Source organism: Amycolatopsis sp. lyj-109 (assembly GCF_046548995.1).
Lineage (GTDB): Bacteria > Actinomycetota > Actinomycetes > Mycobacteriales > Pseudonocardiaceae > Amycolatopsis.
On the sequence record NZ_JAJPWR010000011.1, the window covers coordinates 164,728 to 280,070 of the forward strand.

At 71.8% G+C, this 115,343-nt stretch carries 76 protein-coding genes, 2 tRNA genes and 2 pseudogenes (2 of these 80 only partly in view); 31 read left to right on the top strand and 49 right to left on the bottom strand.

Annotated elements, in window-relative coordinates; all coding sequences use genetic code 11:
• On the top strand, positions 1-879 hold the 3' portion of the coding sequence (locus ACLJQF_RS25240) for a LysR family transcriptional regulator (protein WP_410612123.1). Its footprint begins 24 nt before the window's first position; only the last 879 of its 903 coding nucleotides appear in the window; the start codon falls outside the window, past its left edge; its stop codon occupies positions 877-879.
• An 82-nt stretch (positions 880-961) separates the two neighbouring features.
• On the opposite strand, the gene ACLJQF_RS25245 is transcribed toward ACLJQF_RS25240, so the two are convergent.
• Entirely contained in the window at positions 962-3,583 is a 2,622-nt protein-coding gene (locus tag ACLJQF_RS25245) for a valine--tRNA ligase (RefSeq protein ID WP_410612125.1), read from the bottom strand.
• A 56-nt stretch (positions 3,584-3,639) separates the two neighbouring features.
• On the opposite strand from ACLJQF_RS25245, the gene ACLJQF_RS25250 reads away from it, so the two are divergent.
• From ACLJQF_RS25250 to ACLJQF_RS25270, 5 genes are all read left to right on the top strand, one after another.
• Positions 3,640-3,933, top strand: coding sequence for a hypothetical protein (locus tag ACLJQF_RS25250; RefSeq protein WP_410612127.1), 294 nt, complete (start codon positions 3,640-3,642; stop codon positions 3,931-3,933).
• 50 nt (positions 3,934-3,983) lie between these two features.
• Positions 3,984-4,982 (top strand): hypothetical protein, encoded by a 999-nt coding sequence (locus ACLJQF_RS25255; RefSeq protein WP_410612129.1) that lies wholly within the window; start codon positions 3,984-3,986, stop codon positions 4,980-4,982.
• Positions 4,983-5,088: 106 nt separating this feature from the next.
• A complete protein-coding gene (locus ACLJQF_RS25260; protein ID WP_410612130.1) occupies positions 5,089-5,526 on the top strand; it encodes a MarR family winged helix-turn-helix transcriptional regulator in 438 nt (145 codons plus the stop codon).
• A 65-nt stretch (positions 5,527-5,591) separates the two neighbouring features.
• Positions 5,592-6,893, top strand: a complete 1,302-nt coding sequence (locus ACLJQF_RS25265) for an MFS transporter (RefSeq protein ID WP_410612132.1) — start codon at positions 5,592-5,594, stop codon at positions 6,891-6,893.
• Between the two features lie 42 nt (positions 6,894-6,935).
• A complete protein-coding gene (locus ACLJQF_RS25270) occupies positions 6,936-9,260 on the top strand; it encodes an FdhF/YdeP family oxidoreductase (RefSeq protein WP_410612134.1) in 2,325 nt (774 codons plus the stop codon).
• Here the strand turns inward: ACLJQF_RS25270 and ACLJQF_RS25275 are convergent.
• The 4 genes from ACLJQF_RS25275 to ACLJQF_RS25290 form a co-directional block, all read right to left on the bottom strand.
• Positions 9,251-9,832, bottom strand: coding sequence for a hypothetical protein (locus ACLJQF_RS25275; RefSeq protein WP_410612136.1), 582 nt, complete (start codon positions 9,830-9,832; stop codon positions 9,251-9,253). The two genes, ACLJQF_RS25270 and ACLJQF_RS25275, sit on opposite strands and share 10 nt — an antisense overlap.
• Before the next feature lie 287 nt (positions 9,833-10,119).
• Positions 10,120-11,544 carry an LCP family protein gene (locus ACLJQF_RS25280; protein WP_410612138.1) on the bottom strand — a complete coding sequence of 475 codons (1,425 nt, stop codon included), beginning with the start codon at positions 11,542-11,544 and terminating at the stop codon, positions 10,120-10,122.
• 83 nt (positions 11,545-11,627) lie between these two features.
• A complete protein-coding gene (locus ACLJQF_RS25285) occupies positions 11,628-11,753 on the bottom strand; it encodes a hypothetical protein (protein ID WP_410612140.1) in 126 nt (41 codons plus the stop codon).
• Positions 11,753-13,102, bottom strand: coding sequence for an OFA family MFS transporter (locus ACLJQF_RS25290; RefSeq protein WP_410612141.1), 1,350 nt, complete (start codon positions 13,100-13,102; stop codon positions 11,753-11,755). Before ACLJQF_RS25290 ends, ACLJQF_RS25285 begins: the two co-directional genes overlap by 1 nt.
• A 102-nt stretch (positions 13,103-13,204) precedes the next feature.
• On the opposite strand from ACLJQF_RS25290, the gene fdhD reads away from it, so the two are divergent.
• Complete coding sequence (fdhD, locus tag ACLJQF_RS25295; protein ID WP_410612142.1) at positions 13,205-14,029, top strand: formate dehydrogenase accessory sulfurtransferase FdhD; 825 nt, start codon at positions 13,205-13,207, stop codon at positions 14,027-14,029.
• A gap of 106 nt (positions 14,030-14,135) precedes the next feature.
• On the opposite strand, the gene ACLJQF_RS25300 is transcribed toward fdhD, so the two are convergent.
• Complete coding sequence (locus ACLJQF_RS25300; RefSeq protein WP_410612144.1) at positions 14,136-15,614, bottom strand: carotenoid oxygenase family protein; 1,479 nt, start codon at positions 15,612-15,614, stop codon at positions 14,136-14,138.
• A gap of 71 nt (positions 15,615-15,685) precedes the next feature.
• On the opposite strand from ACLJQF_RS25300, the gene ACLJQF_RS25305 reads away from it, so the two are divergent.
• The gene (locus tag ACLJQF_RS25305; protein WP_410612146.1) at positions 15,686-16,393 is read left to right on the top strand and encodes a TetR/AcrR family transcriptional regulator; all 708 of its coding nucleotides are present in this window, start codon (positions 15,686-15,688) and stop codon (positions 16,391-16,393) included.
• 67 nt (positions 16,394-16,460) lie between these two features.
• Complete coding sequence (locus ACLJQF_RS25310) at positions 16,461-17,426, top strand: alpha/beta hydrolase (RefSeq protein WP_410612147.1); 966 nt, start codon at positions 16,461-16,463, stop codon at positions 17,424-17,426.
• Positions 17,427-17,448: 22 nt separating this feature from the next.
• Here ACLJQF_RS25310 and ACLJQF_RS25315 read toward each other — a convergent pair whose 3' ends face one another.
• From ACLJQF_RS25315 to ACLJQF_RS25340, 6 genes are all read right to left on the bottom strand, one after another.
• Entirely contained in the window at positions 17,449-17,859 is a 411-nt protein-coding gene (locus ACLJQF_RS25315) for a hypothetical protein (RefSeq protein ID WP_410612148.1), read from the bottom strand.
• 50 nt (positions 17,860-17,909) lie between these two features.
• Positions 17,910-19,205 carry an ATP-dependent Clp protease ATP-binding subunit ClpX gene (gene clpX, locus ACLJQF_RS25320; RefSeq protein WP_410612149.1) on the bottom strand — a complete coding sequence of 432 codons (1,296 nt, stop codon included), beginning with the start codon at positions 19,203-19,205 and terminating at the stop codon, positions 17,910-17,912.
• Between the two features lie 229 nt (positions 19,206-19,434).
• A complete protein-coding gene (locus tag ACLJQF_RS25325; RefSeq protein ID WP_364366753.1) occupies positions 19,435-20,088 on the bottom strand; it encodes an ATP-dependent Clp protease proteolytic subunit in 654 nt (217 codons plus the stop codon).
• 26 nt (positions 20,089-20,114) lie between these two features.
• Positions 20,115-20,720, bottom strand: a complete 606-nt coding sequence (locus ACLJQF_RS25330) for a ClpP family protease (protein ID WP_410612150.1) — start codon at positions 20,718-20,720, stop codon at positions 20,115-20,117.
• Positions 20,721-20,858: 138 nt separating this feature from the next.
• Positions 20,859-22,238 carry a trigger factor gene (gene tig, locus ACLJQF_RS25335; protein ID WP_410612152.1) on the bottom strand — a complete coding sequence of 460 codons (1,380 nt, stop codon included), beginning with the start codon at positions 22,236-22,238 and terminating at the stop codon, positions 20,859-20,861.
• Positions 22,239-22,366: 128 nt separating this feature from the next.
• A complete protein-coding gene (locus ACLJQF_RS25340) occupies positions 22,367-22,957 on the bottom strand; it encodes a TetR/AcrR family transcriptional regulator (RefSeq protein ID WP_410612154.1) in 591 nt (196 codons plus the stop codon).
• A 138-nt stretch (positions 22,958-23,095) separates the two neighbouring features.
• Between ACLJQF_RS25340 and ACLJQF_RS25345 the strand changes: the two genes are divergently transcribed.
• A complete protein-coding gene (locus ACLJQF_RS25345) occupies positions 23,096-25,198 on the top strand; it encodes a fatty acid desaturase (RefSeq protein ID WP_410612156.1) in 2,103 nt (700 codons plus the stop codon).
• Between the two features lie 109 nt (positions 25,199-25,307).
• Here the strand turns inward: ACLJQF_RS25345 and ACLJQF_RS25350 are convergent, their stop codons facing one another.
• Positions 25,308-25,829, bottom strand: coding sequence for a hypothetical protein (locus tag ACLJQF_RS25350; protein WP_410612157.1), 522 nt, complete (start codon positions 25,827-25,829; stop codon positions 25,308-25,310).
• Positions 25,830-26,027: 198 nt separating this feature from the next.
• On the opposite strand from ACLJQF_RS25350, the gene ACLJQF_RS25355 reads away from it, so the two are divergent.
• The 3 genes from ACLJQF_RS25355 to ACLJQF_RS25365 all read left to right on the top strand — a co-directional run bounded on the left by ACLJQF_RS25355 (position 26,028) and on the right by ACLJQF_RS25365 (position 30,177).
• Entirely contained in the window at positions 26,028-27,563 is a 1,536-nt protein-coding gene (locus ACLJQF_RS25355) for a sensor histidine kinase (protein WP_410612159.1), read from the top strand.
• 4 nt (positions 27,564-27,567) lie between these two features.
• Positions 27,568-29,514 (top strand): ArnT family glycosyltransferase, encoded by a 1,947-nt coding sequence (locus ACLJQF_RS25360; RefSeq protein ID WP_410612160.1) that lies wholly within the window; start codon positions 27,568-27,570, stop codon positions 29,512-29,514.
• Positions 29,515-29,622: 108 nt separating this feature from the next.
• Positions 29,623-30,177: a GNAT family N-acetyltransferase gene (locus ACLJQF_RS25365; RefSeq protein WP_410612162.1), complete on the top strand. Its 555-nt coding sequence runs from the start codon at positions 29,623-29,625 to the stop codon at positions 30,175-30,177.
• Here ACLJQF_RS25365 and ACLJQF_RS25370 read toward each other — a convergent pair.
• Together ACLJQF_RS25370 and ACLJQF_RS25375 are read right to left on the bottom strand one after the other, a co-directional pair.
• Positions 30,125-31,309, bottom strand: a complete 1,185-nt coding sequence (locus ACLJQF_RS25370; RefSeq protein WP_410612164.1) for a hypothetical protein — start codon at positions 31,307-31,309, stop codon at positions 30,125-30,127. The two genes, ACLJQF_RS25365 and ACLJQF_RS25370, sit on opposite strands and share 53 nt — an antisense overlap.
• Entirely contained in the window at positions 31,306-32,373 is a 1,068-nt protein-coding gene (locus ACLJQF_RS25375) for a helix-turn-helix domain-containing protein (RefSeq protein ID WP_410612165.1), read from the bottom strand. The genes ACLJQF_RS25370 and ACLJQF_RS25375 overlap by 4 nt, the downstream gene beginning before the upstream one ends.
• A 235-nt stretch (positions 32,374-32,608) precedes the next feature.
• On the opposite strand from ACLJQF_RS25375, the gene ACLJQF_RS25380 reads away from it, so the two are divergent.
• The 7 genes from ACLJQF_RS25380 to ACLJQF_RS25410 all read left to right on the top strand — a co-directional run bounded on the left by ACLJQF_RS25380 (position 32,609) and on the right by ACLJQF_RS25410 (position 39,036).
• The gene (locus tag ACLJQF_RS25380) at positions 32,609-33,229 is read left to right on the top strand and encodes a hypothetical protein (RefSeq protein ID WP_410612167.1); all 621 of its coding nucleotides are present in this window, start codon (positions 32,609-32,611) and stop codon (positions 33,227-33,229) included.
• A 19-nt stretch (positions 33,230-33,248) separates the two neighbouring features.
• Positions 33,249-33,911, top strand: coding sequence for a Crp/Fnr family transcriptional regulator (locus tag ACLJQF_RS25385; protein WP_410612168.1), 663 nt, complete (start codon positions 33,249-33,251; stop codon positions 33,909-33,911).
• Positions 33,912-33,995: 84 nt separating this feature from the next.
• The gene (locus ACLJQF_RS25390) at positions 33,996-34,328 is read left to right on the top strand and encodes a hypothetical protein (protein ID WP_410612170.1); all 333 of its coding nucleotides are present in this window, start codon (positions 33,996-33,998) and stop codon (positions 34,326-34,328) included.
• Positions 34,325-34,948 (top strand): hypothetical protein, encoded by a 624-nt coding sequence (locus ACLJQF_RS25395; protein WP_410612171.1) that lies wholly within the window; start codon positions 34,325-34,327, stop codon positions 34,946-34,948. Before ACLJQF_RS25390 ends, ACLJQF_RS25395 begins: the two co-directional genes overlap by 4 nt.
• An 87-nt stretch (positions 34,949-35,035) precedes the next feature.
• Positions 35,036-36,292 carry a glycosyltransferase gene (locus ACLJQF_RS25400; RefSeq protein ID WP_410612173.1) on the top strand — a complete coding sequence of 419 codons (1,257 nt, stop codon included), beginning with the start codon at positions 35,036-35,038 and terminating at the stop codon, positions 36,290-36,292.
• On the top strand, positions 36,292-38,133 hold the full coding sequence (locus ACLJQF_RS25405) for an ArnT family glycosyltransferase (protein ID WP_410612175.1): 1,842 nt from the start codon (positions 36,292-36,294) through the stop codon (positions 38,131-38,133). Before ACLJQF_RS25400 ends, ACLJQF_RS25405 begins: the two co-directional genes overlap by 1 nt.
• A gap of 141 nt (positions 38,134-38,274) precedes the next feature.
• On the top strand, positions 38,275-39,036 hold the full coding sequence (locus ACLJQF_RS25410; protein WP_410612176.1) for a hypothetical protein: 762 nt from the start codon (positions 38,275-38,277) through the stop codon (positions 39,034-39,036).
• Here the strand turns inward: ACLJQF_RS25410 and ACLJQF_RS25415 are convergent.
• Positions 39,024-39,758 (bottom strand): AfsR/SARP family transcriptional regulator, encoded by a 735-nt coding sequence (locus ACLJQF_RS25415; protein WP_410612177.1) that lies wholly within the window; start codon positions 39,756-39,758, stop codon positions 39,024-39,026. The genes ACLJQF_RS25410 and ACLJQF_RS25415 overlap by 13 nt on opposite strands.
• Positions 39,759-39,850: 92 nt before the next feature.
• Between ACLJQF_RS25415 and ACLJQF_RS25420 the strand changes: the two genes are divergently transcribed.
• Positions 39,851-40,561, top strand: coding sequence for a PP2C family protein-serine/threonine phosphatase (locus tag ACLJQF_RS25420; protein ID WP_410612179.1), 711 nt, complete (start codon positions 39,851-39,853; stop codon positions 40,559-40,561).
• A 60-nt stretch (positions 40,562-40,621) separates the two neighbouring features.
• Entirely contained in the window at positions 40,622-41,755 is a 1,134-nt protein-coding gene (locus ACLJQF_RS25425) for an SWIM zinc finger family protein (protein ID WP_410612180.1), read from the top strand.
• On the opposite strand, the gene ACLJQF_RS25430 is transcribed toward ACLJQF_RS25425, so the two are convergent.
• The 10 genes and pseudogenes from ACLJQF_RS25430 to ACLJQF_RS25475 form a co-directional block, all read right to left on the bottom strand.
• The gene (locus ACLJQF_RS25430) at positions 41,738-44,188 is read right to left on the bottom strand and encodes a DUF6493 family protein (protein ID WP_410612181.1); all 2,451 of its coding nucleotides are present in this window, start codon (positions 44,186-44,188) and stop codon (positions 41,738-41,740) included. The genes ACLJQF_RS25425 and ACLJQF_RS25430 overlap by 18 nt on opposite strands.
• 35 nt (positions 44,189-44,223) lie before the next feature.
• On the bottom strand, positions 44,224-44,703 hold the full coding sequence (locus ACLJQF_RS25435) for a DUF2127 domain-containing protein (RefSeq protein ID WP_410612182.1): 480 nt from the start codon (positions 44,701-44,703) through the stop codon (positions 44,224-44,226).
• Between the two features lie 26 nt (positions 44,704-44,729).
• Complete coding sequence (locus ACLJQF_RS25440) at positions 44,730-45,170, bottom strand: hypothetical protein (RefSeq protein ID WP_410612184.1); 441 nt, start codon at positions 45,168-45,170, stop codon at positions 44,730-44,732.
• Positions 45,140-45,334: a zinc finger protein gene (locus ACLJQF_RS25445; protein WP_410612186.1), complete on the bottom strand. Its 195-nt coding sequence runs from the start codon at positions 45,332-45,334 to the stop codon at positions 45,140-45,142. The genes ACLJQF_RS25440 and ACLJQF_RS25445 overlap by 31 nt, the downstream gene beginning before the upstream one ends.
• Before the next feature lie 89 nt (positions 45,335-45,423).
• A pseudogene (locus ACLJQF_RS25450) lies at positions 45,424-45,993 on the bottom strand (glycoside hydrolase domain-containing protein); the annotation flags it as partial.
• 124 nt (positions 45,994-46,117) lie between these two features.
• Entirely contained in the window at positions 46,118-47,182 is a 1,065-nt protein-coding gene (locus ACLJQF_RS25455; protein ID WP_410612188.1) for a hypothetical protein, read from the bottom strand.
• Between the two features lie 95 nt (positions 47,183-47,277).
• The gene (locus ACLJQF_RS25460; protein ID WP_410612190.1) at positions 47,278-48,726 is read right to left on the bottom strand and encodes an amidohydrolase; all 1,449 of its coding nucleotides are present in this window, start codon (positions 48,724-48,726) and stop codon (positions 47,278-47,280) included.
• A 233-nt stretch (positions 48,727-48,959) separates the two neighbouring features.
• Positions 48,960-50,522 (bottom strand): ABC transporter permease, encoded by a 1,563-nt coding sequence (locus tag ACLJQF_RS25465; RefSeq protein WP_410612191.1) that lies wholly within the window; start codon positions 50,520-50,522, stop codon positions 48,960-48,962.
• The gene (locus ACLJQF_RS25470; protein WP_410612193.1) at positions 50,519-51,427 is read right to left on the bottom strand and encodes an ATP-binding cassette domain-containing protein; all 909 of its coding nucleotides are present in this window, start codon (positions 51,425-51,427) and stop codon (positions 50,519-50,521) included. The genes ACLJQF_RS25465 and ACLJQF_RS25470 overlap by 4 nt, the downstream gene beginning before the upstream one ends.
• Before the next feature lie 2 nt (positions 51,428-51,429).
• Complete coding sequence (locus ACLJQF_RS25475; protein ID WP_410612195.1) at positions 51,430-52,050, bottom strand: TetR/AcrR family transcriptional regulator; 621 nt, start codon at positions 52,048-52,050, stop codon at positions 51,430-51,432.
• Positions 52,051-52,286: 236 nt separating this feature from the next.
• On the opposite strand from ACLJQF_RS25475, the gene ACLJQF_RS25480 reads away from it, so the two are divergent.
• Positions 52,287-55,520, top strand: a complete 3,234-nt coding sequence (locus ACLJQF_RS25480; protein WP_410612196.1) for a S8 family serine peptidase — start codon at positions 52,287-52,289, stop codon at positions 55,518-55,520.
• Positions 55,521-55,582: 62 nt separating this feature from the next.
• On the opposite strand, the gene ACLJQF_RS25485 is transcribed toward ACLJQF_RS25480, so the two are convergent.
• Positions 55,583-56,746, bottom strand: coding sequence for an ROK family protein (locus tag ACLJQF_RS25485; RefSeq protein ID WP_410612197.1), 1,164 nt, complete (start codon positions 56,744-56,746; stop codon positions 55,583-55,585).
• A 98-nt stretch (positions 56,747-56,844) separates the two neighbouring features.
• Between ACLJQF_RS25485 and xylA the strand changes: the two genes are divergently transcribed.
• Positions 56,845-57,993 carry a xylose isomerase gene (xylA, locus tag ACLJQF_RS25490; protein WP_410612199.1) on the top strand — a complete coding sequence of 383 codons (1,149 nt, stop codon included), beginning with the start codon at positions 56,845-56,847 and terminating at the stop codon, positions 57,991-57,993.
• Between the two features lie 129 nt (positions 57,994-58,122).
• Here xylA and ACLJQF_RS25495 read toward each other — a convergent pair whose 3' ends face one another.
• The 7 genes from ACLJQF_RS25495 to ACLJQF_RS25525 form a co-directional block, all read right to left on the bottom strand.
• Entirely contained in the window at positions 58,123-59,493 is a 1,371-nt protein-coding gene (locus tag ACLJQF_RS25495; protein ID WP_410612201.1) for an alkaline phosphatase family protein, read from the bottom strand.
• 73 nt (positions 59,494-59,566) lie between these two features.
• On the bottom strand, positions 59,567-60,694 hold the full coding sequence (gene eboE, locus ACLJQF_RS25500) for a metabolite traffic protein EboE (RefSeq protein WP_410612203.1): 1,128 nt from the start codon (positions 60,692-60,694) through the stop codon (positions 59,567-59,569).
• Positions 60,691-61,542, bottom strand: a complete 852-nt coding sequence (locus tag ACLJQF_RS25505) for a TatD family hydrolase (RefSeq protein WP_410612204.1) — start codon at positions 61,540-61,542, stop codon at positions 60,691-60,693. Before ACLJQF_RS25505 ends, eboE begins: the two co-directional genes overlap by 4 nt.
• A complete protein-coding gene (locus ACLJQF_RS25510) occupies positions 61,543-62,064 on the bottom strand; it encodes an EboA domain-containing protein (protein WP_410612205.1) in 522 nt (173 codons plus the stop codon). It lies immediately after the preceding gene.
• Positions 62,061-62,882, bottom strand: a complete 822-nt coding sequence (locus ACLJQF_RS25515; protein WP_410612207.1) for a sugar phosphate isomerase/epimerase family protein — start codon at positions 62,880-62,882, stop codon at positions 62,061-62,063. Before ACLJQF_RS25515 ends, ACLJQF_RS25510 begins: the two co-directional genes overlap by 4 nt.
• A complete protein-coding gene (locus ACLJQF_RS25520; RefSeq protein ID WP_410612209.1) occupies positions 62,879-63,718 on the bottom strand; it encodes an SCO3242 family prenyltransferase in 840 nt (279 codons plus the stop codon). Before ACLJQF_RS25520 ends, ACLJQF_RS25515 begins: the two co-directional genes overlap by 4 nt.
• Entirely contained in the window at positions 63,703-64,818 is a 1,116-nt protein-coding gene (locus ACLJQF_RS25525; protein ID WP_410612210.1) for an inositol-3-phosphate synthase, read from the bottom strand. The genes ACLJQF_RS25520 and ACLJQF_RS25525 overlap by 16 nt, the downstream gene beginning before the upstream one ends.
• A gap of 423 nt (positions 64,819-65,241) precedes the next feature.
• Here ACLJQF_RS25525 and ACLJQF_RS25530 point away from each other — a divergent pair, with 423 nt between their 5' ends.
• The gene (locus ACLJQF_RS25530) at positions 65,242-66,075 is read left to right on the top strand and encodes an aldo/keto reductase (protein ID WP_410612211.1); all 834 of its coding nucleotides are present in this window, start codon (positions 65,242-65,244) and stop codon (positions 66,073-66,075) included.
• A 116-nt stretch (positions 66,076-66,191) separates the two neighbouring features.
• Here ACLJQF_RS25530 and ACLJQF_RS25535 read toward each other — a convergent pair whose 3' ends face one another.
• The 5 genes from ACLJQF_RS25535 to ACLJQF_RS25555 form a co-directional block, all read right to left on the bottom strand.
• Positions 66,192-67,031, bottom strand: coding sequence for an SAM-dependent methyltransferase (locus ACLJQF_RS25535; protein ID WP_410612212.1), 840 nt, complete (start codon positions 67,029-67,031; stop codon positions 66,192-66,194).
• A gap of 140 nt (positions 67,032-67,171) precedes the next feature.
• Entirely contained in the window at positions 67,172-68,269 is a 1,098-nt protein-coding gene (locus tag ACLJQF_RS25540; protein WP_410612214.1) for a hypothetical protein, read from the bottom strand.
• Between the two features lie 63 nt (positions 68,270-68,332).
• The gene (locus tag ACLJQF_RS25545; RefSeq protein ID WP_410612215.1) at positions 68,333-68,695 is read right to left on the bottom strand and encodes a DUF4180 domain-containing protein; all 363 of its coding nucleotides are present in this window, start codon (positions 68,693-68,695) and stop codon (positions 68,333-68,335) included.
• Entirely contained in the window at positions 68,692-69,546 is an 855-nt protein-coding gene (locus ACLJQF_RS25550) for an alpha/beta fold hydrolase (RefSeq protein WP_410612217.1), read from the bottom strand. Before ACLJQF_RS25550 ends, ACLJQF_RS25545 begins: the two co-directional genes overlap by 4 nt.
• Entirely contained in the window at positions 69,543-69,968 is a 426-nt protein-coding gene (locus tag ACLJQF_RS25555; RefSeq protein ID WP_410612218.1) for a helix-turn-helix domain-containing protein, read from the bottom strand. Before ACLJQF_RS25555 ends, ACLJQF_RS25550 begins: the two co-directional genes overlap by 4 nt.
• Before the next feature lie 154 nt (positions 69,969-70,122).
• Between ACLJQF_RS25555 and ACLJQF_RS25560 the strand changes: the two genes are divergently transcribed.
• Positions 70,123-70,533: a hypothetical protein gene (locus ACLJQF_RS25560; protein WP_410612219.1), complete on the top strand. Its 411-nt coding sequence runs from the start codon at positions 70,123-70,125 to the stop codon at positions 70,531-70,533.
• A gap of 58 nt (positions 70,534-70,591) precedes the next feature.
• Here the strand turns inward: ACLJQF_RS25560 and ACLJQF_RS25565 are convergent, their stop codons facing one another.
• From ACLJQF_RS25565 to ACLJQF_RS25575, 3 genes are all read right to left on the bottom strand, one after another.
• On the bottom strand, positions 70,592-70,756 hold the full coding sequence (locus ACLJQF_RS25565) for a hypothetical protein (protein ID WP_410612220.1): 165 nt from the start codon (positions 70,754-70,756) through the stop codon (positions 70,592-70,594).
• Positions 70,757-70,884: 128 nt separating this feature from the next.
• Positions 70,885-71,427, bottom strand: a complete 543-nt coding sequence (locus ACLJQF_RS25570) for a type 1 glutamine amidotransferase domain-containing protein (RefSeq protein ID WP_410612221.1) — start codon at positions 71,425-71,427, stop codon at positions 70,885-70,887.
• An 86-nt stretch (positions 71,428-71,513) separates the two neighbouring features.
• Complete coding sequence (locus ACLJQF_RS25575) at positions 71,514-73,106, bottom strand: PP2C family protein-serine/threonine phosphatase (protein ID WP_410612223.1); 1,593 nt, start codon at positions 73,104-73,106, stop codon at positions 71,514-71,516.
• Between the two features lie 139 nt (positions 73,107-73,245).
• Between ACLJQF_RS25575 and ACLJQF_RS25580 the strand changes: the two genes are divergently transcribed.
• Positions 73,246-77,883: a HAMP domain-containing protein gene (locus ACLJQF_RS25580; protein WP_410612224.1), complete on the top strand. Its 4,638-nt coding sequence runs from the start codon at positions 73,246-73,248 to the stop codon at positions 77,881-77,883.
• 9 nt (positions 77,884-77,892) lie between these two features.
• Here ACLJQF_RS25580 and ACLJQF_RS25585 read toward each other — a convergent pair.
• A tRNA-Gly gene (locus ACLJQF_RS25585) sits at positions 77,893-77,963 on the bottom strand.
• 81 nt (positions 77,964-78,044) lie between these two features.
• On the opposite strand from ACLJQF_RS25585, the gene ACLJQF_RS25590 reads away from it, so the two are divergent.
• The 3 genes from ACLJQF_RS25590 (at position 78,045) to ACLJQF_RS25600 (ending at position 82,687) form a co-directional block, all read left to right on the top strand.
• Positions 78,045-78,118 (top strand) — tRNA-Pro (locus ACLJQF_RS25590).
• Between the two features lie 428 nt (positions 78,119-78,546).
• Entirely contained in the window at positions 78,547-79,527 is a 981-nt protein-coding gene (locus ACLJQF_RS25595) for a tyrosine-type recombinase/integrase (RefSeq protein WP_410612226.1), read from the top strand.
• A gap of 1,201 nt (positions 79,528-80,728) precedes the next feature.
• Positions 80,729-82,687 carry a DUF6541 family protein gene (locus tag ACLJQF_RS25600; RefSeq protein WP_410612228.1) on the top strand — a complete coding sequence of 653 codons (1,959 nt, stop codon included), beginning with the start codon at positions 80,729-80,731 and terminating at the stop codon, positions 82,685-82,687.
• Here the strand turns inward: ACLJQF_RS25600 and ACLJQF_RS25605 are convergent.
• Together ACLJQF_RS25605 and ACLJQF_RS25610 are read right to left on the bottom strand one after the other, a co-directional pair.
• Positions 82,679-83,452, bottom strand: a complete 774-nt coding sequence (locus tag ACLJQF_RS25605; RefSeq protein WP_410612230.1) for an alpha/beta fold hydrolase — start codon at positions 83,450-83,452, stop codon at positions 82,679-82,681. The two genes, ACLJQF_RS25600 and ACLJQF_RS25605, sit on opposite strands and share 9 nt — an antisense overlap.
• The gene (locus ACLJQF_RS25610) at positions 83,449-84,246 is read right to left on the bottom strand and encodes an NAD(P)H-binding protein (protein ID WP_410612232.1); all 798 of its coding nucleotides are present in this window, start codon (positions 84,244-84,246) and stop codon (positions 83,449-83,451) included. Before ACLJQF_RS25610 ends, ACLJQF_RS25605 begins: the two co-directional genes overlap by 4 nt.
• Positions 84,247-84,312: 66 nt before the next feature.
• Here ACLJQF_RS25610 and ACLJQF_RS25615 point away from each other — a divergent pair, with 66 nt between their 5' ends.
• The gene (locus ACLJQF_RS25615; protein WP_410612233.1) at positions 84,313-84,678 is read left to right on the top strand and encodes a winged helix-turn-helix transcriptional regulator; all 366 of its coding nucleotides are present in this window, start codon (positions 84,313-84,315) and stop codon (positions 84,676-84,678) included.
• A 68-nt stretch (positions 84,679-84,746) separates the two neighbouring features.
• On the opposite strand, the gene ACLJQF_RS25620 is transcribed toward ACLJQF_RS25615, so the two are convergent.
• From ACLJQF_RS25620 to ACLJQF_RS25635, 4 genes and pseudogenes are all read right to left on the bottom strand, one after another.
• Complete coding sequence (locus tag ACLJQF_RS25620) at positions 84,747-86,315, bottom strand: carbohydrate-binding protein (protein WP_410612234.1); 1,569 nt, start codon at positions 86,313-86,315, stop codon at positions 84,747-84,749.
• A 795-nt stretch (positions 86,316-87,110) separates the two neighbouring features.
• Positions 87,111-94,982, bottom strand: a pseudogene (locus ACLJQF_RS25625) (SDR family NAD(P)-dependent oxidoreductase); the annotation flags it as partial.
• Positions 94,983-95,061: 79 nt separating this feature from the next.
• Positions 95,062-110,067 (bottom strand): type I polyketide synthase, encoded by a 15,006-nt coding sequence (locus ACLJQF_RS25630; RefSeq protein WP_410612235.1) that lies wholly within the window; start codon positions 110,065-110,067, stop codon positions 95,062-95,064.
• Between the two features lie 32 nt (positions 110,068-110,099).
• Positions 110,100-115,343: the 3' portion of a type I polyketide synthase gene (locus tag ACLJQF_RS25635; RefSeq protein WP_410612256.1), read on the bottom strand. It continues 4,002 nt past the right edge of the window; the window shows 5,244 of its 9,246 coding nt (coding positions 4,003-9,246); the start codon falls outside the window, past its right edge — the gene reads right to left on this strand; its stop codon occupies positions 110,100-110,102.

Consider the following 115,343-nt stretch of genomic DNA (forward strand, 5'->3'; position numbering starts at 1 on the left):
CGTCAGCTGAGGTATTTCGTGACGGTGGCGGAGGAGCTCCACTTCGGCCGCGCGGCGGAGCGCCTGCACATCGTCCAACCGGCGGTGAGCCAGCAGATCCGGCGGCTGGAGCGTTCACTGGGCGTGTCGTTGTTGTCGCGCACGACGCGAAGCGTGTCGCTGACGGAGGCGGGGCAGCGGTTCCTGCCCCAGGCGCGGGCGGTGTTGGCGGCGGCCGAACGGGCGGTGGACTCGGTTCTGGAGTTTCGTCCTCCCGGGGACTTGATCCGGTTGGGGACCAGCGAGGGGTTGGGTGACCGGCTGAACTCCTTGCTTCGCGCCTTCGCCCGGATTGCTCCGTCGGCGTCGTTGGAGTTGCTTCACGCGCCCACTCTTCAACGGTTGCAGCGGGTGCGAGACGGGTCCTTGGACGCGACCATCGTGCGGGGTTCCTGGCCTTCTTCCGGGCTCGACTTCACTCCTTTGTGGATGGACGAGGTCGTGGTGGCGTTGCCCTCGACGCACCCGCTGGCCGCTTCCGCCGAGGTTTCGTTCGCTTCGCTGGCGTCGCTTCCGGCGCGGCTGAGTCCGCCTTCGCGCAATCAACCCCTGTACGATCTGGTCGTTTCGTGTTGCCGCGAGGCCGGGTTCGAGCCGGAGCTCGGGAAGGAATTCACGACGGCGCAGGACACGCTGGGGACACTGGGGTTCGGGCGTCCACACTGGACGGTGTTCTACCGGGCGCACGCCAACCTGCTGCCGGTACCGGGGGTGGTGTTCCGGCCGCTTCGGGATCCTTCACCGCGGATGCCGACGTACCTCGCCACGCCCGCAGACCGGCGAGTGACGCCCGAGGTGGTGGCGTTGATCGAAGCCGCGCGGGAGACGGCGGCCGACTGAGCAGCCCCCGTTTTCCACGCTACCCGAGGGGTACGACGAAGCCCGGCACTCCGCGAGGGAGTGCCGGGCTTCCATCCACAACTCAGGAGGCCGGAAGAGCCGCCAGCCGGGCCGTGATCCGGTCGATGTCCGCCGCCGCCGTTTCCTTGCGGGTTTTGATCTTCGTCACCACCTGCTCCGGGGCCTTCGCGATGAATGCCTCGTTGCCGAGCTTCGCCTCCGTCTGGGTCAGCTCCTTCCGGGCCGCCGCGAGGTCCTTCTCCAGCCTCTTGCGCTCGGCCGCCACGTCGACCGTTCCCGACAGGTCCAGCTCCACGTTCACCACGCCGGCCGGCAGGGCCACCTCCAGCGATGCGCTCGCCGCGAAGTCGTCCGCCGGCTCGGTCAGCCGGACCAGCGACCGGATCGCCGGCTCGTGGCCGCCCGCGTAACCCGCCAGGCGGGCCGCCACCTTCTGGCCCGGCTTCAAGCCCTGGTCCGCGCGGAACCGGCGGATCTCCGTCACCAGCTTCTGGACGTCCGCGATCCGGGCGTCGGCCGCGGCGTCCGCGTAGCCCTCGAACGGGACCGGCCAGGCTGCGACCACCAACGACTCGCCGCCCATCAGCGCGGTCCAGAGCTTCTCCGTGATGAACGGGACGAACGGGTGCAGCAACCTGAGCACCGTGTCCAGTACGTGTCCCAGGACCGAACGGGTCGCCGAAACTCGCGAAGAATCCCCTTGGTACAGCTGGACCTTCGCCAGCTCCAGGTACCAGTCGCACAGCTCGTTCCAGGTGAACTGGTAGAGCGCGCCCGCCACCTTCGCGAACTGGAAGTCCTCGAACAGGCCGTCCACTTCGGACACCAGCGCGCTCAGGCGGCCGAGGATCCAGCGGTCGGACTCGGTCAGGTCAGCGGCCGGAGGAAGCGAGGACGAGACCGAAGCCCCGTTCATCATCGCGAACTTCGTGGCGTTCCACAGCTTCGTGCAGAAGTTGCGGGAGCCCGCCGCCCACTCGTCGGCCAGTGCCATGTCCGTGCCCGGGTTGGCGCCGCGGGCCAGGGTGAACCTGGTCGCGTCCGCGCCGTACGCGTCCATCCACTCCAGCGGGTCGATCACGTTTCCGCGCGACTTCGACATCTTCTTGCCCTGCGCGTCGCGGATCAGGCCGTGCAGGTAGACGTGGTCGAACGGCTGCTTGCCGTCCATCTGGTGCACGCCGAACATCATCATCCGGACGACCCAGAAGAACAGGATGTCGTAGCCCGTCGAAAGCACACTGGTCGGGTAGAAGCGAGCCAGGTCTTCGGAGTCGGAAGGCCAGCCCAGCGTCGACATCGGCCACAGGCCCGAGGAGAACCACGTGTCCAGCACGTCCGGGTCCTGCGTCCAGCCGGCACCGGACGGGGGCTGCTCGTCCGGGCCGACGCACACCACTTCGCCGTCCGGGCCGTAGTACACCGGGATGCGGTGACCCCACCACAGCTGGCGCGAGATCGTCCAGTCGTGCATGTTGTCGACCCAGTCGAAGTAGCGCTTGGCCAGCTCCGGCGGGTGGATCTTGGTGCGGCCGTCGCGGACCGCGTCGCCGGCCAGCTTGGCCAGCTCCTCGACCTTGACCCACCACTGCAGCGACAGCCGTGGCTCGACCACCGTGTCGCAGCGCGAGCAGTGCCCGACCGCGTGCACGTACGGCCGCTTCTCCGCGACGATCCGACCGGCCTCCCGCAGCGCGGCGACGACCGCCGGGCGCGCCTCGAAGCGGTCGAGACCCTCGAACGGCCCCGGCGCGGTGATCTCCGCGCGCTCGTTCATGATCGTCAGCATCGGCAGGTCGTGGCGGCGGCCGATCTCGAAGTCGTTCGGGTCGTGCGCCGGGGTGACCTTCACCGCACCCGTGCCGAACGCCGGGTCGACGTGCTTGTCGGCGACGATCGGGATGCGACGGCCGGTCAGCGGCAGCTCGACCTCGGTGCCGACCAGGTGCGCGTACCGCTCGTCGTCCGGGTGGACGGCGACCGCGGTGTCGCCCAGCATCGTCTCGGCGCGGGTGGTGGCCACCACGATCGCGTTCGCGCCGTCGCCGTAGCGGATCGACACGAGCTCGCCGTCGTCGTCGTTGTGGTCGACCTCGATGTCCGACAGCGCCGTCTGGCAGCGCGGGCACCAGTTGATGATCCGCTCGGCGCGGTAGATGAGCCCATCGTCGAAGAAGTTCTTGAACACCGTCTGGACGGCCTTCGAGAGGTTCTCGTCCATGGTGAACCGCTCACGCGACCAGTCGACGCCGTCGCCGAGGCGCTTCATCTGGCCGAGGATCTTGCCGCCGTACTCGGCCTTCCACTCCCAGACGCGCTCGACGAACTTCTCGCGGCCCAGGTCGTGGCGCGAAAGGCCCTCGCCGGCCAGCTGACGCTCGACGACGTTCTGCGTCGCGATGCCCGCGTGGTCCATGCCGGGCAGCCACAGCACCTCGTAGCCCTGCATGCGACGGCGGCGGCTCATCGCGTCCATCAGGGTGTGGTTGAGCGCGTGGCCCATGTGCAGCGAACCGGTTACGTTCGGCGGCGGCAGTACGATCGAGAACGGCGGCTTCCCCGACGAGGCGTCGGCCGTGAAGTACCCGGCCGCTACCCAGCGGTCGTACATCGGTGCTTCCTCGGCGGCCGGGTCCCAGGCACCCGGAAGGTCGGTGGTCTGCTGCGGAGCGTTCTCGGTCACAATGGACAAGTCTACGAACCCGTCACGGCGGGTCACCCAGGGGGAAGGCACTCGGGATGACACAGCCTCAGCAGCCGCAGGATCCGGACGATCGGCGCATCGAGACGCACCCGGACCTGATGAACCCGGACTGGCAGAAGTACGCCGCGCAGGACGCCTGGCTGGGCGCGAAGAAAGACCTCAAGAAGCGTCGCAAGCGCGAGCGCCGTGCGGGTGGTTACCGGCAGCCGGGGCAGAGCCGCTGGCCGGGCGTGCTGGCCCTGCTCATCGTGGTCGGGCTGGTCGCCGCGGCGATCATCGTGCACCAGCTCCAGGGCGTCGGCGTCAACGAATTCGCGTACTTCGGGTAACGCTCGTCCCCTGTCGTCGATGATCTGACGTCGACCTTGGGGGGACGCACGTGGACGAGGACAACCTGATCGACTCGCACCCGGACCTGATGGACCCGGAGTGGCGCAAGCACGCGCAGAAGGACGCCTGGCTGGGTTCGAAGAAGGACCGCAAGCAGTTCCGCAAGCAGCAGAAACGCGCCTCGCGCGGCCCACGCCGGCGCTGGTGGATCTTCGCGGTGTTCGTGCTGATCCTGGGTGTGACCACGGCAGCGATCGTGCTCGTCGGCCGGCGGCCCGCCCACGACGCCGCGCCGCCGAACCCGACGTCGGTGCCGGACGTCGCCCCGGTCGACCTGGCCCGGCCGTACGCGCACACCCCCGCCGACGTCTGGCCGAAGGGCATCGACGGCATCACGTCCCCGGCCGCGGCCGCCGTCGGCGCCTTCAAGACCGACGCGGTCGCCGCCGCCTACGCGAAGGTCAAGCAGGCCATCACCGCCGCACACCTCGACCCGGCGGTCCTGACCGGGCACGACGGCAAGGCGTACGCGGCCTTGTTCGCCCCCGACGACCGCGACCAGATCCTCCCGGAGCTGGCCAAGAAGCCGACCAAGCACCACGGCGGCTTCGCCGGCTACGTCACCGAGATCGCGGACGGCTACCACCTGCTCGACGCGGGCCCCCGCACCTTCGGCACGCTCACCGCGCGTGCCGGCGACAAGCCCGGCGAGCTGGTCGTCGAAGCGAAGTACGCGGTCGCCTACGCGTTCGACCACGCCCATCCCAAAGAACTGATGAGCCCCGCCGAAATCGTCACGTTCCGGCGCCTCGACGAGACGTACGTGCTCCGAAGTGGCTCGTCGTTCGAGAAGACCAGCCATGGCCTCTGGCTCGACAACACGACGAGCGCGTATTCGTCGGTGGGCTGTGCGGCGGCGAAGGACGGCTACCTGGCGCCGGGCTACGCGAACCCGCCGTCGGCCGCGCCGCCGACCGGCGACCACGACGCGCCCGGCTACTACGACCCGAAGTACCCGGTCCCGACCCTCGACGGCTGCCCGGCCTGACGAAGTTCGTGAAGGCCACCTTGAGGAACTTGTACTTCCTCAAGGTGGCCTTCACGAACCTGAGCCCCGAAATGCACAGCCTGGACTGCACAGCTAAACTGTGTACATGGGCGAAGTATCTCCGCACGTGGCCGAAAGCGCCGGCTGGATCCGCGGGGTCGTCGGGCAGCTGCACCGGCGGCTTCGGCAGGTCGACAACGCCGGGGTCCTGACCCCCTCGCAGTCGGCCGTGCTGAACCGGCTGCTCCGCGAAGGCCCGGCCACCCAGGGTGAGCTGGCCGCCGCCGAGCACGTGCGGCAGCAGTCGATGGCCGCCACCCTCGGCGTCCTCGACGAGCTCGGCTACCTCGCCCGCACGCCCGATCCGGCCGACCGGCGGCGTGTGGTGATCAGCCTCTCCGACGCCGGCCGCGACACCGTGCGCGGGATCCAGCAGCACCGCGACGAGTGGCTGGCCCAGGCCCTACTGGACGCACTGTCCCCCGCCGAACTCGACGCCGTCACGCGCGCGCTTCCGCTGCTCCAGCGCGTCGCCGAACACTGAAGGAGCCCCTCACGAGCACCGTCACCGCCCCCGCCGGGTTCGGCGCCCGCCTGGTCACCCCGCTGGTGGCCGGCGCGGTGCTCAACCCGATCAACTCCACGCTGATCGCCGTCGCCCTCGTGCCGATCGGCCAGAGCTTCGGCGCCGGCCCCGGGCAGACGGCCTGGCTGATCTCGGCGCTCTACCTGGCCACCGCCGTCGGGCAGCCGGTGGTCGGCCTGCTCGTCGACCGCCACGGCGCCCGCCGCGTCCTGCTCGCCGGCGCGAGCCTGGTGATCGTCGCGGGGATCGCGGGCATGATCCCCCTTTCCGTCGGCTGGCTGACCGGCGTGCGCGTCGTCCTCGGCCTGGGCACGTGTGCCGGGTTCCCGGCCGCGATGGCCGTGCTGCGCCACCACGCCGAAGCGAGCGGCCAAGGCGTGCCCGCGCGGGTGCTGTCGCTGCTGTCGATGTCCGCCCAGACGGTGATGGTGATCGGCCCGACCCTGGGCGGCGTGCTGATCGGCCTCTTCGGCTGGCCCGCGATCTTCGCGGTGAACATCCCGCTCGCCGGGTTGTCGCTGGTCCTGACCCTGCTGTGGGTGCCGGCGGACGACCGCGGCGAGCGCACCGCCACTCGGATCGACGTGCTCGGCATCGCGTTGTTCTCCGCGACGCTGCTCGCGCTGCTGTTCTTCCTGATGGACCCCGGCGCCGAGGTCTGGCTGCTCGCCATCGTCGCCGCCTTCGGGACCGCCTTCACGCTGGTCGAGCTCCGGCGCGACGCGCCGTTCCTCGATCTGCGGATGCTCGCGGCCAACGGCGCCATCCTGCGGACCTACCTGCGCCAAGCGCTCAGCTTCATGGCCATCTACGCGATCATGTTCGGGTACGCCCAGTGGCTGGAGACCGCGCGGCAGCTGTCGGAGGAGGCCGCCGGCCTGATGCTGCTGCCGATGTCGGGCACCGCCGTCTGCGCCGCGGCGTTCTCCGGGCGCGCGTCCGGCATCAAGGCGCGGCTGGTGACCGTCGCGGTGGCCCTGGCCGGCGGCTCGGCCCTGCTGCTGCTCGTCCACGACGGCACGTGGGCCGGCGCGCTGCTCGCCCTGGCCGCGTTGTTCGGCCTCGCCCAGGGCCTGACCAGCGTCGCGAACCAGACGACGCTGTACCGCGAAGCGCCCGCCGAGCAGATGGGCACCGCGAGCGGCCTGTTCCGCACGGCCCAGTACCTCGGCGCGATCGTGGCCTCGACGCTCATCGCGCTGTGCTATGGCCCGCACGCCGACTCCGCGGGCCTGCACCGGCTGGCCATTGCCCTGGTCGTCATCAGCGCGCTGCTGCTCGTGGTCACCGTCACCGACCGGGGTTTGCGCGCCGCACACGCGTGACCCCGGTGGCCGTGCCCGATCATCGAGGCGCACGATGAACACATGACCCGTGAAGCGCCGGCGCAGGACGTGGACGAAACCCGCCTCGAGGTGGGCAAGCCGAAGGGCTGGGCGGCCGGGATCCCCGGCGTCGCCGTGTCGCTCGCACGCAGCGTCGAGCAGATGGGCACCGGCCGGACGATCAAGGCGCTGCGGCTGCTGAACCAGCGCGAAGGCTTCGACTGCCCGGGCTGCGCGTGGCCGGAACCCCGCGAGGCCGACGGCGAGAAGCGCAAGCTGGCCGAGTTCTGCGAGAACGGCGCCAAGGCCGTCGCCGAGGAAGCCACGAAACGGCGGGTCGACCGGGAGTTCTTCGCCGCGCACCCGATCGCGGACCTGGAAACCAAGACCGACTACTGGCTGGGCCAGCAGGGCCGGATCACCGAGCCGTTCGTGCTGCGCGAAGGTGCCACGCACTACGAGCCGATCTCCTGGGACGACGCGTTCGAGCTGGTCGCGGGCGAGCTCAAGGCGCTGACCGACCCCAACGAGGCGATCTTCTACACCTCCGGCCGCACCAGCAACGAGGCCGCGTTCCTCTACCAGCTGCTGGTGCGCTCCTTCGGTACCAACAACCTGCCTGACTGCTCCAACATGTGCCACGAGTCTTCGGGCGCGGCACTCTCGGCCACCACCGGCGTCGGCAAGGGCTCGGTGAGCCTGGCGGACATCCACCGGGCCGACCTGATCGTCGTCGTCGGGCAGAACCCGGGCACCAACCACCCGCGGATGCTCTCGGCGCTCGAGGAGGCCAAGGGGAACGGCGCGCAGATCATCGCCGTGAACCCGCTGCCCGAGGCCGGGCTGATGCGGTTCAAGAACCCGCAGAACGTCCGCGGTGTCGTCGGCAAGGGCACGCCCCTGGCCGACGAGTTCGCCCAGGTCCGCCTCGGCGGCGACCTCGCGCTGTTCCAGGCCGTCGGGCACCTGCTGTTGGCCTGGGACGCCGAAGCGCCCGGCGCGATCGTCGACCGCGAGTTCGTCGAGCGGGTCACCGAGGGCTTCGACGACTACGCGAAGCACCTGCGGGAGATCGACTGGCCGAAGGTCGAGCGCGCGACCGGCCTCCCCCGCACGCAGATCGAGCGCGTCGCGCGGATGATCGCCTCCTCCCAGCGCACCATCTACTGCTGGGCGATGGGCCTCACCCAGCACAAGCACGCGGTCCCGACGATCTCCGAGATCGCGAACCTCGCCCTGATGCGCGGGATGATCGGCAAGCCGGGCGCCGGCCTGTGCCCGGTGCGCGGGCACTCGAACGTCCAAGGCGACCGGACCATGGGCATCTGGGAGAAGATGCCGCAGTCCTTCATGGACGCCCTTTCCGCCGAGTTCGGCATCGAGGTCCCGCGCGAGCACGGCTTCGACACCGTGGACGCGATCCGGGCGATGCGCGACGGCCACGGCAAGGTCTTCTTCGCCGTCGGCGGCAACTTCGCGTCGGCGACGCCGGACTCGGAGCTGACCGGGAAGGCGCTGCGCTCGTGCTCGCTGACCGCGCACGTGTCCACGAAGCTGAACCGCTCGCACGTCGTGCACGGCCGCACCGCGCTGATCCTGCCGACACTCGGCCGCACCGAGCGCGACGTCCAGGCGAGCGGTGAGCAGTTCGTCACGGTCGAGGACTCGATGTCGCAGGTGCACACCTCGCGCGGGCGGCTGAAGCCGGCGAGCGAGCACCTGCTCTCCGAGGTGGCCATCGTCTGCCGGCTGGCCGAGACGCTGTTCGGCGCGGGTCACGCCGTGCCGTGGCGGACGTTCGAGACCGGCTACGACCTGATCCGCGACCGGATCTCGCGGGTCGTGCCGGGCTGCCAGGACTACAACCGCCGGGTCCGCGAACCGGACGGGTTCGTGCTGCCGCACGCGCCGCGCGACTCCCGCGAGTTCACCGGGACCGCGAACGGCAAGGGCAACTTCACGGTGTCGGAGCTGGAGTACCCGCAGGTGCCCGAGGGCCGGCTGCTGCTGCAGACGATGCGCAGCCACGACCAGTACAACACCACGATCTACGGGCTCTCGGACCGCTACCGCGGGATCGAGAACGCCCGCCGCGTGGTGCTGGTGAACCCGGACGACCTCGCGGCCCTCGGCCTGGCCGACGGCGCCGTGGTCGACCTTGTTTCGGAGTGGCGCGACGATCCGGAACGGCGCGCACCGGCGTTCCGGATCGTCGCCTACCCGACCGCGCGCGGCTGCGCGGCGGCGTACTTCCCGGAGGCGAACGCGCTGGTGCCACTGGACTCGGTGGCGGACAAGTCGAACACGCCGGTGTCGAAGGCGATCGTCGTGCGGCTCGAACCGGTCCGGGCGGAACCTCAGCCCTGAAAGTCCTTCTGCAGCGTGCTGGTCATGTCCGTGACCACGGCTTGGACGTTGTCCAGCGTCGCGGCCGGGATCAGCGCGGCCTCGGTGCCGCCGTCGGCGATGGCCACGCCGAGCACGACGTTCCCGGTCCGCACGGCGGCCCACTGCTCGGAGAACCCGGCCTCGTCACCGACCCCGGTGGCGAGCCGGACGCCCGAGTGGTCGCCGAGCGCGTCGGTCATCAGCTGGCTGGCCTTGGCGGCGGCCTCGTCCACGTCGGACTGCGTGAAGCGCACGACGGCGATCGTGACGAGCCGGTAGTCCTGCAGGTTGGGCTTGCCGCCGCCGAGGTCGCGCGCGAACAGCCGGCGGCAGGTGGTGATCTCGTTGCCCTCGCTGGCGTGGTCGTCGGGGATGACCTTGGCCTCGGCGGCCTTCACGGAGTCGACCGGGATCTCGACGGTTCCGGGCGCGAGCTGCGCCTCTGCGTTCGGCCCTGGCAGCCGGCAGGCGTCGATCGCGCCCGGGTAGTGCACCGAAGCGGACGCCGACTGGCACCCGGCACAAAGAACGGCTGAAGCGAGGATGGGCAAGATCCACCCACCCCGGGTGACGCTGCTGCGCATAAATTCCGGACTTTCCGTATTCCCTGAAATCAATTTTCCAAGATCGCCCACCGATCGGGTGAACTTTCGGCCGCCGCGTGGTCCTGCCCGCGGTGACAGTCACCGCACCCTGCCTCACCAGTGCGGCAGCGTCAAGACCACTGACCCGGGTGGTCCACCGTGGTCCAGTGCGGCGATACTCACGGGGAATTCCCCCGCATTTCAGGGATTCGACGGAAAATCCGGAACTTCGCCGTCGATCAATTCATCGCCGGTCAATCGACACAGACGACGCCGTTCGAGGTGATCGGCTCGTCCGAAGCGCCCCCGGGAGCACCGCCGCCCGCGGCCGCGCCGGGACCGGCGTAGACCGTCCCGAGCACCACCTCGATGTGCCCGGCCGGCACCGACGCCGACTGCTGCGTCGTCAGGCCGCCCAGCGCCTTCGCCACCTCGGCGCCGCGCCCGGCCAGGTCGGGGCCGAAGCGGACCAGCGACGTCCGCCGGCTGTCCGTGTTGCCGGCCGGCTGCGAGGTGAACCCCTTCTCCCGCAGAACCCCCGCGACGCGGGCCGCGAGGCCCGCCTTCGAGCTCGCGTTGGAGACGTCGACGGTGACCGACGTGGCCGGCGCCTGCCCGGTGGGCGCGGCCGGGGCCACCGGCCCGATCAGGCTCGCCGCGAAGGCCTTGACCGCGACCGGATCGACCTGCACCGCCGTCGCCCGGGGGTTGTTCGCCGGGTCGTACCGGTAGTCGACGTTGACGACCGGGATCGTCGCGAACTGGATCCCGCCGCCACTGACCCCGCGCATCTGCCCGACGAAGTCGAGCAGATTCCACGAGTCGTCCAGTACGACCGAGCGCTTCACCGCGTCGATCAGGTCGGACAGCTTCCCCGGATCGGCCAGCGTGCCCGCCGAGAGCACCTGCCTGGCCAGCCCGGCGAGGAACACCTGCTGGCGCCGGACACGGGCGAAGTCGGTGCCCGGGAGGCCGTCACGCTGCCGCACGAAGGCGAGCGCGTCCGCACCCGAGACGCTCTGCGGCCCGGCCGGGAAGTCCGCACCCGAGTTCTTGTCCTTGGTGGCGTTCTTCAGGCAGACGTCGACGCCGCCGACGGCCTTGCTGATCTCGTAGAAGCTGAGCAGGTTGACCTCGGCGAAGTGGTCGATCTTCACCCCGGTGAGGTCCTCGACCGCCTGGCGCGTCGCGCGTCGCCCGGCCGTGAGCGCGCCCTGGTTGATCTTCGCCTTGTCGGTCTCGCCCGCGGTGCGCAGCCGCCGCGCTTCGGCCGCCTTCGCCCGCCCGAACGCGCCGTTGATCTTGCCCTTCCCGCCCGGCATCGAGACGAAGCTGTCCCGGGGGATGGAGAACGCTTTCACTTCCTTGGTGCCGTTCGGGATCCGCAGCACGATCAAGGTGTCGGTCAGGTCGTCGCCGTTCGCGCCGGCCCGCAGCTCACGCAGCACCTCCGGGGCCAGCGGCTTGCCCTGGTTGTCGTCGCGGGCGTCCCGGCCGACCAGCAGGATGTCGAGCGAGCCGTCGGCGGGTTGTTCGCCCGGCTTGGTCTCGCCGTCCGCGTCGATGACGCTGTCGCGCGTCACCTCGTCGAGGGCGCGGAGGTTCACGTAGCCGTACGCCGTGCCGCCGAACACGACGAGGGCCACCCCGGCGACAGCGATCTTCCCCAGTACATGCACGCCACCCAGGACGCCTGGGCGCCGGGAACCGCTGCACGAGTGAGACCTGTGTCACATCCGCCGAGCCCCGACGACCGGGCGCTTCAGCCGAACAGCTGCACCAGCTTCAGGAACAGCTGGTACACCCCGTACCCGAACGGGATCACCACCCACGCCCAGGCCAGCACGATCAGCGGCAACCGGTTGGGCTTCGCCGACGGTTCGCTCATCACGCCTCGCTTCCGACGGCCTCGCGGGCCGGCTCGTGGTACTTCTCCTTGACCGGGCGGACCAGCTCGTTGGCGACGAAGCCGACCACGAGCAGGCCGATCATGATGTAGAACGACGTCGTGTACAGGTCCGGGCCGGACTTGCCCGCCGCCTTCTCGCTGTCGGCGATGCGGTTGACGATCAGCGGGCCGAGCACGCCCGCCACCGACCACGCCGTGAGCAGCCGGCCGTGGATCGCGCCCACCTGGTAGGTGCCGAAGAGGTCCTTCAGGTACGCCGGGACGGTCGCGAACCCGCCGCCGTAGAACGACAGGATCACCATCGCGCACAGGATGAACACGAGCTTCGACGAGTTCTGCGTCAGCGCGATCACCAGGTACAGCAGCGCGCCGACGCCGAGGTAGGTGCGGTAGATGTTCCTGCGGCCGACCAGGTCCGAAGTGGACGACCAGACGAACCGGCCGAGCATGTTGCACAGCGACAGCAGCGCGACGAAGCCCGCCGCCGCGGCCACGCCCACCGGCGTCGACGTGCCCTTGAAGAAGTCCTGGATCATCGGCGACGCCTTCTCCAGGATCCCGATGCCCGCGGTGACGTTGAAGCACAGGACGACCCAAAGGCACCAGAACTGCGGCGTCTTGATCGCGTTGGCGGCCGAGACGTTCGCCGTGCTGATCATCGCCTTGCCGTGGTCGGTCTTCGGCTCCCAGCCCGCCGGCTTCCAGTCGTCGGCCGGCACCCGCACGAGCAGCCAGCCCATCGACATGAACACCGCGTAGACGATGCCGTGGACCAGGAACGCCGTCGCGATGGTGCCCGTCGTCGGCGCGGTGCCCAGCATCGACGACGACCACGGCGAGGCGATCAGCGCGCCGCCGCCGAAGCCCATGATCGCGATGCCGGTGGCCATGCCCGGCCGGTCGGGGAACCACTTGATCAGCGTCGACACCGGGGAGATGTAGCCGATGCCCAGACCCACCCCGCCGATGCCGCCGTAGCCGAGCACGACCAGCCAGAACTGCCCGGTCGCCACGCCGAGCGCGGAGATGAGGAAGCCGCTGACGAAGCAGCACATCGACACGAACATCGCCCAGCGCGGGCCGTTCTTCTCGACGAGCGTGCCACCGAACGCGGCGGACAGCCCCAGCATCACGATGCCGAGCTGGAACGGCAGCGAGCTCTGGGTGCCGTTGAGGTGCATCGTCTTCTCGAGCGGGGTCTTGAAGACGCTCCACGCGTAGGCCTGCCCGATCGACAGGTGTACCGACAGGGCCGCCGGTGGCACCAGCCAGCGCGTCCAGCTGGGCGGGGCCACGATCCGGGATCGGTCCAGGAAGCCGGGAGCCATCGGTTCCCTCCGTATTCTGGGGATGATGGAGGGAATGTATTACTAAATCACCGGTGTTGCACCATACGAGTGTCGAACTTTCGGGCAGCGAAGGATGTGCTGATGGGCAGGGTGACCGTGCGCAGGCCGGTGCGGCGGATCTCCGCGACCGGGGACCGGCGCCGCCCCGACGCACTGGCGGCCGAAGAGCCCCTGGAGCTGCGGGTCGGCGGCAAGGCGCTGGCCGTCACCATGCGCACGCCCGGCAACGACGTCGAGCTGGCCCACGGCTTCCTGCTGTCCGAGGGTGTGATCGGCGGCCGAGCCGACATCGCGGTCGCCCGGTACTGCGACGGCGTCGACGACCAGGGCCGCAACACCTACAACGTGCTGGACATCGCGCTGGCCGACGGCGTCCCGCCGCCGGACACCGGCGTCGAGCGCAACTTCTACACGACGTCGTCGTGCGGGGTCTGCGGCAAGGCCGCGCTGGACGCGGTCAAGCTCCGCACGCGCTTCTCCCCCGCCGAGGCGGCGTTCGCGGTGAAGAGCGAGACGCTGTCCGGCCTGCCGGACGCGTTGCGCGCCCGCCAGAAGGTGTTCGCCAGCACCGGTGGCCTCCACGCGGCGGCGCTGTTCACCCCGGACGGGGAGATCGACGTCGTCCGCGAAGACGTCGGCCGGCACAACGCGGTGGACAAGGTGCTCGGCTGGGCCGTCCTCGAAGACCGCATCCCGGCGCCCGGCCACGGCCTCCTGGTGTCCGGGCGCGCGTCGTTCGAACTGGTCCAGAAGGCCGCGATGGCGGGCATCGGGCTGCTGGCCGCGGTGTCGGCGCCGTCGTCCCTGGCGGTGGAGCTGGCCGAGGAGAACGGCATGACCCTGGTCGGCTTCCTCCGCGGCGACTCGATGAACCTCTACACCGGCGACCACCGCATCCTCACCTGAACCCGGCCCCGCCCGGCAAGCGCCCCAAGGCGGCCTTGGTTGCGTCTCACGCACCGAAGGCGGCCTTGGTTGCGTCTCACGCACCGAAGGCCGCCTTGGGTGCGTCTCACGCACCGAAGGCCACATTGGGGCGCTGGGCGACCGACGCGATCCAGTTGCCGTGGAAGCCGTGGGGGACGCGGTCCGGGAGGTGGATCGCGGCCACCGTCTCCAGCGTGCCCGCGTCCAGGATCGTCAGGTCGCTGCGCTGGGACGCCGGGTCGAACACGAAGCCCAGCAGGACGCCGTCGTCCTCGCCCGCGTCGTCGTGGCGGGGGACGAACACGAACTCGCCCGGCTGCCGTCCCGCGCCGAACGCGCGCTCGTCGCTCGAGCCGGTGTGGAAGTCGTGCTTGAACAGCGATCCGCCCGGGTCGGCGCCGCCGTCGGCCGACATCGCGTAGCCGTAGCGGTGGCGGCGGCCGATCAGGCGCTCGTCGACGCGCGGGAACTCCTGCCCGCGGTCGTCGAGGCGCTCCTCCAGCACCTTGCCCGCCGCCAGGTCGACCGTCCAGCGGTCCAGGGTCGGGCCGCCCTCGTCCGGGCCGTGCAGCTCGCGATCGAACATCCGGGGGTGGCGGACGACGTCGAGCACGACGCTGTCGTCAGATTCAACACTGTCGTAGGCGTTGAGCGGGTGGAAGACGTAGCACGGTTCGACGTCGAACCACCGGACGTCCCGGTTGCCGCCCGCGCGCGGCATGATCCCGATCCGCGCCGGGTACTTCGGGTCCCAGCGGTAGGGCAGGCCGCCGTTCGCGCCGATCTTGCGGGCCATCATCGCGGTCACCGGGTCCGGCACGCGGATCTTGCCCACCATGGCCGACACGACCAGCTTCGCCGGCGTGCGCAGTGCACCCGGCACGCTCGCGGCGACCGCCATCTCGGAGTTGAACGTCACCGGCAGGTCGTAGAAGACGACGTGGTTCTCGGTCAGCGAGAAGTCGTGCATCATCGGCGACCCGGTGACCTCGACGTCGACCGTGCGGCGGACGCGCCCGGCCGCGTCGATGACCGAGTACTGGACCTTGTTCCCCATGCCGAAGAAGTACGAGACGGCGTGCAGCTCGCCGGTGCGCGGGTCGCGCTTGGGGTGGGCGGTGTAGCCGCCGGGCAGCGTGCCGTCGAAGTCGCAGCGGCCGACGGTGTCGAGCTCGTCGGTCAGCTCGTAGATCGGCGCGCCCGCCTCGACCAGGGCGAGGGTCTTCCCCGCGTGGCCGATGACGTTGGTGTTGGCGCCGAGCGCGTCCAGCCCGCAGAACCGGCTCGCGTCTTCGCCGTTCAGCGCCGCCGCGACGGCGGGGTTGCGGACCCACCGGTTGCGGTACCACTCGGCCTTCCCGTCGCGCAGGCGCACGCCGTGGACCATGCCGTCGCCCATGAACCAGTGGTAGGCCGCCGGGTCCACTTCGGACAGCGGATTCGGGCCGTTGCGCAGGTACCGGCCGTCGAGGAACTCCGGGATCCGGCCGGTGACGGCGAGATCGGTGATCGTGTGCTCCCGGCTGACCGGGGCGAAATTTCCTTCGAGGAACTTGTTGCCCATGTGACCCCTCCACGGCTTCTATAACGCGGTTATGCATCCAGGTATAACAGGGTTATGGGATACTGGCAAGCATGAGCCCCAAACCGCGCGCGACCGACGTCAAGGCCCGCCTCGTCGAGGCGGCCATCCGGCTGCTCGACGAGAGCGGTCCCGAAGCCCTGCAGGCCCGCAAGCTGGCGGCGGAGGTCGGCGCGTCGACGATGGCGGTCTACACGCACTTCGGGGGCATGGCCGCGCTGGTCGACGAGGTCGCGCGGGCCGGCTTTCGCAGGCTCAGCGAATGGCTGGCCGGGGTCGGGGAGACCGACGACCCGGTCGCGGACATCTTCAGCCTGGCCCGCACCTACCGGCAGGCGGTCGCCGAGCAGCCGCAGCTGTTCGCCGTGACGTTCGGCCAGTCCGCGCCCGGCGGCAAGCGGGCGACGCTGTCCGACCTCACCACCGCGGAAGGCCGCGAAGCCGCTCAGGAAGGCCTGGAGGCCTTCGAACACATCGTCCGGGCGACCGCGCGGGCCATCGCGGCCGGCCGGTTCCGGCCCGCGGACGAGTACCAGGCCGCCGCCCAGCTCTGGAGTGCGCTGCACGGATTCGTCACACTGGAGGCGTCGGGCCACTTCGGCCCCGGTGAACAGGGCATAGACCACATTTTGATCCCCCTCGGGATCACCATGGCAGTGGGTCTCGGGGACACTATGGACGAAGCCGGACATTCGGCCGAGACCGCGAAAGCGGCTTGGCGAGCGAGGACCGGAAACGCCGGGCAGGGTGATGGCGAATAACCCGGTGAACGGGGACGCGAGGGAACGCGGAGCGGGTGCGCGGCGTCCTTGAGGAGGGGCCAGGGGGATGGAGACAGAGTTGACCGAGCACAACGGGGACGCGGAACCGGCCGGGGCGGTCGTCGAGGCGGTCCAGGGCGCCCGCCGGTGGATCGGCCGCCGGTCGGTGCTGATCGCGGGCGCGTCCGGGCTGGCGGTGACCGGGCTGGCCGTCGGCACCGCGACCGGCAAGCTGCCGTTCAGCCAGGCCCTGCAGCGGACGCTCGGCGTGACGTCGTCGAACCCGACGACCCAGCTGGGCAGCACCCGCGTCGAACGCGTCTACTCCGCGGCGCGCGGCCGGATGGTCGACCTGGTGTTCATCCTGCCGTCGAAGACCCCGCCGAAGGGGCTGCCGATGTCGCTCGCGCTGCACGGCCTGCACGGCAACGCCCGCAGCGCCGTGCCCACCGGCACGCTCAAGCAGCTCGCCAGCGACGTCGCCCGCAAGGCGGTCCCGGCGTTCGGCTTCGTGGCCGTCGACGGCGGCGACAACTACTGGCACGAGGTCCACCCCGGCGACGACCCGATGGCCATGCTGCTGGAGGAGGTCCCGCAGTGGCTGCGGGCCCGCGGCTTCGCCGGCCCGACCGGCCAGCCGTTCGCCTGCACGGGCATGTCCATGGGCGGGTTCGGCGCCCTGGTGTACACGCGCCGCCGGGTCGAGCGGCGCCAGCCGCCCGCCGCCGTCGCGACGCTGGCCCCGGCGCTGATCACGTCGTGGCCGGAGATGGCCAAGCGCCACATCTTCACCGGCATCCAGGACTGGACGGCGCTCGACCCGCTGCGGCACATCGACGAGACCAAGAGCGTGGCCAACGGCATCTGGTGCGGCACGGAGGACTCGTTCATCACCGGCGTCCGCCGCTACATCGAGGCGGCCCACCCGGCGGTCGCGCACACCGCGCACGGCAAGCACGGCGATCCGTTCAACCGCACGGTGGTGCCGAGCCTGATCAGCTTCCTCGGCAAGCACGTCCCCCGCGCCGACTGACCTTCACCAGGTCAGCGGGGTTTCACTCCACCCAACGGCCGACGACCGCGATCAGCCAGAAGCCGACCAGCGTCGCCATGGCGAACAGCAGCACCCAGTTGAACAGCTGACGCCGCTCGGTCACGCCACGGGCCTGCCGCAGCCCGTAGGCCGCGACGACGAACAACGGCACGGGGATGAGCGGCAACGGCGACAGCCGGGACACGACGGCGACGGCACACGTACCGGTGAACACGGCCAGCATGCCCATCAGCACGCGGTGCAGCCACGGGTAGCGGTCGGAGACGGACGCGATCACGCGCTCGCTCAGCTCACGGAACCCCAGGACCGGCCCGGCCGGGGTGGACCCGGCGGGTTCCGGGGCCGGCGGCGCCGGCGCTTGCACGCCGCCGCCAGATGCGGCCCCGGAACCCGGGAAGGAATCAGCAGTCATTCAGCTTTCCTGTCGAGTCTCCGGGCCGGGCGGCCCGGAGACGCCCGGCGTCAGGCCGACTTCTCGCCACGCTCACTGCGCGCTCGCCGCGTCGGCTGCCGGGCGACGATCGTCGGGTTCACGTTCTCCCGGACGGTCTGCTCGGTGATGACGACCTTCGCCACGTCGTCGCGGCTCGGGATGTCGTACATCACCGGCTGAAGCACTTCTTCCATGATCGCACGCAGCCCGCGGGCACCGGTCCCGCGCAGGACCGCCTGGTCGGCGATGGCCTCGAGCGCGGTGTCGGTGAACTCGAGCTCGACGTTGTCCATCTCGAAGAGCTTCTTGTACTGCTTCACCAGGGCGTTGCGCGGCTGGGTGAGGATGTTGACCAGCGAGTCCTTGTCCAGGTGGTTCACCGTCGCCACGACCGGGAGGCGGCCGATGAACTCCGGGATCAGCCCGAACTTGATCAGGTCCTCCGGCATGGTGTCGGAGAAGACGTCGCTCTCCTCGATCTCGGACTTGGTGCGGATCTCCGCACCGAAGCCGAGGCCGCGCTTGCCGACCCGCTCGTTGATGATCTTCTCCAGCCCGGCGAACGCGCCGGCCACGATGAACAGCACGTTCGTCGTGTCGATCTGGATGAACTCCTGGTGCGGGTGCTTGCGGCCGCCCTGCGGCGGGACCGAGGCGGTGGTGCCCTCGAGGATCTTCAGCAGCGCCTGCTGGACGCCCTCGCCGGAGACGTCCCGGGTGATCGACGGGTTCTCGCTCTTGCGGGCGATCTTGTCGACCTCGTCGATGTAAATGATCCCGGTCTCGGCCCGCTTGACGTCGTAGTCCGCCGCCTGGATGAGCTTGAGCAGGATGTTCTCGACGTCCTCGCCGACGTAACCGGCTTCGGTCAGCGCCGTGGCGTCCGCGATGGCGAACGGCACGTTCAGCAGCTTCGCGAGCGTCTGCGCCAGGTAAGTCTTGCCGCACCCGGTGGGGCCGAGCATCAGGATGTTCGACTTGGCGAGCTCGACCGACTCCTCCTTGGAGTCCTTCGGGCCGGCCTTGTCGTCCGCCTGGATGCGCTTGTAGTGGTTGTAAACAGCCACCGCCAGCGTCCGCTTGGCGTCTTCCTGACCGATGATGTACTGCTCGAGGAACTCGTGGATGTCGGCGGGCTTGGGCAGCTCGTCGAGCTTGACGTCGCCGGCCTCGGCCAGCTCCTCCTCGATGATCTCATTGCAGAGGTCGATGCACTCATCGCAGATGTAGACCCCGGGGCCGGCAATGAGCTTCTTCACCTGCTTCTGGCTCTTCCCGCAGAAAGAACACTTCAGCAGGTCTCCGCCGTCACCGATCCGTGCCATGGCCGTTGACCTCGTCCCCTCCGGCGCGGGTTTCCGCGCCTGACGTGTGTTGCGACGGTGCGACCCCCCGGCACGGTGACCGGGTGCGAGCCTCACGCATTGCCACTGACGGTACCCGTCCGATGCCGTGAGCGGGAACACCCACGAACTCCGGGAGCACGTCAGAGGACGACCCTAAACCAGGATGCCGGTATGTGTCGTCTTCTCGACACACACCGGCCTGGCGGATCTACAGAGCCGACGCCTTACGGTACGGCAGCACCTCGTCGATGATGCCGTACGACTTGGCCTCGTCGGCCGTGAGGATCTTGTCCCGCTCGATGTCCTTGCGGATCTGGTCCGGGTCCTTGCCCGTGTGCTTGCCCAGGATGACCTCCATCTGGCGCCGCACCCGCTGGATCTCGTTCGCCTGGATCTCCAGGTCGGAGACCTGGCCGTACGTGCCCTCGGTGGCGGGCTGGTGGATCAGCACCCGCGAGTTGGGCAGCGCGTACCGCTTGCCCGGGGTGCCGGCCGACAGCAGCACCGCGGCCGCGGAGGCGGCCTGGCCGAGGCAGTAGGTCTGGATGTCCGGACGGACGAACTGCATGGTGTCGTAGATCGCCATCAGCGAGGTGAACGAGCCACCCGGCGAGTTGATGTAGATCAGGATGTCGCGGTCCGGGTCCTCGTGCTCGAGGTGCAGGAGCTGGGCCATCACGTCGTTGGCCGACGCGTCGTCCACCTGCACGCCGAGGAAGATGACCCGCTCTTCGTACAGCTTGTTGTACGGGTTCGACTCCTTGACGCCGTAGCTGGTGCGCTCGACGTACGACGGCAGGATGTACCGCGACTGGGGAGTGTTCGGAGCCCGGAAGTCACCCGGGAGCCTGAAGTTGCTCATGATCGAGTCTCCTGTGTGCTTCGCGCTCAGTTCGAGCCCGGTCGGGCGATGTCGGCGGTGAGGACGTGGTCAACGAACCCGTAGTCCTTCGCCTCCTGCGCGGTGAACCAGCGGTCGCGGTCGCCGTCGGCGATGATCTGCTCGACCGACTGCCCGGTCTGGTCGGCCGTGATCCTGGCCAGCTCCTGCTTCCACTTGTTGAACAGGTCGGCCTGGATCGCGATGTCCGACGCGGTGCCGCCGACGCCGGCCGACGGCTGGTGCATCAGGATCCGCGCGTGCGGCAGCGAGTAGCGCTTGCCCGGCGTGCCCGAGGAGAGCAGGAACTGCCCCATCGAGGCCGCCATGCCCATCGCGTAGGTCGCGACGTCCGGGCGGATCAGCTGCATGGTGTCGTAGATGGCGAACCCGGCGGTGACCGAGCCACCCGGCGAGTTGATGTAGAAGCGGATGTCGGACTCGGCGTCGTCCGCGTCGAGCAGCAACAGCTGCGCGGTGATCCGGTTGGCGATCTCGTCGTTGACCTCGGAACCGAGGACGACGATGCGCTCCTGGAGCAACCGCTCGAACACCGAGTCGGTGAGGGTGAGCCCTGCGGTACCGGTCCGCGCCTCGGGCGTGTGCTGCGTCACGTCTGCCTGCCTTTTCGCCGGCGGCGGCCCGGTGCTGACGGCCACCGCTGTCGTTTCAGATGCTTGAGATCTTGTATCCGACCCTAACGAACTTGGGCGGTGCAGAATGCCTGACACCGCCCAAGTTCGCTCACAGCTTCACTCCGCCGGAGTCTTCGCCGTCTCGTCGGTGACCTGCGTCTCCTCGGTTGCCGGCTCGTCGGTGCCGAACAGCTCCGAAAGGTCGACCTCGGCGCCGGCGCCGTCGGTCACGGTGGCCTTGCGGACCACCGAGGCGAGGGCCTTGCCGCGGCGCACGTCGGCGTAGATCGCGGTCAGCTGGCCGGACTGCTGGGCGCGCTGGACGTACTCGTCCGGGCTGATCCCGAAGCGCTGGGCCTGGTAGATGATCCGCTCGGTGAGCTCGCCGTCGTTGACCGACACCTCTTCCTTGTCGGCGATGGTGTCCAGCAGCAGCTGCGTGCGGACGGCCTTCTCCGACTCGGCGCGGGTCTCCGCGTCGAACTCTTCGAGCGTGCGGCCCTCGGCCTCGAGGGCCTGCGCGAACTGGGCCTCGTCGTGGTCGAACGGGTGAATCGCGTCGTGCTTGCGGTTCTCGATCTCGGAGTCGAGCACCTTCTCCGGGATCGGCACCTCGGTACGCTCCAGGAGCTCGTCGAGCACCTTGTCGCGGGCCTGGACGCCCTGCTGCATCTTCTTGACGCGGCCGAGCCGCTCGCGCAGGTCGTTCTTGAGCTCGTCGATCGTGTCGAACTCGCTGGCCATCTGGGCGAACTCGTCGTCGGCCTCGGGCAGCTCGCGCGTCTTGACCGACTGGACGGTCACGGTCACCTCGGCGTCCTTGCCGGTGTGCTCCCCGGCGACGAGCTGGGTGGTGAACGTCCGGGTCTCCCCCGCGACGGCGCCGACGATCGCCTCGTCGATGCCGTCGACGAGCTGGCCGGAGCCGATCTCGTAGGACAGCCCGCTGGTGCTCGCCTCTTCGACGGCCTCGCCGTCGACGGCCGCGGACAGGTCGATCGAGACGAAGTCGCCGGTCTCGGCCGGGCGCTCGACGCCGGTCAGCGTGCCGAACCGGGCGCGCAGCTCGTCGAGCTGCTCGTCGACCTCCGCGTCGGTCAGCTCGACGTCGTCGACGGTGATCGCGAAGCCGTCCATGTCGGGCAGCTCGATCTCCGGGCGCACGTCGACCTCGGCGGTGAACTCGAGCACGTCGCGGTCCTCGAGCTTGGTCACGTCGAACTCGGGGTTGCCGAGCGTGCGGACCTCGTTGGCGCGGACGGCCTCGATGTACTTGGCCGGGATGGCCTCGTTGACGACCTCGTCGAGCACCGGGCCACGCCCGATCCGGCTTTCCAGGACGCGAGCGGGCGCCTTGCCGGGCCGGAAGCCCGGGATGCGCACCTGCTGGGCGATCTTGCGGTAGGCGCGGTCGAAGTTCGGCTTCAACTCGTCGAACGGCACCTCGACATTGATCTTGACTCGCGTCGGGCTCAGCTGCTCGACGGTGCTCTTCAAGGTCTTCTCCTCGAGCGGTAACGATTGTGGTGGACAATCCTGCGGAAATGTCCCCGGTCGCCTGCAGACCGGGACGTCCGAGTCTAGGCCAGTGGCCTCCGCCACCCGGCCGGGGGCCACCTGCGACGTCAGGCGCCCAGCATCCGGCCGATCACCCAGCGCATCTGGCCGCTCGCGTGCGCCACCGACCCGCTGGGCTGCACGAGGTGGGAGAGCAGCAGCCGGACGATCGCCTCGACCGCGACCGTCCACTCGGAGGGGGTCAGCCCGGCCTCCGGGTAGCACCGCGCGAACAGGGCCGCCACGGTGTCGACCGAGCGCTCGAGCACGCCCTCGGGCCGGGTGGTCAGCAGCGGGAGGAAGTCGTCGCGGCCGCCGTTCGGGCAGCCGAGCGCGACCAGCAGCAGCGGGTTGACCCTGGCGGCTTCGAGGGTCTGGCGGAACGCGGCGGTGACGCCGTCGACGGGTTGGCCCGGGTGGGCGGCGACGACCTCGGTCACGCGCTCGGCGAAGCGCTCGGTTTCCCGCAGCACCAGCGCCTCGGCCAGTTCGGCCTTGGAGCCGAGTTCGTTGTAGACGGTCTGCCTGCTGACGCCGACGTGCGCGGCCAGTTTGCCCATCGTCACCGCGGCCCAGCCGTCGTCGGCGATCAGGCCGGCGGCCGCGTCCAGCAGCCGATCTCGGGTGCGCGCCGGGGCGGGATGGGTGACAGCCTTCACAAGGGCAGCTTACCCACCGCTTGCGTTCGGCTGGCCGAGACCTTTTTTCGAAGCGTGGCGCGACGTTTACAAACGTCGGCGGGTTGTCTACGGTGACTCCCGCCTCGCCAGGAGCTTCTCGACCGAGGAGACCGCTCGATGCCCGTCGTCGATACCCCGCCGCGCGGCTCCCGGACGTCCGGAACCGCGCCGGCGGCCGACGTGCCGGGCCTGCCCTCGGTGCCCTCGCCCCGCATCCCGCTGCCCCGCGTTTCGGTGCCGACGCTCCTGTTGTTCTTCGGCGGCGCCGCCTTGTGGGTCACGGCGACCTGGCTGCTGCTGGCCGGGATCGCACCGCCGGCGTACACCGTGCCGCTGCACGCGATCGTCACTTTCACGATGTTCACCGTGGTGCACGAATCCGCCCACCACGCCGCAGGAAAGCTGACATGGGTCAACGAGGTGCTCGGGCGGTTGGCGATGCCGTTCGTCGCGGCATACGCGTCCTTCCCGCTGCTCCGGTTCATCCACAGTGAACACCACCGGAACACGAATGCGGACTCCCACACGGATCCCGACGCCTGGACGTCGCAGGGAGCCTGGTGGTCGCTGCCGTTCCGCTGGCTCACCATCGACTTCTGGTACGCCCGCTTCTACACCGCGCGCGTGCGCACCCGCCCGGCCCCGGAGCGGGCGGAGGCGATCGTGCTGCTGTCGCTGGCGTTCGTCGCGGGCGCGACGCTGATCGCCTTCGGCCACGGCCGGGAACTGCTGCTGGGGTACCTGCTGCCGCAGCGGATCGGGCTGGCCCTGCTGGCGTGGTGGTTCGACTGGCTGCCCCACCACGGCCTCCCCGCCGCGAAGCCGCGCGACAAGTTCGGCACCACGCGGGTACGGGTGGGGCTGGAGTGGCTGATGACGCCGATGATGCTGTTCCAGAACTACCACCTGGTGCACCACCTCCACCCCGCCGTGCCGTTCTACCGCTACCTGCGCGCGTGGCGGGACAACCGGGAGGCCTACCTGGCCCGCGATGTCCCGATCATCACGGCGTGGGGCCGCGAGCTGACGCCGGCGGAGTACCGCGCGTGGCGGCGGCTGGCCGACGGCCTCGGCGACCACGAGCCCTGCCCCGAGCCACCACCCCTGGGGCCGAGCCGGTTCCACCGGCTGCGGGTGCGCGAGGTCCGGCCGCTGACCGCGGACGCCGTCGCGATCACCTTCGACGTCCCGCCGCAGCTGGCGCCGGAGTTCCGGTTCGCGCCCGGCCAGCACGTGGCGGTCCGCGCGGTGATCGACGGCCGGCCCGTGCGGCGGACGTACTCGATCTGCGCGCCGGCGGACTCGGGCGAGCTGCGGATCGCGGTGAAGCGGCGAGCCGGCGGGGCCTTCTCCGGCTTCGCGACCACGACACTGGCGGCGGGCGACTCCCTCGACGTCCTGCCGCCCTCCGGCGCGTTCACGCTGACCCCGGATCCGGCGCGGGCCGCGCACTACGTGGCGCTGGCCGCGGGCAGCGGCATCACGCCGGTGCTGTCCATCCTGGTCAGCACGCTCACCGCCGAGCCGCACAGCCGGGCGACACTGCTGTACGTCAACACGTCCGGCGCGACGACGTTGTTCGCGGCGGAGCTGAGCGCACTCGCCGACGGGTTCGGCGGCCGGCTGCACGTCGTCCACTACCGCACCGACGAGCGAGACCCGGACCTGCACGTGCACCGGCCCCGGCAGTTCGACACGGTCGGCGAGGCGCTCGCCATCTCCCACGAGCGCTACCAGCGCGGGCGGCTCGACGGGACGCGGCTGCGCGCGCTGCTGCAGAACCGGCTGCACCCGGCGAAGGTCGACGAGTGGTTCCTGTGCGGGCCGCGCGGCCTCACCGAGCTGGCCCGCCGCACCCTGGCCGACGCGGATGTCCCGGAGGAGAACGTCCACTTCGAATTCTTCCGCGGCGCGGCACCCCTGCGCGACCCGGCGGGCACCCCGGCCCAGGTGGCGGTGACGCTGGGCGGCACGACGACGTGCGTCACGGCCGAAGCCGGGGAGACGGTCCTGGACGCGGCGTTGCGGGCCGGGTACGAGGTGCCGTACTCGTGCACGGGCGGCGCGTGCGGCACCTGCCGGGCGACGCTGCTGCACGGCCAGGTGGACATGGACGTCCGCTACGCGCTGACGGAGGACGACGTCGCGGCGAGCCGGATCCTGACGTGCCGCTCCCGCGCGACGACCCCGGAGGTCGCGGTCGACTACGACCGCCGCTGACCCGGCCCCGAGCGCCCCAAGGCGGCCTTGGTTGCGTCTGACGCACCGAAGGCCGCCTTGGGTGCGTCAGACGCACCGAAGGCCGCCTTGGGGCGCTCGAAAGCCAGGGTCAGCCGGTCCGGGTCGGGCCTCCCGATTCGCCGTCCGTCACCGAGGTCGCCGTCGCCGTGGTGCCCGACTCCGTGGCCACCACCGTGACCGTGTCGCCCGTCGCCAGGCCGGTCGCCTGTGCGGACGTGATCGTGTACGTCTTCGAGAAGCCGTCATCGCTCTTCGCGGTCAGGGACGTCGCGCTCAGCTCCGTCACCTCGCCGGTCTGCATGATCTTCGTGACGTAGCCGCCGTTGCCGTCGGAGGAGACGTACTCCCCGTGCAACGCCGCGCCCAGGCCGCCGCCGCCCGGCATGCCGCCGGGGCCGCCGGTCATGCCACCCGGCCCGGCCTGGCTGTCCGTGGCCGCCGACGACGAGGCGGCCCAGACCGCCGCTCCCCCGCCGGCCACGATCACCGCCGCGACCGCGCCCGCCGCGATCTTCTTGCCCGGCGACCAGCCCGGCTTCGGGGCCTGGTCCGGCGCGGGCGTCGCGCCCCACGTCTGGTCCGGAGTGGACGGTGCCTGCGGTGTGGTCATGGTGCTGCTCCTCAACGTGGTCGTTCGGTGCGTTCCACGGTGGAGCCGTTCACTGTGTACCGACTGTGTCCGCCGTCAGCCGTTCCTGTGACCGGACCCCACCGGAGAACCGGACATCCCGCAACGGGCCGGTCACCGCACAGGCACTTCACAGGCAGCGCACAACCCGCACACACGGCCCGGACGGACGCTGGATCCATGGCCGCGCGAACCATCCCGTCTCGTCCCCGCCGGGGGCGGCTTTCGCTGCGCGCGAAACTGACCGGCTCGGTGGTCGTGCTGCTCACCGTGGTGTGCTTGATCGTCGGCGTGGTCAGCGAATTCGCGCTCGACCTCTTCCTGACCCGCCAGATCGACCAGCAGCTCTCGGCCGCGGCGAACCGCTCCCTGATCTTCGCGAGCAACACCCGGCCGCCGGACGGCGGTCCGCCGCCGGAGAACCAGGGCCAGCACCCGCTCGGGCAGAACGTCGGCACGGTGAGCGCCACCTTCTCGGGGCAGCAGCTCGTCCACGACGACAGCATTTCCGAACACGGCGGACGGCTGTACCTGACCGCGGACCAGCAGGCCCTCATGCTGTCGGTGCCCACCGACGGCAAACCGCACACGATGTCCTTCGACGACCTCGGCGAGTACCGCCTGATGGCGCTGCCGGTCGCCGGGACGTCCGACGTCGTGGTGACCGGCCTGCCGATGAAGCCGGTCAACGACACGCTGCTCACCGTCGGCCTGATCCTGTTCGGCGTGGCCGCCGCCGGCGTGCTCGGCGCGGCCTTCCTGGGCGCGTTCGCGGTCCGCCGCACGCTGCGCCCGCTCGACCGCGTCGCGGCCACCGCCGGCCGCGTCACCGAGCTGCCGCTCGACCGCGGCCAGGTGGCGCTGTCCATCCGCGTCCCGGAAGCCGACACCGACCCGCGCACCGAGGTCGGCCAGGTCGGCTCGGCGCTGAACCTGATGCTCGGCCACGTCGCCCAGGCCCTCGAAGCGCGGCACGACAGCGAGATCCGGGTCCGGCAGTTCGTCGCGGACGCCAGCCACGAACTGCGCACGCCGCTGGCCGCGATCCGCGGGTACGCCGAGCTGGCCGCCCGCGGCAGCGCCCTGGTGCCGCCGGACGTCGCGCACTCGATGGGCCGGATCCAGTCCGAAGCCGTCCGGATGACGGCCCTGGTCGAGGACCTGCTGCTGCTCGCCCGGCTCGACGCGGGCCGTCCCCTGGACGTGCGCGACGTCGACCTCACCCGGCTGGTCGCCGACGCCGTCGGGGACGCCCAGGTCGCCGGACGGCAGCACCGGTGGCTCCTGGAGCTGCCGCCGGACCCGGTGCTCGTGTTCGGCGACGTCCAGCGCCTGCACCAGGTACTGGCGAACCTGCTGGCGAACGCCCGCACGCACACCCCGCCGGGCACCACGGTGGTGACCGCGCTGACCCGCTCGGCGGACGGCAGCGCGGTGCTCACGGTGACCGACAACGGTCCGGGCATCGCACCGGACCTGCTGCCGGACGTCTTCGAGCGGTTCGCCCGCGGCGACTCGTCGCGCTCCCGCCAGGCCGGCAGCACCGGGCTCGGGATGGCGATCGCCTCCGCCGTCGTCGTCGCCCACCACGGCTCGATCGAGGCGCACAGCCGGCCCGGGCGGACGGAGTTCGCGGTGCGCCTGCCCGTGGCCGTGCCCGCACAGCGCGTGCACAGCGTCGGCACAACCCGGCCCCAGCTGGAGACCGGAAGCTGATCTCATGACCGCTGTGACATCCGGGTCTTCGCCCCGGGCCGGGGGCTCCGCCACCCGGAGCCCCCGAGAAGCCCCTCTCACCACCCGCGAAACCGCCGCGCCTCCCGCACTGCCGGCTCGTCCGTCGTGGCAGCGTCCCGCCCTGGCCGTCCTCCTGCTCGGGACGGCGGCGCTCTACCTCTGGGGCCTCGGCGCGTCCGGCTGGGCCAACGCCTTCTACTCGGCGGCCGCGCAGGCGGGTTCGCAGAGCTGGCAGGCGCTGTTCTTCGGCTCCAGCGACGCGGCCAACGCGATCACCGTCGACAAGACTCCGGCCGCGCTGTGGGTGATGGGCCTGTCGGCAAGGCTGTTCGGCGTCAACGCGTGGAGCATCCTGGTGCCGCAGGCCCTGATGGGCGTGGGCTCGGTCTGGTTGCTGTACGCAACGGTCCGCCGTTCGTCCGGCCCGGCGGCCGGGCTGCTCGCGGGCCTGGTGCTGGCCCTGACGCCCGCCGCGGCGCTGATGTTCCGGTTCAACAACCCGGACGCCCTGCTCGTGCTGCTGCTGGTGGCGGGCGCGTACTGCGTGGTCCGGGCGTGCGAGAAGGCAAGCCCGCGCTGGCTCGCGCTGGCCGGCGTCGCGGTCGGTTTCGGCTTCTTGGCGAAGATGCTGCAGGCGTTCCTGGTCCTGCCCGCGTTCGCCGTCGCTTACCTCGTCGCCGCCCCGGTGTCGCTCGGCAAGCGGCTGCTGCACCTGCTCGGCGCACTGGTTTCGGTTCTGGTGGCGGCGGGCTGGTACCTGCTGGTCGTCGCCCTCTGGCCGGCGGCGTCGCGGCCCTACATCGGCGGATCCCAGACGAACTCCTTGTGGGATTTGATCTTCGGCTACAACGGCTTCGGCCGCATCACCGGCGACGAGGTCGGCAGCGTCGGCGGCGGCGCGGGCCGCGGCTGGGGTTCGACGGGCCTGACGAGGTTGTTCGGCAGTGAGATGGCGGGCGGCATCGCCTGGCTGCTGCCGGCGGCGCTGCTGGCCCTGGGCGCGGGCCTGTGGTTCACCCGCCGCGCCCCGCGCACGGACCCATCCCGCGCGGCCCTCCTGCTGTGGGGCGGCTGGCTGCTGGTGACGGCGCTGGTGTTCAGCTACATGAGCGGCATCATCCACCCGTACTACACGGTGGCCCTGGCCCCGGCGGTGGCGGCGCTGGTCGGCACGGCGGCGGTCCAGCTGTGGCGCCTGCGCGCCCACCCGGCGGCGTCGGGCCTGCTCAGCGGCGGCGTCGCGGTGACGGCGCTGACGGCGTACCTGCTGCTGGGTTCGTCGTGGCAGCCGTGGCTGGCCCCGACGGTGCTGGTGGGTGGCCTGCTGGCGGCGGTGGCGCTGTTCTTCGCCCCGCACCTGACCCGCGGGGCGGCTTCGGTCGTGGCGGCCATTTCGCTGGTCGTAGCGCTTGCGGGCACGGGCGCGTACACACTGGCGACGGCGGCGACGACGCACAGCGGAGCGATCCCGTCGGCGGGGCCTTCGTCGGGCTTCGGCGGCCGAGGTGCGGGCGGCTTCGGTGGCCCAGGCGGCTTCGGCGGCGGTGGTCGTGGGGGCGGCCCGGGTTCGCTGCTGTCGACGACGCTGCCCGGAGGGTCGCTGACCGCGTTGCTCCAGCAGGACGCGTCCAAGTACACCTGGACGGCGGCCACCGTGTTGTCCAACGCGGCGGCGGGTTACCAGCTGGCGAGCGGAGCGCCGGTGATGGCGGTGGGCGGTTTCAACGGCACGGACCCGTACCCGACGCTGGCGCAGTTCCAGCAGTACGTGGCGAGCGGGCAGATCCACTACTTCCTGGGCGAAGGCATGTCGATGCAGGGCAACAGCGGTTCGGACGCGGCCCAGCAGATCGCCGAGTGGGTCGCGGCGCATTACGAGTCATCCACTGTGGACGGCGTAACGGTGTACGACCTGACTGCGACCGTGTGAGACACGACGAAAGCAGGGTGTGACGCCGGTCCGGGCCCGGGCAACCTGGTCAAGAACCGGCTCACTCCGGCACACTGGTGGTGCCCAGGCGAACAGGAGTTCCTGCTGATGACCGAGCCTCACGTACGGCTGGCCGGATCGGCAGATCTGGAAACGTTCGCCAACGTCCTCCGTGACCGCGCATTCTTCGACGATCGCTACGAACGACAGCGGAATGGTCACGGCGTGCTGTTCCTGGGCTGGCTGGGTCACCGCCCCGCCGGAGTCGTCTACCTGTGGCTGACGGAAGCCGAGGAACAGCCCATCCGCGACCACCTGCCCGGCATCCCCCTGATCATGAACCTGCAGGTCCGCGAGGACCTACGGCGGCGTGGCGTCGGCACGGCCCTGGTCCGCGAGGCCGAGCGTCGCCTCCTCGCGAAGGGCCGCTACCGGGTCGCACTGGCCGTGCGCACCGACAACCACGACGCCGCCCGCCTGTACGACAACCTCGGCTATCGCGACTGGGGCCACGGGGACGTCATCTGCTTGGCGCGGACGACGTCCCCGGACGGCACGGTCCTGACCGAGAAGGAAGTCTGTCACGTACTGGTCAGGGACCTGGTGCCGATCACACCGGCGCCCCGGACGGAAGCACGGCCGATCGGCGCTGCACGCCCGTAGCGGGCGGGACGTCGACCTTGTTCCCGGCCCGGGCCAGCAGCGGGATACCGAGCGCTTCGACGGCATGCCCCACACTCGAACCGCCGTGGTGATCACGCCGGAGGTCGGTGATCCGCTGCCGCCAGCGCACGCAGTCCTGCTGCCAGGCGCGGAGGTACCGCACGCACAACTCCGGCGTGATCAGCTCACTGCGGCCGATCGCCGCCCGGAGGGAGTCGATCATCCGGGCCTGCTGGCCCGGCTCGATCGGCGACGCCTGCACCAGCTTGATGGTTTCCCGGATGATCCGGCGGCGGTCGGCGAGAAAGGCTTCGAAGTAGCTTTCGTCGGCGTTTGCCAAGCCGAGGTGACTGTCGAACAGGCCGAACACGCCCTCGGCCAAGGTGTCGCCCAGTTCCTCTCCGCGGGCACGACGGGGGTCGCGGTAGGGGTCGTAGGACTTCTGGACCGCCGTACCCGTGACTGCTGAGGGCCGCAGTTTCATGCCGTCCAGCAGAAAGAACCAGTCTTCGTTGTAAATGTTGGGAAAGAACGAACTGAATGCGGCTTCCTCCACCGCGAGCGCGCCGCCGCCGATGAAGGTGTCCTGCTTCCGGCCGGCGTCCCGGATCGCGTGACACACCACGGAGTTGTCCGGCATGCCGGCGTTGGCCAGGCCGACCACCGCGTATTCGCCGAGCAGGCCGGCCGCGACACCGAGGTCCGCGGGGTTCGGCAACGCGATGTCGTCGTCAAGGAAGAGGATCCGCTTCCACCCGGCGAGCACCGCGATGAGCAGTCCCAGATTGCGCTTGAAGCTCGTGTCAGTCTGCCGCCGGAAGCGGGTGAAGCGCACGATCTGATCGGTGGCGAACTCCGGGACCAGCCCCGGGCTCAGCAGATCGGTGTCGATGGCGAGCGCGCGGACACCGGCGCTCTTCGCTTCCAGGATCGCACCGGCGGTCGTCGACCGTTTGCTGCACAGGAAGAGCAGGAACGCGTCGCCGTCCTTTGCCGCCGCGATCGCCTGCCGCAGGTACGCGGCAGGGCGCGCAGTCGGCACGATGATCGCGTCCATCGTCGCGGCGGAGACGCCCTCGGTATCGAAGTGCGCCAGGAGGTCCTGGTGCGACTCGTGCTGCCGGGGGTTCACTCGGCAGCCTCGGGCCACTCGTGCAACCGGTTCTCCTCGCGGGTCCAGTCGGGAGTCAGCCCCTGTCCCCCGACGACAGGCACGCGGCTGATGATGCTGAAGGATTCCACATCGCCGAACCGCTCGTGCACATACGCGGTGTTACGGTCGCGGAAACGCGCATCCGTCAGCGCGCGAACCGCTCCGAGGGTGCCACGACCGTACATACCATTGCACACGGTTACGGTGCGCTTTCGGTTGAACGGACTTTCATCGCGGTAGAAGTGAGCGACGTCCTCCAACAGGTGCTCCTGGCTGTCGAGCTTGGGTTCGAACAGCGTCGAGTCGCCGTTTTCCTCCACCAGAAACCCGCCGTGCTCGGCCTCAGCCTTCCGAGGGACCTGCTTCACGGGAAGCTTCACCCGTTCGATGACGGTCTGGGTCACCGAGTTGAAGTCGACACCGCCGAGCAGGACGAGGTGGCTCGTGTAGTCGTCGGCCGTCAGCTCATCACTGGTGCAGAACTTGACGTTGTTGTCCGGGTTGCGCGAGCGGATGTGCCCGAAGAGCTCGATCAGCGCGTCCGGGTCGGCGTACGTGTACAGCGAGACGAAGTCCGCACTCTCCGAGTCCGCATAGGACAGGTGTTGCCGGTACTTCTCCGGCAGCCGGGCGCACACGATCGTGATGTTCTGGTCCTCGTCGAACGTCCAGATGTCCGGCACCGACCCCGGCGCGCCGGGGTGCCGGCCTTCCCACAGCCCCAGCAGCTCCTCCAGGAGCTCCTTGCGCCGCGTCCGCTCCCCGTCCGTCAGTTCGTGGACGGAGAGGACGTGCAGTGTCCCACCGTCGAGGGACCGCCGGGTCGCGAACAGCGTCGCGTAGGCCTCGAGCCGCCTGATCGGCGGCGCAACCGGCTTGTCCACGTTCTCCCAAGACGAGATCAGCGAGATACTGAGGGGCTTCTTTCCGCCGAGCGCCTGGGCGAGCTGAGTCTGGGTGATGCCGACGTCCGGCCACTGTGTGTCGCGCAGCGCGCGCAGGCGGCGGGCGAGCGCAGGCCGCGGCTGGTGAACTGGGGACACGACTCGGGCCGCCCTTCAGGAAATTTCAGTAATCCCGACGAGGGCGCCAATACTACTCCCGGTCACTAGTGGCTTTGTCGGCACCCCACCGAACCTGGGACTGAAACGTTACGCTCAGCGGAACTTCCCCGCACCGAACAGATAACACCGATTCATCTCAGTTGATCCGGGGTACTTCACGCCTTACAGTCTCCTTGACTGAACTTCAGTTTTAACCTGAAGGCAGGAGCAGGCCATGAGTACTCCAGCACAACACGTCCCCCTCCACCGGGCCATGGTGGCGGTCGACATCGAAGGCTCGACGACGCGGACCAACCCGGCGAGGGCCCAGCTCCGCGCTGTCCTGTTCGAGCTGCTGGACGAGGCCTTCCTGGCCGGAGGCATCACCAAGAAGTCCCGCGACAGCTTCGTCGACCGGGGTGACGGCGCGCTGTGCCTGGTCCGGCCGGTCGACCAGGCGCCGAAGCCGGTGCTGCTCACCACCGTCGTCCCGACCCTCGCCGAGTTGCTGGACAAGCACGCCGCGAGCCATCCCGAGCTCGCCTTCCGGCTCCGGGTCGCCGTGCACGCCGGCGAGGTGCACTACGACCGCCGCGGCCCGTACGGCGAGGACGTCGACATCACCTGCCGGTTCGTCGACGCGAGGGAGCTCCGGCGGCAGCTGAGTATCACGGCCGCCCCCCTCGTGCTCGTTATTTCACCGGAGATGCACCGCTCGGTCGTCCGCCACGGCTACCCCGGGATCGATCACACCACGTACTTCCAGACGGTGCCGATCAAGGTCGGCACCCAGCGGCTCCGCGGGTGGATCCACATTCCGGAAGCCGCCCGCCGCCCGGAGGACATGCCCGCGTAGCCGAAAAGAGGTGGGGACAGTGGAACCGACGGGATTCTGGGCCGAGCTGGCCCCGGCCGATCGCCGCAAGGTGGCGGAGTCCGCCACGCGGCGCTCCTACCGGCGCGGGCAGACCGTGTGCCGGGAGGGCGACCTCGCCAGTGTCGTGCAGGTGCTGCTGTCCGGGCACGTGCGGATCGTCCACGGCACGCCGGACGGGCGCGAGGTCGTCGTCGGGGTACGGGGTGCCGGCGACATCATCGGCGAGCTCGCCGCGATCGACGAACTGCCGCGTTCCGCGACCGTCGAGGCGCTCGACGACATCGACGTGCTCGAGGTCCCCGGCGACCGGTTCGTCACGCTGTGCCGGACGCGGCCGCGGATCTCGTGGGCGGTGCTGCTCGTGCTTTCGTCCCGGCTGCGGTCCGTCGCCCGGCAGTGGCTGGACATCGGCGGCGGCGCCGCGGCGCGGCGGGTGGCGGCGCAGCTCTTGCAGCTGGCCATCCAACACGGGGTGCCGCTCGGCAACGACATCCGGATCGCCGTCCCCGCCACCCAGGCCGAACTGGCGATGACCGCGGCGATGTCCCGGGAGTCCTGGGCGCGCGCGACGCGCGACCTGCGACACCAGGGGGTGATCAGCACCGGCAGAAGACAGGTGACGATCCACCGCATGGCCGAACTTCGGCGACTGGCGAGCTGAATCCCGCGCTCTGTGTCAGCTGACACAGAGGACACGGCGAGCCGGAGGTTTCCTGGACACACGGGCAGAGGAGGAGGGCTTTTCATGGACCCCTACACCACCCCACCGCGCCGCAGCCGCTGGCGCCGGGGCGTCTACGCGGCCGGTCTCGTCATCCCCTTCACCGCGACCCAGGTGTGGGCGCTGCTGGTGCTGCTGCGGCTCGCCCCGCTCGACGGGCTGGTGGGGCAGGCCTTCGTCCTCGTCCTGCTCGGCTCCGCCGTCGCGATCTGGGCCGGCTGGCGCTGGACCTGGCGGCTCGGCCGGGACCGCGACGGCTTTCGGGGGCCCCGGATGGCGGAGCCCCCGGCGCCGGGGCGAAGCCCCGGATATCACGTCGAACCCGAGCCCACCCCGAAGACCCGGATCCCGACATGACGTCCGGGCCGGTCATCGTCGCCGCGCTCGTGGTGGCCGCCGGTGCCGGACGTCTCCTGCGCCACCTCGGCGGCCTCCTCCGCCGCCGTCCCATCGAAAGGAGCACGGAAATGACCAGCACGCCTCCGACCTTCCCGCTGCGGATCTACCACTGGCGCTGGGAAATCCTGGCCGTGACGCTGTTCCCCTACGTCGTGGTGACCTTCGCGCTGTGGGCCGGCCCGCTCTGGGCGTCGGCTGTCCTCGCCACCGCACTCGGGGTGGCGGTGCTGCGCCGCCGCCAGGTGCAGGCCCGGATCCACGCCATCCGCCTGCAGCACCGGCTGCGCGCGGTGTTCCCCCACCTGCGCCTGCCCGGCGGCCGCCTCCCGGCCATCCTGTGGAGCCGGCCCCGCGGCGGCGACATCGTCGTGTCGCTGTTCGGGCGCGAGGCGTTCGAGCACCTGCACCGCCACCGCCACATCCTGGCCGTGGCCTGCGCGGTGCCCGAGGTGTATGTCGACCGCCACCCGAGGTACGCCGGCCTGGTGACGCTCACGATCAGCCCGACGGCGCCGAAGCGCGAGCCGGGTCGGGCTTCGCTGCCGAGCAACGTGGTTCCGCTGCGCGCGCACAGCTGAGCCCGCCCGGCCGCGAGCCGGGCACTGCACAGGAACCGCACAGAAAGAACACACGATCACCAAAGCGGCGGCCGCGATCGTAGGGGCATGACAGCCACCGCCCCCGCATCGCGGCCCGGGACCGTCCCGGTCGATCTGGCCGGCCCGCACCCCGTTCTCGACGTCGTCATCCCGGTCTACAACGAAGAGGCCGACCTCGAACCGTGCATCCGCCGGCTGCACGCGCACCTGGCCGAGCACGTCTCCTACCCGTACCGGATCACCGTCGCCGACAACGCGAGCACCGATGCGACGCTGCAGGTGGCCGAAAGACTCGCCCGCGAATTCTCCGAGGTGGCCGTCCACCACCTCGACGAGAAGGGCCGCGGCCGCGCGCTCAACGCCGTGTGGCGGGCCTCCGACGCCGCCGTTCTCGCCTACATGGACGTCGACCTTTCGACCGATCTCGCCGCGCTCGGGCCGCTCGTCGCGCCGCTGCTGTCCGGGCACTCCGATCTCGCCATCGGCAGCAGGCTCGCCCGGGGGGCGCGAGTGGTGCGGGGCCCGAAGCGCGAGTTCATTTCTCGCTGCTACAACCTGATCCTCCGCTCGACGCTCGCCGCGAAGTTCAGCGACGCGCAGTGCGGCTTCAAGGCCATCCGGGCCGACGTCGCCCGCGAGCTGCTGCCGCACGTCGTCGACACCGGGTGGTTCTTCGACACCGAACTGCTCGTCCTGGCCCAGCGCGCCGGGCTGCGGATCCACGAGGTGCCCGTCGACTGGGTCGACGACCCCGACTCGTCCGTCAACATCGTGCGCACCGCCACCGAGGACCTCAAGGGCATCGCCCGCGTCACCAAGGCCACCTTCACCGGGGAGATCCCGGTCAGCAAGCTGCGCGAGCAGCTCGGCAGGCAGCCGATCGGCGTCGACGCGCCGGGCGTGCCGCCGCGGCTGGTGACGCAACTGGTGCGGTTCGCCGCAATCGGCGTCAGCAGCACGCTCGCCTACCTCGTGCTGTTCCTGCTGCTGCGCACGGTCGTCGGCGCGCAACCGGCGAACTTCGCCGCGCTGCTGGTGACCGCGATCGGGAACACCGCGCTGAACCGGCGGCTCACCTTCGGCATCCGCGGCCGCGCCGGCGCCGGGCGGCACCAGTTCGAGGGACTGCTCGTGTTCGGCCTCGGGCTCGCGCTGACCAGCGGCTCGCTGGCCCTGCTCAACGGATCCACCACCCCCGGCCTGGTCCTGGAGATCACCGTGCTGGTGCTGGCGAACCTCGCCGCCACGGTGCTCCGGTTCCTGCTCCTGCGCGGCTGGGTCTTCAACCCGCGCCGCCAGGCCACCCCTCAGAAGGAGTACTGATGACCGCCGTCCTGTCCGACCCGGTTTCCGAACCCAGGCACCGCAAGGAGTCCGCCGCGCACGCGCCACCGCGCTGGGTCCGCCCGGCGGTGTTCGGGCTGCTGGCCGCGACCGCGGTGCTGTACTTCTGGAACCTCACCGCGTCCGGCTACGGCAACTCCTTCTACGCCGCCGCCGTCCAGTCCGGGACGCAGAGCTGGAAGGCCTGGCTGTTCGGCTCCCTGGACTCGGGGAACGTGCTGACCGTCGACAAGCCGCCCGCGGCGCTCTGGGTCGGCACGGCGTTCGCCCGGATCTTCGGGTTCTCCAGCTTCACCGTGCTGGCGCCGCAGGCGCTGATGGGCGTCGCGTCCGTCGGAATCCTTTACCTGACGGTGAAACGGACGTCGGGCCCGGTCGCGGGGCTGCTCGCCGGGGCGATGCTGGCGGTGACGCCGGTCGCGGCGCTGATGTTCCGCTTCAACAACCCGGACGCGCTGCTGGTGCTGCTGATGGTCGCGGGCGCCTACTTCGTCGTGCGCGCCACGGAAACGGCGAGCCCGCGGTGGCTGGCGCTGGCCGGGGCCGCGATCGGGTTCGGCTTCCTGACGAAGATGATGCAGGCGTTCCTGGTGCTGCCGGCGTTCGGCCTGGCGTACCTGCTCGCGGCGCCGACGTCGCTGGGCAAACGGCTGCTGCACCTCGGCGGCGCGGTCGTGGCGCTGGTCGTCTCGGCGGGCTGGTTCATCGCGCTGGTGGACCTGTGGCCGGCGTCGTCGCGCCCGTATATCGGCGGGTCGGAAGGGAACAGCCTGCTGGAACTCGCGCTGGGCTACAACGGCTTGGGCCGCATCTTCGGCGGCGAGGGCAACGGCGGCGGCATGGGTGGTGGCGGCATGGGCGGCAACACCGGGTTCGGCGGGTCGACGGGCCTGTTCCGGATGTTCGGCACCAGCTTCGGCACGGAGATTTCGTGGCTGCTGCCGGCCGCGCTGATCGGCCTGGTGGCCGGACTGTGGTTCACCCGCCGCGCGCCGAGGACGGACCGGACCCGGGCGGCGCTGGTGCTGTGGGGCGGCTGGCTGGTCGTCACGGCGCTGGTGTTCAGCTTCATGAGCGGCACGGTGCACCCGTACTACGCGGTGGCGCTGGCCCCGGCGATCGCCGCGCTGGTCGCGATTTCGGGCCGCGCGCTGTGGCAGGGCCGGGCCCACCTGGCGCCGCGGGCCGCGCTGGCCGGAATGGTCGTGGCGACGGCGGTGTGGTCGTTCATCCTGCTGGACCGGACGCCGGAGTGGTTCCCGGCGCTGCGCTGGGTCGTCGCGGTGCTCGGGGTGCTGGTCGGGACGGTGCTGGTGATGGGTGCCCCGGCTCCGCGTCGCTTGGTGTCCGTCGTGGCGGCGGCGGTCGTCCTGACGATCGGGGTGTCGTCCGCGGCGTACGGCGTCGAGACGGCGTCGGTGGCGCACAGCGGCTCGATCCCGACTTCGGGCCCGACGTCGAGCTCGATGGGCGGCTTCGGCGACGGCGGTTTCGATGATTCGTCGAGTGCGGTCGGCGCGTTGCTGGCGAAGACGACGACGAAGTGGGCGGCGGCGACGACGGGTTCGCAGAGCGCGGCGTCCTTGGAGCTGGCCAGCGGCAAGGCGGTGATCGGCATCGGCGGCTGGAGCGGCTCGGACCCGGCACCGACGCTGGCCGAGTTCAAAGCGTACGTGGCTGCCGGTGAGGTGAAGTACTACGTCGAGGGCGGCCGTGGCGGCGGCCCGGGCGGCGGATCGTCGGAAATCACGGAGTGGGTGACGGCGAACTTCACCGCCACCACGGTCGACGGCCAGACGGTGTACGACCTGCAGAGCTGAGTCTGCCGCGGCCGTCGTGAGTGGTAATTCGGGTTCTAACCCGAATTACCACTCACGACGCTTTGCGGCTTGCAGAAAAAGTATAGAAAGCTTACGTACCGTGGCGGCGACGGCGGCGGGGGCCGCCACAGGGGGTAAGCCATGACGCTCGATCGCCGGAACCTGCTCAAACTCACCGCAGGCGCGGTGACCGTCGCCGGGGCCGCGGTGCTCACCGGAGCCGCAACCGGAACGGCCGCCGCCGCGGACACCGGGTTGCCGCCCGTGCCCGGGATGCTCGGGGACCGCCGGGCCAACGAACTCTGGTACCAGCTCGACGAAATCGCGCTGTACCACCAGTCCCAGGAAGTCCAGGACGCCTACGCCGTGCTCTTCCCCTTCATCCAGCAGAACGCTCCGGAAGGCCTGTACGAGAAGTGGCGCGAGCTGAGCCGGGAACCGGCGTACCCGAAGAACTACGCCGAGTTCGCCAAGCCGGTCGAAGGGCCGCTGCGTGTCCTTTCGAAGCTGCAGCTCGACAACTTCGACCACTTCTACCGCGGTGACGAGGCCGGTCTCGTCAAGGCCTTCGCTGCCTTCGGGCAGGGCATCCTCTTCGACCCACGGCGGGCGCCGGAGGAGTCGGAAGTGCACACCATGAACGGAAATCCGCCGAGCGGCTACCACTTCTGGCACTCCGTCCTGCGCGCGCAGATGGCGCTGGGCATCGACCGGCACCGATGGGCGCGGATCGACCCGATGATCGGCTTCGGCTGGGCGCTGCAGTCCATCGCGAAACCCGACCACCGGCATGTCAACCCCGGCCTGCCGCGCGAGCAGGTCCGGACGCTGGCCCGGTACTGGCTGCCGCGCTCGCCCGCCGAACTCGACCGCGACTTCCAGTCGGCGCCCTATCCCGCCTGAGCGTCCAGGAGCCGCTGGTACGCCGCCCGCAGCGCCGGGCCCGGCGTGATCCCGAGCCGCTCGTCGAGGAGCCGGCGGCCGCGGTGGTACACCGTCACCGCGTCCGCCGGCCGCCCGCTCGCGCAGAGCGCGGCCATGAGCAGGGCCCGTGCGCGCTCCCGCAGCGGGTGCTCGAGGACGAACGCGGTCGCGTCGGGCACCGCGCGCACGTGGTCGCCCGACGCGACCTCGGCTTCGATGCGGCCTTCCAGCGCCGTCAGCCGCAGCTCGTCGAACCGCGCCGCCTCACCCGCGCGGAGCGGTTCGGCGACGCCGGCGAGCACCGGACCGCGCCACAACTCCAGTGCGGCGCGGAACCGCTCCGCCGCGCGGGCCGGGCGGTCCGCGCGCAGCTCGTCGTGCCCCGCGGAGGTCAGGCGCTCGAACTCCTCGGCGTCGACGGTGCCGCCCGGGGTCAGCAGGTAGCCGCCGCCGGTGCGGACGAGCCGCGCCGGGCGGCCGAGGGCCTTGCGCAGCCGGGAGACGTACGTGCACACCTGCGCGTCGACCGTCGAGGGCCGTTCGCCTTCCCACAGCAGCGAAATCAGCCGTTCGTCGGGCACCACGCGCCCGCGGGCCAGCAGCAACGCCGCCAGCAGCGTCCGCGGCTTGCGCCCGCCGAGCGCGGCCGGGCGGCCGTCGGCGCGCGACACCGTCAGCGGCCCCAGAATCCGGAACTCCATCCCCACCCCCTTTCCCACGATACCCGGAAAGTCTCAGCCGCCCCTTAGGTTCGCGGCGGATCATGGAGGTCAGAGGGGACGAGGAGGCCGCGATGATCACCACACGCCCGGGTTACCCACACTGGCACACCGCGAGTGCGCAGGGGCCGCGCTCACTCAACGCCGACGCTGTCGGAGCGTACGCCGCGGCCGGCGGGCCCGGCATCGCGTTCGCGCTCGCCGACGGTGTCGGAGACGATCCCGCCGCCGCGCGCGCCGCCCGCATCGCCGCCGCGGCCGCCGCGCGCACGCCGATCCACAAAGGACCGGTCGAGGCGGTTCTCGCCGCGCAGCGCGCGGTGCGCGAGCAGACGCTCGGGGACGCGGTGCTCGTCGTCGCCATGCCGGCCGAGCACGGCGGGTACCGCATCGCCTGGGTCGGGGACGCCCGCGCGTACGCCTGGGACGGCACCACGCTGAGCCGCCTGACCACCGATCACACGCTCGCCGAGTTCTTCCGCGCCCGCCACCAGCCGGTGACGCCGCGGATGGAGCACGTCGTCACCACCAGCGTCCGCACCGCGGAAGCGCACGAGATCGGCACGGCGGAGACGTCGAGCGCAGGCCTGCTGCTGACCAGCGACGGCGTCCACAAGCCGCTCACCGGCAGCGGCATCCGCGCGGTGCTGGCCCAGCCGGGCACGGGCGCTACGGAGCTCGTCGAAGCCGCGCTGGCCCGCGGCGGCTCGGACAACGCGACCGCCCTCTACGTCGAACCCCTGGAGGTCGACAGCACGACGGTCCGATTTCCCGTCGCCGCGTGAGCCTTGATACGGCAACGGCAGTCAGGTGAGTGAGCACCGGTCACGATCTAGGCTCACCGGGTGACGACCGATCTGCTGCTCGCGCCACCGGAGCGGGCGACCGAGGCTCCGGCGATCTTCGACGGCCTCTTGGATCCGGGGGTGCAGGCGGCGCAGGCGTTGCTGGTGCTGGGCCGGATCGCGCGCACCCGGTTCTACCTGCCGCCGAACATGGTGCGCCGGATGATCGCCGAATCCGATCCGGTGTTCAGCGCGGACGGGCAGACCTTGCGCGCGGAGTCCTTCTCCCCGTGCTGCGGCGTGCACGCCCGGCTGGACGTGCAGCCCTCGGGCAGGCTGAGTTCCGGGTGCACGAACGTGGATTTGGGCGAGGCGACCCGGGCGGCACTGGCCAAGGTGGTCGGCACGGAGCCGCTGCACCTGACCGTGCGCGGGGACGGCATCCGGCTGCGCACCCTGGACGGCGCGGAGTCCGAGGACCGGGTTCCACTGCCCAGTCGCTGGGTGGCCGGGTTCGCCGAGATCGCCGCGATCACCGCCACCGCGACGCGACGCGCCGACCTGGGTCAGACCGAGGCCCGGACCTTCCTCCGCCGGCTGCCGACGACGGGCACCATGGCTTGGGCGGTGCCCTCCGGCCGGAGCCTGCGGCTGACCGCACGAGGCGGTCCGGAGGCGATCCCGGCCACCGGCCTGCACCGGCTGCGCGTGGTCGAGCCGATGATCCGCTTCATCCAGGGCCTGTCCGTTTACGCCGCCCCCGGCGGAGAGTCGGCCAGTTGGGTGCTCCAGCTGGCCCGCGCCCGGCTCTCCGTCACCCTCTCGCCGGCGCCCGCCCGAGGTTTCTCCGGCGAGGGCGGCTGGCTGACCGCGCTCTCCGCGGGCCTGGACGCGCCCGAGTTGGTCAGCGGGCAGTCCGGGCACGACCTGGTGACCGGCGCCTGGTTCGCCCGCCCGCTTCCCAGCGGCGGCACGCCCGCCTACGCCCGGCTCACCAAGGCACGAGCCCTGGTCGAGGCGGGTGCCGTGCGGGCGCTGCCGGCGGGTGGCTACGAGATCGCGCACGGCGAGTCGCTGCAGCGGGTCCGCCTGGACCCGGCGGGCTGCACCTGCTCCTGGTGGGCGGAGCACCAGGAGCGGCGCGGCCCGTGCTCGCACCTGCTTGCCGCCCGGTTGTCAGCGGGCCAGGCGTGAGGCTGCCTTCGCCGATTTCGACGACCCGCTGAAGGCCGACAGCCAGTCCCTGGTGTCCGGGCTGACCGTGCCTGCGCCGCGCTCGGCCAAGTCCGCGGCCAGCTCCAGCAACGCGAACACGCCCTTCATCGACCGGTCAAGGGCAGGCAGCAAAGTGTCCACTACGGACAGAACGGCAACCGGGTGCTCGCTTGCCACCACATCCAGGCGTTTGACCAGCCGGGTCGGGGTGAGCGCGTTGCCCAGCACAGCCAGTCCCGCGCCCAGGGCGCGGGGGCCCAGCAGCCGAGTCTCCAACAGGGACAGCACCACGTCCACACCCCACTGGGCCGCGGTGGAGCGTTTGGTGTTCAGCGCGGCCGCGAGCAGCAGCGTGCCGCTGAAACCGGGAGTGTGCGGACGGTCCAGGTACGGGGGCAGACAGACCCGGTCTGTGGGGTAACCGGCCTCCTCGTCGTTGCCGAAGAGGTCCGCGGCAACGGTGGCCTCGATCAGCGTCCGGTCATAGGGCGCGCCGACGGCCTCGTGCGGGGTGCTGAACCCCAGCCATTCCCCGGTGTAGTCGCCGAGGCCCAGCAGACCCAGCCAGGGCACGTCGGGTTCCGGTGCCGCCGGGGTGCGCTCGAAGTCCAGCGCGTCCGCGCCCCAGGAGGTCTTGCCCAGCCGGGCCGTCCACACCATCGCGGGCACGGATTCCCCGCGCAGCACCGCAGCCGGATCGGCGGCCTCCGGATGCCGCGCCCTCGCGGCCGCGAGGCCCACCCAGCCGGGATCAGGCGCCTCCGCCGCACCCAGGGCGAAACGCACGGCCGTGGCGTGCGGGCCGGTCAGCGCGGCGGCGAGGGCACCGGCCTCGGCGCGGGTGTCCGGGGCCAGCCGGAGCAGCCCGTCCACCACGTCGTCCTGGCAGGCGTCCGGCAGGTCGATCAGCCGCCGCACGAAGACCACCGGGTCCAGCCAGCCGCCCTGGTGGGTCGGTGCCCCCACCGGGTTCGCGGTACCGGCCAGCAACGCGGCAACCCGATGCCGCAACGGCCGCAACCACCCCCGACCGGGCTCCGGCGGCTCGACCTCGCGTCCGGCCAGACCGAGCACCAGGGTGCCGACCAGCTTCCTGGCTGCCTCCTCGTACTCGCCGCCGGCCCTGACCGCCCGCTTCACCAGCGGTTTGAGCGCCGGCGCCAGGTCCTGCCCGGCCAGCCGGTGTGCGCCGTCCAGCACGGCCAGCAGCAGGTCTGCCTGGTAGATATCGGCCAGCAGCATCGAACACGCCTCGGCCAACGCGGCGGGCGAGTCCGGAATCTCCAGCGGGGTCACCAGCATCCGGCGCTCCGGCCACGGCGGCGGCACCGGCTCCGGGTACTCCGCCGAGCCCACCTCGGCGGGGGCCTGCGGCGGCAGCTCCAGCCGCGCGGCAGCCAGTTCGCGGACATCGCCTGCCTGGTGGCCCCGGGCGGCGTGGAAGACCTCGTTGGCCGATCCGGCCAGCTCGGGCCGTCGCTTGACCGCGTTCGCGGCCAGCCGCACCGCCAGCTTCGCGGTGCCCGCGGTTTGCCCGGCCGCCGCCGCGGGCAAGTGCCCGAGCACGACCTCCTCGTCCAGCAGCCCCGCCTTTTCCACCGCGAGCAGGGCCTTCACCGCGAAGGACACCGTGCGCGGGATGGCGCTGCCGCACAGCCGGGCGTACCGGTGCTGCGCGGCGGCCCGCTCCCGTGTGGTCGGGACGAGAGCCTCGTGCAGCGCGGCATACCACTGGGCACGGAAGGCGGGGAAGTCCCCGGCCAGCACCTCCAGCGTCAAAGCCAGCAGCCGAGCCCGGTCCACCTCGCCGGTGTGCACCAGCTCGACCAGGGCGGTTCGCCACTGGTTCGGCTCGGCCACGTACTTGTCGAAAGCGGCGAAACCGGCATCACCGTCGCCCTCCAGGGGCAACAGCTCCCACAGTTCGGTCAGCGCCCCCGGCTCCTCGCGCAGCCGCCCGGCCAGAGGCGTGCCCAGGTCCCGGCGAGCCCAGCCGAACCAGCCCGCGTAATACTCCGGGCCGCGCACCAGCTCGATCTCTCCGGCGCGCGCCAGCTCCCTGGCCAGCTCCCACCCGATCCGGGACCGCAGCAACCACGGCACCAGCGCCGCCCGTTCCGCCACCGGGCGGTCCAGCAGGGCCCGTCGCAGCACGTCCGCGTCATCGGGCCACACCGTCCGCCACCGCGGGTCGCGCGGCGGCAGAGCGGTCAGCAGTGCGGTGGTGGCCAGGCCCACCGTCCGCGCGTCCCTGGCGCCATAGGTGTTCGTGGCGACCTGCACGAACGCCACCGAGTGCTCCAGCACCGCGACCAGCTCCGGCACCAGCTCCGCGCGCCGCTCGCGACGCAGCGCGAGCATCCGCTCCAGCACCTCGGCCGGCGAGCCGGTCAGCAGTTCGGTCAGTGGCATGCGGCCAAACCTATCGCCCGAATGCCGTTGCGGTATCAGGCACCGCGCTTGAGCTGCCGGTACTCCCGCAGTACCAGCACGATGATCACGACGTCGAGCGCGGCGAAGAACGGCAGCGCGATCGAGTGGGTGTGCACCGCGCGGAAGACCTCGTACACCACGAACGCGGCAAGGATGGCCGCCGCCACCGGGTAGGCGCGGACGATCTTGCGGGCCAGCGCCCACACCAGGCCGAGCTTGATCAGCCCGTGGGCGAGCAGGTACGCGACAGCGAACGTCTTGGTGTCGCCGTGGAGGAAGTTCTCCGTCGCCGACTCGAGGTGGCGGGCCAGCGTGCCCGACGGGTCGCCGAGCAGGTCGCGGGTGATCACGGCGTGGGTGAACCCGCTGACCGTCGAGGCCGGGATGAACGCCAGGATCAGCGCCCCGACGACCTGCAGGGCGCCGTCGAGGCCCTTGAGCGCGATCGCGATCCGGAAGAAGCGCTCGGTCGGCGTGATTTTCTGCTCGGTCATGCCTCCAGCTCAGCAGAAACGGCGGGTCAGCGCACGTGGAGGCACTTTTCGCACCGTTCGTGCCGGGCTGTCCGGCCGGTCGGGTCCCTCCCGTAGAACGGGATACAAGCCGCGCCGCAGACGGCGAGGAAGATCGGCCCGCACCGGAGGGGGTGCGGGCCGACCTGGTGGGCGACGGCCAGTGCGCGCCACCGTGCGCCCGCTTCGGGGAGCCAGCCGTGGTCCGGGAGGCCGGCCCGGACCTCGGCGTCGAGCTCGTCGGCGCGGGTGATCAGATCCGCGCCCAGGTCGGCGAGCCGCTCCCCCAGGTCACGGAGGATGTCGGGGCGCGGTACCTCCTCGCCGACGGTCCGGGCCAGCCACGCCAGATCGGGCGCGAGCGAGGCGTGCAGGTCGCGGATGCGTTCCAGCAGCCGCTGGTCCCGGTCCGTGCCGGTCAGCACCGCGCCAGCCACGCCGACTCGCATGCGGCGCAGGTCGGATCGAACCAATTTCCGCCGAGCTGCGGAACATCCCGCACCGCGACGGTCACTTCTTCCCCGCACAAGGTCACGAACTGTTCCTCCGGACGCGGAGGGAACGGCCCGTCGAGCGCGTGGCGCTTTCCCTCCGCTTGCTGCCACCTCAACATGACGCTGATTGAACCTGTCCCGAGGCGTGGACGCCAAGACGCGAACGGGGCTTACCCCCGGCGCCGGTGCCGGGGAGGCCGGCACGGCGTCACAGGGCGGGCGGCGCCGCCTGCGTGCCCCACGCCGTGGGGGTGTCACTCAGAGAGAACCGGATCTTGCCCGCCCGCAGCAGGTCCGCGTGCGAGATCCAGCTGCGGCGGTAACTCCGGTGTCCGATCCGGACGTCCTTTGTGTACTGCAGCTTCGACGCGCTCGCCCCGGGCGCCTCGATCTCGATCTTGCGACCGCCGTCCGGGTGGATCTCGACCTTCTCGAACATCGGCGTGCTGAGCAGGTACGTCCCGGAACCCGGCTGGGCCTCGAAGACGCCGGCCATGCCGAAGACGAGCCACGACGAGATGGTGCCGAGGTCGTCGTTGCCCGGCATGCCGTACGGCGTGTCGGTGAACAGCGTCCGCGCCGCGCGCAGCACGGCCGAGGTCTTCCACGGCGCGCCCGTCCAGCTGTACATCCAGGGCGTGTGCAGGTCGGGCTCGTTGTTCGGGTTGAAGGCGAAGTTGTTGTGGTAGTCGTACGCGCCGTGGACCCAGGAGTCCTTGACCGCCTTCGCCGGGTCGGTGAGCAGCAGCGGCAGGTCGAAGAACGTGTCGAGCCGCTTCTCCGCCTGCGCCGGGCAAGCCCCAGATTCAAGCGCCCCAAGGCGGCCTTCGGTGCGTCAGGCGCACCCAAGGCGGCCTTCGGTGCGTCAGACGCAACCAAGGCCGCCTTGGGGCGCTCGGGTCTCAGCGATGACAGGTGACCGGCGGACGCGGGCGAGCACAGGCCGCGGCGTAGGTGTCGCACAGCTCGGTGATCACCGCCCCGGGCTCGGTGCGGAGACGACTCGGGAGGGTCTGCAAGAAAATGATCCCAGCCGCCGAGTAACGCGCATTCCGGGCCAGCGTCGCCGCGTAGTGATCACCGCCCTCGTGATACCCACGCGAGTCGATTTCCCAGGCGAACGCCACGTCTTCACACCAGGCATCCGGCTTTGAGATGAAGCCACCGTGCCGGTCGAAGACGCTGACGTTCCATTCGGCCGGCGGCAGGCCGGAAAGCTTCCAGATCTCCCAGGCATCGGCCTCGGCCACCGACTCCGCGCCTTCGAGGAGTGCCTGAAGTGCTCGTCGTGGGATGGCGGAGCCCCGCTGACTACCCCGGCTCAGCTCACGATCGAGTTGCTCGGGAGTGCATCTCCTTCGCTGCACGGCCTCCGCCAGCATTCCTTGCACGGTGTCGAAATTCCGGATGCGACGGGCTCCATCCAGCACCGCCCGGTGAACGGGCGCGACCGGCAGACCGTCGCGGAACACGGCGTCCGGCAGCCGGGTGGTGCGTTCCACGAGGGCGAAGCCCGCACTGGTGACCTCGCGTTCGTGCGGCACCAGGAGGTGAACGTCGTCCGGATCCGGCACCTGACGCAGGCCGTGGCGGCGCAACGCCCAGAGTCCGGTGAGCATGGAACGTTCGCCGCCGCGCAGGAGACCGGCTCTCAGCCGTTGCTCGTCGGTGGCTTCCGACGGGTGCAGCAGAATCACTCCGGGCAACAGCCGGCGCCATGGTCCGCCGGGCAGGCATCTGCGGTAGATGCTGCTGCGGGGCATACCGATCTCTTCGAGTTCGGAAACGCGCACGACATCCGGCTTGTCCGCGCGGCCGGTGACGAGCGGGTGTTTGGTCCAGGTTGGTCGGTACATGCCAGCGAGGATGACTACCAGGTCCGACAGTTTTCGGGCGTCGACCACCGCGAACGGTCGATTCAGGTCATTTTCGTCCGGAATCCTCCGTTCGCGGCCAGGCAGGCTCAAGCGCCCCAAGGCGGCCTTGGTTGCGTCTGACGCACCCAAGGCGGCCTTCGGTGCGTCTCACGCACCGAAGGCCACATTGGGGCGGGTGGGCCGGGTCAGACCTGGTGCGTCACGTGCCCGTCGACGATCGTCGCCGTGACCGGGAGGGTGCGCAGGTCCGCCGGGGACAGCGCCGACGGGTCCGTCACCGTCACCATCAGGTCCGCGACGTCCCCCACCGCCACCCCTCGGCGACCACCCGACGACGACGCCAGGGCGTCGGCGAACGGGATCGCCTGCTCCGGGTGCCACGGCGGACGGTCGTCGTCCGTGCGGGAGATCGCCGACGCCATGCCGTCCCACGGGTCCAGCGGCGCCACCGGGGCGTCCGAGCCGAACTCCAGGCGGGCGCCCGACTCCAGCAGCGACCGGTACGGGAACGCCCGCGCGGTCCGGCCGTGCCAGTGGCGGTCCGCGACGTCGCGGTCGTCCGGCTGGTGGGACGGCTGGACCGCCGCGATCACGCCCAGGGCAGCGAACCTCGGGACGTCGGACGGCGACAGCAGCTGCGCGTGCTCGATGCGGCCCGGGCAGCCGACCTCCTCGAAGGCGTCCAGCGCGATCGTGTTCGCCCGGTCGCCGATCGCGTGGACCGCCGGGAGCAGGCCGTGGTCGAACGCCCGCTGCAGCAACGGAACGAGCTCGGCCGGCGGCAGTTCCAGCAGGCCGGGGGAATCCACGCCGGGGTACGGGTCGTGGCAGTAGGCCGTGCGGGTGTTGAGGGACCCGTCCACGAAGAGCTTGAACGGCCCGACCGTCAGCAACCCGCCCGAGTCCGGCAGGACGTCGCCGGTGCGGTGGCCGCGCTCGATCGTCCGGTCCAGCAGGTGCTTCGCGATGACGCACGAGATGCGGGCCGCCGGGGCTCCGCGGCGGGTCCAGTCCGCCACCGTGTCCGCGTACTCGTAGTCGACGATCTGGGTGACGCCGCGCGCGGCCGCCGCGGCAACCGCTTCCGCCACCCAGCGATCCTGGACGTCGATCGCCGCCGTCGGGAGCTGGGCCGTCGCGCTCATGCAGTCGCCCTCCAGCAGGACGCCCGTCGGGTGGTCGCGGCCGATCAGCTTGAGCGCCGCCGGGCTCAGCCACACCGTGTGCAGGTCCGCGCTGAACAACGCGACCGCGCGCCCGGGCAGCGCCCGCTGCAGCAGGTCCTTGTGCGGCTTGTCCGGCCACAGCGCGTCGCGGAAACCCGCGCCCACGACGAGTTCCGTCTGCGGCGCCGGCGTCGCCAGCAGGTGCGCGAGCAGCAGCTCGACCGCTTCCCCCGCCGAGCGGGCCGCGTCCAGCGGGATGCGCCGCCGGAACGTCGCCCACTGCACGACGTGGACGTGCGCGTCGACCAGCCCCGGCAGCAGCGTCCCGCCGTGCCCGTCGACCACCCGTGCGGCGAACCCCGTGGAGCCCGGTTCGGTGATCGACGTGACCCGGCCGTCGTTCACCCGGACGTCGGCGAGGTCGCCGCCGAGACCCGGCCGGACGCGGCGCAGCAGGAGATCATCCATGCGGACCACCTTGCCAGCCGGGCCCGCCTGGGTGAAGCACGGCTTGAGATGGGAAATATCCGGGCATTCGCTACTGTTGCAGCAGATGGCAGCCGTCGCCCGCCGAAGGGTCAGGGCCGGTCAGGGGCGCCGCCTTCACAAGCCGCGCAGGGTTCGACTCCCTCGGTTGCCGCCCGAGTTCGTGAAGGCCACCTTGAGGAACTTGAAGTTCCTCAAGGTGGCCTTCACGAGTTTTACCCGAGCGGCATGTCGCGGCGCCGGAGAGCGAACAGGCCGGCAATGCCGGCGACCGCGGCGATGAGGACCAGGCAGAGGACCGGGGTAAGGGAGAACGTCCCGCCCGGCAGGCGCGGCAGGTGCTGGAACGGCGAAATTCCCAACACCACGTCGTTCCACTGCAACGCCGTCCCCACCAGCGACAACAACAGGAACGCCGCCAGCAGCCCCCAGGCCCCCGCCGCGAAGCGGGGGACGAAGCCGATCAGCAACGCCGCCAGCCCCGTCAGGACCCACACCCCGGGCAGCTGGGCCAGCGCCGCCGGGACCAGCCCGAAGCCGCTGCCGTACGCCGCCCCCGTTGCCCAGCCCGTCACCGCCAGCGCCAACGCCGGACCGAAGACCGCGAACGTCAGGTGGGCCAGCGCCCAGCGGACGCGCCCGACCGCCGTCGCCAGGACCGGTTCCGCGCGGCCGGCCGCCTCCTCCGCACGCAGCTTCAGCGTCGCCTGCACCGCGTAGCCCGCCGCCGCCAGGCCGAACAACGTCATCGTCCCCGCCAGGTACGCGTCCAGCACCGCACCTCCGCCGCCCATCCGGGAGAACAAGTCCGCGACCGCCCGGTTGTCCCGCATCATCTCCGCGACGTTCTGCGCGACCCCGCCCATCAGCAGCCCGACGAGCCCGAGGCAGCCGGTCCAGACCAGCAGCGTCCCCCGCTGCAGCCGCCAGGCCAGCGCCAGCGGCGAACGCAGAGACGGCTTCGCACCGGAACGCCCGAGCCGCGCCGGGAGCAGCGCCGCGCCGAGGTCCCGGCGCGCCGACAGGGCGACGGCCGCGGCCACCAGCGCCCCGGTCGCGAAGACTCCCAGCCCGAGCACCCACCACTGCTCCCCCGCGAACGGCCGCAGCCGATGCGCCCAGCCGATCGGCGACAGCCACGCGAGCCAGCTCGCCGAGCCGCTGCTGTCCCCGGCCGCGCGCAGCAGGAATGCCAGCATCAGGGCTCCGATGCCGAGACCCCGCGCGCCGCCCGCACCCCAGGTGAGCTGGGCGGCCACCGCGCCGGCTCCGGCGAACACCCAGCCCACCAAGGCGAATCCGGCCCCGAGCGCCAGCGCGCCCGCCGCCGGCTCGCCCTGCGCGGCGACGCCGAACGCGGCCAGCAGGCCGAACACCAGGGACGCACCGCAGGCGGCGAGCACCGCAGCGAGCAATCCCGCGTGCCGGCCGACGACGGTGGCGCCGGTGAGCTCGCGGCGGCCCGCTTCCTCCTCGGTCCGGGTGTGCCGGACCACGGTGAGCAGCGCGATCAGCCCGACGACGACCGGGACGAACCCGCACTGCCAGGCCAGCAGGTTCCCCACCGACGACCCGTACAGCGGGCCGTTGCGCACCACAAAAGTCGCGCTCGACGCGTTGAGGTCGTAGAAGTGCTGCCGTGCCGCGGCATCCGGGTACGCCGCCTTGATCGACGACAGGTAGCCCGCCGGCGCGAGCGCGAGGCCGATGATCCAGACCGGCATGAGCAGCCGGTCGCGGCGCAGCACCAGCCGCACCAGGGCCCAGGTCCCGGTCACCGTGCCACTCCGACCGGCTCGTCCTGGCGGTAGTGGCGCAGGAACAGCTCTTCGAGCGTCGGCGGGCGGCTCACCAGGTTCCGCAGCCCGGCCCCGGCGAGGTGCCGCATCACGTCGTCCAGCGCCGTCTGGTCGACGGACAGGTGGACGTGCGAGCCGTACGAGGTCAGGTCGTGCACGCCCGGCAGCGTCGCCAGGTCCGCCGGCACGTGCGCGAGCGAGGCGTCGATCGTGATCCGGCCCAGGTGCCGCAGCTCGTCCAGGGTGCCCGACTCGACCGTGCGGCCGGCCCGGATGATCGTGACGCGGTCGCACAGCGCCTCGACCTCGGAAAGGATGTGCGAGGACAGCAGGACGGTCCGGTCGCCGCGTTCGCGCTCTTCGGCGACGACCTCCCGGAACACCTCCTCCATCAGCGGATCGAGCCCGGACGTCGGCTCGTCGAGGATCAGCAGCTCCACATCGGACGCCAGCGCGGCGACGAGCGCGACCTTCTGCCGGTTGCCCTTGGAGTACGTCCGGCCCTTCTTGCGCGGGTCGAGGTCGAACCGCTCGATCAGCTCGGCGCGGCGAGCGGTGTCGAGGCCGCCGCGCAGCCGGCCGAGCAGGTCGATGACCTCGCCGCCGGTCAGGTTCGGCCACAGCGTGACATCGCCCGGGACGTATGCGAGCCGCCGGTGCAGCTCGGTGGCGTCGGTCCAGGGGTCGCCGCCGAGCAGGGTGGCGCGGCCGCCGTCGGCGCGCATCAGCCCCAGCAGGACGCGGATCGTGGTGGTCTTGCCGGCGCCGTTGGGCCCGAGGAAGCCGTGCACCTCGCCGGTGTGGACGGTCAGGTCGAGCCCGTCGAGGGCGCGTGTCCGGCCGAACGCCTTGGTGAGGCCGTCGGCGGTGATCGCGTCGGCCATCGTCATCCCTTTCGTTCACTGTCCAGTTCGGACAAGGCTTCGCGCGCCTTCGCGAGCTCTTCGGGCGCGGCAGGCGGGTGGGTCAGCACGTGCCCGGCGGCCGCCATGATCCGCAGGGTGGCTTCGTGGGTGTTCGGCGTTTCCCCGAGCACGTCGGCCATCGGGCCGTGGAAGACGAAGAGGCCGCCGGTCATCGCGACGAGCGCGGCCGCGGCGGCGCGCGGGTCGGGGCCGCCGAGGTCCGCGGCGCGGAAGTACGCCTCGGTCTCGTCGACGATCTCGGCGAACTGCCGGGCCGCCGCTTCCGAGCCGTCGATCATGGCCCGGCCCAGGTAGCGCCGCAGCAGCAGCTGGCGCGGGTCGAACGTCGGCAGGAAGCCGGCGTCCGCGCCGCCCTTTTCGAGCGCCTCCAGCTTGAACCGCAGCAGCTCGTCGTGGACGTGGGCGTCGCAGGCCTCGCGCAGGCCGTCCTTGGAGCCGAAGTGGTGGCGGATCAGGCCACCGGAGACGCCGGCCTCCTTGGCGATGTCCAGGATCGACGTCTTCTCCATGCCACGCTCGGTGAACAGCCGGATCGCGGCGTCGCGGATCCGCGCCCGGGCGGTGAGGTCTTCGGCGTTCATCAACTTCCCTATATTTGCATGTAGTGAACTACATGCAAATATAGGCCACTACACGCCCGTATAGCAAGGCGGCACTTTCACGTGAAAGTGCCGCTTCCGGTGACCGCCCAACCGCCGAGCGGATTAGGCCATTTGGCTCGCAACCAATTGCGGTCTATGGGCTAACTGTCTGATTGCTGACGAAGATCCCACCCTGTGTACTGCACGGACGCACATCTTCACGAAGGGTCGTTTCAGTGGAACAGCACAGATCGCGCTGGAGACGGCGGGCCGGGATCACCATCCTCGCCACCGCGCTCGGCGCCTCCGTCCTCGGCGTGGCCGTCCCGGTGGCCTCCGCCCAGCAGGCCCCGCCGACCAACGGCGCCGCCGACGGCAAGACCCTCGACGAGCACGACAAAGCGCTCGTCGCCGAAGCCGAGAAGGCCGGGAAGGCCGACGTCACGCTGCTGATCGCCGCGGAAAAGGGCCAGACCGGCACCGCCGTGAACGAGCTCAAGGCCCTCGGCGGCGTCGTCCAGTCCACCGACACCAAGCTCGACTACGTCAAGGTCAGCATCGCGCCGGCCAAGGCCGAGAAGGCCGCGAAGCTCAAGTCGGTCAACGCCGTCGACGTCGACGGGCTCATCGTGCGCGACGACCCGAAGCCCGACGGCGCGACCACCCCGCTGCCGCAGCCGGCCCCGGGCAAGAACACCCCGCGCGTCAACCCGTACCTGCCGACCGGGGACACCTACGCGGCGCAGTTCGGCCAGGTCCTGCCCAGCTGGGACGGCAAGGACACCACGGTCGCGGTGCTCGACTCCGGCGTCGACCTCGACTCCCCCGCGCTAGCCACCACCAGCCACGGCGAACGCAAGATCGTCGACTGGTACAACGCCAACGCCACCAACTCCGGCGACGGCACCTGGGTCAAGCAGTCGACCCAGACCTACACCGGCACCTTCACCTCCAACGGCAAGACCTGGACGGCCCCGGCGACCGGTGGCCCGTACACGTTCGGCCTCTTCGGGGAGACCGCGGGCGACCTGGGCGCCGCGGACAGCGAGACCGGCGGCGACATCAACCGCGACGGCGACCGCGCCGACTCCTGGGGCGTGCTGCTCGACAGCGCGACCAAGGAGGTCCGGGTCGACCTCAACGGCAACGGTGACTTCACCGACGAGAAGCCGATGACCGACTACAACAAGAAGTACGACGTCGGCTTCTTCGGCACCGACAACCCGGCGACCGACATCGCCGAGCGGATGGCCTTCGTGGTCCAGACCGACAAGCCGGGCTTCGTCGGCATCGGCATCGCCGGTGCGGAGCACGGTTCGCACGTCGCCGGCATCGCCGCCGGCAACGACCTGTTCGGCGGCAAGATGGACGGCGCCGCCCCGGGTGCGAAGGTGCTCGCGGTCAAGGTGTGCCTCACCAGCGCCGGCTGCACCTCCTCCGGCCTGATCGACGGTGTCGTCTACGCCGCCAGCCACGGCGCCGACGTCATCAACATCTCGATCGGCGGCCTGCCGGCCCTCAACGACGGCAACAACGCCCGCGCGGAGCTCTACAACCGCACGATCGCCGAGTACAACGTCCAGATCTTCATCTCGGCCGGCAACAGCGGCGCCGGGGCGAACACGGTCGGCGACCCGTCGGTGGCCACGGACGCGATCTCGGTCGGCTCGTACATCACCAAGGAGACCTGGCTGTCGAACTACGGCTCGGTCACCAAGAACCCCGAGTCGATGCACCCCTTCTCCTCGCGCGGCCCGCGTGAGGACGGCGGCTTCAAGCCGGACATCATCGCGCCCGGCGCGGCGATCGCCACCGTTCCGCGGTGGGAGCAGCCGAGCCCCGTTCCCGGCACGTACACCCTGCCGGCCGGCTACGCGATGCTGCAGGGCACGTCGATGGCGGCGCCGCAGGCGACCGGTGCGGCGGCGCTGCTGGTGAGTGCGTACAAGGCGACCCACAACGGCCAGCGGCCGCCGGTGGCGCAGCTGCGTGCGGCGATCAAGTCGACCGCGCGGTTCGTGCCGGGCATCGGCGCGTACGCCCAGGGTGCGGGCCTGTTCAACGTTCCCGCCGCGTTCGTCGCGCTGTCGCTCAACCCGAAGCCGGACGCCGTTTCGACGTCGGTCGAGGTGCACACCGTGCTGTCGGGCCTGCTGGCCAAGCCGAACACGGGCGTGGGCATCCACGACCGCGAAGGCGTGACCACGGGCAAGGCCTACACCCGGACGTACACGGTCACCCGCACCACGGGCTCGGCGCACCCGGTGCCGTACTTCGTGCGGTGGGTCGGCAACGACGGCACGTTCTCCTCCGGCGCCACGGTGGTCCTGCCGCTGAACACGCCGGTTTCGTTCAAGGTGAACGTGAACCCGAAGAGCGCCGGGGTCCACTCGGCCCTGCTCTACCTGGACAACCCGCTGACCATCGGCATCGACGTGCAGACCCTGAACACGGTGTTCGCGCCGCAGGAGTTCGTCGCCGGCAAGGGTTTCCAGGTCGACAACTCGGGCAAGGCCGCCCGCAACCAGGCGACCAGCTACTTCGTGCGGGTGCCGCAGGGCGCCAGCGCGCTGAAGGTGGACCTGGACGCCGGCGCCGGTGCCCCGGGCAAGGGCCAGGTGCGGTTCCTGCGGTACGACCCGACCGGGGTCGCGGCCGAGGCCAGCACCGCGACGACCGCGTGCTACCTGCCCGACGCGGGTGCGGGCTGCGCCGGCGGCACGCCGACCAGCCGGACCATCGCCAACCCGCTTCCGGGCGTGTGGGAGATAGTCGTCGAGGCGCGCCGGACGTCCGATGCGGCCGAAGCGCCGTACAAGCTGTCGGCCGCGGTGCTGGGCACGGCGATCTCGCCGAACCCGGACGTCATCGCCTCCGCCACGCTGAACACGCCGATCTCGCGGTCCTACACCGTGCAGAACACGCTCGGCGCGTTCACCGGCAAGCTCAACGGGGCCACCCTGGGCAGCGCGAAGACGCAGCGGCCGTCGATCGCCGAGGGCGCGCAGCAGCAGTACCAGATCCCGGTGACGGCCGGCTCGCAGTCGCTGACCGTCACGATCGGCAAGACGTCCGACGTCGGCGCCGACCTCGACCTGGTGCTCTACAACTGCACCACCGGGTCCTGCGTGCAGGCGGCGGTCAGCGCGGACGGTGACTCCGAGGAGTCGGTGACCGTGGCCAACCCGGCGGCGGGCGTGTGGGTCGCGCTGGTGGACGGCTACGCGGTGCCGGCCGGCACCACGGAGTACGACTACCTCGACGTGTTCGTCAACCCGGCGTTCGGTTCGGTCACGGTGACCGACGCCAACGCCCTGCGCGCGTCGGGCAGCTCGTGGACCGTGCCGGCGACGGTGACGGCCACCGCCGTCCCGGCCGCGGGCCGGACCCTGCGCGGTCAGCTGAGCGTGCAGACCGACACCGGCGTCACGGTCGGCACCTCGCTGGTGCAGATCACCGCGGTGAGCTAGGCAAAGTTCGTGAAGGCCACCTTGAGGAAGTTTAAGTTCCTGAAGGTGGCCTTCACGGCTTTCTAGGCCTCCTGCGCCCGGGTGACGAATGGTGCCGGGTCGGCCAGGACGCGGTGGATGACCCGGCCGGCCGCGCCGAGGGTCGCCGCGTCGCCGCCGAGCCGGGACGCGGTCAGGGACGGCGGCGTGCCGCGCAGGCCGCCGAGGCGGGTGGCCAGGACCTCCGAGACCGGGCCGGACAGCCACGGGTACAGCTGAGTGAACACGCCGCCGAGCACGATGCGGTCGAGGTCCAGCAGGTTCACCGCCGATGTCAGGGCGATGCCGAGGGCGCGGCCGGCCGCCGCGCACGCCGCCAGCGCCGTCTCGTCGCCGCGCTCGAGGGCAGCCAGCAAACCCGGCACCGAGGCGGCGTTCCCCGCCGCCAGCAAGGCTTCCTGCCCGGCGTAGGTCTCCAGGCAGCCACTGCCGCCGCAGCGGCAGGGCGCGCCCTCCGGGGCGACGACCACGTGCCCCAGCTCGCCGGCCAGGCCGGTCGCGCCGGAGTAGAGCACGCCGCCCACGACCAGGCCGGCGCCGATGCCGATTTCGCCGGACACGTAGAGGAAGTCGCGTTCGCCGTCGCCGAACCAGAGCTCACCGAGCGCCGCCAGGTTCGCCTCGTTGTCCAGCTCGACCGGGACCGGCAGCCGCAGCAGGTCGGCCGGGCGGACGTCCTGCCAGCCGAGGTTGGGGGCGCTGAACAGCACGCCGTCGCCGACCGGGCCGGACACCGCCAGCACCGCGCCCGCCGCCTCCAGCCCCAGGCGGTGGGCTTCGGCCAGCGCCTCCGAAGCCAGTTCCTGCAGCTCCCCCAGGACCTTCTTCGGCCGGGAGCCGCGGTTGTCGCGTTCGCGGCGGGCGGCGACCCGGACTTCGCCGGTGAGGTCGAGCACGCGCACCGCGAGGTAGTCGACGTTGACCTCCAGGCCGAGCGACGCCACCCGCGCCCCGCTCAGCACGACCGCCACCCCTGGCCGACCGCGTTCGCCCACCCGGGCGGGGCCGGTTTCGGCGAGCAGGCCCGCCTCCATCAGGTCGCCGACCAGCTTCGAGACGGTGGACTTGGTCAGGCCGGTGACTTCGGCGAGCGCGGCCCGGGTGAGCGGGCCGCCGCGGCTGACCGCCCCCAGCACGACCTCGAGGTTGCGGGCGCGCATCTCTTCGTGTCGCACGGCCTGCGTCATCGTGTCCTCCCGCGAAGCACTGTAACCCGGCCCCTTGACGCCGGGGACCCCCGCGGCGCATATTTAGTCTATAACGTGAACTAAATGAAGGGACAGTCATGAGCGACTACGCTCCCCAGCCGGCCGACAAGTTCACCTTCGGCCTCTGGACCGTGGGCTGGCCCGCGAACGACCCGTTCGGGGTCGCGACGCGGGCGCCGCTGGACCCGGTCGAGAGCGTGCACCGGCTCGCGGAGCTGGGCGCCTACGGCGTGACCTTCCACGACGACGACCTCCTGGCCACCGAGCCAGACCGCGACAAGGCGATCGAACGGTTCCGCAAGGCGCTCGCCGAGACCGGCCTCAAGGTCCCGATGGCGACGACGAACCTGTTCACCCACCCGGTGTTCAAGGACGGCGGCCTGACCAGCAACGACCGCGACGTCCGCCGGTACGCGCTGCGGAAGGTGCGCCGGAACATCGACCTCGCGGCCGAGCTGGGCGCGGAGACCTACGTCGTCTGGGGCGGCCGCGAAGGCGCCGAGTCCGACGCGGCGAAGGACGTCCGCGCGGCACTGGACCGCTACAAGGAGGGCCTCGACCTGCTCGCCGACTACGTCGTCGAGAAGGGCTACTCCCTGCGGTTCGCGCTGGAGCCCAAGCCGAACGAGCCGCGCGGCGACATCCTGCTGCCGACGATCGGGCACGCGCTGGGCTTCATCTCGCAGCTCGCGCGGCCGGAGCTGTTCGGGCTCAACCCGGAGGTCGGCCACGAGCAGATGGCCGGGCTGAACTTCGTGCACGGCATCTCGCAGGCGTTGTGGCAGGGCAAGCTGTTCCACATCGACCTCAACGGCCAGCACGGCCCCAAGTACGACCAGGACCTGGTCTTCGGCCACGGCGACCTGAAGAGCGCGTTCTTCCTGGTCGACCTGCTGGAGAACGGCGGCTACGACGGCCCGCGGCACTTCGACTACAAGCCGCTGCGCACCGAGGACGCCGACGACGTCTGGGTGTCGGCCGCGGCGAACATGCGGACGTACCTGATCCTCAAGGAGAAGTCGGCGGCGTTCCGGGCCGACCCGGAGGTCGCGGAGGCACTGGCGGCGTCCCGCGTCCCGGACCTCTCGACGCCGACGCTCGCGCCGGGCGAGACGTTCGACGACGTCCTGAACGACGAGTTCGACGTCGACGCGGCGGCTGCGCGGGGCTACCACTTCACCCGGCTCAACCAGCTCGCCCTGGAGCACCTGCTCGGCGTGCGCTGAGGCCGATTCGGCGGCGAACGGATCGCCCGCAACGGCCAACTCGCCGGCCGCAACGGCCAACTCAGCCCCAGGAGCGGCCAACTCGCCGGGCTCTCCGGTGTGTTGGCCGTTCCGGTCGGCACGAACTCCTTACTCGGTGGGGACGGCGGCCGCCAGCAGGAGGTCCTTGACCTCGGTGGCGTGGATCTTCTCGCGCGCGAATGCCGGGTCCGAGCACAGCAGCACCGGTCCGTCCCCGGGTGCGTCCGGAAGCCGGCCGTGGCTGCCGCGGACCGGGGCCGGATCCAGCGGGACCACCTGCATCGAATAGCGCAGGCCGAGCTTCTTGCGGGCCAGCGCGGCCGCCGCCTTCAGCTTGACCTTCGGGTCCTGCGGGTCGAAGAACAGCTCGGCCGGGTCGTAGCCCGGCTTGCGGTGGATTTCCACGGTCTTCGCGAAGTCCGGCGCGCGGTCGTCGCTGAGCCAGTAGTAGTAGGTGAACCACGCGTCCGGCTCGGCGATCGCGACCAGCTCGCCCGCCCGTTCGTGGTCGACGCCGAGCCCGGCCTGACCGGCGCGGTCGACCACGACGTCCACTCCGGACAGTCCGGCCACGATGTCCCGCACCCGCGGGATGTCGGCCGGATCGGCGACGTAGACGTGCGCGACCTGGTGGTCGGCCACCGCGAACGCCCGGGACGTCCACGGGTCCAGGTACTCCATGCCCGCCTGGACGTACACGCTCAGCAGGCCTTCGCGGCGCAGCGCCCGGTTGACGTCGACCGGCCGGCTCGCGTTCGTGATGCCGTACTCCGACAGGGCGACGACGGTGTGCCCGGCCGCGGCCGCTTGGTCCAGCAGCGGCTTCACCGCCGTGTCGATCTCCCGCGCGGCCGCCGCGGCCTGGGGTGCGTCCGGGCCGAAGCGCTGCAGGTCGTAGTCCAGGTGCGGGAGGTAGACCAGTGTCGTGTCCGGCCGGTCCAGGGCGAGCACTTGCCGCGCCGCCGCGATGATCCACTTCGACGACGTGATGGACGCCGTCGGACCCCAGTAGGTGAACAGCGGGAACTCGCCGAGGGCGCCGACCAGGCGGTCGTGCAGCTGCGGCGGGTGGGTGTAGCAGTCCGGGGACTTCTTGCCGTCGGCGTGGTAGATCGGCCGCGGGGTCACCGTGAGGTCGGTGGCCGCCCCCATCGCGTACCACCAGCAGACGTTCGCGACCCGGTGGCCGGGCTGCGCGCGGCGGGCCGCGTCCCAGAACTTGTCCCCCTGCACCAGCCGGTTGTGCTGGCGCCACAGGAACACCTCGCCGAGTTCGCGGAAGTACCAGCCGTTGCCGACGATGCCGTGCCCCGCCGGGGTGAGCCCGGTGAGGAACGTCGACTGCACCGAGCACGTGACGGCGGGGAACACGGTGTCCAACTGCGCGGTGAAGCCGGGTTCGGCCATCCGCCGCAGGTTCGGCATGTGCGGCAGCAGCCGCGGGGTGAGCCCAACGACGTCCAGGACGAGCAAACTCATGCGCACACCTCGCTGACGCTCGGCGCGGCCTGAGCCGAGAACGCAGTGTTGGATGATTCGTTCGCAAGCTCACTCATGCGCGCACCTCTTCCATGCCCAGGGTGGTCAGTTCCCGCCGGGTCCAGTCCAGCTCGGCCGCGATGCCCGCGACCAGCCCGGCGTCGTCGGCGGGTGCGTCCGGGAGCACCTGCCAGGTGTAGGTCTCGACCTCGACGTGGTCGGTGCGCGCGGCCGCGCCGCCGAACAGCTCCGCCAGGGTGCCCGCCAGCACCGGCCGGGTCGACGTCAGCGGCGGCGCCGGGTCCGCGTGCAGCGGCACGTGGAAGTGCACCCGCCACGGCGCCTTCCCCGGCAGGCCACCGGCCAGCGCCAGGTCCAGGTCGTCGGCACCGGGCGGGGCGCCCTCGGTGCTCTGGTGCAGGAACCGAGGTTCCACAAAGGACTCCAGAGCCGCCCGGGTCGCCGGGTCGGCCGGATCCGCCGCCTCCAGGGCGGCCGACGCCTGGAGCTTGACCACGGCCAGCCCGGCGGCTTCGAGCCGGCCCAGTGCCGCGGCCGGGTCCTCGAAGCCCACCGCGAGGTGGCAGGCGTCCAGGCAGATGCCCAGCCGGTCGGTGTCCACTTCGGACAGCAAAGCCGCGGCCTGCGCGGTGGTCTCGATGATGCAGCCGGGCTCCGGCTCGAACGCCACCCGGACCGGCCGGTCCTGCCCGGCCAGCCCCTTGGCGAGCACCTCGAGCTGCCCGTTGTCACCTCGCCAGTCCGTGCGCCAGCCGAGCGGCACCGTCGACACGCTGCCGCGCACGGCGTCGTCCGGCATCAGCTCGGCCAGCAGCCGGGCGAGGTCCAGGGTGTACCGCGTGCGTTCGGGCGCCGCCCAGTCCGGCCGGTACACCTTGTGCTTGACGACCGGGTCGTGAAAACCCTGGTACGGGAAGCCGTTGAAGGTGACGACCTCCAAGCCGCGCGCCGCCAGTTCGGTGCGCAGCCGGGCCACCGCGGCCGGGTCGCCGGCCAGTTCGGAAGCCACCGGCCGGGCCAGCCACAGGCCGAGCCCGAGCCGGTCCACGCCCAGGCGCTCGCGGACCGGCTCGCCGAAGCGGGCCAGCTGGGCGAGCACGCCGCCGAGGTCTTCGGCCTGGTGGACGTTGGTGCAGTAGGCGAGGTGGACGAGGGTGCCGTCGCGGTGCCGGAACCTCACTTGCGCGCCCCCCGCAGGATCGAGTTGCCCGCGAACTCGGCGGTCGGCGCGTCCGATTCCAGCGCAAGCCGCCCGCTCTGGCCGTAGAAGTCCACCGGGTTGCGCCACAGCACCCGGTCGACGTCGTCCTCGGTGAACCCGGCGGCCAGCATCGCGTCGCCGGTCCGCCGGGTCTTGAGCGGGTCGCTCCGGCCCCAGTCGGCGGCCGAGTTCACCAGCACGCGCTCGGTGCCGTACTCCCGCAGGATCGCGACCATCCGGTCCTCGTCCATCTTCGTGTCCGGGTAGATGGAGAAGCCCAGCCAGCAGCCGGCCTCCTTGGCCATCGCGACGGTCAGTTCGTTGAGGTGGTCGAGCACCACGCGCTCCGGCGCGATCCCCGACTCGCGGACGACGGCGATGCTCCGCTCGGTCCCCGCCGCCTTGTCGCGGTGCGGGGTGTGGACCAGCGCCGGGAGCTCGTGGGCGATCGCCAGCGCGAGCTGCGCGGCGAACGCCGTGTCCTCCTCGGCGGTCATCGAGTCGTAGCCGATCTCGCCGACCGCGACCACGCCGTCCTTCTCCAGGTACCGCGGCAGCAGGTCGAGCACCGGCACACAGCGCGGATCGTTGGCCTCTTTGGGGTTGAGCGCGATCGTGCAGTGGTGGGCGATGCCGAACTGGCTCGCGCGGAACGGTTCCCAGCCGATCAGGGCGTCGAAGTAGTCGGTGAAGCTGCCGACGCTCGTGCGCGGCTGGCCCAGCCAGAACGCCGGTTCGACCAGCGCCCGGACACCGGCGGCGTGCATGGCCGCGTAGTCGTCGGTCGTCCGGGAGCTCATGTGGATGTGGGGATCGAAGATGCGCATTCAGCCGTCCTGTTCGTTCAGCAGGGTGCGGAGGTCGGCGGGGACTTCGCGGCCCGCCGCGGTGCGTTCGGCGGCGAAGGAGCGCAGCATGCGCAGCAGCTCTTCGTCGGTCCGGCGGTCCAGGCCGGTCACGTCTTCCAGGGGGATGCCCATGAAGACGCACTTGAGGACGCCGTGGCGGTACGCGGGCGCGTCGAGGTGCGTGGCGGCGTACTCGCCCATGGCCGCGGCGACCAGCCGGGGGTCGTTGGTGCGGAGGGCATCCGCGACCAGCTCGATCCCGACTTCCCCGGTGTCCACAACGGACAGTCCGTGCAGGACCGCCCGTTTCTCCGCCGCGTCGCCGTAGCGGTAGAGATCGGGCAGTTCGGCGGCGGCGCCGGGAGTCGCCTTGAGCAGCTCCACCCGGGCAGCGTCGGCCACCGTCCGGCCGACCCGGCGGCCGACGGCGGGGAACACCGTGCGCAGCACCGTCGCGTCGGCGGCCACTTTCGTCAAGGCTTCGTCGAGCCAGGCGTTCACGCGGTCGCCGCCTTCCGCAGGAACTCCAGTGACTCGCGGGCGATCCGCGGGGCCGCGTGGCTGTCCCGTGGCAGTTCGACGGCGACGAGCCCGGGGTACGGCGCCAGCGCGGCCAGCACCGGCGGGAAGTCGATCTCCCCCGTCCCGAACTCCAGGTGCTCGTGCGTGCCGCGGCGCATGTCGTCGATCTGGACGTTCACCAGCCGCGGCAGGGCACGGCGGACGCAGTCGGGCACGGACGCCGTCTCGTTGCACCGGCAGTGCCCGATGTCCAGCGTCAGCCCGAACCGCTCCGGATCGCCGAGTCTTTCCGACAGCGCGAAGTAGCCGTCGAGGTCCTCGACGAGCATGCCTGGCTCGGGCTCGAACCCGAGCCTGACGTCGTGCTCGTCGGCGGCCTTGAGCACCTCCGCGCAGCCGTCGACCAGGTGCGTCCAGGCGTCCTCGGGAGCGACGTCCGCGGGTCTGTTGCCGCTCCAGAAGGACACGGCCTCCGCACCGAGGTCGGCCGCGATCTCCACGGCCCGGGTCAGGAACTCCACGCGGCGTGCGCGGTCGGGGTCGAGGAACGTCGGCGCGTGCTTGCGCCACGGATCCAGGAGGAACCGGGCGCCGGTCTCGATCACGACGGCGAGGCCCAGCCGATCCAGGTCCGCGGCGACGTCGGCGACGCGGCGGGCGAGACCGGGCCCGAACGGGTCGAGGTGCTGGTGGTCGAGGGTGAGCGCGACGCCGTCGTACCCGAGGTCGCCCAGCACCCGCAGGGCATCCCCGAGCCGGTGGTTGGCGAAGCCGTTGGTGCCGTACCCGAACCTCATGTCGGCGACACCTTCCGGCTCAGCACCCGCGCGAGCGGGAACGCCGCGGCCACGGCGAGCGCCGGGCGCCACGCGCCGGTCCGCGCGATCAGCCCGGCCTGCAGCGGGATCATGCCGTGGATCCCGGCGCCGACCGCCCGCCGGATCTTGCGCGCGGCCGGGTCGCGGACGGCGTCGTACTGCGCCCCGCCGGTGGTCACGACGTAGGTCCCCAGCAGCGCCGAGGACAGCAGGCCGCCCCGGCCGGCGACGACGCCCACCCCGGCCGTCGCGGCCAGGGCGGCCGCGGGCAGCGCGGGCGTGGCACCGTCCACTTCGGACCTCGACAGCGTTGTCACGGCGTAGGTGTGCGTCCCGACGGTCAGCGCCGCGGGCAGCGCGGCTTTCGTCCCGCCCGCGCCGAGCAGGACGTCGAGGGCGCGGGCCGCCGCCATCGCGGCCGGGCCCAGCACGGTCTTCTTGAGCACGAAGTCGTAGGCCCACACGGTCGCGGCCAGCCCCGCCGCGACGCGCAGGGCCCGCCGTCCCCCGGCGGCCGCGGCGAGGCCCAGCCCGCCCGCGGTCAGCGCGGTGGCGACACCGAGCGCCGTCTCCGGCGTGATCCGGCCCGACGGGATCGGCCGTTCGGGACGTTCGACGGCGTCGAGGTCGCGGTCGGCGTAGTCGTTGAGCGCCATGCCCGCCCAGTAGAGGCAGACCGAAGCACCGGTCAGGGCGAGCGTGCGGCGCCCGAACGGCCAGCCCGCCGCGGCGGCCCCGGCGACGACGTCCCCGGGCACGGTCAGCGCGGCGGGCGCCCGGACCAGCTCCACCAGGGCCTTCACCGGTGCGCCCACGCGCGCAGCGCCGCGTACTGCGACGCCAGATCGGGCGGGCCGTCACCCACCGGGTCCTTGAAGAAGAAGGCGAACTCGGCGATCGGCCCGGCCACGCCGTCGCGGCACGCCTTGCCGGTCAGCCGGGCGAGGTCGAGCACCAGCGGCGCGGCGAGCGCGGAGTCGCAGCCCTGCCAGGTGAGCTGCAGCGTCATGCGCGCGCCGAGGAAGCCTTCGAACAGCACGTGGTCCCAGGCGGTCTTCCAGTCGCCGAGCGCCGGCACGTAGTCGATGTGCACCTCGCCGTCGACCGGACGGCCGAGGTTCTGGTCCAGTACCTGCTGCTTGGACGCGTTCTTGCTCGACGCGGCCGCGGGATCGGCCAGCGTGGCGCCGTCGCCGCCGCCGAGCAGGTTCGTGCCCGACCAGGCCAGCACGTTCAGCCCACGCTGGGCGAACATCGGCGCGAGCACCGACCGCAGCAGCGTCTCCCCGGTCTTGCCGTCCCGGCCCGCGTACGGCTGCCCGGTGGTGCGGGCGAGTTCGTCGAGCGCGGGCAGGCGCGCGCCGGTGGACGGGGTGAAGTCGACAAAGCCACAACCCGCGCGGAAGGCGGCGTAGGCGTACAGCGCGCTCGCGGGCAGCACGTCTTCGTCCAGCGCGGTTTCGAGGGCGGCCAGGGAAGCGTGCGCCGGGTGCGGAGCGCACGGCGGTTCGGTGGAGGCGACGTTGAGGACGACGACGTGGTCCAGCCCCTCCCGGAACTCGGTCAGGTCCGCTGTCACCTGGTCGATCGCCGCGTGGCCGCCCCCGGACGGCGCCGGGCGCAGCCGGGCCTCGGCCGCGTCCAGCTCGGCCACGACCGCGCCGGGCAGCGCCGCCGGCAGCACGCCGGCGGCCACGAGGTGTTCAGCCCGCTTGACCAGCGGCGTGTCCGCGATGTCATGGCCCCCGAAGACCAGGTCCCCCAAGCCGGGCAGCGCGGCCCCGGCGAAGTCCGGCAGTTCGGTCACGCAGCCGGTGCGCGCGACGAGCCCCGCCCGCAGGGCCGCGGCCCCGGCGACGGCGGTGGTGGCCACCGAGCCGCGGGCGCCGATCAGCCAGACACCGATCTTCCCCATGGTTCCCTCCAGTTCCCCGGTTCAGCCCGCACCGGTCAGGCGCGGGTCCACACAGCGAGATCACGCGCCGGCCATGGCTCCGGCCGGCGCGGCGGTCCTGGGTTTCCTTGAGCGACAAGAACTTCACGGCCGACGCCGTCAGCCCCCATTTGCACGATACCGGCAGAAACGCCCATATCGGCCCGGCCATGAAGACAACTTGGGGGACAGGGCGCGGCCGGGGTTCGAACGTCGCGAATGACTCATTCCGGACCTCAGACGTCCCGAATGAGTCATTCGCGACACCGGCGAGCGCCCCAACGCCCCCTCAGCGGGCCTCGCCGTGGCACTCGGCTCCGGACTGCCCGACCGCAGGGCCCCGGCTAGTTTCGAAGCCGGGGAACGGGTACCCACCCGATGAACCACCCACCGAAAGGACCCCTCGTGACCAGCGTGCCCGTCATCGAACTCAACAACGGCGTGCGGATGCCGCAACTCGGCTATGGCGTGTTCCAGGTCCCGGACGACGAGACCGCCACCGCCGTGAAGGCCGCCCTCGAAGTGGGCTACCGCAGCATCGACACCGCGGCCGTCTACGGCAACGAAAAGGGCGTCGGCCAGGCCATCGCCGAGTCCGGCATCGCCCGCGACGAATTGTTCGTCACCACCAAGCTGTGGAACTCCGCCCAGGGCTACGACTCGACGCTCAAGGCGTTCGACGAGAGCATGACCAAGCTCGGCCTGGAGCAGCTGGACCTCTACCTGATCCACTGGCCGACCCCGGCGCGAGACAAGTACCTCGACACCTGGAAGGCGTTCGAGAAGCTCTACACCGACGGCCGGGTCCGCGCGATCGGCGTCTCCAACTTCCAGCCCGCACACCTCGAGCGCCTGCTGGACAACGCCGAAATCGCCCCGGCGGTCAACCAGGTCGAGCTGCACCCGTACCTGCAGCAGCCCGAGCTCCGCGAGTTCGACGCCAAGAACGGCATCGCGACCGAGGCGTGGAGCCCGCTCGCCAAGGGCGGCAGCCTGCTCGGCGACCCGGTGATCGCGGACCTCGCGGTGAAGTACAGCCGCACGCCCGCGCAGATCGTGCTGCGCTGGCACCTGCAGCTGGACAACGTGGTGATCCCGAAGTCGGTCACGCGGTCCCGGATCGAGGAGAACTTCGACGTGTTCGGGTTCACCCTCACGGAGGAGGAAATGGAGTCGCTGACCCCGCTGGACCGTGGCGAGCGGACCGGCCCGGACCCCGACACCTTCAACGCCGCCTGACCCGGCGAGGCCCCTCCTCAGCGCCCCAAGGCGGCCTTGGGTGCGTCAGACGCACCGAAGGCCGCCTTGGGTGCGTCTGACGCACCGAAGGCCACATTGGGGCGCTTGGGGCGGGCTTACTGCTTGCGGGCGACCCCGCCCAGCGTGAGGAAGTTCAGCTCGCCCAGTGGGTGCAGGCGCGGGCCGTCCGGCCACCATTCGTGCAGGTAGACCAGCCCCGGCCGGAGTACCTCGGTGCCGTCGAAGAAGCCGGCGATCTGCTCGCGCGTGCGGTGGACGCTGCCCAGGCCGGTGCCCTGGAAACTGGTCTCCAGCAGCCGCGCCAGCTCCTGGCGCGGGGAGTCCTCTTCCGGGTCGAAGTGGTGCGTGAGCAGCAGGAACGACCCGGGCGCGAGCGCGGCGACGTACTCGGAGACGATCGCCTTCGCGCGGTCGTAGTCGTCGATGTGGTGCACGATCGAGGTGAGGATCAGCGCCACCGGCCGGGAGAAGTCGAGGTACTCCTTGACGACGTCGTCGGCGAGGGTTTCGGCCGGCCGCGTCAGGTCGGCGCCGGTCACGTGGGTCAGGTAGTTCTCCTCGAGCAGCGCCCGGCCGTGCACCTGCACGACCGGGTCGTTGTCGACGTACACCACCTGCGCGTCCGGGTTGTACCGCTGCGCCACCTCGTGGGTGTTTTCCGCGGTCGGCATGCCGGAACCCAGGTCGAGGAACTGGTCGATGCCGCGTTTGCCGGCCAGGAACCGCACCGCGCGCACCAGCCAGTCGCGGTGCTCCTTCGCCATCGCCCGGGCGCCGGGCGCGATGGCCAGCAGCCGCCGCATCGCTTCGCGGTCCACCTCGTAGTGGTCGTGCCCGCCGAGGAGCGCGTCGGACAGCCGGGCCAGGCTCGCCTTGCTGAAATCGAGGGCGGCCGCACCGCCCTCGGTTCCGGACCGCAGGTCGCCAGGCGTCATCGGCTGCTCTCCCACTCTGCGCGTGGTGACGACACCCCTGCCCGGGATCGCTCACCGTGTCCGGCAACGGACAGTGCCCAGATTACGACATGGGGTTCACCAAGTGAACCGGGCGCAAGGGCCTTTGCTGCCAGGCACAACTACCCGAAACGCAGTTCGCGCCAGGTTTTTCCCCCATCCGTGGTCCGGTACACGGCGGAGCCGCCAAAGGCATCCGGCTGCCCATCGACCACGACCCCCGTCCCCCGGCCGGGGAAGTCGAGATCGGTCAGCGCGAAACCCCGCTCGGGCAGCTCGAGCGTCGTCCACGTGCGGCCGCCGTCGGCCGTGCTGTGCAGGAAGCCGACGCCGCCGCCCACGGCCGCGATCGTCGCGGACGTCGGCGAGGCCGCCGCGAAGCCCTGGTTGATGCCGGCGAACGGTGCCGCGTCGTCTCCGCTGAAGCCGGCGCCGAGCTGTGGTGCGTGGCGCAGCTGCCGTTCGGTCGAGCCGGGCTGCGGCGAGCCCGGGCCGCCGCTGCACAACGCCACGACCTGCCGGTCGCGGACGCCGGCAAGCGAGGCGACCTCCCCCTCCGGGCACGGCGGATCCGCCGGGGTGAACCGGGCACCGTCGTGGGAGGTCCAGTACTGCTCGGTGCCGTAGTCCGCGCCGAGCGCGACCTGCAGGCCGCCGCCGACGGCCAGGTCGCCGTAGGTAAGGCCGCCGGTGACCGCGAAGCCCGCCACGGGAACCAGCACCGGCGCGCCGGCGGCCCCCGAGTACAGCCGGGTCGAGCCGCTGCCCTCTCCGTAGGTGGTCAGCATCGCGAAGACCCGGCCGCCGGTTTCGGCGATCTTCGAGAGGTAGTACGGCTCCCGGGCCCCGACCAGGGTGACCGGCTGCCAGGTGGCGCCGCCGTCGCGGGTGGTGCGCACGTGGACGCCGTCGCTGACGTACGCGACCCGGTCGCCGAACACCCGCAGGGCGACGTGGTTGTGGTTGTCCGGCAGCGGGACCGGCGGCGCGCCCAGCCGCCGCCAGTGCCGCCCGGCGTCGGTGGTGCCCAGCAGCACCGGGCACCACGACTGGGCGCACGGCCGGTACCCGAGGACGTATCCGGTGTCCGGGCTCGTCCAGCTCGTCGACGCGGGCCGGAAGCCGGCCGGGACCACGGTCTCGGCCGTGGCGGGCGCGGCGAACGCGGCCAAGAGGGCGAGGACGGACACCAGCAGCGCACAGCGCCGGGGAGTTCTCATGATCACCTGACGCCCCGACCGGGCCGCGGGTTGCCCACCCGCGCACCGGTTGCGCCGCCCGGCTCAGCGCCGTGCGGCCAGCCGGGTGTCGAGCTCGGCCAGGTCGGCTACGAACCAGACGTCCTTGCCGCGGTTCGATTCCCGCACGACGTCGCGAAAGGCGGTGCTCGCCGCGAGGTGCCCGCCGACGTCGCCGAGCAGGACCAGCCGGTAGCCGTACTGGACGATCTTCGAGAAGAAGAGCCCGATGAGCTTCTCGTGCATGTCGAAGAACCGGGCGGGGAACCGCTCGACCGGCACGACGAGGACGTCGGCCCCCTGGCCGTAGGTGGCCCCGATCAGGTCGACGGCGTCCTGCTCGGTGGCGAGCTCGGGTCCGTCGGCGGGCTCGAACCACACCCCGGTGCCGTGCCGCCGGTCGATCACGATCGCCGTCCTTCCAGGAAGTTCGCGGCCGCTCCGGCCCAGCCGGGCAGGAAGTGCCCGGCGTCTTCGGCCAGCCGGACGTCGGCGTCCGGGAGGGCTTCCCGCAGCTTCGCCGCCGCGTCCCGCTGGTCGAGCAGGACGTCCCGGGCCCCGAAGTGCGCCTGCACCGGCATCACCAGTTCCCGCAGGCGCCCGACCGGGACCATCGGGATCGCCTCCAGGCGCGGCTTGAAGTGTTCGAACGTCGCGAGGGTGAACTCGCCGACCGCACGCCGGCCGGGGTCGGCGGGACTGCCCTTCGCGACCATGGCCAGCGACCGGCGCCGCCCCCAGCCGCCGAGGGCGCGGTAAAAGGCGAACTTCAGCAGCGGCGCGGTCCGGCGCCGGCCGATCCCGGACGGGTTGACCAGCGCCAGCGCACCGACCCGCTCGGGCCGGCGGAGCGCGTAGTCCAGCGCCCACCAGCCGCCCAGCGACGTGCCGAGGAAGGCCGCGCGCGGCAGTTCGAGCTCGTCGAGGACGTCGTCGAGCCACTCGGCGTAGGCCGGCGACCCGAGCGGGGGCCGCGCCTCGACCGTGCGGCCCGGCTCTCCGGGCGCGTCGACCGCGTACACCCGCAACCGCCCGGCCAGCGTGGCGATGTCCGGCAGCCAGTGCGCGGCGGTACCACCGGAGCCCTGCAGCGCGACGACCGGCGGCGCGTCCACCGGACCGGACACCACGGCGAAGGTGTCACCCAATCGGGTGCCCAGCGTGCGCCGCCCGGACGGCACCGGCCACTGGTCCAGGAGCGTGTCGTAGCGTTCGCGGACCGCGCTCGCCCCGGCCGCCGAACGGTAGATCGCGGTCACGTCAGGTTTTCCGTGACCGAGGCGACCCACCGCAGCAGGTCGGCCCCCGCGGCCAGGTCGCCGAGCACGATGATCTTCATGGTGGCGCGCTCCCCGTCGTAGATGGTTTCGACGCGCAGAGGCCGCTCGCCGCCGTCCCGCGGCCCGTTCACCGAGGCCACCACCATGGTCGCGATCCGGTCGGCCGCCGACCGGTCGACCCCGGCGATCTCGGCGACCCCCGACAGTTCCGCGGACGGCGCCGCGGACCGCTCGGCCACCGGCAGCCCGGTGAAGGCCGCCAGGTCCTCGGCCGTGATCCGGTACTGCTTGCCGATCCGGACCGCCTTCAGCCGCCCGTCCCGCACGTAGTTCCGGACCGTCCGGACGTGCAGGCCGAGCTTCGCGGCAACCTGCTCGACGGAGAAGACGTCCTGCGCCATGACCCTCCTTGCGTTCCTCAAACTACCCTATCACGCTGCCATTAGGGAAGTTTGGGGAGTTCGCGGTTCACTCACCCGGGTGCCGGGTATTTCGCGGATGTTGTTCCTGTTCGCCCAGATACGTCCACATCGGACAGTCGAAGGGACGCCGACGATGCCGTATCCCCCGCCCCCGGAGCCGTACGGAACGCCGTACGAGCCCGCCGCCACCGAAGAGATCGTGGAGCGCACCCACCCGCGCATCCGGGCCGTGCGCACGATCAACGCCCTCATCCACCTGGTCTGCGCGGTGTTCGCGCTGGTCCTGGCCGTGCACATCGTGCTGGTGCTGGGCGGGGCGAACTCGGCGAACGGTTTCGCGCACCTGATCTCGGAGTGGTCGGCGGGCGTGTCACTCGGCCTGCGGACCCTCTTCACGCCGGACTCGGAGGGGTTGCGGACGTTCCTCAACGACGGCCTCGCCGCGGTCCTCTGGCTCATCATCGGTGCCATCCTGACCGACGTCATCACCCGGATCGGCGTGCCCGGCCCCCGGCGCGTCTGGTACCGGCGCAGCTACCGCTGACCCCGGCCACGAAGAAGGCCTCCCCGGCACAGTGCCGGGGAGGCCTTCTTCACGGTCATCAGCGTTGCGGCTGTTCGGCACCCGGTTGAACGGGCTCCGGCTCGGGTTCGGGTAGAACCTGGCCGGCGGGCTCGCTGCCGCGGGGAGCGGGAACGCCCTCGGCGGCCATCGCGTCGAAGTGTTCACGGCACCAGCGGCCGTAGCGCCTTGCGTGCACAGTCATCGCGTCCACCTCCTCTCCACGGGCGGTCCTCGTCACACCCTCAGCGTCCTCCGCCGCGGTGCCGAAAGCCAACAGATTTAAGCGGGACTTAACACACACGAACGAGTGAAGTCCGTGCAGGACAACGGTTAGGCCGCGAACTCCCGCACGACTGCCTGACAGAAGGCCGGCAGGTCGTCCGGATTGCGGCTGGAGACCAGTCCGTTGTCCACTACGACCTCTTCGTCGACGACCGTGCCGCCGGCGTTACGGATGTCCGTCCGCACGCTCGGGTACGACGTCAGCGTGCGACCACGTACGACATCGGCTTCGACGAGCGTCCACGGACCGTGGCAGATCACCCCGACCGGCTTGCCCGCCCGCACGAAGTCGCCGACGAACTTGACCGCGGCGGGGTCCGTGCGCAGGTTGTCGGGGTTCATCGTGCCGCCGGGCAGCAGCAGCGCGTCGAAGTCGCCGATTTCGACGTCGGCCACCTTCCGGTCCACCGCAAACCGGTCACCCTTGTCGATGTCGCCGTTCATCGCCTGGATTTCGCCGGCGTCCAGCGAGACCAGCTCGACCGTCGCGCCCTCGTCGAGGACGGCCTGGCGCGGTTTTTCCAGCTCGACCTGTTCGACGCCGTCCGCGGCCAGGATCGCGACCCGGCGTCCTTGCAGTGCGTTCGCCATGGGGCTCCCTAGGTCGGAAACTGAGTGCACCGGGGTAATTACCCCCTCGTCACGGCCTCAAACCAAGTCCACAAAGGACGGTGCAATCAGTCCGCACATTCCACGGCGAGCACAGCGATATCGTCATGTGCCGAGCTGCCGAGCCAGTCGCGAACGGACTGACGCAGCTGCCGGACCACCTCACGCGCAGGCTCTCCCGCGGCCGCGGCGAGCACCGAGCGCAACCGGTCGTCTCCGAAGAGTTCCGTCTGGTCGTGCCGGTTGCGGGCTTCGGTGATGCCGTCGGTGTAGAGGAGACAGACGTCGCCGCGTTCCAGCCGCACCTCGGCCTCGGCGAACCGGGCCTGCGGCGAGATGCCGACCAGCGTGCCCGGAACCGTGACCTCCTCGACCACGCCCGCGCGCCGGACGATCAGCGGCGCCGGGTGGCCGCCGGAGGCCAGCGTCAGGCCGACGCCGCCGTCGGAGGGCTTCACCGTGCCGAGCACGAGGGTGGCGAACCGGCTGCTGCCGCCGGCGATGAGCAGCTCGTTGAGCAGCCGCAGCAGCGTGCGGCCGTCGCGTTCGACCATGGCGAGCGCGGTCAGGGCGTGCCGGACCCGGCCGGTCAGGGCCGCGGCCTCGGGGCCCTTGCCGCAGACGTCGCCGAGCACCAGGAACGCGCTGCCGTCGCCGTGGGGCAGGACGTCGAAGAAGTCGCCGCCGACGGCGAGCACCCCGCCCGCCGGCTCGTACCAGGTCTCGAACCGGGCGCCGTCGAGGCCGGGCGGGTCGACCGGGCGCAGCGTCGTCTCCAGCCCGCGGGTCGCCTCTTCCTGCCGGGCGAAGCGCTGGGCGTTGGCCAGCGCCGTCCCGGCCGCCGCGGCGAACTCGGCCACCGCGCGGGACTGTTCGGCGCCGAACTCGGCGTCGCCGTGGCGGCCCAGCAGCAGGGCGCCGGTGACCTCGGCGCCCACGCTCGGCCCGAGCGAGACGACCGAGACGTCGGCGTGCCCGGCGAACCGGTCGCCGACGACGGACGGCAGGGTGGCGACCTCGGGCGCGGGGACGGGCGCCTGCTGGGGCGGCCCGGTGGCCCCGAACGTCGCCGCCAGCACCGGCGCGACCTGGGCCGGCACCCGCCGGATCCGGCCGTGGCCCTGCGCGGCCGGCCGCTCGCAGCTCCACCACTCCCACCGGCCGCGGGTGGTCGGCAGCAGCACGAAGACGGTTTCGGCCAGCGCGGACGCGGCCAGCTCGGCGATCACCCGGGCGGTGCCGTGCCGCCCGCGCGCGGCGGCCAGCCGCGGGCCGGCCTCGGCCAGGAAGTCGCCCACGCGGCGCTGCAGGACGTCGTCCGCGAGGACGGTCCAGGCGTGCCAGCCGCCGGGCAGGGCGCGGATGCGGGCCGGGCGCAGGTGCCCGGCCAGTTCGACGTGGCCCGCCCTTGATTCTGCGGGAGTCCGGGTGACGGCGCCCCCGGACGTCACCGCGGGCACGTGCAGATAGGGCTCGGCGTCGCCGGCCAGCGCCCGCGCCGCCGGGTTCGACCAGCGCACCACACCCGCGGCGTCCTGCAGGAACACCGCGTCGCGGACATCCTCGAGAGCCGCCCGAGCGAAGGCGTCGATGCCCGGCGGCCCGCCGTCACCGGGCATCGGCGGCAGGGCCGTCGAGGCCGGGGCCGGACGTGACACCATGCACGGACCTCCTGCCTCCGGACTGCTGTCGCACGGCTACCGCGTGAGCGGGCGGGCTGGCTCGAAGTGTAGGGCGAAGCATGGCACGCTGGGTCGACGACCATGGCTGGCGCATGCGTGGTGGAGAGGGTCGGCACACATGACAACGGAATCCCAGAGCGAGGCGGCCGCGCTGGAGCGGGTGCTGGTCGCGGTGCGGGATCTCGGGGACGGCAACTTCCGCCGGCGGCTCGTCCCGCACGGCGATGGCATCTCGGCGCAGCTCGCGGTCGCGTTCAACGACATCGCCGAGCGCAACCAGCGGCTGGTCAGTGAGCTGCTGCGGGTCCGCGCGGCCGTCGGGCAGGAAGGCAGGCTCAGCGAGCGGCTCGAAGGCCAGGTCGGACCCGGGGGCTGGACGACCGCCGTCGACGCCGTCAACGGCCTGGTCGAGGACCTCACCCGGCCGGCGACCGAGCTGGAGCGCGTGCTCGGCGGGGTCGCCGACGGCGACCTGTCCCAGCCGATGACGCTGACCCTCGACGGGCGCCCCCTGCAGGGCGCGTACGCCACGCTGGCGAAGACGGTCAACGGCCTCATCGCGCAGCTGTCACGCTTCGCCGCCGAGGTGACGAGGCTCTCCCGCGAGATCGCGGGTGAGGGACGTCTCGGTGGCCAGGCGGTCGTCCCGGGCGTGTCGGGCACCTGGCGCGACCTGACCGACTCGGTCAACTTCATGGCCGACAACCTCACCGAGCAGGTCCGCAACATCGCCCAGGTCACCACCGCCGTCGCGCGCGGCGACCTGACCCAGAAGATCAACGTCGACGCCCGCGGCGAGATCCTCGAGCTCAAGAACACCATCAACACGATGGTCGACCAGCTCTCGGCGTTCGCCGACGAGGTCACCCGCGTCTCGCGCGAGGTCGGTTCGGACGGCAAGCTCGGCGGCCAGGCCCAGGTGCCGGGCGTCGCCGGGACGTGGCGCGACCTGACCGACTCGGTCAACCTGATGGCCGACAACCTCACCGACCAGGTCCGCGGGATCTCCCAGGTGGCGACCGCGGTGGCCAGCGGCGACCTGACGAAGAAGATCGACGTCGACGCCCGCGGCGAGATCCTGCAGCTGAAGAACACGCTGAACACGATGGTCGACCAGCTCTCGGCGTTCGCCGGCGAAGTCACCCGGGTCGCGCGCGAGGTCGGCAGCGAGGGCAAGCTGGGCGGGCAGGCCGAGGTGGCCGGCGCGGCCGGGACGTGGCGCAGCCTCACCGACTCGGTCAACCAGATGGCCGACAACCTCACCGACCAGGTCCGGAACATCTCGCACGTCACCACGGCCGTGGCGAAGGGCGACCTGACCCAGAAGATCACCGTCGACGCCCGCGGCGAGTTCTTCGAACTCAAGACGACGATGAACACGATGGTGGACCAGCTGTCCGCCTTCGCGGACGAAGTCACCCGGGTGGCGCGCGAGGTGGGTACGGAAGGTCAGCTGGGCGGGCAGGCGCAGGTCCCCGGCGTCGCCGGCACCTGGCGCGACCTCACCGGGTCCGTGAACTTCATGGCGAACAACCTGACCACCCAGGTGCGCAACATCGCCCAGGTCGCGACGGCCGTCGCGCGCGGCGACCTGACGCAGAAGATCGCGGTGGACGCCCGCGGCGAGATCCTCGAACTCAAGACCACGCTGAACACGATGGTGGACCAGCTGTCCGCCTTCGCGGACGAAGTCACCCGCGTGGCGCGCGAGGTCGGCACCGAGGGCAAGCTCGGCGGCCAGGCCACCGTGCCCGGCGTCGCCGGGACCTGGAAGGACCTCACCGACAACGTCAACTCGATGGCGAACAACCTGACCGACCAGGTCCGGAACATCGCCACGGTGACGGCGGCGGTCGCGAAGGGCGACCTGACGCAGAAGATCACCGTCGACGCCCGCGGCGAGATCCTCGAACTCAAGACCACGCTGAACACGATGGTGGACCAGCTGTCCGCCTTCGCGGACGAAGTCACCCGAGTGGCACGCGAAGTCGGCACCGAAGGCATCCTCGGCGGCCAGGCGCGGGTCCGCGGCGTCGCGGGCACGTGGAAGGACCTCACCGACAACGTCAACGTCATGGCCGACAACCTGACCGACCAGGTGCGCAACATCGCCACCGTGGCGAGCGCGGTGGCCAACGGCGACCTGTCGAAGAAGATCCGGATCGAGGCCCAGGGTGAGGTCGCGGCGCTGGCCGAGACGCTGAACGGGATGGTCGAGACGCTGCGCGCGTTCGCCGACGAGGTCACCCGCGTCGCCCGCGAAGTCGGCACGGAAGGCATCCTCGGTGGTCAGGCCCGCGTGCCCGGTGTCGCCGGGACCTGGAAGGACCTGACCGAGAACGTCAACTTCATGGCGCACAACCTGACCAGCCAGGTGCGCAACATCTCGCAGGTCACGACGGCGGTCGCGAAGGGCGACCTGACGAAGAAGATCGACGTCGACGCCCGCGGCGAGATCCTCGAGCTCAAGACCACGATGAACACGATGGTCGACCAGCTCTCGGCGTTCGCGTCCGAGGTCACGCGCGTGGCGCGCGAGGTCGGCACCGAGGGCAAGCTGGGCGGCCAGGCCGAGGTCGACGGCGTGTCGGGCACCTGGCAGCGGCTCACCGAGAGCGTGAACCAGCTGGCCGGGAACCTGACCACCCAGGTCCGCGCGATCGCCCAGGTGGCGACCGCGGTGACGGCGGGCGACCTGACCCGGCACATCACGGTCGACGCGTCCGGCGAGGTCGCCGACCTCAAGGACAACATCAACCAGATGATCGCGAACCTCAAGCAGACGACGAGGACCAACCGCGAGCAGGACTGGCTGAAGACGAACCTCGCGCAGCTGTCCGGGCGGATGCAGGGGCACCGCGACCTGGCGTCGGTCGCGGCGCTCATCCTGTCCGAGCTGGCCCCGCTGGTCCGGGCCCAGCAGGGCGCGTTCTTCCTGGCCCGCGACGACGACCGCGACGGCACGGTGCTGGAGTGCATCGCGGCCTACGGGCTCGCGCAGTCCCGGGCGGGGCTGCGGTTCGCGATGGGCGAGTCGCTGATCGGCCAGGCCGCCGTCGACCAGCGCACGGTCCTGGTGCACAACGCGCCGCCGGAGTACGCGCTGATCTCGTCCGGGCTCGGCGCGGCCGCGCCGGTGAACCTGATCGTGCTGCCGGTGCTGTTCCAGGGCGAGGTGCTCGGGGTGCTGGAGCTGGCCTCGGTGAACGAGTTCAGCACGGTCCACCAGGACCTGCTGGAGCAGCTGCGCCACACCATCGGCGTCAACGTGAACACGATCCTGTCGAACTCGCGGACCGAAGCGCTCCTGACGGAGTCGCAGCGGCTGGCCCAGGAGCTGCGGGCGCGGTCGGAGCAGCTGCAGGCCCAGCAGGGCGAGCTGCGGCGGTCCAACACCGAGCTGGCCGAGAAGGCCGCGCTGCTGGCCCAGCAGAACCGCGACATCGAGGTCAAGAACAGCGAGATCGAGCAGGCGCGTCAGGAGCTCGAGGAGCGCGCCGGGCAGCTGACGGTGGCGTCGCAGTACAAGACCGAGTTCATGGCGAACATGTCGCACGAGCTGCGGACGCCGCTGAACAGCGCGTTGATCCTGGCGAAGCTGCTGTCGGAGAACCCGGAAGGGAACCTGACGGAGAAGCAGATCCAGTTCGCCAGGACGATCTACGCGGCCGGGTCGGACCTGCAGCAGCTGATCAACGACATCCTGGACCTGGCCAAGGTCGAGGCGGGCCGGCTGGACATGCAGATGACCGACATCACGCTGCCGGAGCTGGTGGACTACGTCGAGTCGCTGTGCCGGCCGCTGACCGCGGACAAGGGCCTCGAGTTCGCCGTCCACATCGACCCGCCGGTGCCCGGCAGTGTCCACACCGACGAGCACCGCCTCCAGCAGATCCTCCGCAACCTGCTGTCGAACGCGGCGAAGTTCACCAACGAGGGCCGGGTGCGGCTGCACATCCGCGCGGCGGACCCGGCGGAGGTGGAGCAGGAGGCGCTGCGCGGCGCGCCCGGCATCATCGCGTTCGCCGTCGAGGACACCGGGATAGGGATCCCGGAGGAGAAGCTGGCGGTCATCTTCGAGGCGTTCCGCCAGGCGGACGGCACGACGAGCCGCAAGTACGGCGGCACGGGCCTCGGGCTGAACATCAGCCAGCAGCTGACGGAGCTCCTGGGCGGCGAGCTGCGCGTGGTGAGCGAGCCGGGCGTGGGCTCGACGTTCACCCTGTACCTCCCGGTGGCGGCGGCCAACCTGGTGGACCCGGCCTTGACGGCGCTGTCATCGCCCCGCCTCCCCGCGGTACCCGGCACGGTGCTGGTGGCAGCCCCGGACGTGACGCCCAAGCGTTTCCACGGCGAGAAGGTCCTGATCGTCGACGACGACCTCCGGAACGTGTTCGCCCTGGCGGCGGTCCTGGAGCAGGCGGGCCTGGAGGTGATCTACGCGGAGACGGGCGTCGACGGCATCCGGGCCCTGGAGCGCAACGAGGACACGGCCCTGGTCCTGATGGACGTGATGATGCCGGAACTGGACGGCAACGCGACGATCGCGGCGATCCGGGCCGAGGCGGCCAACGCGGACCTGCCGGTGATCGCCGTCACAGCCAAGGCGACGGCGGAGGACCGGGCACGCACTCTGGCCAGCGGCGCGGACGACTACATCACGAAGCCGGTGGACACGGACAAGCTGCTGGACGTGATCGCGACCTCGCTGGAGGCGGACGCCGCTTCGACCCGCGACGCCGCCTCTTCGGCTTGACCCTCGTTGAGCGGGTGACGGGAATCGAACCCGCGTAGCTAGTTTGGAAGACTAGGGCTCTACCATTGAGCTACACCCGCGTGCCCCCAGAGGTACCCGGGTGCGAAGCCAGCTTAGCGTGACCCGCTAGGCTGATCGCACACCCCCCCCTGGGGGTGTGCCGGGATGTGGCGCAGCTTGGTAGCGCATCCGCTTTGGGAGCGGAGGGTCGCAGGTTCAAATCCTGTCATCCCGACGGACTGGGCTGGACCTGCGGGTTCAGCCCTTTTTCGTGTCGGCGGATCCGGCTCGGGAGCTAGCACAGCGCTTGGTGACACTCCTATTTGAAGGTGTGGACATGCGCAACCGAGTCCTCGTGCCAACCCCTCCAGCTTGGCAAGCACTGATCGACGAGTGGCTATGACACTCGAAGCCGAGAACAAGAGCCCCCGAACGTCGAGGACTCCACCGCATGGCTCGCCTTGGTCCCAGCGGAGCCTGCCGAACCGGCCGACTACGAGCCAAACCACTACAAGCGCTGGCAACGCGCACAACAACTACCGAGCACTCCACGCTTGGGGGTCTGGCTACTAGACGAAGATGAGCTCGACGTGCACCCGATGGCAAAGCTCAAGCCCCCCGCACGTCCCGGATCAGCCGCCGCCCGTCACACCCGCCGACTTCATGAAGAAGGTTCTCAAGGATTGCCAGGGCAAGGACTTCATGAGTCGGCGCGACGAGGCGATCATCAGGCTGATCTGGGACACCGGCGGGCGACTCTCCGAGATCGCGAGCCTGGATTTGACTGACGTCGATTTGCAACGGCGTGTCGTCGAGGTCATCGGCAAAGGCGGGAAACGCCGAGGGTTGCCGTTCAGCCCAATGACCGGCGATGCGACTGGCTGCTGGTGTTGGCAGTGCCTGGACTGGCCGGTCGTCGCGGTAAGTGTCACCTTGGGAGCCTCCGGTCCCGGCTTCGGTGTTTCTCGGCGAGCCGGGTCGTGGCTTGCGTCACGACGGCCTGCCGCCATGGGCGCCGGCTGGAGGATGCGGCATCAGACGTCCGGGCACGGTGCCGGAGCTGGCGCGGGAGATCCCTCCCCCGCCACCCGTCAACGAACCTCAGACGCGCGACTAGCCGACATCGTCGGCAAAATCCTCCCGACTCGACGGCACCGCACCTGTCCCCGCGCGGTGAAACACTTGCTTCACAACGCCTATCGCGCCAAGAAGCGCACGAAGCCAGCCAGCACCCGACACCCCGGCCCAGCCACGATCAGGCTGCGCAGCCTCACTCGCACAGCAAGATCATCTCGAGCTACGCGAGCATTGCGAACGAACCCGCCTCCACCAAATAGACGAGCAATTCAAGTGCTTACCTTGATCAGTAGACGGACGAACGAAATGCAATCAGCTCGCCAGCCGCCAAATTGCCACCAGGAGCGCTACCTGAATCCATCCCCTCCGGCACCTGGAAGCCGCCGGCCGCATGCTGAGCGGCTCGAGCAGCCCACCAACGCGCCGCCTCTGTATTGCAAACCGATACCGCACGCTGAGCCAGACCGAGTGCAAACTCGGCGGTCACGGCAGTGCAACAGACCGGGCTCATTTTGGTCGCCAGATCCAGATTTGTCAGGACGCCGCCACTGGCAGGGATTTGCTTGACCGCGAGAACCTCGACACTATTCACTATTGAACCCTTTCGGTCTATCACGGCGACACCCAGGTAGATATCGCTGCAATCAGCCTATCAAGGAGAAGTCGGGCAAGTTGATAAAATCCATATTTTTCGGGTAGGATCCGCGAAAATCTCGGAAGAACAGAGTGCCCGAAGGGGCGCATGAGACATTTCGGGTGATGTTCTGTGACGCTGTGTGATATTAGGACGCGTCGAGCATGTCGACCACCATAGGCGGGTTTCACGCCAGTGTGCGCTCAGCACCCTGACGACTGCTGCGCGTACGAGCCGCAGCGAGCGTGGCGTCCGTCTTGGTCGCCGGCGATGTCGCCGCAGGCGGCCCCGACGGTCGACCTGTCACCTGATCTTCGGTCGTCTCCCCGCCGAGGGATTTGGCGTAGGCGGATAGGTCGCCGGCCGTCTTCGTCACGGCGTTGCTCAGGTCAGTCGTGCCCTTGACCGCCTCGGCCAGCAACCCCAGCGCCTGAGTGACCTCGTGCTACCTGCTGCCCTGGGTGGGCCTCCCCGCCCGGCTGGTGCCGTCGGTTGGCCCGGCGACGCATGCGTGCAACCAGGTCATCGGCAACTTCGGAGAGCCTGGCAGCTTCCTCACAGCGCGGTGGCCGTCACCGGCACCCTCTTCGTGCTGTTCCATTTGGTTCCCTTGTTGCAGTAGGAGAATCTTCGGCAGGCTGCCTTGCAGTGGCAACGCAGTCTGAGGTTGGAGGTGTCGCCGTCCGGCTGATCGGCATCGAGCCGGGCAGCTCGATGCCGACATCTCCACTGTTTCTTTCCACACGCACTCAACCCACCGCCGGGGTCGGGCGTGTTCAGGGTTGAACCGCGTGAAGGTGCGCGGTCGAGCGGAAGGAGACGTGCGCAGAACGACCACCCTCGTGCCGAGAGAGGGGATCTCCGGTGGGCGCCAGTCCTGCTCGGACGTCACCTCACCCGGCTTCGCCGCGCCCATGCAGGTCGCCACGACGGTCCGGGTCGCCGTTTTTCCTCGATTTCCGACGGCGATCTTCGCGAACCAGCCTTACGGATTCCACCGCTCTGTTCGCATATTTTCTGCGAATTCCACAATTCACGCCGGTGTCGTAACCTTCTGCGACCCACCGGCGATGACGTCACCAGAACCCGCCGATTTCGGCCGGGTGACTGCAGTTCGTACGAGGGGGTTCGACCATGTCGTGGCTTTCCGCTGCGCCGACGATGTTGCTGTGCGGAGCACTGCTCGTCCTACCCGGACTACCCCTCACCTATCTGCTCGGGCTGCGGCGGCTGGCGATGGTGGCGCTCGCCCCCGTCGTCGTGGTGGCCGTGGTGGCCACGACGGCGATCGTCGCGTCGAAACTCGGCATCCGGTGGTCGGTGCCGCTGGTGCTCCTCGTCTTCGCCGGCTCGGCAGTGGTGCTCGGCGGCGTCGTCCTGCCCCTGCGCAAACGTCTGCCGCGGCCCGCTGCCGGTGACAGCCTGCCGGTCCTCGCCGCCGCCGTGGCGGGGCTGGCCGTCGCCCTGGTGCTCGGTGTGCTCACCGTGCGTGCCGCGATCAGCAGCCCCGAGGAACTGCTCAAGACCGACGACTCGTCGTTCCACTACAACGCCATCGCCACGATCCTCAACACCGGTGAAGCGTCCACCTTCTGGATCGACACCCTCGGCGTACCCGGCCGCGTCCGCGGGTTCTACCCCGCGGGCTGGCACGACCTCGGGTCGCTGCTCGTCCTGATCACCGGTATCTCGGTGCCGGCCGCGGCGAACATCCAGTCGGTCACCATCGCGCTGGTCGTCTGGCCGCTGGGCTGTGTCCTGCTGATGCGGCAGCTGGCCGGGCCGGCCCGCCCGGCACTGGCACTCGCCGGGCTGCTCAGCGTCGCGTTCGGCACGTTCCCCTGGGAACTGCTCGGCTGGGGCATCCTCTGGCCCAACCTGCTGGGACTCGCCCTCGTGCCGGCCGGGGTGGCCGTCGTGGTGTCGATGGCCGGGCTGGCCAAGGACGACGTCATCGGCCGTGGCCGGGCTTGGCTGCTCGCGCCGGTGCTGCTGACCGGGGTGGGCATCGCGCACCCGAACGCGGTGATCAGCCTGGCCGCGATCACCGTCCCCATGGTCGCCGTCAGCCTCGCGCGGGCCGCCGTCCGGCGGCACCGGGACGGCCGACGGGCGCTCGCTGTCCTGTTCGCCACGCCCCTCGTGCTCGCCGCACCGGCGTACTGGCTGGTGGTCGTCAAGTGGGACGTGTTCGCGGGGCCGAAAAGCTCGGACTCGTCGCCCTTCGAATCGCCTTCGCAGGCGCTCGGCGAGGTGCTGACCGGGGCGACGAACAACCACAGCGCCGGCTGGGTCCTGGCCGCGCTGGTGATCGTGGGTGCCGTCTCGTGCCTCCGGCAGCGCTCCCGCCGCTGGCTGGTGGCCGGGCACGCCATCTCCGGCGGCCTGTACGTGCTCGCCGCGGGAGTGCCCGGCGCGACGCGGCGCCTCTTCACCGGATTCTGGTACACCGACTCCCACCGGCTCGCCGCCATGCTGCCGATCACCGGCATCCCGCTCGCGGTGATCGGCGTGCTCGCGATCGTCTCGGTGGTGCGCGGCCGGTTCGCGTGGGACGTCGTCGTGCTGCGCCGGCAACGCACGTGGTCCGCCGCAGCACCGATCCTCGTCGTGGCCGGCTTGCTGCTGGTGACCGGCGGCCTGCACTTCGCCGATCACCGCAACCGGGTGCTGGCCGCGTACCCCAAGGCCACTCCGCTGGTGACCCCGGACGAGTACGCGTTGTTCACGCGGATCGGCCAGCGGACCGAGCCGGGCACCATCGTGGCCCAGATGCCGTACAACGGCAGCCCGGCCGTGCAGGCCATGACCCGCCGGCAGGTCCTGTTCCCGCAGCTCAACCTGGGCCGGTTGACGCCGGACCAGGTGTACCTGGCCAAGCACCTCAACCAGGCGGCGACCGACCCGCAGGTGTGCGAGATCGTCAACCGGCTCCAGGTCCGCTACCTGCTGAGCAACCACATCGCCAAGGGCACCATGTGGGACGGCACCGCCTACCCGGCGCCGTCGGCCGGGTTCCGCCAGATCGACCAGGCCGGCGCGTACCGGCTGTACCGGGTCAGCCCGTGCGACAAGGCAGCCGACTCACGCTGAGGGCAATCCCGCCAGCCAGGCCGCCACCGTCTCGGCCAGCGCTTCCGGCTGGTCCTCCGGGGTGTGGTGGCCGGCCTTCTCCGGACGGCTCACCACCTCCAGGGAGGCGAAGTTCGCCGCGCACCACTGCACCATCGACGGCGTCAGCATCGTGTCGAAGCCCGGCTCGAAGGTCACCAGCAGCTTGGGGATCTCCACCGAGGACGCCAGCCAGCGGCCGAACGCCTCGATCCGGGCCACCACCGCGGCCGGCTCGCCGCCCAGGGGCAACGAGCGGGCCCACTGCAGGAGCGGGCGGTGGTGCGTCGTCGCGTACTCCGGCGGGAGGCCGGAAAGGAAGCCGGTGACCAGGGATTCCCCCACACCGGGCGTCTTGATCGCGCGGAACAGCTCCGCGCCCGCCGGTGGGAACTCCTCCCACGTCATCGGCTTCAAGACCGCTTCGGTGAACGCCAATGCCCGGACCCGCGACGGGTGCCGGGACGCCCAGTCCGCCGCCAGCGCGCCACCCCAGTCGTGGCCGAGCAGGACCACGTCGGTCAACGACAAGGCGTCGAACCATTCGTCCAGGTAGCGGGCGTGGTCGTCGAACGTGTACGCGATGTCCGGCCGCGGGGAATCGCCCATGCCGATCAGGTCCGGGGCCAGCCGCCACCCCGGCAGGGACGGCATCACGTTGCGCCACAAGTAGGACGACGTCGGATTGCCGTGCAGGAGCACCACCGGCGAACCGGCGCCGGAGGAACGATGAGCCAGCGTCGTCACTTGAAGGCCCCCGCGAACCGGGACGCCCACTCGGCGAACGGACGCGGCGGGCGGCCGAGCACCCGCGAGACGTCCGGGCTGACCCGCTGCTCCTCCGGCGTCGGTGTGCCGAGGATGGCCAGCGTCGACTCCGCCACCTCCGGTGGCATGAAGCCCAGCAGCGCGGAAAGGGCCTCCTCCCGCGTCTGCGGGACGAACCGCACCGGCTCCCCCACCGCCTCGCCGATCGCCGCCGCCTGGTCTTGCGGGGACACCGGGGACGGACCGGTCAGTACATACGTCTTGCCCTCGTGCGACGGGGAAAGCAGCGCCGCTGCCGCCACCGAAGCGATGTCCTCCGGGTCGATCACCGGCAGGGCCACGTCACCGAATGGGGCAGCGACCTCGCGTCCGGCGCGGACGCTTTCCGCCCACTGGAACGCGTTCGACGCGAACCCCGCCGGACGCAGGATCGTCCACTTCAGACCCGAGGACCGCACCGCCTCCTCGAACACCGCCGGGTGACGGCCCGTCCCCACGCCCTGGGACGACAGCAGCACCACCCGTTCGACCCCCGCCGCGCGTGCCCGGGCCAGCACCGGCTCCAACGAGCCCTGGAACCCCGGAGGCACCATCAAGAACGCCGCCACCCCTCCCCCGAAGTCCAGTGAGGCCAGATCTCCTTGCCGCACAACGACTCCCGGAGGTGCCAGCGCGATCCGGCGGGACACCGCCGTCACCTCTTCGCCCGCCTCGGACAGCATCCGCACCAGCGGTGCCCCGACATTTCCCGTCGCTCCCACAACCATGATCATGGGAACGACGCTACATTCGGACGTATAGTAGGTACCTAGAGGAAAGTATTGGCTGGAGGCGCAAAAGTGACCGAGACCACTCCCGAGCTGGCCTGTCCGATCGCCCCGGTGGTCGACATCGTCTTCAGCCGCTGGACCACGCCCATCCTGTGGTCACTCCACGAGTACGGCCGGCAGCGGTTCGTCGAACTGCAGCGCCGGATCGCCACGATCACGCCGAAAGTGCTCACCCAGCGGCTTCGGCAGCTGGAGCGCGACGGCCTCGTCGTGCGCACCTACCACGCCGAGGTCCCGCCGCGGGTCGAGTACGAGATCAGCGAGCTCGGCCGCAGCCTCGGTCCCCTGTTCGCGACCCTCGCCGATTGGTCCGGCAACCTCGGGAAGGTCGACGCCGCCCGGGAGGCCTACGACGAACGCAGCTCGGCCAGGTGAGCTGCGCCGTCGGGGACCTGCACCGGGCAGCCGTCGTAGGACTGCTCCGGGCCTGAGCTGCGAGCGAACTACGGGGAAACGTCCACGTAGTCGAGGTTCGCCGGGCCGTCGGCGGTCGTCGCGGTCAGGCGGACCGTGTGCGCACCCGCGGCCAGGCCGATCGGACGCGCGACCGTGCTCCACGTCGTCCAGGCGCCGGTCGCCGGGAACGGGACGGCCGCGGCAACGACCGTGCCGTCCACCGAGATGTCCACCGGGCGCGCCGCCGTCGTGCCGTTCGCGTAGCCGAACGTCAGCGTGGCCGCCGGTCCGGTGACCTGCCATTCGACGTAGCTGCCGACGGCGTTGGCGCCGTTCGCGAAGCCGGTCCCCGAGAAGCCCGCGTGGTTCGCGTCGATCGTGCCGCCCGCCGAAACGGAACCAGCCTCGGCTTCGTAGCGCGTCGAGCTGCCGGCACGGGACACCCGGTACAGCACCGTCGCGTGCGAGGGCACCGACGCGCTGATCGTGCCGGTGGTGGTGCGCACCGCCTTGCTCCACAGGTCCTTCAGCGAGTACGAGGACGCCCCGCCGATCCCGGTGGCGGACGCCGTCGTGCTGATCGTCGCCGTCGCGGCCGTTTCGTTGGACAGCGCCACCGCGCGGTCGCCGTTCGCCAGCACCTTGCTGTAGACGACGAGGCCCGCGTTCGCGCTCAGCACGGTCGCCTGCTTGCCCAGCGGGTCCTGGTCGAGCGCGATGACGTCGGTGTTCTTGAGGATCGCGAAGTTGTCGTCCGACACCTTGCGCAGGTCACTGCCGATCAGCAGGGGCGCCGCCATCATCGCCCAGAGGCTGAAGTGCGTGCGGTACTCCGCCGCGGTCATCCCGCCGTTGCCGACCTCCAGCATGTCGGGGTCGTTCCAGTGGCCGGGGCCGGCGTACTGCGCGAGGCCGCGGTTGGTCTGCGCCTTGCCGATCATGCTCGACCACTTGTCGGAGATGTCACCGGTGGTGCGCCACAGGTTCCCGACCGGCTCGGCCCAGTTCCACGGCTTGTTCTGCCCCCATTCGCAGATCGAGTACGCGATCGGGCGGCCGGACTTCGCGAGCGCGTCGCGCATCGCCTTGTACCGCTGCTGCGCGTCGGCACCCTGGTTGTTGCAGTTGTCGTACTTCAGGTAGTCGACGCCCCAGGAGGCGAACAGGTTCGCGTCCTGCTGCTCGTGGCCCAGCGCACCCGGGAAGCCAGCGGTGTTGCAGGTCTTCGTGCCGGCGCTGGTGTAGATGCCGAACTTCAGGCCTTTCCCGTGCACGTAGTCGGCGAGCGCCTTGATGCCGCCGGGAAACCGCGCCGGGTCGGGCACCAGGTTCCCCGCCGAGTTGCGGGACGGCAGCGCCCAGCAATCGTCGATGTTGACGTAGGTGTAGCCGGCGTCCTTCAGGCCCTTGCTGACGAAGATGTCCGCGATGCCTTTGATCATCGTTTCGTTGAACTCGGCACGGCACTGCGTCGAGTTCCAGTTGTTGAAGCCCATCGGCGGTGTGCGCAGCAGGCCGTTTTCGAGGGCCGACGCCGTGGGGGAACCCAGGACGAGACCGCTGGCCGCGATCGCCAACGCGGCGGCCGCGCTCGCGATGCGCCGGAGTGAAGACATGCGTGCTCCCGGAGGTGAGGGTGGGCAACCTCCGGTTAGTAAAAGATCCTTCCAATCAGGGCGTCAAGGTTTGGTGCACGAAACATCAGATATGACACCGAATCATCCCAGTCATCGGCACGCGGCGGGCAGCTCCTCGACCAGCCAGGTGTGGAGCTGCCGGGCCGCGTCCCCTACGTCGTCCCCCGGTTTCAGGGCGAGGACGGGCACTCGCGGGTCGGCACCCACTGCGCCGAACAGCCGCAGGTAAGCGCCGACGGTCGTCAGCTCGGCGTCCGTCGCCGTCTCGGGCAGCTCGTCGAACTCGACCTCCGCCGGGTCGGCGAGGACCACGCCGGTCGCGCCGGCGGCGTCCGCGACGACGGCGGCGAGCAGCGCACCCGAGCCGGACCCGAGCACGACGAACGGTTCGCCGTCCGCCTGGGCGCGGATCGCGTCGGCGGCCGTCGTGACCAGCGTGTCCAGGTCGGCCGGGGCGGGTGTCTCGCCGTCGAAGCCCGGGGCGGGCACCAGCCAGGTCTCCCGGACGCCGTCGAAGCGCGCGGTGACGTCTTCGCACCACCGTGTCGAGCCGGTGAGCGTGCCGAACGCGAACAGCAGCGGCCGGGACGCGCCCGTCGTCGCGCGCCGCAGCCGCGGCGTCCACGGTGCGGCGGGCAGGAACTGCGCGGCCGCGCCGAGGAACGTCCGGAACTCGGCCGTGCGGCCGGTTTCCCGGGCCGTTCGGTGCAGCGTCCCCAGCGAGCCGCTCGCCTCGGCCGGGGCCGCCGGGACGGTGGCCAGGAGGTGCCCGGCCAGCTCGCCGACCGTCGGGTAGTCCCAGACCAGCGCGGCGGGCAGCTCGAGGCCGGTCGCCGCGCTGATCCGGTTGCGCAGCTCGACGACGCCGAGGGAGGTGAACCCCAGTTCGGCGAACGCGGACTCCGGCTCGACCGCGTCGGCGGACGGGTGCCCGAGCGTCGCCGCGACTTCCGCCCGGACCCAGTCGAGGAGCCACGCCGGGCGATCGGCGGCCGGGAGGTTCGCCAGGCGCCCGGCGATCGGCTCGGCCTCCGGCGCGTCGCTCGGTTCGGGGGCCACCGTCTCCGGCAGCACTGTGTCCGGCAGCACTGTGTCCGGCAGCACTGTGTCCGGCAACATCATGTCCAGCCAGTACCGGCTGCGCTGGAAGGCGTAGGTGGGCAAATCGACGCGGGCGGCACCGGGGAAGAACGGCACCCAGCTGACCTCGCCACCGTGGACGTGAACAGTGCTCAAAGCAGAGAGCAGTGCTCTCTCTTCGGAGCGGTCGCGCCGCAACACCGGTACGGCGACACAGTTCGCACCGAGGGTTTCCCTGACCATCGCGCTGAGCACGCCGTCGGGACCCAGCTCCAGGAACACCCCGACCCCGGCCGCGTCCAAAGTGGACACACCATCGGCGAACCGGACGGCCTCCCGAACGTGCCGCACCCAATACTCCGCCGTGAACGACGAAGCGAGAGCACCGCTCACATTCGAGAGCACCGGAATCTCGGCCGGGTGGTAGGTCAGCGTTTCCGCGACCGCCCGGAAGTCCGCCAGCATCGGGTCCATCAGCGGCGAGTGGAACGCGTGGCTCACCTTCAGCCGCTTGGTCTTCGGGAACTTCGCCGCGATCGCCAGCACCGCGGCCTCCTCGCCCGAGATGACCACCGACGCCGGGCCGTTGACGGCGGCGACGGAAACGCCCTCGGTCAGCTCGATGTCGGCCTCGGCCGCGGCGATCGAGACCATCGCCCCGCCGGCGGGCAGCGCCTGCATCAGCGACGCCCGCGCCGACACCAGGCGGCACGCGTCCGCCAACGTGAGCACCCCGGCCACGTGCGCGGCCGAGATCTCCCCGATCGAATGCCCGGCCACGAAATCGGGGCGGACGCCGAAGGACTCGACCAGGCGGAACAGCGCGACCTCGACCGCGAACAACGCGGGCTGGGTGAACTCGGTCCGGTCGAGCAGCTCAGGGTCGGAAAAGGCCTCGCGCAGCTTCGGGTCGAAGTGCGCGAGCACCGCATCGAAGGCGGCGGCGAAGGCCGGGAAGCGGGCGTGGAGGTCCCGGCCCATGCCGATCCGCTGCGCACCTTGCCCGGTGAACAGGGCCGCGAGCCGGCCGGGCCGTTCGCGTCCGGTGACGACGTTCGGCGCGGGCCGGCCGGCCGCCAACGCGGAGACCCCGCTCAGCAACTCCTCGGCGGTGGTGCCGTGGACGACGGCGCGGTGCGCGAACCGGCTTCGCGACGACACCAGCGACAACCCGACGTCGGCCGGGTGCGCGGTGACGTCCAGCAGCCGGGCGGCCTGCGCCCGCAGCGCCGCTTCCCCGCGGCCGGACAACACCCACGGCAGCACACCGGTTTCGTCGCGTTCCGGGGCGGCCGGCGGCGAAGGCGCCTGTTCGAGGATCGCGTGCGCGTTCGTCCCGCTGACGCCGAACGACGACACGCCCGCCCGCCGCGGCCGGTCGGCAGCCCACTCCCGGGCCTCGGTCAGCAGCTCCACGGCACCGGCCGTCCAGTCCACATGGGACGAAGGAGCGTCGACGTGCAGGGTCGCGGGCAGCACGCCGTGCCGCATCGCCATGATCATCTTGATCACGCCCGCCACCCCGGCGGCCGCCTGCGTGTGCCCGATGTTCGACTTCAGCGAGCCGAGCCACAGCGGCCGGTCCCCGGTGCGGTCCTGACCGTAGGTCGCCAGGATCGCCTGCGCCTCGATCGGGTCGCCCAGCGTCGTGCCGGTGCCGTGCCCCTCGACGACGTCCACTTCGGACGGTTGCAGCCCGGCCCCGGCCAGCGCGGCGCGGATCACCCGCTGCTGCGACGGCCCGTTCGGCGCGGTGAGGCCGTTCGACGCGCCGTCGGAGTTCACCGCCGTCCCGCGGACCACGGCGAGCACCGGGTGGCCGAGCCGCCGGGCGTCGGACAACCGCTCCACGGCGAGGATTCCGGCGCCCTCGCCCCAGCCGGTGCCGTCGGCCGCGTCGGCGAACGACTTGCACCGGCCGTCGGCGGCGAGACCGCGCTGCCGGCTGAAGTCGATGAACACGCCCGGCGTCGACAGCACCGTCACGCCGCCGGCCAGCGCGAGGTCGCACTCGCCCTGCCGCAGCGACTGGCACGCGAGGTGCAGCGCCACCAGCGACGACGAGCACGCCGTGTCCACGGTGATCGCCGGCCCTTCGAGGCCGAACGCGTACGCGACGCGGCCGGACACCACGCTGGCCGAGCTGCCGGTGCCGAGGAAGCCCTCGACGCCCGCGGGCACGGCGAGCGGCCGGGACGCGTAGTCGGAGTACATCACGCCGGTGAACACGCCGGTCCGGCTGCCGCGCAACGACTCCGGATCGATGTGCGCGCGTTCCAGTGCCTCCCACGACGTCTCCAGCAGCAGCCGCTGCTGCGGGTCCATGGCGAGCGCCTCGCGGGGCGAGATGCCGAAGAAGCCCGCGTCGAACTCGGCCGCGTCGTAGAGGAACCCGCCTTCCTTAGCGTAACTGGTGCCCGGGTGGTCCGGGTCGGGGTCGTAGAGGGCGTCGGCGTCCCAGCCGCGGTCGGCCGGGAGACCGCCGACCGCGTCGCGGCCCGCGGCGACGAGGTCCCAGAGGTCCTCCGGGCTCCGGACCCCGCCGGGGTAGCGGCAGCCGATGCCGACGACGACGATCGGGTCGCCGGCCACCCGGCGCTCCCGCACCACCACCGGCGCGGCGTCGCCGGACACCCGCTCGACCACGTACCGGGTGAGCGCCTGCGGGGTCGGGTGGTCGAAGACGAGCGTCGCCGGCAGCCGCAGCCCGGTCTCGGCGGCCAGGCGGTTGCGCAGTTCCAAGGCGGTCAGCGAGTCGAAGCCGAGTTCCTTGAAGGCGCGCGCCGGTTCGACGGCGGCGCCCGTCGCGTACCCGAGCACGCCCGCGACGAGCCCGCGGACGAGGTCGAGGACCTGCCGGACGCGGTCCTCCGCGCCCAGCCCGGCCAGCCGCCCGGCGAACGAAGACCGGCCGGTCGCGGCCGTGGCCTGCCGCCGGGCGGGCGGCAACAGGCCGTGGAGCAGCGCGGGCGGCACCGGCTGACGGCGCAGCGCCGCGAGTTCGAGCCGGACCGGCGCGAGCACCGCCCGGTCCGCGGCGACGGCCCGGTCGAACAGCGCCAGGCCGAGTTCGGTGTCCAGGGGCGTCATGCCCGCGCCGGCCATCCGGTGGCGGTCACCCTCGGCGAGGTGGCCGGTCATCGAGCTGGCTTCGGCCCAGAGCCCCCAGGCCAGCGAGACGGCGGGCAGGCCGTGGGCGCGGCGGTGCTGGGCCAGCGCGTCGAGGAACGCGTTCGCGGCGGCGTAGCCGGCCTGGCCCGCGCCGCCCATGGTGGCGGCGAAGGAGGAGAACAGGACGAAGGCCGAGAGGTCCGAGGTGAGTTCGTGGAGGTTGCGCGCCGCCTCGGCCTTGGGCCGCAGGACCGCGGCCAGGCGCTCCGGGGTGAGGGATTCGACGACGCCGTCGTCCAGCACGCCGGCCGCGTGGACGACCGCCGACACGCGGTGCCCTTCCAGGACCGCGGCCAGCTGCGCGCGGTCGGCGACGTCGCAGGCGACGGCCGTCGCGGTGGCGCCCAGCGCGGTGAGTTCGCCGGCGAGGTCCGCGGGCTCGCGGCGAGACAGCAGCAGGAGCCGCCGGACGCCGTGGTGGGTGACCAGGTGGCGGGCGATCAGGCCGCCGAGCAGGCCGGCCGCGCCGGTGATCAGCACCGCGCCGTCACCCCAGGCCGGCAAACTGTCCGAAGTGGACAGCCGGGCCAGCCGGGGAACGTGCCACTTCCCCGCGCGCCGGGCCAGCTGGGGTTCCCCGATCGGCAGTTCCGCCGGGACCTCGCCGGCGTCGACGAGCACGAACCGGCCGGGGTGCTCGGTCTGGGCCGACCGCACCAGGCCGGTCACGGCCGCGGCGGCGAGGTTCGGGCTGTCCTCGCCGCCCACCGAGACCGCGCCCGTGGTGTGCAGGGCCAGGAGCCCTTCGGCGGCAAGCCACTCCTGGAGCCGTTCGAGGACCGCCGCGGTCACTGCCCGCACCGGGCCGTCCGGGACCCGGAACACGGTGAACTCGCGGCTCGGCTCGGTGGCGGGGAGCTCGGGCCAGGTGACCTCGAAGAGCACGTCCGCCGCGGGCGAGGCCTCGGCGGGGCTCCGCAGCGACAGCGACCGCACCGCACCGACCGGAGCGCCGGTTCCGTCGGCCAGCGTCAGCGCGACGGCGTCCGCGGACACCGGGGTGAGCACCACTCGCAGCGCGGTCGCGCCGGACGCGGTCAGGGAGACGCCGCTCCACGCGAACGGAAGTTTCGGCCCGTCGCCGGTCGCGGTCAGCGCGCCGAACCCGGCCGCGTGCAGGGCCGCGTCGAGCAACGCCGGGTGCAGCCCGAACCGGCCCGCCTCGGCTCGCAGCGGCTCGGGCAGCTCGACCTCGGCGAAGACGTCGGAGCCGCGGGTCCACACCGCGCGCAGCCCGCGGAAGGCCGGGCCGTAGTCGACCCCGATGTCCGCCATAGCCGGGTAAAAACCGGCCACCTCCACCCGCGAAGCCCCCGCGGGCGGCCACTCGGAAGCGTCGCTTTCACGTGAAAGTGACGCCTCGGGAGCGTCGCTTTCACGTGAAAGCGACGCCTCGGTGAGGAGGCCGGTGGCGTGGCGGGTCCACGGGGTGAACTCGTCCGGGCGGGAGTGGATCGCGAGTTCGCCGTCCTCCGCCACCGAGACCTGGATGTGCACGCCGCCCTGGGCGGGCAGGACCAGCGGGGTTTCCAGGGTCAGCTCGTCCAGGGTGCGGCGCCTGGCCTGGTCGCCGGCGCGGAGCGCGAGCTCGACGAACGCCGTGCCCGGGAGCAGGACTTCCCCGCCCACGCGGTGGTCGGCCAGCCACGGCAGGCTGTGCAGCGAGAGCTTGCCGGTGAGAACCGTGCCGCCCGAGCCGGCCAGTGACACGACCGCGCCGAGCAGCGGGTGCCCGGCGGAGACCAGGCCGAGGCCGCTCGCGTCGCCGGCGGCGACCAGCCGCGGCCAGTAGCGTTCGTGCTGGAACGCGTACGTCGGCAGTTCGGTGCGGCGGGCGCCGGGAAACGCGTCGTCCCACCGGACGTCGGCGCCGTGCACCCAGGCTTCGGCCAGCGACGTGTGGAACCGGGCGAGGCCGCCTTCTTCGCGGCGCAGCGAGCCGAACGCGGTCACGTCCTCGCCGCCGATCGCCATGGTCAGCACAGGGTGCGGCGAAGCTTCGACGAACGTGCGGAAGCCCTGGTCCGTCAGCGCGGCCACGGCGGTGTCGAGCCGGACCGGGCGGCGGAGGTTGGTGTACCAGTACCCGGCGTCCAGTTCGGTGCCGTCGAGCCAGGCGCCGGTGACCGTGGAGAAGAAGCCGGTCGTGGCCGGCCGCGGCCGGATCGGGGCCAGGACCTCGAGGAGGCGTTCGCGGATCCGTTCCACCTGCGGCGAGTGCGAGGCGTAGTCGACGGGGACCCGCTTCGCGCGGACGTCGGTACAGGACGCCATCAGTTCGTCGAGGGCGTCCGGCGTCCCGGAGACGACCACCGCGGACGGGCCGTTGACCGCGGCGATCGACAGCCGCTCGCCCCAGGGCGCGATCCGGGCCGTGACCGCGTCGGCGGACTCGGCGATCGAGACCATCCCACCGCCGCCCGCGAGCGCGAGGATCGCCTGGCTGCGCAACGCCACCACGCGGGCGCCGTCCTCGAGCGACAGGGCACCGGAGACGACCGCGGCGGCGATCTCCCCCTGCGAGTGCCCGACGACCGCCGCGGGCTCGACGCCGTGGGAGCGCCAGAGTTCCGCCAGCGAGACCATCACCGCGAACAGTGCGGGTTGCACGACGTCGACGCGTTCCAGCAGGGCCGCGTCACTGATCGCCTCGGTGAGCGACCAGTCCACAAAGGACGACAAGGCGACCGCGCACTCGGCCATCCGCGCGGCGAACACCGGCGATTCGGCGAGGAGGCCGACGGCCATCCCGGCCCACTGGGAGCCCTGGCCGGGGAACACCATCGCGACTTTGCCCGCCGCGGCCGTCCCCTTGACGACGGCGGGTGCCGGGCGGTCTTCGGCCAGCGCCGCGAGCCCGGCGAGCAGCCCTGGGCGGTCGCCGAGGACCACCGCGCGGTGGTCGAACGCGGACCGCGTCGTGGCCAGCGACAGCCCGATGTCCCCGATGGGCCCGTCGACGCCGGCGAGCGCGGCGGCCTGTCCGCGAAGACCTTCCGGCGACCGGGCCGACACCACCCAGGGCACGACCCGGCCCGGCTCGTCGGGCCCGGCGGCAGGCGCGTCCTCGGCCGGCGCCTCTTCCAGGATCGTGTGCACGTTGGTGCCGCTCATGCCGAACGCGGAGACCGCGGCCCGGCGCGGCCGGTCCGACGGCCACTCGCGGCGCTCGGTGAGCAGCTCGACGGCCCCCGCCGACCAGTCCACCCGCGACGAGGGTTCCTGGGCGTGCAGGGTCGGCGGCAGCACGCCGTGCCGCATCGCCAGGACCATCTTGATCACCCCGGCGACGCCCGCGGCGGCCTGGGTGTGACCGATGTTCGACTTCACCGACCCCAGCCACAGCGGCGTTTCCCGGTCCTGGCCGTAGGTCGCCAGCAGCGCCTGCGCCTCGATGGGGTCGCCGAGCGTCGTGCCGGTGCCGTGGGCTTCGACCGCGTCGACGTCCGAAGTGGACAGACCGGCGTCGGCCAGTGCCGCCCGGATCACCCGCTGCTGTGAAGGACCGTTCGGCGCGGTCAGGCCGTTCGACGCGCCGTCGGAGTTCACCGCCGAACCGCGCACGACGGCCAGGACCGGGTGCCCGTGGCGGCGTGCGTCCGACAGCCGTTCCACGACGACCATACCGCTGCCCTCGCCCCACGAGGTGCCGTCGGCGGCTTCGGCGAACGCCTTGCACCGGCCGTCCGGGGCCAGGCCGCGCAGCCGGCTGAACGCGATGAACGACCCCGGCGTCGGCAGTACGGTCACGCCGCCGGCGAGCGCGAGGTCGCACTCCCCCTGCCGCAGGGCCTGCACCGCCAGGTGCAGCGCCACCAGCGACGACGAGCACGCCGTGTCGACCGTGAGCGTCGGCCCCTCCAGCCCGAACGCGTAGGCGACGCGTCCGGAAAGGACACTCGCCGCGTTGCTCGTCGCGAGGTGCCCTTCGAGGGCCTCGGCGGAGCCGAGCATGAGGGTGCCGTAGTCCTGGCCGTTGGAGCCGACGAAGACGCCCGTCCGGCTGCCCTTCAGCGACGGCGGCCGGATGCCCGCGTGCTCCAGCGCTTCCCAGGACGTCTCCAGCAACAGCCGCTGCTGCGGGTCCATGGCCAGTGCTTCGCGTGGGGAGATGCCGAAGAAGCCGGCGTCGAAGTCCGCGACGCCGTCGAGGAAGCCGCCTTCGCGCACGTACGACGTCCCGGGCGCCTCCGGGTCCGGGTCGTACAGCGAGCCGAGCTCCCAGCCGCGGTCCTCGGGAAAGCCGGAGATCGCGTCCCGGCCGGCCTCGACCAGGTCCCACAGCTGCGCCGGGGTGCGGACGCCGCCCGGGAACCGGCAGCCGAGGCCGACGATCGCGACCGGCTCGGTGGCCTGTGCCTCCTCGAGCCGGCGGCGGGTGTCCTGCAGATCGGCCGTGACCCGCTTGAGGAAGTAGCGGAGCTTCTCCTCGTTGTCCATCGTCTTCTCACTCCATGCAGTCGCGGGCGCCGGATCAGGAGATGCCGAACTCTTTGCCGAGGAGGTCGAACATCTCCTCGTCGCTGGCGGATTCGAGGCTCGGGGCGGCCGGTTCGCCCGCCCAGCCCGCGGTGAGCAGCCGCAGCTGCCCGGCGACGCGGGCCCGATCGGCCTCGCCGAGGGTGGCGCCGACCCGGCTCAGCTCGTCGAGCAGCCCGGCCACCCCCCGCGGCGCGGGCTCGTCGTCCCGCAGTTCCGCGGTCAGGTGCCGGGCCAGCGCGGACGGCGACGGGTGGTCGAAGACGAGCGTCGCGGGCAGGTTCAGCCCGGTGACGCGGTCCAGGCGGTTGCGCAGCTCGACCGCGGTCAGCGACGTGAAGCCGGTTTCGCTGAACGCCCGATCCGGGGCGACGTCGGCGGCCCGGCCGTGGCCGAGCACCGCCGCGACGTGCTCGCGGACGACGTCGAGGACCAGGTCGCCGGCGTCGGCGCCGGAAAGCGCAGACAGCCCGGCCAGGCGGCCGCCGAGCCCGGCCGGTGCTTCGGCGACCGGCGCCGCCGGGGCCAGTTCGGCGTAGAGCGGCCGGTTCGCGGCGTAGGTGTCCCAGTCGATGTCGGCGACGACCTGCGACCGCGTGCTTCGGGCGAGGGCCGCCGCGGCGTCGGTGGCGGGCAGCGGGGTGACCCCGGCGCGGCGCATCCGGTCGGCGTTCCCCGCCGCCATGCCCGCACCCGCCCACGGGCCCCAGGCGATCGAGGCGGCCGCCCGGCCGGACGCGCGACGCCGCTGGGCGAGGGCGTCCAGCTCGGCGTTGGCGGCCGCGTAGTTCGCCTGCCCCGCGGCGCCGACCGTGCCGGCGAGCGAGGAGAACAGGACGAAGGCGTCGAGGTCGCCGGTCAGCTCGTCGAGGAGCCGGGCGCCGGTCACCTTGGCCCGCAGGACCTCGGCGAACCGGTCGCCGGTCAGGGTGTCGACGACGCCGTCGTCGAGGACGCCCGCCGCGTGCACCACCGCCGACACCCGGTGTTCGGCCAGCATGGCCGCGACCGCGTCCCGGTCGGCGACGTCGCAGGCCACGACCGTCACCCGGTCGTCCGGCGCTTCGCCACCGCGACGGCCGGCCAGGACGACGTGCTCGGCGCCGTGGTCCAGCAGCCAGCGGGTGACGTGCCCGCCGAGCGCTCCGGTGCCGCCGGTGACGAGCACGGTGCCCCTCGGCGTCCACTGTGGACTTGCGCCGGTGTCGCGGACGAGGCGGCGGGCGAAGGCGCCGGTGGCGCGAACGGCGATTTCTTCCTCGCCACCGGCGGCGAGGACCGCGCACAGTCGCTCGCCGTCCTCGGCGCTCAGCGTGTCCGGCAGGTCGACCAGGCCGCCCCAGCGGTTCGGGTGCTCCATCGCGACCGTCCGGCCGAAGCCCCAGAACTGGGCCTGGGCCGGGTCCACGACAGACTCGCGGTCCGCCGTCGCGACCGCGCCGCGGGTGGCGCACCACAGCGGTGCGGTGACGCCGGCGTCGCCGAGCCCTTGGACCAGGGCGAGGGTCTGCGGGAGCCCGGCGGCCACGGCCGACGCCGGGGAGCCGGTCGCGAACGCGAGCAGGGACAGCGCGCCGACCGGCGTCGAGGCCTCTTCCGCCAGCTTGGCCTCGACCAGCTTCGCGACCGTGATGCGGTCGGCGTCCTCGGGCACCCGGACGACCAGGGGCCGCGCTCCGGACGTCGCGAAGGCGCCCGCCACCGCCGTCACCGCACCGGGGTCGTCGAGGGTTTCCGGCAGCACGAACAGCCAGTCGCCCGACACCGCGGCGGTTTGTTCGCGCAGCTTGCGCCAGACGACGCGGTAGCGCCAGGAACCGGAGCTCGCCCGGGTCTCCCGCCGCCAGCCGGACAGCGCCGGGAGCGCGGGGGCGATGGCCGCGTACTGGTCACCGTCGAGGCCGAGCAGCGCACCGAGCGAGTCCAGGTCCTCGCCTTCGACGGCCGTCCAGAACTCGGCGTCCGCTTCGGACACCGGCGCGGCGGGCGCGGGCTCGGGCCAGAACCGCTGCCGCTGGAAGGGATAGGTGGGGAGATCGACCGGGCGGGCAGGCGGGAAGAAGGCCGCCCAGTCGACATCCACACCGTGGACGTGAGCAGTGCTCAACGCGGAGAGCAGTGCTCTCTCTTCGGAGCGGTCGCGGCGCAGGGCCGGGATCGCGGTGCCGGGCACCATGGCGCTGAGCACCCCGTCGGGCCCCAGTTCGAGGAAGACGCGGACACCGGCGGCTTCGAGGGTGGTCACCCCATCGGCGAACCGGACGGTCTCGCGCACGTGCCGCACCCAGTAGTCCGCGGTGAACGGCTCGGCGAGAGCACCGCTCACATTCGAGAGCACCGGAATCTCGGCGGGGTGGTAGGTCAGCGTTTCCGCGACCGCGCGGAACTCCTCGAGCATGGGGTCCATCAGCGAGGAATGGAACGCGTGGCTCACGGTGACCCGCTTCGTCTTGGTGCCGCGCTCGGCGAACTCCGTGGCGATCTTCAGCACCGCGGCCTCCTCGCCGGAGATGACGACCGACTCGGGGCCGTTGACCGCCGCGATCGAAACCCCCTCGATCAAGGTGACGGCCGACTCCGGTGCGGCGATCGAGACCATCGCCCCGCCGGGGGGCAGCGCCTGCATGAGTGACGCGCGGGCCGCGACGAGCGTGCACGCGTCGGGCAGGGTCAGGACGCCGGCGACGTGGGCCGCGACCAGCTCGCCGATCGAGTGCCCGGCGACGAAGTCCGGGCGCACGCCCCAGGCCGTGACCAGGCGGTGGAGGGCGACCTCGAGCGCGAACAGCGCGGGCTGGGTGTACCCGGTCCGGTCGAGCCGCTCACCGCCGTCGAAGACGATCTCGCGCAGGGACGCGTCGAGCAGGCCGTCGAACTCCGCGCACACGGCGTCGAAGGCGTCGGCGAACACCGGGAACCGGTCGTACAGCTCGCGGCCCATCCCGGCGCGCTGGGCGCCCTGGCCGGTGAACAGCACGGCCAGCCGGCCGCCGGGAGCGGGGGTGCCGCGCACGGCGTTGTCCAGGTCCGCCAGCCCGGCGAGCAGCTCGTCCCGGTCGGCGCCGATCACCACGGCCCGGTGGTCCAGTGCCGCGCGGCCGGTGGCGAGGGTGCGGCCGACCTCGGCCGCCGAGGCACCGTCGGTGAGCGCCGACCGGAGGCGACGGGCCTGCTCGGTCAGGCCTTGCTCGTCACGCGCGGAGAGCGGCCACAAGGTGAGTCCGTTGTGGACTGCCGACGCGGGTTCGGGCTCGCCCGCTTCGAGGACCACGTGGGCGTTGGTGCCGCTGACGCCGAACGCGGACACGCCGGCGCGGCGGGCGCGCCCGGTCTCCGGCCACGGCGTCGCTTCGGTGAGCAGCTCCACCTCGCCCGCCGACCAGTCCACTTGGGACGAAGGCGCGTCGACGTGCAGCGTTCGCGGGAGGACGCCGTGGCGCATGGCCAGCACCATCTTGATCACCCCGGCGATGCCCGCGGCAGCCTGGGTGTGGCCGATGTTCGACTTGACCGAGCCGAGCAGCAGCGGCGTTCCGCGGTCCTGGCCGTAGGTGGCCAGCAGGGCCTGCGCCTCGATCGGGTCGCCCAGCTTCGTGCCGGTGCCGTGCGCTTCGACGGCGTCGACGTCCGAAGTGGACAGACCGGCGTCGGCCAGCGCGGCGCGGATGACCCGCTGCTGCGAAGGACCGTTCGGCGCGGTCAGGCCGTTGGACGCGCCGTCGGAGTTCACCGCTGATCCGCGGACGACCGCGAGCACCGGGTGGCCGTTGCGGCGGGCGTCCGACAGCCGCTCCAGCAGCACGAGCCCGGCGCCCTCGCCCCAGCCCGTGCCGTCCGCCGCCTCGGCGAACGCCTTGCACCGGCCGTCGGAAGCCAGGCCGCGCTGCCGGCTGAACTCGACGAACGTCGCCGGGGTGGACATCACGGTCGCGCCACCGGCGAGCGCGAGATCGCACTCGCCCCGGCGCAGTGCCTGCGCGGCGAGGTGGATCGCGACCAGCGACGACGAGCACGCCGTGTCGACGGTCAGCGCCGGGCCTTCGAGGCCGAACGCGTAGGCCAGCCGGCCGGACACGACCGCGGCGGCGTTGCCGGTGCCGATGAAACCGCCGACCTCCTCCCCCGCCGCGCCGAGCAGGCCCGCGTAGTCCTGGCCGTTGGTGCCGGCGAACACGCCGGTGCGGCTGCCGCGCAGCGCGTGCGGGTCGATCCCGGCCCGCTCGAAGACCTCCCACGTGATCTCCAGCAGCAGGCGCTGCTGCGGGTCCATCGCGAGGGCTTCGCGCGGCGAGATCCCGAAGAAGGCCGCGTCGAACTCCGCGGCGGTGTCGAGGAAACCGCCGTCGCGGACGTAGCTGTGGCCGCTCTTGCCCGGGTCCGGGTCGTAGAGCGCGCCGAGGTCCCAGCCGCGGTCCTCGGGCAGGCCGGTCATCGCGTCGACGCCGTCCGCGACGAGCCGCCAGAGGTCCTCCGGCGTGGCCACCGCGCCGGGGAACCGGCAGCCCATGGCGACGAGCGCGATCGGCTCGTCGGTGCCGATGTCGATGCCGGTGCGGGCCGGCGCGGTCTCGCCCGGCTCCGGCAGGCGGCCCCGCAGCTCGTGGTGCAGGTGCCGGGCCAGCGCGGCCGGCGTCGGGTGGTCGAACACGCACGTCGCGGGCAGGCTCAGCCCGGTCGCGGCGTCGAGGCGGTTGCGCAGTTCGACAGCGGTCAGGGAGGTGAACCCGCTGTCGGAGAACGCGCGCTCGGCGTCGACCGCGGCCGCGTCGGGGTAGCCGAGCACGGCCGCGACGTGCGTGCGGACCAGGTCGAGGACCGTCCGGGCGGCGTCCGGTTCGGACAGTCCGGTGAGCAGTCCCGCCGGTTCGGCCTCCGCGCTCGGGAGCGGCTCGCCGAACCCGGCGAACAGCGGCCGGGGCCGGACGGTCCGCAGCGCCGGGAGGTAGACGTCCCAGTCGAGATCGGCCACCACGGCCACCGGCGCGCCGGCCGTCGCTTCGAGCGCGAGTGCGTCGAGGGCGAGGCCGGGTTCCAGGGCGCCGACGCCCGCGGCACGCAGCCGCCGCCGCGCTTCGGCGTCGCCCGCCGCCATCCCGGCACCGGCCCACGGGCCCCACGCGATCGAGACCGCGGGCAGCCCGGCGGCGTGCCGCTGCTGCGCGAGCGCGTCGAGATGGGCGTTGGCCGCGGCGTAACTGCCCTGGCCCGCGGCGCCGAACGCGCCGGCCATCGACGAGAACAGGACGAACGCGTCGAGGCCGGTGGTGAGCGCGGACAGGTTCTCGGCCGCGGTCGCCTTCGCCCGCAGCACGGCGTCGAACCGCTCCGGCGTCAGGGACTCGATGACGCCGTCGTCGAGGACGCCCGCGGCGTGCACCACCGCACGGAGATCACCGGGGAGCACGGCGGCCAGTGCGTCGCGGTCGGCGGCGTCGACGGCCACGATCGAGACCTCGCAGCCGAGGGCGGCCAGCTCGCGTTCGAGGTCCGCGGCGCCCGGCGCCGCCGGTCCGCGCCGGCTGAGCAGCACCAGCCGCTCGGCACCACCCGCGGCCAGCCGGCGGGCGACCTGGGCGCCGAGAGCGCCGGTGCCGCCGGTGACCAGCACGGTGCCCCGGGGCTGCCAGGCCTCGCCCGTCGTCGTGGACCGCCGTTCCAGCCGGCGCGCGAAGACGCCGGACGGCCGGAGCGCAACCTCGTCCTCGGTGTCCTTGGTGTCCTTGGTGCCGGCGAGCACGGCGGCGAGCCGGGTGCGGCCGCGGTCGTCCAGTTCGGCGGGCAGGTCGATCAGGCCGCCCCAGCGCTGGGGGTACTCCATCGCCGCGGTGCGGCCGAGCCCCCAGACCTGGGCCTGGACCGGCGCATCGACCCGGTCGGACCGCACGGCCGCGACCGCGCCGCGGGTGAGGCACCACAGCCGTCCGCTCGCCCCGAGATCGCCGAGGTCGCCCAGCGCCTGGAGGAGGGTGGCCGTGCCCGCCGCGACACCGTGCCCGCCGTCGGCCAATGCCAGCAACGAAAGCACACCGTCCACTTCGGACCCGTTCAGCGCTTCGCGGAGGCGTCCGGCGAACTCCGCGCGCGGCAGCAGCGGGTCGATCCGCACGGGCGTGATCCGCGCGCCGCGTTCGATCACCGTCTGCGCGACACCGGCCACGACGCCGGGTTCGCCCGCCTCCGGCACGACCAGCAGCCAGTGCCCGGTGAGCGCGACCGCGGTCGGCGAGACCGGCCGCCAGGCGATGCCGTAGCGCCAGGACTCCACTGTGGACGCCTGGTGGCGGCGCCGGTACCAGGCCGACAGGGCCGGGGTGACCGTCTCGGCGACGTCCGCGTCCAGTTCGAGTTCGGCGGCCAGCTTGCCGCTGCGCACCACGTCCCAGAAGCCGGAGTCACCGCCGGGTGCCGCCGTGCCGGGTTCCGGGGCGAGCCAGTAGCTGCGGTGCCGGAAGGCGTACGTGGGCAGGTCGACCCGGCGGCCGCCGGGGAAAAACGGCGTCCAGTCGACGTCGACGCCGTGGACGTGAGCGGTGCTCAACGCGGAGAGCAGTGCTCTCACTTCGGAGCGGTCGCGCCGGAGGGCCGGGATCGCGATGCCGGGCACCATCGCGCTGAGCACGCCGTCCGGGCCCAGCTCCAGGAACACATCGGCGCCGGCGGCCCGCAGCGTCGCGATGCCGTCGGCGAACCGGACGGTCTCCCGCACGTGCCGCACCCAGTAGTCCGCGGTGAACGGCTCGGCGAGAGCACCGCTCACATTCGAGAGCACCGGTATCCGCGCCGGGTGGTACGTCAGGGTTTCCGCCACCGCCCGGAACTCGTCGAGCATCGGGTCCATCAGCGGGGAGTGGAACGCGTGGCTCACCTTGAGGCGCTTGGTCTTCGGGAACTTCGCCGCGATCGCCAGGACCGCGGCCTCCTCGCCGGAAATGACGACCGACTCCGGGCCGTTCACCGCCGCGAACGAGACACCTTCGGTCAAGGTGATCCCGGACTCCGGGGCGGCGATCGACACCATCGCTCCACCGGGCGGCAGCGCCTGCATCAGCGAGGCACGGGCGGCGACCAGCCGGCACGCGTCTTCCAGGGTGAGCACCCCGGCCACGTGCGCGGCCGAAATCTCGCCGATCGAGTGTCCGGCCACGAAATCCGGGCGGACGCCCCACGACTCGACGAGCCGGAAGAGGGCGACCTCGACGGCGAACAGCGCCGGTTGCGTGATGCCGGTGTCGTCCAGGGACTCGGTGCCGCCGAGGATCGTGTCCCGGAGGTCCGGGAAGTGCGCGCAGACCGCGTCGAAGGCCGACGCGTAGACCGGGAACCGGTCGTACAGCTCGCGTCCCATGCCCGGCCGCTGCGCTCCTTGGCCGGTGAACAGCACGGCCGGCCTGCGGTCCGGCCGCGCGACCCCGGTCACCGGCGGGTTCTCCAGTGCGGCCAGGAGTTCGGCGCGGTCGTCGCCGAACACCACGAGCCGGTGTTCGAGCGCGGCCCGGGTTTCCGCCAGGGAGAAGCCGATGTCGACCGGAGACAGGGACGGGTGGGCCTCGACGTGCGTGCGGAGGCGTTCGGCCTGCGCGGTCAGCGCGTCGGCGTCACGGGCGGACAGCAGCCACGGGATGGTGCCGGGCTCCTCCGAGCGCTCGGGCGCGGGTGGCGCGGCCGGGGCCTGCTCGATGATCGTGTGGGCGTTGGTGCCGGAGATGCCGAACGACGAGATGCCGGCCCGGCGCGGCCGTCCGGTTTCGGGCCAGCGGCGGGCCTCGGTGAGCAGCTCGATCGCGCCGGACTCCCAGTCGACGCGCGATGACGGCGCGTCGACGTGCAGGGTCCGGGGCAGGAGGCCGTGCCGCAGGGCCAGCACGACCTTGATGACCCCGGCGATGCCCGCGGCGGCCTGGGTGTGCCCGATGTTGGACTTGAGCGAGCCGAGCCGGAGCGGTTCCTCGCGGTCCTGCCCGTAGGTGGCCAGGAGGGCCTGCGCCTCGATCGGGTCGCCGAGGGTGGTGCCGGTGCCGTGCGCCTCGACGGCGTCCACTTCGGACGGACGCAGGCCCGCACCGGCCAGCGCGGCGCGGATGACCCGCTGCTGCGAGGGACCGTTCGGGGCGGTCAGGCCGTTGGACGCGCCGTCGGAGTTCACCGCGGAACCCCGCACCACGGCGAGGACTTCGTGCCCGTGACGCCGGGCGTCGGACAGGCGTTCCAGCAGCACCAGGCCGGCGCCTTCGCCCCAGCCGGTGCCGTCCGCGGCCTCCGCGAACGCTTTGCAGCGGCCGTCGGAGGCGAGCCCGCCCTGCCGGTCGAACTCCACGAACATGCCGGGCTGGGCCATCACGGCGACGCCACCGGCCAGTGCGAGGTCGCACTCGCCGCGGCGCAGGGCCTGGACCGCCCAGTGCAGCGCGACCAGTGACGACGAGCAGGCCGTGTCGATCGAGACGGCCGGGCCTTCGAAGCCGAAGGTGTAGGCGACGCGGCCGGAGACGACGCTGGTGGCGTTCCCGGTCAGCAGGTGGCCTTCGACGCCGGCCGCCACCTCGGCCACGCCGCTGCCGTAGGCCTGGTGCGCGGCGCCGACGAAGACGCCGGTGCTGCTGCCCCGCAGCGACCGCGGGTCGATCCCGGCGCGTTCCAGCGCTTCCCAGGAAATCTCGAGCAGCAGCCGCTGCTGCGGGTCCATGGCGAGGGCTTCGTGCGGGGAGATGCCGAAGAACTCGGCGTCGAAGGCGCCGGCGTCGTGGACGAACCCGCCCTCGGCGGCGTCGAGGGCGGCGAGGTCCCAGCCGCGGTCGGCGGGCAGCGCGGTGAGGGCGTCGCGGCCGGATTCGAGCAGGCGCCACAGGTCTTCCGGCGATGTCACCTCGCCCGGGTAGCGGCAGCTCATCGCGACGATGGCGATCGGGTCGTCGCCGGTGACGGTGGTGATCGCCGCCGTCGTGGCGGGCCCGGCGTCGCCGGCCAGCTCCGCCTGCAGCAGCGCGGCGAGGGCGTGGGGGTTCGGGTGGTCGAAGACGACCGTGGCGGGCAGGCGCAGGCCGGTCACCGCGGTGAGCCGGTTGCGCAGTTCGACGGCGGTCAGGGAGTCGAAGCCCAGGTCCTTGAACGCCTTGGCGGGTTCGACGGCGTCGGCGCCGTCGTGGCCGAGGACCGCGGCGACGTGGGTGCGGACGAGGTCGAGCAGGAACCGGCGGACGTCGTCGCCGGCGAGCCCGGCCAGCCGGGCGGCGAGGGCAGCGGTACCGGCGGTACCGGCGGGCAGCCCGGCCGCGCGGCGGGTGCGCACCCGGACCAGGCCGTGCCACAGCGCGGGCAGGTGCTCGGCCTGGGCGCGCAGCGCGGCGAGGTCGACCCGGACCGGGACCACGCACGCGGCCCCGGCGACCTGGGCGGCGTCGAACAGCGCGAGGGCTTCCGCAGTGCCGAGAGCGCCGATGCCGGACCGCGCGATCCGCGACCGGTCCTCGTCGTCGAGAGCGGCGGTCATGCCGCTCGCTTCGGCCCACTGGCCCCAGGCGAGGGAGACGCCGGGCAGGCCGTCGGCGCGGCGGCGGGCGGCGAGGGCGTCGAGCGCGGCGTTGGCGGCGGCGTAGTTGGCCTGGCCCGCGGCGCCGGCCACGCCGGCGAGCGAGGAGTACAGCGCGAACCAGGCGAGGTCGCGGTCGCGGGTCAGCTCGTGCAGGTTCAGCGCGGCGTCGATCTTCGGGCCGAGGACGGCGTCGATCCGCTCGGGGGTGAGCGACTCGACGACGCCGTCGTCGAGCACGCCCGCCGTGTGGACGACGCCGGTGAGATTCACCGGGCGCAGCAGCGCTTCGAGCTCCGCCCGGTCGGCGACATCACAGCTGACGACGCGGGTCTCGGCGCCCAGGGCGGTCAGTTCGGCGACCAGCTCGGCCGCGCCCGGGGCGTCGGGGCCGCGGCGGCCGGCCAGCAGCAGGTGCTTGACGCCGTGGGTGGTCACGAGGTGGCGGGCCAGCAGGCGGCCGAGGGTGCCGGTGCCGCCGGTGACGAGGACGGTGCCGTCGGGGTCCGGCGTGGCGGGGACGGTGAGGACGTTCTTGCCGACGTGCTTGGCCTGGCTGATGAACCGGAACGCGTCGGGTGCGCGGACGACGTCCCAGGCCTTGGTGGGCAGGGGGTGCAGCTCGCCGTCGGCGAACAGCCTCAGCAGGTCACGGAGGATTTCCTGGATGCGGTCCGGGCCGGGGTCGCCGAGGTCGAACGGGAGGTAGGTGACGCCTTCGGGGTCCCGCAGGTCGGTCTTGCCCAGTTCGAGGAACCGGCCGCCGGGTTTGAGGAGGGTGAGCGAGGCGTCGATGAACGGGCCGGTCAGCGAGTTGAGGACGACGTCGACTTCGGTGAACTTCTTCGCGAACTCGAGATCCCGCGAGGAGGCGATGTGGGTGACGCCGAGGGCGCGGACGGCGTCCTGCTTGGCCGGGCCGGCCGTGGCGAACACTTCGGCGTTCTTCGTCCGGGCGAGCTGGACGGCGGCCATCCCGACGCCACCGGCGGCCGCGTGGACGAGCACGGACTGGCCGGCTTCGAGACGGCCGAGGTCGAACAGGGCGTAGTAGGCGGTGACGAAGGCGACGGGCACGGACGCGGCCCTGGCGAAGGTCCAGCCGTCGGGCATCGGGACGAGCAGCCGGGCATCGGTCACGGCTTCGGGGCCGAACGCCCCGGTGAACAGGCCCAGCACCCGGTCGCCGACGGCGATCCCGGTGACGTCGGACGCGACTTCGGTGACGACCCCGGCGGCTTCGGAGCCGAGGACGGCGGCCGGGTCGGGGTACATGCCGAGCGCGATCAGGACGTCTCGGAAGTTGATCCCGGCCGCGCGCACGGCGACCCGCACTTCGCCCTTGGCGAGGTGCTTCGCGGGTTCCGGCCGGAGGGTGAGGCCGTCGAGGGTGCCGCCGGTGGTGGTGAGCCGCCAGGGTTCGCCGGGGACGGTGAGGGCGCCGCTGTGGGCGCGGGCCAGCCGCGGGGCGGTGAAGACGCCTTCGCGGACGTCGATCTGCGGCTCGGCGGGCAGGGTGGCGAGGTCGGGCCAGGGGCCGCCGTCGAGATCGAGGAGCTGGAACCGCCCGGGGTGCTCGGTCTGGGCGGAGCGGACCAGCCCTCGCGCGGCGGCCGCGGCGGGGTCGGTGTCGGCGTCGCGGGTGACGACGACCAGGCGGCCGTCCCGTTCGGCGGCGAGCCAGGAGTGGACGAGGGCGAGGGCTCTCTTCGTGGCCTGGTGGATGTTTTCGGCGACGATGGGGGCGAAGACGAGGTCGGCGTCGGTGTCCAGATCGGACACTGCGGGCAGGCCGAAGGCATCGGCACCGAGAACGACGGCTTCGACCCGCGCCCCGGCGGCGACGGGGATCCGGTCGAGGCGGAAGAGCGAGCCATCCGGAGCCGGGGCGGTGGCGGGTGAGAGGGGGCGGAGGACGAGCGAATCGATCGAGACGACGGGCCCACCGGCCTGGTCGCAGACGGCGACGGCGACGGCGTTGTCCCCGGCCGGGGAGAGCCGGACGCGCAGAGCGGTGGCGCCGGACGCGTGCAGGGTGACGCCGCTCCAGGAGAACGGCATGCCGCCGGAACCGGCCGGGCGGGCTGCGGTGCCACCGGCCGGGGAGGCGCCAGCCGGGGTGCCGCCGGCTGGGTGGGTTGCGGTGCCACCGGCCGGGGCGGCGGTGACTGTGGCGGCGGGCGGGTTCGGCGTGCCCGGGGCCGCCAGCCCCAGCGGGTGCAGGGCCGCGTCCAGCAGCGCCGGGTGCAGGCCGAAGGCCGCCGCGTCCCCGTGGAACTCCTCCGGCAGCGCCACCTCCGCGAACGTCTCCTCGCCGCGGCGCCACACCCGGCCCAGGCCGTGGAAAGCCGGGCCGTACGTGAACCCGAGGGCTTCCAGCTGGTCGTACAGCCCCTCCGTCGGGATGCGGGCCGCTCCCGGCGGGGGCCACTCTGTCAGCTCCACCGCCTGCCGGGCACCGGAAGCGAGCAGGCCGCTCGCGTGGCGGGTCCACGCGTCCTGCCCCGGTGCGGCACCGTCGTCCGGGCGGGAATACAGCGTCAGCTCGCGACGGCCCGTGCCGTCCGCCGGCCCGGCGTAGACCTGGACCGCCACCCCGCCTCGCGCCGGCAGGACGAGCGGCGCCTCCAATGTCAGCTCGTCGACGACGTCGCAGCCCACCTGGTCGCCCGCCCGGACGGCCAGCTCCAGCAGCGCCGTCCCCGGCACCAGGACCGTCCCGCCGAGCGCGTGGCCCGCCAGCCACGGCTGGGTCTCCAGCGACAGCCGCCCGGTGAAGACGACGCCGTCGTGGCCCGCCAAGCCGACCGCCGCCCCCAGCAGCGGGTGGTCCAGCGCGCCCAGGCCCAGCGAACCGGCATCACCGTGGGCGACGCCGCCGCGAGGCCAGAACCGCTCCCGCTGGAACGCGTACGCGGGCAAGTCGATCCGGCGGCCGCCGGGGAAGAACGACGTCCAGTCGACGTCCACGCCGTGGACGTGAACAGTGCTCAACGCTGTGAGCAGTGCTCTCTCTTCGGAGCGGTCGCGCCGCAGTGCCGGGACCGCCGTCCCGGGCACCATCGCGCTGAGCACCCCGTCCGGCCCCAGCTCCAGGAACACCCCGACCCCAGCTGCGTCCAAAGTGGACACACCGTCGGCGAACCGGACCGTCTCCCGCACGTGCCGCACCCAATACTCCGCCGTGAACGACGAAGCGAGAGCACCGCTCACATTCGAGAGCACCGGTATTTCCGCCGGGTGGTACGTCAACGACTCCGCCACCGCACGGAACTCGTCGAGCATCGGGTCCATCAGGGGCGAGTGGAACGCGTGACTCACAGCGAGGCGCTTGGTCTTCGGGAACTGGGCCGCGATCGCCAGCACCGCAGCCTCGTCCCCGGAGATCACCACCGACTCCGGCCCGTTCACCGCCGCGATCGAAACACCCTCGGTCAAGACGATCGCCGACTCCGGCGCGGCGATCGACACCATCGCCCCACCCGGCGGCAGGGCCTGCATCAGCGACGCCCGCGCCGACACCAAACGACAAGCGTCCACAAGGGACAACACCCCGGCCACGTGCGCCGCCGAGATCTCCCCGATCGAATGCCCGGCCACGAAGTCCGGCCGCACACCCCAGGAAGAGACCAGCCGGAACAACGCCACCTCGACCGCGAACAACGCAGGCTGGGTGAACTCGGTCCGATCCAGCAGCGCGGCATCGTCGAACGCGGCACGCAGCGCCGGATCGAACTGCGCGAGCACGGCATCGAACGCGGCCGCATACACCGGAAACCGCTCGTAGAGCTCCAAACCCATCCCGGCCCGCTGCGCACCCTGGCCGGTGAACAACACCGCCAGCGACGCATCCGGATCGGCCGTACCGGTGACGGCGTCCTCGATGCGCGCGAGACCGTCCCGCAGCGAGCCGCGATCAGCGCCGAGGACGACCGCACGCCGAGCCAGCCGTGCCCGCGTGACCGCCAGGGAGTAGCCGCCGTCGACCGGATCGGGATCCGCGTCCAGCAGCCGCCGGGCTTGCGCACGCACTGCCGCATCGTTCGCCCCGGAGATCACCCAGGGCAGGAGCCCGGCCGGAGGGGAGGCCGGTTCGAGCACGTCGGCCGCCGGTGCTTCCTCGACGATGACGTGCACGTTCGTCCCGCTGACGCCGAACGCCGACACCCCGGCCCGGCGCGGGGTCTCCCGCAAAGGCCACGGCCGTGGCGAGGTCAGCAGTTCCACCGCGCCCGCCGACCAGTCCACTTCGGACGACGGCGCGTCGACGTGCAGCGTGCGCGGCAGCACCTCGTGCCGCAGCGCCAGCACCATCTTGATGACACCCGCGATGCCGGACGCCGATTGCGTGTGCCCGATGTTCGACTTCAGCGCCCCGAGCCACAGCGGCCGGTCGGCGGGCCGGTCCTGGCCGTACGTCGCCAGCAGCGCCTGCGCCTCGATCGGGTCGCCCAGTGCGGTCCCGGTGCCGTGCGCCTCGACTGCGTCCACCTCCGAAGTGGACAGACCGGCGTTCGCCAACGCGGCGCGGATGACGCGTTGCTGCGACGGGCCGTTCGGGGCGGTCAGGCCGTTCGACGCGCCGTCGGAGTTGACCGCGGAGCCGCGGATCACACCGAGGATCCGGTGCCCGTTGCGCTGGGCGTCGGACAGCTTCTCCAGCAGCACCAGGCCGGCGCCTTCACCCCAGCCGGTGCCGTCGGCGGCGTCGGCGAAGGACTTGCACCGGCCGTCCGAAGCGAGGCCGCGCTGGCGGCTGAACTCCGCGAACGCCAACGGGCTCACCATCACCGTGACGCCCCCGGCCAGCGCGAGACCGCATTCGTCCTGCCGCAGCGCCTGGCAGGCCCAGTGCAGCGCGACCAGCGACGACGAACAGGCCGTGTCGACGGTGACCGACGGCCCCTCCAGCCCGAAGGTGTAGGACAGCCGCCCCGACATGACGCTGGGCGCCTCGCCGGTCAGCAGATACCCCTCGGAGCCCGCGGCCGCCTGCAGCGTGCTGCTGTAGCCGGACGCGTTCGCGCCGATGAACACGCCGGTCCGGCTGCCACGCAGCGAAAACGGGTCGAGCCGGCCGCGTTCGAGGAGCTCCCAGGACGTCTCGAGCAGCAGCCGCTGCTGGGGGTCCATCGCGAGGGCCTCGCGCGGCGAGATGCCGAACAGTCCGGGGTCGAACGAAGCCGCGTCGTGGACGAAGCCGCCTTCGACCGCGCGGGCGCCTTCCTCGCCGTACATGCGCTCGACGTCCCAGCCGCGGTCCTCCGGGAAGCCCGACATCGCGTCCGTGCCACCCGCGACGAGGTCCCACAGGTCCTCGGGCGAGGCGACCCCGCCCGGGTACCGGCAGGCGAGGGAAATGATGGCGATCGGCTCCTGCTCCGCCGCCTCGGCCGCCTGCAGCCGCTGCCTGGTCTGGTGCAGGTCGGCGGTCACGCGCTTGAGGTACTCGAGGAGCTTGTCCTGCTCTGCCATCGCCAACCTCATCCGTTCGTCCAAGTCAGGGGTCAGTGCCTCGGCGGCGGGGAAACCCCGAGCTCGTTGTCGATGAACGCGAAGACCTCGGCCGCCGAGGCGTCCGCGAGCTGCGCCTGCCGCGGGGCCGCGCGGTCCCCGCTCCACTGGTTCAGCAGGGACTTCAGCCGCATCTCGACGCGCATCCGGACGTTCTCGTCGGCCTCGAGGTCCGGCAGCGACGCCTCCAGGCGGTCGAGCGCGCCGAACGCCGAATCCGCGGGTGTGCCGCCGGGGGCGATCCCGGCCGCGAGGAACCGGGCCAGCGCGACCGGGGTCGGGTGGTCGAAGACGGCGGTGGCGGCCAGCCGAAGACCGGTGACCCGGCGCAGCCGGTTGCGCACCTCGACCGCGGTCACCGAGTCGAACCCGAGGTCGCGGAACGGCCGGGTGCTGCCGATCGCGTCGGCGCCGCGGTGGCCGAGCACGGCCGCGGCCTCGGTGCGGACCAGGTCGAGCACGGTCCGGTCGCGTTCGGCTTCCGGCAGCCCGGCCAGCCGCTCGCGCCACCCGGCCGCGGCGCCTTCACCAGGGCCCTCCTGGTCGGCTTCGAGCCGGTCCAGCACCTGCCGGACGGCCGGCAGGTCCTCGATCAGCGGGCGGCGCCGCGACGCCGTGAAGGCCGGTACGAACCGGTCCCAGTCGACGTCGGCCACGGCCAGGAAGGTCTCGTCGCGGTCGAGCGCACCCTGCAGCGCGGCCACGGCCCGTTCGGGCGCCATCGGCCGGAGGCCGCGGCGGCGCAGCTGCTGCTCGCCTTCGCCGGTGGCCATGCCGCCCCCGGCCCACAACCCCCAGGCCACCGAAGTCGCCTTCGCGCCGCGGGCGCGGCGCTGCTCGGCAAGCGCGTCCAGGTAGGCGTTCGCGGCGGCGTAAGCGCCCTGGCCCGCGCTGCCCCAGACGCCGGAGTTGGAAGAGAACAGCACGAACGCTTCGAGGTCGTCGCCGAGCAGGGCGTCCAGGTGCGCGGCGCCCGCGACCTTGGCCGCGAGGACGTCTTCGAACTCGTCCAGGCCGGTCTCGGCGAGGGTGCCCGACTGCGGCAGCCCGGCCGCATGCACGACCGCCACCGGCGGGTGCCCGAGGCTGTCCAGGAGGGCTTCGACGGCCTTGCGCTCGGCGACGTCGCACGCGGCGATGGTCACCGCGCAGCCGTACCCCCGCAGTTCTTCGGCCAGTTCGGCCGCGCCGGGAGCGGCTTCGCCCCGGCGGCTGGTGAGCACGAGGTGGTCGGCGCCGGACCGGCCCAGCCAGCGGGCGACGTGCGCGCCGAGCGCGCCCGTGCCCCCGGTGACGAGCACGGTTCCCCGCGGCCGCCACGGCTCGCCCGCCGGAGCGGGCCGCGCCGGACGCAGCCGCCGGGCCAGGATCCCGTGGTCCCGGATCGCGAGCTGGTCCTCGCCGCCGGGCTCAGCCAGCAACCCGGCCAGCCGGTCCGCGGCCCGCTCGTCGAGCGCGGCTGGCAGGTCGACCAGCCCGCCCCAGAGGCCGGGGTACTCCAGGCCGAGCACGCGGCCGAGGCCCCACAGCTGGGCGGGCACGCTCGACGCCGGGGCGTCGCCGGGCCCGGTGGCCACGGCGCCGCGGGTGAGCAGCCACAACGGGGCGTCGATCCCGGCGGCGGTCAGCGCCGGCGCGAGCGCGGCCGTCGCGGCCACGCCGGTCGCGATCAGCGGATGCCCGGGCAGCGGGGTTTCGTCCAGGCCCAGCAACGAAACGACACCGGTGTACTCCCCCGGCGACAGCTTCTCCGGCGAGGCGGTGACGACGTCGGCGCCGCGCGAGGCCAGCGCGTCGAGCACCGTCGTGACGAGTCCACTGTGGTCATTCGGAACGAAAGCCAGCCAGCGATCGGAGAGCAGCGGCAGCGCGGGCTCGGCGACCGGCGTCCAGCCGACCTTCAGGCACCAGGAGTCCACTGTGGATTCTTCGGCGCGCTCTGCGCGCCACCGCGTCAGGGCGGGCAGCACCTCGTCGAGCGCGCACTGGTCGACCCCGAGGACACCGGCGAGGTCGTCGGTTTCTTCGAGCTCCGTCCACAGCGGGTCGCGGGCCGGGGCCAAAGGGGCCGGGTCAAGCCAGTACCGCTGGTGGTCGAAGGCGTACGTCGGGAGCGGGATCAGCCGGGCGCCTTCGCCGAACGCGGGCGTCCAGTCGAGGTCGACGCCGTGCACCCAGGCCTCGGCGAACGACGCGTACAGCCGGGCGAGGCCGCCTTCGCCGCGACGCAGCGTGCCGGTCACGACGGCTTCGTCCACAGTGTCCTGGACACTCATCGTGAGCACCGGGTGCGGGCTGCATTCGAGGAAGACGTCGTAGCCGTCCTCGGCCAGCCGCCGCGTGGTCGTGCCGAACAGCACCGGATTGCGCAGGTTGGTGTACCAGTAGGTGCCGTCGAGCCCGGCGGCGTCCATCGGCTCGGCGGTCACCGTGGAGTAGAAGGCGATCTCCGACGACCGGGGCGAAACGGGGGCGAGCAGTTCGCGCAACTCGGCCTCGATCGCCTCGACCTGGACCGAGTGCGACGCGTAGTCCACCGGGACCCGCTTCGCGCGGATGCCGTCGGCTTCGCACGACTCGATCAGCTCGTCGAGGGCGGACGGCGAGCCGGACACCACGACCGCGGCCGGACCGTTGACGGCCGCGACCGACAGCTCCGCCGTGAGCCGCGCCTCGACGGTTTCGGGTGCGGCGGCCACCGACACCATGCCACCGTGGCCGGCCAGGGCCAGGATCGCCTTGCTGCGCAACGCGACCACGCGGGCGGCGTCCTGCAGGGACAGCGCGCCGGCGACCGCGGCGGCGGCGATCTCGCCTTGGGAGTGCCCGATCACGGCGTCGGGCTCCACGCCGTGGGCGCGCCAGACCTCGGCCAGCGACACCATGACCGCGAACAGCGCGGGCTGCACGACGTCGACCCGCTGGAGCATCGCGTCGTCGCCGAGGACTTCCGGCAGCGACCACTCGACGAACGGCGCCAGCGCACGTTCGCAGTCCCGCATGCGGGCCGCGAACGCCGGCGACGTGTCCATCAGGTCCAAAGCCATCCCCACCCACTGCGAGCCCTGCCCGGGAAAGACGAAGGCGACCTTGCCCCCGCGGCGGGCGCTGCCCCGCACCAGGCCGGGGGCGGCCCGGCCGTGGGCGAGCGCGCCCAGCGGGTCGTGGCCGTCGTGCTCGCCGCCGGCCACGAGCACCGCCCGTTGCTCGAACGTAGACCGGGATTTCGCGAGGGAGTACCCCACATCTGCGGCCCGGACCCCCTGTGCGGCCCCTACCCGCGCCTGCAGCCGTCCGGCCTGCGCGGCCAGCGAGGCAGGCGTCTTGGCGGACAGGATCCAGGGCACCGGGCCGGTCGTGGCCGGCCGCTCTTCGACGGCCGCGACCGGGGCCGCCTCCAGCACCGCGTGGGCGTTGGTGCCGCTCATCCCGAACGACGACACGGCGGCCCGGCGTGGCCGTCCGGTCTCGGGCCACGCGCGGGTTTCGTTCAGCAGCCGGACGTTCCCGGCCGTCCAGTCCACATGGGACGACGGCGTGGCCGCGTGCAGCGTGCCCGGGAGGACGCCGTGGCGCAGGGACAGGACCATCTTGATGACGCCGGCGACGCCGGACGCGGCCTGGCTGTGGCCGATGTTGGACTTCACCGAGCCGAGCCACAGGGGGTTCTCCCGGTCGTGGCCGTAGGTGGCCAGCAGCGCCTGGGCCTCGATCGGGTCGCCGAGGGTGGTGCCGGTGCCGTGGGCTTCGACGGCGTCGACGTCGTCGAAGGTCAGCCGGGCGTTGGCCACGGCCTGGCGGATGACCTGCTGCTGGGCGGGGCCGTTCGGGGCGGTCAGGCCGTTGGACGCGCCGTCCTGATTGACCGCCGAGCCACGGATCACGGCCAGGACCTCGTGGCCGTGGCGCTGGGCGTCGGCGAGCCGCTCGACCAGCAGGACGCCGGCGCCCTCGGCCATGCCCATGCCGTCGGCGTCGTCGGAGAAGGCCTTGCAGCGGCCATCGGCGGCGAGCGCGCGCTGGCGGCTGAACGCGACGAACGACGCCGGCGTCGACATCAGCGCCACCCCGCCGGCCAGCGCCATCGTGCACTCGCCGGAGCGCAGCGACTGGCAGGCCAGGTGCAGCGCGACCAGCGACGACGAGCACGCCGTGTCGACGGTGACGGCCGGGCCGGTGAGCCCGAAGGTGTAGGAGATCCGGCCGGAGACGACGCTGGCGGCGCCGCCGGTGAGCAGGTGCCCGGCCGAGCTGTCCGGCTGGGCGAGCCCGATGCCGTAGTCGGCGTAGTTGGTGCCGACGAAGACGCCGGTCGCGCTGCCCCGCAGGCTCTGCGGGTCGAGGCCGGCGCGTTCCATCGCCTCCCACGACGTCTCCAGGAGCAGGCGCTGCTGGGGGTCCATGGTCAGCGCTTCGCGGGGTGAGATGCCGAAGAAGCCCGGGTCGAAGTCACCGGCGTCGTGCAGGAAGCCTCCGTGGCGGGTGTAGCTGGTGCCGTCGTGGTCCGGATCGGGGTCGAACAGCGCGTCGACGTCCCAGCCGCGGTCGGCCGGGAACCCGGTGATCGCGTCGCCGCCGGCGGTGATCAGTTCCCACAGGTCCTCAGGGCTGCGGACGCCACCGGGGTAGCGGCAGCTCATCGCGACGATGGCGATCGGCTGGTCGTCGGCGACCGCGACGACGGTCTCGGTGACCTTGGCCGTGGCGCCGAGCAGGAACTCGGTGATGCGCTCGGCCGTCGGGTGGTCGAAGGCGAGGGTGGCGGGCAGGCTTTGCCCGGTTTCGGCGGCGAGGCGGTTGCGCAGCTCGACGGCGGTGAGCGAGTCGAAGCCGAGTTCCCGCAGGGCCACGCCGGGGGCGACGGCGTCCGGGCTGTCGTGGCCGAGCACGGCCGCCGCGGTGGCGCGGACCAGGTCGAGCACGGTCCGGGTGCGGTCAGCCGGGGACAGCCCGGCCGGCCAGCCCGTTTTGAGCTGGGGCTTTTCCACCGTCAGCGCCCGGCGGACCTCGGGCAGTTCGTCGAGCAGCGGACGCGGTCGCAGGGCGGTGAAGACGGGCGCGAACCGGGCCCAGTCGACGTCGGCGACGGCGAGGAACGTCTCGTCGTCGGCCAGGACCTGGCGCAGGCCCGCGAAGGCGAGGTCGGGATCGAGGAACGGCAGGCCTTGGCGCAGGAGCCGGCTCGCGTCGAAGTCCTGGTTCGCCTTGGCCGGGTCGGCGGCGTTCCAGACGCCCCA

Excerpts from the sequence above, each read along its gene's own strand:
- ACLJQF_RS25310 (WP_410612147.1), top strand. The coding sequence starts at position 16,461 with ATGGAGACAGAGTTGACCGAGCACAACGGGGACGCGGAACCGGCCGGG.
- ACLJQF_RS25250 (WP_410612127.1), top strand. The coding sequence starts at position 3,640 with ATGACACAGCCTCAGCAGCCGCAGGATCCGGACGATCGGCGCATCGAG.
- xylA (WP_410612199.1), top strand. The coding sequence starts at position 56,845 with ATGAGCGACTACGCTCCCCAGCCGGCCGACAAGTTCACCTTCGGCCTC.
- ACLJQF_RS25270 (WP_410612134.1), top strand. The coding sequence starts at position 6,936 with ATGACCCGTGAAGCGCCGGCGCAGGACGTGGACGAAACCCGCCTCGAG.
- ACLJQF_RS25485 (WP_410612197.1), bottom strand. The coding sequence starts at position 56,746 with ATGACGCAGGCCGTGCGACACGAAGAGATGCGCGCCCGCAACCTCGAG.
- ACLJQF_RS25395 (WP_410612171.1), top strand. The coding sequence starts at position 34,325 with ATGACGTCCGGGCCGGTCATCGTCGCCGCGCTCGTGGTGGCCGCCGGT.
- ACLJQF_RS25300 (WP_410612144.1), bottom strand. The coding sequence starts at position 15,614 with ATGGGCAACAAGTTCCTCGAAGGAAATTTCGCCCCGGTCAGCCGGGAG.
- ACLJQF_RS25365 (WP_410612162.1), top strand. The coding sequence starts at position 29,623 with ATGACCGAGCCTCACGTACGGCTGGCCGGATCGGCAGATCTGGAAACG.
- ACLJQF_RS25430 (WP_410612181.1), bottom strand. The coding sequence starts at position 44,188 with ATGCCACTGACCGAACTGCTGACCGGCTCGCCGGCCGAGGTGCTGGAG.
- ACLJQF_RS25285 (WP_410612140.1), bottom strand. The coding sequence starts at position 11,753 with ATGAGCGAACCGTCGGCGAAGCCCAACCGGTTGCCGCTGATCGTGCTG.
- ACLJQF_RS25525 (WP_410612210.1), bottom strand. The coding sequence starts at position 64,818 with ATGGGGAAGATCGGTGTCTGGCTGATCGGCGCCCGCGGCTCGGTGGCC.
- ACLJQF_RS25440 (WP_410612184.1), bottom strand. The coding sequence starts at position 45,170 with ATGCGAGTCGGCGTGGCTGGCGCGGTGCTGACCGGCACGGACCGGGAC.
- ACLJQF_RS25630 (WP_410612235.1), bottom strand. The coding sequence starts at position 110,067 with ATGGCAGAGCAGGACAAGCTCCTCGAGTACCTCAAGCGCGTGACCGCC.
- ACLJQF_RS25380 (WP_410612167.1), top strand. The coding sequence starts at position 32,609 with ATGAGTACTCCAGCACAACACGTCCCCCTCCACCGGGCCATGGTGGCG.
- ACLJQF_RS25580 (WP_410612224.1), top strand. The coding sequence starts at position 73,246 with ATGACAACGGAATCCCAGAGCGAGGCGGCCGCGCTGGAGCGGGTGCTG.
- ACLJQF_RS25570 (WP_410612221.1), bottom strand. The coding sequence starts at position 71,427 with ATGGCGAACGCACTGCAAGGACGCCGGGTCGCGATCCTGGCCGCGGAC.
- ACLJQF_RS25350 (WP_410612157.1), bottom strand. The coding sequence starts at position 25,829 with ATGACCACACCGCAGGCACCGTCCACTCCGGACCAGACGTGGGGCGCG.
- ACLJQF_RS25575 (WP_410612223.1), bottom strand. The coding sequence starts at position 73,106 with ATGGTGTCACGTCCGGCCCCGGCCTCGACGGCCCTGCCGCCGATGCCC.
- ACLJQF_RS25535 (WP_410612212.1), bottom strand. The coding sequence starts at position 67,031 with ATGACGCCTGGCGACCTGCGGTCCGGAACCGAGGGCGGTGCGGCCGCC.
- ACLJQF_RS25410 (WP_410612176.1), top strand. The coding sequence starts at position 38,275 with ATGACGCTCGATCGCCGGAACCTGCTCAAACTCACCGCAGGCGCGGTG.
- ACLJQF_RS25555 (WP_410612218.1), bottom strand. The coding sequence starts at position 69,968 with ATGGCGCAGGACGTCTTCTCCGTCGAGCAGGTTGCCGCGAAGCTCGGC.
- ACLJQF_RS25315 (WP_410612148.1), bottom strand. The coding sequence starts at position 17,859 with ATGACTGCTGATTCCTTCCCGGGTTCCGGGGCCGCATCTGGCGGCGGC.
- ACLJQF_RS25405 (WP_410612175.1), top strand. The coding sequence starts at position 36,292 with ATGACCGCCGTCCTGTCCGACCCGGTTTCCGAACCCAGGCACCGCAAG.
- ACLJQF_RS25325 (WP_364366753.1), bottom strand. The coding sequence starts at position 20,088 with ATGAGCAACTTCAGGCTCCCGGGTGACTTCCGGGCTCCGAACACTCCC.
- ACLJQF_RS25515 (WP_410612207.1), bottom strand. The coding sequence starts at position 62,882 with ATGAGGTTCGGGTACGGCACCAACGGCTTCGCCAACCACCGGCTCGGG.
- ACLJQF_RS25305 (WP_410612146.1), top strand. The coding sequence starts at position 15,686 with ATGAGCCCCAAACCGCGCGCGACCGACGTCAAGGCCCGCCTCGTCGAG.
- fdhD (WP_410612142.1), top strand. The coding sequence starts at position 13,205 with ATGGGCAGGGTGACCGTGCGCAGGCCGGTGCGGCGGATCTCCGCGACC.
- ACLJQF_RS25360 (WP_410612160.1), top strand. The coding sequence starts at position 27,568 with ATGACCGCTGTGACATCCGGGTCTTCGCCCCGGGCCGGGGGCTCCGCC.
- ACLJQF_RS25540 (WP_410612214.1), bottom strand. The coding sequence starts at position 68,269 with ATGAGAACTCCCCGGCGCTGTGCGCTGCTGGTGTCCGTCCTCGCCCTC.
- ACLJQF_RS25460 (WP_410612190.1), bottom strand. The coding sequence starts at position 48,726 with ATGGATGATCTCCTGCTGCGCCGCGTCCGGCCGGGTCTCGGCGGCGAC.
- ACLJQF_RS25435 (WP_410612182.1), bottom strand. The coding sequence starts at position 44,703 with ATGACCGAGCAGAAAATCACGCCGACCGAGCGCTTCTTCCGGATCGCG.
- ACLJQF_RS25595 (WP_410612226.1), top strand. The coding sequence starts at position 78,547 with ATGAAGAAGGTTCTCAAGGATTGCCAGGGCAAGGACTTCATGAGTCGG.
- ACLJQF_RS25600 (WP_410612228.1), top strand. The coding sequence starts at position 80,729 with ATGTCGTGGCTTTCCGCTGCGCCGACGATGTTGCTGTGCGGAGCACTG.
- ACLJQF_RS25475 (WP_410612195.1), bottom strand. The coding sequence starts at position 52,050 with ATGAACGCCGAAGACCTCACCGCCCGGGCGCGGATCCGCGACGCCGCG.
- ACLJQF_RS25415 (WP_410612177.1), bottom strand. The coding sequence starts at position 39,758 with ATGGAGTTCCGGATTCTGGGGCCGCTGACGGTGTCGCGCGCCGACGGC.
- ACLJQF_RS25445 (WP_410612186.1), bottom strand. The coding sequence starts at position 45,334 with ATGTTGAGGTGGCAGCAAGCGGAGGGAAAGCGCCACGCGCTCGACGGG.
- ACLJQF_RS25495 (WP_410612201.1), bottom strand. The coding sequence starts at position 59,493 with ATGAGTTTGCTCGTCCTGGACGTCGTTGGGCTCACCCCGCGGCTGCTG.
- ACLJQF_RS25565 (WP_410612220.1), bottom strand. The coding sequence starts at position 70,756 with ATGACTGTGCACGCAAGGCGCTACGGCCGCTGGTGCCGTGAACACTTC.
- ACLJQF_RS25610 (WP_410612232.1), bottom strand. The coding sequence starts at position 84,246 with ATGATCATGGTTGTGGGAGCGACGGGAAATGTCGGGGCACCGCTGGTG.
- ACLJQF_RS25620 (WP_410612234.1), bottom strand. The coding sequence starts at position 86,315 with ATGTCTTCACTCCGGCGCATCGCGAGCGCGGCCGCCGCGTTGGCGATC.
- ACLJQF_RS25470 (WP_410612193.1), bottom strand. The coding sequence starts at position 51,427 with ATGGCCGACGCGATCACCGCCGACGGCCTCACCAAGGCGTTCGGCCGG.
- ACLJQF_RS25345 (WP_410612156.1), top strand. The coding sequence starts at position 23,096 with ATGCCCGTCGTCGATACCCCGCCGCGCGGCTCCCGGACGTCCGGAACC.
- ACLJQF_RS25420 (WP_410612179.1), top strand. The coding sequence starts at position 39,851 with ATGATCACCACACGCCCGGGTTACCCACACTGGCACACCGCGAGTGCG.
- clpX (WP_410612149.1), bottom strand. The coding sequence starts at position 19,205 with ATGGCACGGATCGGTGACGGCGGAGACCTGCTGAAGTGTTCTTTCTGC.
- ACLJQF_RS25260 (WP_410612130.1), top strand. The coding sequence starts at position 5,089 with ATGGGCGAAGTATCTCCGCACGTGGCCGAAAGCGCCGGCTGGATCCGC.
- ACLJQF_RS25390 (WP_410612170.1), top strand. The coding sequence starts at position 33,996 with ATGGACCCCTACACCACCCCACCGCGCCGCAGCCGCTGGCGCCGGGGC.
- ACLJQF_RS25290 (WP_410612141.1), bottom strand. The coding sequence starts at position 13,102 with ATGGCTCCCGGCTTCCTGGACCGATCCCGGATCGTGGCCCCGCCCAGC.
- ACLJQF_RS25560 (WP_410612219.1), top strand. The coding sequence starts at position 70,123 with ATGCCGTATCCCCCGCCCCCGGAGCCGTACGGAACGCCGTACGAGCCC.
- ACLJQF_RS25400 (WP_410612173.1), top strand. The coding sequence starts at position 35,036 with ATGACAGCCACCGCCCCCGCATCGCGGCCCGGGACCGTCCCGGTCGAT.
- ACLJQF_RS25505 (WP_410612204.1), bottom strand. The coding sequence starts at position 61,542 with ATGCGCATCTTCGATCCCCACATCCACATGAGCTCCCGGACGACCGAC.
- ACLJQF_RS25355 (WP_410612159.1), top strand. The coding sequence starts at position 26,028 with ATGGCCGCGCGAACCATCCCGTCTCGTCCCCGCCGGGGGCGGCTTTCG.